The sequence below is a fragment of the Frankia sp. CcI156 genome (assembly GCF_001983015.1).
GTDB classification, from domain to species: Bacteria; Actinomycetota; Actinomycetes; order Frankiales; family Frankiaceae; genus Frankia; species Frankia casuarinae.
In genome coordinates, this window is record NZ_MOMD01000033.1 from 1 (window position 1) to 99,159 (window position 99,159).

Sequence of the window (99,159 nt, forward strand, 5' to 3'; positions counted from 1 at the left end):
CCGCTGTTCCCGAGGGTGCCGCTGTTCCCGAGGGTGCCGCTGTTCCCGAGGGTGCCGCTGTTCCCGAGGGTGCCGCTGTTCCCGAGGGTGCCGCCGCCGCCCGGTCTGCCGGTCCCCGTCGCGGCGGACCAGCCCACGGGTGACACCGCACGGGTCGTCATGCGGCGGGGTACACGGCTCGCACTCGGCCTCGATGGTCGCGTGAGTGATGCCGTGCCGYGCGGCGAGCATCGCCTTGATCGCATCGGACACCGATCGGGCCTGCGCCAGGCTGGGATGGCCCMCGTCGCCGTGGRCACTGTCGAGATGGCCGAGCTCCAGATGCACCGACGCGGCGAGGAGTCGGTCGGACAGGCTCCAGACGTGCAGGTCATGCACGTCGAGGACATGAGGGTCGCGCAGGATGTCGGCACGCACCGCCGCGACGTCCAGGCTCGCCGGGGTTGCCTCCAGCAGCACCCGTGAGGCACTCGCCAGCAGCCGCGCCCCCTGGACGGCGATGAGCAGCGYGATCACCAGCGAGACCAGCGGATCCAGCCAGTACCAGCCACCGACCAGCCAGATGGCCCCGCCGGCGGCGGCGACCGCCAACGATACCGCGGCGTCCCCGGCGAGGTGCAGCACCGCGGCCCGGGTGTTGAGATCACCATCGCCGCCGTGGACCACCCACGCGCTGACCCCGTTGACAACGGCGGCGGCCAACGCGACGGCGACCACCACTCCCCMATCCACGAAACCGGTCGAACCGAGGCGCCGCAGGGACTCCACCGCCAGCAGCGCCGTCACGACCAGCACGGCGGCGGCGTTGGCCTGCGCGGCAAGCACCGGCCAACGCACCCCGCCGAAGGTGCGGCTCGCCGACGGCGGCCGCCGGGACAGTGCCACCGCGACGAGCGCGAGCACCACGCCGGCAGTGTCGGTCAGGTTGTGCCCGGCGTCGGCGAGCAGACCGACCGAACCGACCGCGAGCCCCGCCGCCGCCTGCCCGATCACGATGGCGATGTTCAATGCGGTCGCCAGCAGCAGCCGGCGCCGTTGGCCGGCACTCCCGGGCGTCTCGGAAACACCATGACCATGACCATGACCATGACCGTGGCTGTGGCCGTGACCGTGGCCGTGGCCGTGATCCCGGCCACGACGATCATCGTGGCCGGCGCCCTGGTCACCGAAGGTGCCGGTGCTGGTCATGCGTCGCACGCACCGGCCAGGGCGGCACGGTCGGCGGCGCCCCCGGAGCCGACGTCATCAGCACCACCGGCCTCGCCAAAGACCCCACCGCGGGCCCCGCCGAGGCTCCCCGGCGCGGCAGCCGCGACGGGGGCGGTGACGTTCGGGTGGATGTGGTCGGTGTCGACGGCCAGGACGACGCCGAGAAGATCGTCCAGGGCATGGCGGAGCTTGTCATCGGCGAGCTCGTAGCGCTGCCGGCGACCCTCCGGCGTGGCGACGACCAATCCGCAGCCACGCAGACAGGCCAGATGATTGGACAGATTCGTGCGCCCCACCCCGAGGATCTCCGCAAGATCCGAGGGGTAGGCCGCGCCCTCCCGCAGTACCAGCAGCAATCTGGCCCGCGTCGGGTCGGACAGCGCGTGCCCGAATCGGGCGAGCACCTCGGCATGCGAGGCAACCTTCACCATGCTTCAACGGTACAGCCGGTCCTGACGTCAGCCAACGCTGAACGGAACCGGCTACCGCCCCGTCGGACGGCGACAGGAATCCGTCGCGCCACCGACCTCCCGGGCCGAGTGCGCGAACTTCTCCGGGTACGTGTGCTTCGGTCGGCGAATTTGGGGGACCTGAGGATGGTCTGCGGGCCTGGACCGTGCCCTGCTCCCCATAACGTGGCCGCCGCGCGATCAGGCGGACCCCTGTGTCCGAGACCCGGGCCAAGTCGGCGCGACGGTCAGGCGTCGAAGAGAGCGCTGACGGACTCGCCGTTGTGGATGCGGCGGATGGCCTCGGCGAGCGCCGGGGCGACCGTGAGAATCTTCAGCTTCGGCACTCGGYCCCCCGCCGGAATTGGCACCGTGTTCGTGCACACGATCTCGGCGACCTCGGGCTGGTCGCCGATGCGCTTAAGCGCACCCGCCGCAAACAGCCCGTGCGTACACGCCACCCGCACCGACCGCACGTTCAGCTCACGCAGCCGCTCAAGCAGCTCGAGCACGGTGCTACCCTTGGCGATCTCGTCGTCGAGCACGATGACGTCCCGGCCAGCCACGTCACCGATGACCGTGCTGATGCTGACCCGGTCGTCGGCGAAACGCTGCTTGGCCCCCGCCGCCACCCGCACCCCGAGCATCCGGGCGAACGCCGCCGCCTCCTTGGCGTTGCCGAGGTCCGGGGAGACCACCGTCGTGTTCGACAGCTCGTAGTGACGGAAGTGCGCGGCAAGTTCCCGCAACGCATGCAGATGATCCACCGGCACGCTGAAGAAACCATGGACCTGCGGCGAGTGCAGGGTCATGGCGAGGACGCGGTTCGCACCCGCGGTGACGAGCAGGTCCGCGACCAGCCGCCCGCCGATCGAGATCCGCGGCGCGTCCTTCTTGTCCGAGCGGGCATAGGCATAGTGCGGCAGCACGACCGTCGTGCGCGCCGCCGACGCCCCGCGCGCCGCGTCCAGCATCAGCAGCAGCTCGACGAGGTTCTCCTGCACCGGTGCGACCAGCGGCTGGATGAGGAACACGTCGCGTTCCCGGCAGTTCGCGGGAAGCTGGACCTCCAGGCAGTCGTTGGCAAAACGCTGCACCCGCACCCGATGCAGCKGCACGTCAAGGTGTGTGCAGATCTCCTCGGCGAGACTCGGATGGGCACTGCCGCTGAAGACGGCGATGTCTCGCACGAACCGCTCCTCGTTCCCCGGTCTCGGTGTCCCGGGCCTCGGTGTCCCGGGCCTCGGTGTCCCGGGCCTCGGTGTCCCCGGTCGACGTCCGATGGACCCGCCCGTCCCGGATGGTATCGACCAGAGGCCGAGTCATGCCGAGGTCCCTAGCGCCTCCCGGATCGACACCCGAGTCCCGCCACGCTTCACCGCATTGCCGTACACCCGCCCGGCCAGCCAGACCAGTGCCCCGATCAGCGCGAGCGTCAGCGCCATCGCGACCACCACCTGCCACCCCGCCACGCTGCCGATCCCGATCACCATCGGCATCAGGACCGGCGCGAACAGCGGAATCATCGCCAGCGCCAGGATGAGGCCGCTGTCCGGCGACCCCGGCAGCACCGAGATGCCCAGCACGTACGGGACAACGATCAGCAAGATCATCGGTGCCGTGACCCCGCCGGCGTCCTCCTGCCGAGACACCAGTGCCCCGGCGGCCGCGAACAGCAGCGCGTACACGGCAAACCCGAGCAGATACCACAGCAGCGCCAGCGCGACCGACCCGATCGCGATCCCGGCCGGAATGTCGAGCTGCCCGGTGGTCAGGCCCAACGACACGCCGACCACCCCGATCAGCGTCAACTGACCGAGAGCCACGGCGCCGATCCCGATGACCTTGCCGGCCATCAGCTGCCACGGACGCACGGTCGCCAGCAGCAGCTCCACCACCCGGCTGCTCTTCTCCTCGATCACCCCCTGCGCCACGGCCGGGCCGAAGATCAGCAGAGACAGGTAGATCAGCCCGCCGGAGAGCAGGCCGAGCAGCAACCGGGCCCCGTCCCGTTCCGAGGCCGGCCGCAGGGCGCTGACCTGGACCGTGGCCGCGGACACGGCTCGCCCCACGACGGCCGGATCACCACCGAGCCCCACGACCTGGCGCTCGAGCGCGACCTGCCGGGCGGCGAGGCTCAACACCGACGTCAGCCGGTCGCCGAGCTCCTTCTTGACGACCACCCGGTAGACGGCGTTCCCCGCCGCGCCAGGGGTCGCAACCACGCGGACGAACGCGTCGACGTCACCGTCGAGCACGGCCCGCTCGCCGACCGCCCGATCCGCCACCGCACGGACCTCGACGTTCTCGCCCAGCGACCGGGCCGCAGCCTCGACCGTCGCCGCCTGCCGGAAGTCGACCGCGGTAAACGCGATCCGGCTCGCCGACGAGCCGCCGGTCAGGGACGTCAGCAGCACCATGGCGCCGATCCCGAGGACGAACAGCCCCGTGGTGATCCGGAAGGCCCGCGACCTGGTCCTGGTCACGATCTCCCGCCGGGCGATCAGCCGGATCACCCGGCCCGACCCCTGCGCCGCGCCATCCAGCCCCCGCACGCTCACGCCGCGTTCTCCGGGAACGCCCCACTCCCCGGCTGCTGCCCAGCCTGCACGACGACGTTACGGAACAGCTCGGTCAACGACGGCCGGCGACGACGGAACTCCCGCACCGGGCCCGTGGCCAGCGCCGCGCGCAGTACCGCCTGGTCGTCGGCGCCCGCGGTGAGGCCCAGCACCGTCCGCGGCCCGTCCCGGTGACGCACGACGACCCCCGGTATCCYGTCGGCCCAGCCCGGCGGCGCCGCCGGYGCGTCCACCACCACCTGCAGATCACCACCCGCGCGCAACTCGTCAACCGAACCGCAGGCGACCATCCGGCCCGCCCGCACGATCCCGACCCGGTCRCACAACCGCTCGACGAGATCGAGCTGATGGCTGGAGAACATCACCGGAACCCCGGCGGCGCGACGCTCCCGCAGCACCTCGCTCATCACGTCGACGGCCACCGGGTCCAATCCGGAGAACGACTCGTCGAGTATCAGGACGACCGGATCGTGCACGAGCGCGGCGGCCAGCTGCACCCGCTGCTGGTTCCCGAGGCTGAGCTTCTGCACCTCGTCGTCCAAGCGGCTGGACACCCCCAGCCGCTCGGTCCACCGCGCCACTGCCCGACGGGCTGCCGCCAGCCCCATTCCGTGCAGTTGCGCGAGGTAGACGAGCTGCTCACCCACCCGCATCCGCGGATACAGACCGCGTTCCTCCGGCATGTAGCCGATCCGGCGGCGGGTGCGTAACGTCAGCGGAACGCCGTCATAACGCACGACCCCGGAATCCGCCGCGAGCACCCCGAGGGCGATACGCATCGTCGTCGTCTTCCCGGCACCGTTGCTGCCGACGAACCCGAACAGCTCGCCGGCCCGCACCTCGAACGTCATCGACTCCAACGCGACGACGTCGCCGTACCGTTTCGACACCCCGTCGATTTCGAGCCGTCCATCGCCCACCTGCACCAGCTTTCCACGGCGTTCCAGGTAACGGTCAACCCCTGCCTCTGCCACCCAGATGCTATTCGCGGTGGTTTTCATGATCAATTTTGCGTGGTGCGACGATGTCAACACCGTTGATTATCAGGATGCGCCGGGGGGGACGAACGGCAGGCCGGCGGGTGTGCCCTCGGCGAGCAGGCGGCGCAGGGCGCCTGTGTCGAGATGGTCGGCGACGAGGTCACCGAGGGCGTCGAGGCGGCGCTGCCGAGCATCGGCGAAGCACGTGAACGCCGGGACGAACGAACGCCCCGCGGCCGTGGCCACGTCGGCGAGATAGGCGCGGCGGAACGCGTCGTTCTCCAGCACCCCGTGCCAGCTCGTGCCGGCGACCGCGCCGACGCGCACCCCGTCCGCGGCGAACGGCGCGCTGTCCGGATGCTCCTCGACGGTCAGCCGCCCGTGCCGGATCTCGTAGCCGGTCAGCGGTCGGCCGGCGGCATCGGTGGCCGCGCGCCGACCGAGCAGCTTCACCGGGTCGAACGTGGTGATGACCGGGAGCAGGCCGAGACCATCGACCTCGCCCGCACCCGATTCGACGTCGTCACGGATGCGACGGCCGAGGATCTGGTAGCCGCCACAGATACCCAGCACCGGACGGGCCGCGGCGGCGCGTTCGGCGAGGGCCGCGGCGAGACCACGGCGACGCAGCCAGCGCAGGTCCTCGACGGTGGAACGGGTGCCCGGCAGGATCACGAGGTCGGCGTCGGCGAGCTCGTCCGGTCGGGTGGCCAGGCGCACCGCGACCCCGGGCTCGACGCGCAACGCGTCGATGTCGGTCACGTTCGACAGCCGGGGCAGCCGGATGACKGCGACCCGCAGCACCTCCCGCCGACCGCCGTGCGAGGCAGGCCGCGCCTCGGGACAGGGCTCGGCGTCGGGACAGGGCTCGRCGTCGGGGAAGGCAGCGAGGTCGAGGGAGTCCTCGACGTCCAGCCACAACCCCGCCTTCCAGGGGACGACGCCGTGCACCGGCCGGCCGGTGAGCCGTTCGATCTGGCGCAGTCCGGGTTCGAGCAGTCGGGCGTCGCCACGGAACCGATTGATCACCCAGCCGGCAACCAACGCCTGGTCGGCCGCATCGAGCAGGGCCAGCGTGCCGAACAGGGCGGCGAAGACCCCGCCCTTGTCGATGTCGCCGACCACGATCACCGGCAGGTTCGCGGCGCGCGCCAGGCCCATGTTGGCGATGTCGGTCGAACGCAGGTTGATCTCCGCCGGAGAACCGGCCCCCTCGCAGATCACCGCGTCGAACCGGCCGCGCAGGTCGTCCAGGCACTCCAGGACAATCGCGGCCAGCCGTTCCTTGTACGGGCGGTAGCCGAGCGCGTCGACCTCGGCGACCGGGCGGCCCAGCACAACGAGCTGGCTGTGCCGCTGGCCCCCCGGTTTGAGCAGCACCGGGTTCATCGCCGCCTCCGGTTCGACACCGGCCGCCGCCGCCTGCATCGCCTGGGCCCGGCCGATCTCCGCACCATCGGCGGTGACCGCCGAGTTCAACGCCATGTTCTGCGCCTTGAACGGGGCGACCCGCACCCCCTCCCGCGCCAGCCACCGGCAGATCCCCGCGGTCAGCACGCTCTTGCCGGCATCCGACGCGGTCCCGGCGACCAGCAGTCCCCCGCTCACCGGCGGCGCTCTCTTCTCCCGGGCCCACCAGAGCCCCCGGAGCCAGCGCGTCCGGATCCGGTACCGAGGCCGAGGCGCGCGGTCAGGGCGGAGGTGACCAGCCGCGCCACCGGAGCCGCCGCCGCCGTCAGCGCGACACAGACCACGCTCACCGCCGCGGACAACCGGGCCGCGGCTGCGACGTCCGCGCCCTGCGGCCGCCGGCCGAACCCGAGCTCCGGCCGGTGCTCGACGCGGTAKGGGTAGCGCAGCTCTCCCCCGAGCCGCAGCCYCAGCGCCCCGGCGAACGCGGCCTCCACCATCCCGGCGTTGGGGCTGGGATGCGACCGGCCGTCCCGGCGCATGACCCAGTACGCGTCGACCGCCGAACCGCCGACGACCGGGGCGCACGCGCAGGTCACCAGCGCGCACATCCGCGCCGGGAGTAGGTTCGCCAGATCGTCGAGGCGCGCCGCCGCCCAGCCGAAGCGTTCGTACCGGGGGCTGTGGTGTCCGATCATCGCGTCAAGGGTGTTGATCGCCCGGTAGGTGACCAGGCCGGGCAGGCCGGCGAGCGCCCCCCACCACAGCGGGGCGACCAGCGCGTCGGAGGTGTTCTCGGCGATGGACTCGATCGCGCCGCGGGCGATCCCGGCGGCGTCCAGCGACGCCGGATCGCGTCCGCACAGCGCCGGGAGCCGTTCCCGGGCCGCGGCGAGATCGTCGGCGCGCAGCTCCTCGCCGAGGCGTCGGCCCTGACGGCGCAGCGAGGCGCCACCGAGGACGGTCCACGTGACCACCGCCGTGAGCGCGACGGCGCGTTCAGCGGCGCGTTCAGCAGCGCGTTCAGCAGCGCGTTCAGCAGCGACGGCGGGCACGGCGACCGCGGCTAGCAGCACCGCGGTGTGCAGCGCTCCGGGCGCCCGGCCGTCCCGGTAGAGCCGGTTCTCCAGCCGGGACGCGGCCCGCCCGAACCCGGCGACCGGATGCAGCCGCGCCGGGTCGGCGAGCAGCCCGTCCAGCACGGCACCGAGGACCAGACCGAACGCGCGCACGGCACGGGAAGGGACCACGGCACGGGAAGGGACCACGGCTCAGACGCTCATCGCGTACGCGACGACCCCGCGACGGACGGCGTCCATCGCCGCCCGGGCGGTCCGGCGCACCCGCGCGCCGTCCGGCGTTCCCGGGTCCGCCTGCACCATCGGAGCGACCTGCGCGATCTGGTCAAGGATGTCGATGAGCTGGCGCATCCACCGAACGAAATCGCCGGCGGTCAGTTCCACGGAACTGTCGGTCAGCACCCGTTCCAACGTGCGGCCCGCGGCCCAGTCGTGCGCGACGGCGACGAATCCGAGCTCGGGCGGGCGCAGGAACGCGAGCCGGTGGGCCTGCTCGGCCTCGGCGAGCCGCTCCGACAGCCGGACCATCTCGGCGAGGCAGTCGCGTAGCGCCGCGCCGCCCGGCAGCGCCGGGACGCCGGCGTCGTCACCGCGCGGCTCGAACACCAGCGTGGACACGGCGGCGGCCAGCGCCGGCGGGGTGAGATCGTCCCAGATGCCGGCGCGCAGGCATTCGGCGACGAGCAGGTCCTGCTCCGAGTAGATGCGCGCGAGCACCCGCCCGGCGGCGGTGACGCGGTCCCCGTCCAGGTAGCCGAGGTCCTCGAGCGCGGCGCGGACCCGGTCGAACGTCTTCGCGACCGTGTTCGTCCGGCCCTCCACCTTCCGTGAGATCGTGGCGGTCTCCTTGACCAGCCGGTTGACCTGCTCGGCGGAGCGCAGGTGCTCCTCGCGGCGCGGACAGTCGTGCACCGGATGGGCGCGCAGGGCCCGGCGCAGCCGGGCGAGCTCGGCGTCGTCCGCCGCGGCCGAACGGACCCTGGCCCGCCGGCCCGGAGGGGCATCGGGGTTGACGTCGGCGGCGCGCAGGGAGGAGGCCAGATCCCGGCGTGACTGCGGCGAGCGCGGGTTGAACGACCGCGGCACCCGGACCCGGCCGAGCGGTTCGACGGCGATCGGGAAGTCGGTCAGGGACAGCCTGCGAACCTGCCTGTCCGCGGTGAGCACCACCGGCCGCGGGCCGTCGGCGGCATTCGCGGCGGCGTCGGCGTCGAGCACGACAGCGAGCCCACTGCGCCGCCCGGCGGGCACCCGCACGATGTCCCCGGTCCGCAGCCGGGCGAGCGCCGCCGCGGATTCGGCCCGCCGGCGCGCCGAACCCTCCCGCGACAGCGCGGCCTCCCGCTCAGCGATCTCCCGGCGCAACCGGTCGTACTCGCCGATGTCACCCTTGTCGCAGCTCAACGCCTCACGCTTCGCGTCGATCGCCTCGGTGTTGCGCTGCACCGCCCGGGCCAGGCCCACCACGGCCCGGTCGGCCTGGAACTGCGCGAACGACGACTCCAGCACGGTGCGTGCCCGCTCCCGCCCGAGCCTGCCGACCAGGTTGACGGCCATGTTGTACGACGGCCGGAACGACGAGCGCAGCGGATAKGTCCGCGTGGAGGCCAGCCCCGCGAGCGCGAGCGGATCCAGCCCCGGCTGCCACAGGACGACMGCGTGGCCCTCCACGTCGATGCCGCGCCGCCCGGCGCGGCCCGTCAGCTGGGTGTACTCCCCCGGGGTGATGTCCACGCGGCTCTCGCCGTTGAACTTCGTCAGCCGCTCCAGCACGACGGTACGGGCGGGCATGTTGATGCCGAGCGCCAGGGTCTCCGTGGCGAAGACCACCCGGACCAGCCCCTGGACGAACAGCTCCTCGACGATCTCCTTGAAGGTTGGCAGCATGCCGGCGTGGTGGGATGCGATGCCGCGTTCCAGCCCCTCCAGCCACGCCCAGTAGCCGAGCACGGCGAGGTCGGTCTCGGGGATCCCGGCGGTGCGTTCCCGGACCAGGGTCCGGATCCGCTGCTGCTCCGCGGGGCCGACGAGCCGCAGACCCGCACGCACGCAGGAGGTGACCGCCGCATCGCAGCCGGCCCGGCTGAACACGAAGACGATCGCCGGGAGCAGGCCGTCGCGGTCGAGCCGTTCGACGACCTCCGGCCGGCCCGGCACCCACGTCCGCCGGCGCGCGCCGGGCGCCGGCCGACCGCGGCCGACCGCGGGAGAGCCCCCCGACAGCGCCCGGCTCTCCTCGCGGGCCAGCCGCAGCAGGTCCGGGTTCACCACTCGTCCACCGACCGCCGTCGGACCACCACGGGCCGCGGGGATGGCTGCCACGGGCGCCTGGCCGGCACCCCCATTGCGGCCACGGTCGCCACCGCGACCACCCTGGGTGGCCCGGCCCCGTTCGCCGTTGCGGTTGCCGCCCCGCCCCCGTCCGCGGTCCCGGTCGCCGCCGCGGTCCCGGTCGCCGATGGTGGCGCGCCGGGTGCCGGCTACCTCGAATCCGGCTTCGACCCCGACGTTCCACCTCGACCGGACGAGATCACCGTCCAGGGTGGCACGAAGTGCCTCGGGTCCGCCCGGCGGCGGGGTGCCGGCAGTGTCCTCGAGGAACAGGTCGTACAGGGTGCGGTCAGCGAGCACATGCTGCCACAGCGGAACGGGACGGTGATCGCTGACGATGACCCGGGTATGGCCGCGCACCGTGACCAGCCACTCGGCGAACTCCTCGGCGTTGCTCACCGTCGCGGACAGGGAGACCAGCCGGACCTGCGCCGGCAGATGGATGATGACCTCCTCCCACACGGCGCCGCGCTGGCGGTCGGCGAGGTAGTGCACCTCGTCCATGACGACATAGCCGAGGTCGTCCAGCCGGCCGTTGTCGACCGGGCCGGCGTAGAGCATGTTGCGCAGGACCTCGGTGGTCATCACCACGATCGGGGCGTCGCCGTTGCGGGAGGTGTCCCCGGTCAGCAGGCCGACCGAGACGGCGCCGTAGCGGGAGACGAGATCGGCGTACTTCTGGTTCGACAGCGCCTTGATCGGCGTCGTGTAGAAGCAACGCGTCCCGGTGCGCAGGGCGAGATGGGCGGCGAACTCGCCGACAACCGTCTTACCCGCTCCCGTCGGGGCCGCGACGAGCACCCCTTCACCGGCAGCCAGCGCCGCGACCGCCTCGAACTGGAACGGGTCGAGTCCGAAGGGGAGGCCAGCGGCGAACTCCACAAGAATCTCGGGCGTGGAGGACACATCAGCCACCCTACGGGACGCGACGGCCGGCAGCCGACCGGTTTATGCCGGTCCCGACCGGCCGGGGAAGAACCTACGAGCGTCAGGTGATGTCGCCGTGGGTGACGTCGGTGCTTGGGGAGACGGGGGCCGTCCCCGCGCCGACGGGTGTTGACGACCCGGTGCCGACCGGGTTCGCCGTGCCGACCGGGTTCGCCGTGCCGACCGGGTTCGCCGTGCCGACCGGGTTCGCCGTGCCGACCGGGTTCGCCGTGCCGGGCGGGTTCGCCGTGCCGGGCGACGTGGCCGTCGCCGCGGGGCCCGCGGAGGCCGCCGGGCGGGGCGGGGCGTCGTCGAAGTCCAGCGGGGAGGTCTCGTCGTCGTCCAGGTCGGCATACGGGGAGGTGTCCCCGCGGCGGGCCACCCGCCGGTCGTTCAGCCAGCCGATGATCAGCGCGACCTCGTAGAGGAGCACCATGGGCAGGCCCAGCGCGAGCATGGTGAACGGGTCCTGGCTGGGGGTGACGACCGCGGCGAACACGAACACCAGGARGATCTCGGGCCGCCGCCAGGAGCGCAGCTTGGCGGTGCTGACGATCCCGGCCAGATTCAGCATCATGACGAGCAGCGGAACCTCGAACGACAGTCCGAAGATCAGCAGCATCGCCTGGACGTAGCTGAGGTACCGGTTGCCGTCCAGGACGCTGACCAGCCCGTTGCCGCCGAAGCCGAGCAGCAGGCCCAGCCCGGTCGACAACGTCAGGTAGGCGAAGACCGCACCGGTGGCGAACAGGACGAGGGAGACACCGACGAAGGTCAACGACCAGCGCCGCTCATGACGGTGCAGACCAGGGGTGATGAAGGACCAGAGTTGGTACAGCCACACCGGCGAGGAGACCACCACCGCGGCGATCATGGAGATCTTCAGGCGGATAGTGAACGCGTCGAGGATGCCGAAGAAGTACAGGGTGCAGTCGTTCGCCGCCAGGCCGTCCGGGCTGAACCGCTTGCTCGCCGGCAGGTCGCAGTACGGCGCCTTGAGYCAGTCGAAGATGCGCGGCTCGAAGATGAAACAGACGACACCGGCGATCGCGAACGCGAGGAGCGCGATGGCGACGCGGTTGCGCAGCTCACGCAGATGCTCGGTGAGCGGCATGCGACTGTCCTCGACAGTGCGCGTGCGGCGGTAGTTCACCGAGGCGACGAGCCTTCGCGGCGTGGGCAACCCTGGCACGTCGGCGGCTCCTGGTCGAGAGGAAGGAGGAAGGGGCGCCGGCGGACGCCCGACAGGCCGTGGGACCGCCGTGAGGTCAGCCCCGGTCGGCGGCCGACGCGGTGCCGTTCACGGACGCGGTGGCGTTCACGGACGAGGCGGAGACCTGACCGGGCGCGACGGCCTGACCGGGCGCGACGGCCTGCGGCTGGGCCACCGGCGGCTGGGCCTCGATCGGCAACGGGGCCGGCTGCGCCGCGGGCGCGGGCTGGTCATCCTCGCGCAGGCCCTTCGTCTCGGCCTTGAAGATGCGCAGCGAACGACCGAAGGAACGCGCGGCGTCGGGAAGCTTCTTCGACCCGAATAGCACCAGAACGACGAGGGCGATGATGATGATTTCGGTGGTGCCCAGGTTTGGCATGGTCGGCGTCCTCCGATGAGCGCGGTACCGGGCCCGGTCCGACGACYGGTGCGATCGATGCTACGTCCGCCAGCCTAGGAGGGGATAGACGGCGTGCGGGTATCCCGGAGATGACGGATGCGCAACGAAGTCAGCCTGCACGATAGCTCGTAGCACTCGGCGGGCAAAGCGTGTCCACAACGACACCGGAAACCCAAATCATCACCGACCGCTACCTCGTCAACCCGGAAGTCCCAAATTGTGGCGACACAACGTCGTATGGCACGATCGACGTCACGCGACGGTCGCTCCCGTCAGACCACACGGGGACCACGGATCCGGTCGGGCGAGGAGCCGGTCAGGACGTGCGTTCGGCGAGCCGCGCGCTGACCTCGGCGTGGTCGAGCCGCGCCGCGAGCGCCGCGGTGTCCGAGGCCAGGACCGAGACCCGCGCGGACAGCTCCGTCGTGACGGCCCGCACCGCGCGCATCTTCTGCCACACTCGCCACGCACTGAGCGCCAGCAGGGCAAGCGCGCCGACGATGAGGACGAGGTAGAGGAGCGCCCAGAGCATACCGATCACCCTACTCGGCGGTCGGCGTGAGCCCGTAGGCGAGCAGGGCCCGGCGGGCCAAGGCGTGCACCTCCTCGGCGAGCGCCGGCGGCTCGACCACCCGCACGTCGGCCCCGAGGCCGAGGACCAGCCGGTGCAGCCAGAAGGTCTCCCCGGCGTACAGCGTGACCTCGAGCCGTCCACCGGGCAGCTCGCGCATCCCGGTGACCGGGTAGTAGTCGGCCACCCACCGGGCCGGGGACGCCAGCTCCAGCACGACCCGCACGTCCGCCGGGCCGGGCCGGTAGATCCCCTCCCTGGTGTCGCGGGACACCGTGCCCGGCGGCGGAACCGCCGGGGCGTCGAGGATCGTCACCCCGCCCGGCCCGTCGATGYGGTCCAGCCGGAACAGCCGCACCGCCTCCGCCCGGTGGCACCATCCCTCCAGGTACCAGCGGCCGTCCTGGACCAGCACCCGCATCGGGTCGACCTCGCGCTCGGTCAGCTCGTCGCGGGACCACACCAGGTAGCGCAGATGCACCCGCCGGCGGTCCCGCAGCGCCCGCTGCACCACCGCGAGGACCTCGTCGTGGACGTCGAGGGTGACGCGTACCTGGCCGACGGCGGCGGTGCCGGCGGTGCCGACCGCCTCCTCCAGCTTCTCCAGCGCCCGATCCAGGGCCTCGCGGCCGGCGAGGCCGGGCACGTCGGCGAGCGCGCGGGCGGCGACGATCAGGGCGGTCGCCTCGTCGACCGACAGCCGCAGCGGCCGGTCGAGGGTCTGCGGATCGACGATGGTGATCTGATCGCCGGAGTAGCTCAGGTCGATGAGGTCCCCGGGCGCGCCGCCGGGCAGGCCGCAGACGAACAGCAGGTCGAGGTCGTCGCGCAGCTGGCGGGGGGTGATCCCGAAGGCCGCGGCCGCCTCGGTCAGGGAGATCCCGGGATGCGCCCGCAACCAGGGGACGAGCGCGAGCAGCCGGCTCAGCCGGTCGGTGGCGGCGCTCACCGCGTGCCCGGGGCGGGCGGTGGACGATGAGCCGGGGCGGGCGCCGCCCGACGGATCATCGGGCGCTCACCGGACGTTCGTCGCGGCGCACCCCCGCAGGTGGGGACGCCACGTCGCGGGCGGCGGTGCCCGCGAGGGCCGCCCGGAGCCGACCGACCACAGCCGCGCGCAGCTCGGGTGGGTCGACGACGACGACGTCCGGACCCGATCCGACGATCCACCGGGCGAGCTGTTCGGTGTCGGCGAAGTCCATCTCCAGCAGATCCATGCCCGGCGGTGGATTCGTATCCGGCGACGGGCGGGCGTACCGCCGCAGCGCGTGCGCGCTGCCCCGGCGGACCGCCAGCGTGGCGGTCCGGAAGCGGTCCGGGGGGGCCTGCGCCGAGACCATCGCCCGCAGATCGACCCCTGGCGGGACCTGGACCGCGCCGGCCGGTCCGACCATGCGCACCGGGCCGGTGAACCGGGACAGCCGGAACACCCGGGCCGCGCCACGGTGCAGATCGTGCCCGGCAAGGTACCACCGCCCCCGCCACGACAGCACCCCCCAGGGCTCGACGTGCCGGTCGGCGGAGTCCGTCTCACCGACCTTCCGGTACGGGAAGCGGATGGTCCGACCGGCCTGGACCGCCGCGAGGCACTGCTCGAAGGCCGGCTCGGTCRCATCGACCCGCGGTTCGAAGCCGTCGAGCACGCCGAGCCCGCCACCGCTCACCGCGGCCCCGCCCGCGGCGAGCTTGCGCAGGGCGCTGGCGGCCGGCCCGGCGAGCGCCGTGCTCGACCACAGCGAGCCGGCGACGGCCAGGGCCGCGGCCTCGTCCGGTTCCAGGGCGATGTCGGGCAGCGCGTAGTCGCCGCGGCGGATGCGGTAGCCGGTCTCGTTGCTGAACGCCGAGTCCGCGCCGGTCTCCAAGGGGATGYCGATCTCCCGCAGATACGCCTTGTCCCGCTCGAACATCCGCCGGAAGGCGTCCTGCTCCTCCTCGGTGCGCCCGGGCTCGTAGCCCTCCACCAGCTCGCCGATCTGGGACACGGTGAGGAAACGCGATGTCGCCATCAGGCACATCGTCAGGTTGAGGAGCCGCTCCACCCGTCGCCGGGACACACCCGTAAAGGGTAGCCGCCGGAGTTCACCGGGCACGCAGCACCCCATCACCGCCGCTGGCCCACCGGTCGCACCGGGCCCACCGGGCCACCCGCGGCCGGGCCGGGTGAGGGCCCGTGGGCTACGGCTGGCCGGCGCCGGCCCCAACACCCGGCGTGGCCCCAACACCCGAGGTGGCGCCGTCGACCGCGATCAGGTCCACCACGAACACCAGAGTGTCGTCGGCGAGGATCGTCGGCGGACGTCCCCCCACCGGGCCATATCCGAGGTCCGGCGGGATGATGATCTGGCGGCGGCCGCCGACGCGCATCCCGTCGATGCCCTGCCCGAAGCCGGCGATCGTGCCGTCCAGCGGGAAGGTCGCCGGCTGGCCCCCCGCCCAGCTGCTGTCGAACTCCTTGCCGTCGCGCCAGAGCACGCCCACGTACCGGACGGTGACGGTGCTGGTGGCGGAGGCGAGCGCGCCGTGACCGGTCACGAGATCGGTGGTGACCAACGTGGCCGGCGCCGTCCCCCGGCCCGCCGCGGAGATCGGCTTGCGGCTCAGGTCGGTGGCACCCGCGACCGCGGGGACCCGCCCGGAGGTGTCGTCGACGGCCGTCCGGGAGGGCACCGGCGCCGCCCTGGTGCCGTCGGGGGCGTCGGAGGCGCCGCAGCCGACCAGGAGCGGGGCGAGCAGCACGGCGGGCAGCACGGCACCCGCGAGCGGGTGCCGGCGGGTGGCGGACGGCCGACGGCCGCTGCCACGCGAGCCGGGACGGGCTGACGCGAAGGGCAGGACGACGCCGGCGCGTCGCGGCACGAACATCACAGGGGCTCGAGTCCTCACATACTGGCGATGAGCTTGTCGACCCGATCATCAACGGAACGGAACGGGTCCTTGCACAGGACCGTACGCTGGGCCTGATCATTGAGCTTCAGGTGGACCCAGTCGACTGTGAAGTCCCGGCGTTTCTCCTGGGCACGCTTGATGAACTCGCCGCGCAGCCGGGCGCGGGTGGTCTGCGGGGGGCGTGACTTGGCCTCGAAGACGTCGAGATCACGGGTGACGCGCTCGACCAGACCAGCCCGTTCCATCCGATAGTACAGGCCCCGGTCGCGGTGGATGTCGTGGTATTTCAGGTCGAGCTCGGCGACCCGCGGCGAGGCCAGCGACAGCCCGTGCTTGTGCCGGAAACGCTCGATGAGCACGTACTTCGTCACCCAGTCGATCTCACGGGCGACGAGCTCGAGGTCGTCGKTCTCGATCGCGAGCAGGGTACGGCCCCACAGGTCGAGCACCCGCTTGGYGACCTCGTCCCCGTCCCCGCCGCGGCGCTCCACGAACTCGACCGCCTTGGAGTGGTACTCCCACTGGATGTCCAGCGCGCTGACCTCACGTCCGTTGGCCAGCTTGATCCTGCGCTGGCAGGTCATGTCGTGGCTGACCTCGCGAATCGCCCGGATCGGGTTCTCCAGGGTCATGTCCCGCAGCATCACACYGGCCTCGATCATGCGCAGCACCAGGTCGGTCGCCCCGAGCTTGAGCAGCATGGTCGTCTCGCTCATGTTCGAGTCGCCGACGATCACGTGCAGCCGCCGGAACCGCTCGGCGTCGGCGTGCGGCTCGTCACGGGTGTTGATGATCGGCCGGGACCGGGTGGTCGCCGAGGACACCGACTCCCAGATGTGCTCGGCGCGCTGGGAGATGCAGTACACCGCGCCCCGCGGGGTCTGCAGCACCTTGCCCGCGCCGCACAGGATCTGCCGGCTGACCAGGAACGGCACCAGCACGTCCGCGAGCTTCGAGAACTCGCCGTGCCGACCGACGAGGTAGTTCTCGTGACAGCCGTAGCTGTTGCCGGCGGAGTCGGTGTTGTTCTTGAACAGATGGATGTCGCCGGCGATGCCCTCCTCGCGCAGCCGTCGTTCGGCCTCGACGAGCAGGCCCTCGAGGATGCGTTCCCCGGCCTTGTCGTGGGTGACCAGGTCGGGCACGGAGTCGCATTCCGGGGTGGCGTACTCCGGATGGCTACCGACATCCAGGTAGAGACGGGCGCCGTTCTTGAGGAACACGTTGCTGCTACGTCCCCATGACACGACACGACGGAACAGGTACCGTGCCACCTCGTCCGGGGACAGCCGTCGCTGCCCCCGGAACACGCAGGTGACGCCGTACTCGTTCTCCAGTCCGAAGATGCGGCGGTCCACGTCTGTGACCCTATGCTCGGATGCCGCCTCGGCGCGCCGGGACGCTCGGGCCGGATGTCACCCTGATGCGGATTCGCCCCTCCTGCGGACGGACGGGTCGACCGACAACCGCCAGGCCCAGCCCGACGACGAACCAGCCGGCGAGGACCAGTACCGGACGGCCACCRCCGGCACCGTCGAAGTAGGCCGTCGAGCGCAGCAGCGTGGCACCCGCCCCCGGCGGCGCAAACTGGCCGATGTCGCCCCAGGGCCGTGGCAGCATCTCCGGGGCGGAGGYCGCCGCCGACAGAGCGGCACCGGCGACCAGAACCAGCACCGCGGCGACGAGACCCGGCACGCCCGCGACCGCCCCGAGTCCCAGGACCGGCCCGGCGACGGCCAGCGCCAGCAACGTCACGACCGCCATCGTCGTCAGGAACTCCCCGGGCAGGACGTCCAACGCCCCCTGCAGCGCGACGGCCCCGGCGAAGCCGGAGAGCACCGCGAGCGCGGCGAGCCCGGCGAGCCGGATCACCCGCGACCCCACCATCCGTGCCAGCAGCACGCCGGCCGCGGTGATCACCAGCGTCAACGGGAGGTAACCGGCCGCCAGCCCGCCGCCGGCCTGGTCCCGTGGCGCGTTGGCCACCACGTCGACCACCGGGATCTCCAGACCTGGCATGAACACCCGGATGCCCCGGGTCAGCGCCTCGGTGACCGCCGGACTCGCCGCGGAGGCGACCCGCAGGGTCAGGCCGTTGCCGCCGATGACGATCGCGGCGTAGGCGTCACGCTCGCGCAGCGCACGGTCGGCGGCGGCCACCGTCGGCACCGTGCGCACCGTGAGGGCGCCCGGCTCCACCCGGCTGATCTGGTCGGCGAGCGCGGTCGCCGCGGGTGCCGGGCCCACGGTGAGGATCGGCAGGTCCCGGGGACGCAGACTGGTGACGGACGTTCCGTACAGCCAGACCAGGACGCCCATCAGCAGGGCCATGCCGACGGTGATGACGGCGATCCGCCGGACACCGTGCGTGCCGAGCCCGTCAACGCCGCCGAACCGGGCCCACGCCCGTCCGGCCGGATCGGCCGGGCCGGGCAGGCCGGGCAGGCCGGGCAGGCCGGTCTCGCCCGAGGCCGGCGGGGGCGACGGCGCCGAGTGTCCCGGCTCGGGGCGCTGCCCCGGAAGAGGATCATGTTCGCCGCCGCCACGATGCCGTCCCCCGGTCACCACAGGAGGACTCCGACGGTCCGGTCGACGTGCGCCGGGTCCACCGCGCCCTCCCAGGCCGCCGCCACCCTCGGCAGTGGTTGCCTCACCGCGTCCTCCCTCCGTCCGGCGACACCCGCCAGGCTGCTACAGGGAGTAGCGTGACGCCTTCATGCTGTCGGGGCTTGGCCGGYGGCGTGTCGCGGCCGGCATGTCCGGGTGAATCCGCCGGTCCGCGGCGGTTCCGGACACCAGGTGGTCGACGGACCATGGGCGGGACAGGCGGATCGGGCGGGAAGGCTCCCCGGCGGGAAGGATGGCGCCATGGCAACCGGAACGAACGACGCGGCGTCCCATCGAACACGACATGACGGCGAAGGCAGGGCCCGGCTGCGGGCGCAGGCCGTCCGCGGCCGCGGCGGGCTGCCGCTCACGGTCCTCGCCCCGGCCGCGAAGGACCCGCCGCGCGGCGGCTTGGTCGTCGTCCAGGACGCCCGAGGCATCACGCCGTACCTGGTCTCCGTCTGCGACCGGCTCGCCGCMGCCGGCTGGCTCACCGTGGCCCCGCACCTGTATCACCGCGACGGGCTGGACGAGGTGGACCCGGCCGACGGCTGGGCCGCGGCCACGTCGACGATGGGCACCCTGTCCGGCGCGGGCATCGACGCCGACATCGACGCGGCGCTCGGGCACCTCCTCGCCGCGGGCTTCCCCGCCGAGCGGAGCGCGATCATCGGCTTCTGCATGGGTGGCACGGTCGCGCTGCACACCGCCACCCGGCACACCCTCGCCGCGGCGGTGTCGTTCTACGGCGGCGGGATCAGCACACCGTACTGGCCCGGCATCCCCGCCCTGGTGGAGGCGGCACCGTCGTTGCGCGGGCCGTGGCTCGGCCTCTACGGCGAGGAAGACGCCCTGATCTCCACCGACGAGATCGCCGCCCTACGAGCCGCGGCCGCCCRCTCGGGCGCCCCGACGGAGCTGGTCAGCTACGCCGGGGCCGGCCACGCCTTCCACAGCGACGACCGGGAGGCGCTCTACCGCCCGGTCGCCGCGGCCGACGGCTGGTCACGGGCACTCGCCTTCCTCGACCGGCACGTTCGCCCCCGCTGAGGCGCCCGGCCGGCCAATCGAAGATCGTCACMATCGACCTCACGAGCATCACCCATCTGGCGTCCAGAGGTCACGGTGAGCGCACGCGAGAGATCGGCGGCGGATGAGGGCGGCGGTGCGCGCCAGGTACGGCCCACCGGAGGTGGTGGGAATCCAGGAGGTCGACAAGCCCGCGGCCGGCGGCGGTCCGGGCCCCGGACGGTGCCGCGGCTAGGCTGCTCTGATGCCACGTCATAGCTGATGCCACGTCATAGCTAGCGATAGCTGGCGCGGCTCAGCGTAAGTCTGCTCTGCTGGCAGCGTAACGGTTGGAGTATGGGGACCGGGATCGTGGATGCGTCCGTGCTGACGGTTTCGGACGCGGCGACACTGCCCACCGAGGTAGTCCTGGCTCGGCTCGCCACGACCTCGGTGGGGTTGTCCTCGGCGGAGGCGGCGGCGCGATGGGCCCGGGTGGGGCYGAACGCGGTGCGCACCCATCACGCCCGTGTGCTCGCGGTGCTCGTCCGCCAGGTACGCAGCCCCTTGCTTGTGCTGCTGCTGGTGGCGGCCGCGGTGTCGTTCTTCGTCGGGGAGCGCGCCAACGCACTGATCATCGGCGTGATCGTCATGTTCGGAGTGGGGCTGGGGTTCGCCAATGAGTACCGTGCCGAGCGCGCCGCCGAGGATCTGCACTCCCAGCTGCGTCACCGGGCGGTGGTGTGCCRGGATGGCCGATGGACGTCATGCGAGGTGACCGCGCTGGTACCCGGAGACGTGGTGYGCCTTGAGCTGGGTTCGGTGGTGCCCGGGGACGTGCGCATCCTGTCCTCGGTCGCGCTGGAGTGTGACGAGGCGGTCCTCACCGGCGAATCGCAACCGGTGGCCAAGGGGCCGGCGCCGGTGCCCGCCGGCGCCACGCTGGGAGAGCTTGCGTCGTGTGCGCTTATGGGCACACTCGTGCGGACCGGCTCGGCGGCGGCCGTGGTGGTCGCCACCGGCGCGCGTACCCAGTTCGGCCGGATTGCGCTCGGACTGGGCGAACGGCACGAGGAGACCCAGTTCCAGGTGGGGCTGCGCCGGTTCTCCGGGCTACTGGCCCGGGTCGCCGGCGTGCTCACCGGCTCGATCTTCGTCATCAACCTGGTGCTGGCCCGGCCGCTGATAGACGCGTTGTTGTTCTCGCTGGCCATCGCGGTGGGCATCACCCCGCAGCTGCTGCCCGCGGTGGTGACGACCAGTCTCGCCACCGGGTCCCGCCAGCTGGCCCGCCGCAAGGTGCTGGTGAAGCGGCTGGTCTGCATCGAGGACCTCGGCGACATCGAGGTCCTGCTCACCGACAAGACCGGAACCTTGACCGAAGGACGGATCGGTTTCCATCACGCCCTGGACCCCACCGGTGCCCGGTCGGACCAGATCCTGCTACTCGGACTGGCCTGCACCGAAGTACCCGGCAACCCGGCAGTACCCGGCAACCCGGCAGGGACAGCTGGCGGCAACCCGCTGGACGCCGCGCTGTGGCAGGCTCCCGGTGCCGCCAGCCTGCCGGTGTCCAGGTACGTCCAGGTGGCCGCCGCGCCGTTCGACCACGACCGGCGCCGCGCGTCCGTGCTGGCCGACGGCCCGGACGGCCGAGTCCTGATCGTCAAGGGTGCTCCGGAAGGCCTGCTGGCGCGGTGTCGCGACGTCCCCGGCTCGGCCGCGGCGCTCCTCGACGCCGAGTTCCGCGCCGGCAGCCGGGTCGTCGCCGTCGCGTCCAAGCCGGCCCCGGACCTGGACACGGTGACCGCCGAGGACGAGCACGACCTCGTCCTCGCCGGGTTTCTGATCTTCCTTGACCGGCCCAGGCCGTCGGCCGCACAGGCGCTGGCCCGCCTCGCCGCGCTCGGCGTCACCGTGCGAATCCTGACGGGGGACAACGCCATCGTCGCCGAGCACGTGTGTGACGCTCTCGGTCTGGCCGACGGGGACACCGTGACCGGCGACCAGCTCGACCACCTCGACGACGACACTCTTACCGCGAGGCTGTCCACCATCCGGGTCTTCGCCCGCATGAACCCGGACCAGAAGACCCGCGTCATCCGGCTGCACCAACGCGCCGGCACCGGTGCCGCCTACCTCGGCGACGGCGTCAACGACGCGATGGCGTTGCACCAGGCCGATGTCGGCATATCCGTCGACTCCGCCACCGACACGGCCAAGGACGCGGCCGACATCGTGCTCCTGGAGAAAGATCTGCACGTGCTGGCCGACGGGGTCGTCGAAGGCCGGCGCACCTTCGCCAACACGATCAAATACGTCCTGATGGCCACCTCCAGCAACTTCGGGAACATGTTCAGCGCCGCCGCCGCGTCGGCGTTCCTCCCTTTCCTGCCGATGCTCCCGTCGCAGATCCTGCTCAACAACCTGCTCTATGACGCCGGCCAGCTGACCATCCCGTCCGACCGGGTCGACGAGGAGCAGCTTTCCCGCCCGTCCCACTGGGACATCGGCTTCGTCCGCCGTTTCATGATGTTCTTCGGGCCGGTCAGCTCGATCTTCGACTTTCTCACCTTCGCGATCATGCTCCAGGTCTTCCATGCCGGCCCGATCCTGTTCCGTTCCGGCTGGTTCGTTGAATCGCTCGCCACCCAGACCCTGGTGATCTTTGTGATCCRCACCCGGCGAGTGCCGTTCCTCCGTAGCCGCCCAGGCCGGCTCCTCACGGCGRCCACCCTGCTCGTCGTCGTGGTCGGCGCGCTGCTGCCGGCATCTCCGCTGGCCGGCGGACTCGGCTTCCACGCGCTGCCGATCGGGTTCTTTGCCGCGCTCCTCGCCATGATCGCCAGCTATCTTGCCCTCGTCGAAGCCGGCAAGCACGAGTTCTACCCACATCTCGCCGGGACACTGATCGAACCACCTCACCGGCACCGGCACCGGCACCGGCTGCACCGGCGGGCGGCACGCTTCAGTCACTCCGGTCGGCTTCCGACCCGGTCCCCCGCACCGCCACCACGCTGAGTTGGGGTCGCCACCGGCTCGCAACCGGTGGGCCTGGGCGCACCGCCGACCGGAGCGCGCGCACGCAGGCGGCGTGTTGGCCGCCGACCGGGGATCTCCCCCTTACCCGCGCAGGACGTCGATCATAGTGGAGATGGAAAGGCCGAGCAGAACGATGGCGGCGAGCTGCTGGATCCGGCGCAGCGGAGCAACCCGCAGCAGGAAGTGGCCAAAGGCGGCAGCCAGCCCAGTGACGGTGCACAAGGCCAGCAACGCGCCGACGCCGACGGGGATCGGGCGGTGGTAGCGGGCCGCGAGGGTGGCGGTGAGAATCTGGGTGAGATCACCGAACTCGGCGACGAGGACAACACCGAACGCCTCGACCCATACGCGTCTCGCGGCGGGTCCCCCGACGACGCCGGCGGCCTTGTGCCCCTCCAGTTCGGCGGGGTCGGCGGGGCGGGAACGCAGAAGGAGGACCGCACCGACGAAGAACAGCGCCCCGGCGACCAACTCGACAGCCCTTCGGGGCAGCGCCGCGACCAGGCCGCCGACGGCGGTGGCGACACCGACGTGTACTGCGAACGCTGCCCAAATCCCAGCGAGAACCGGCAGCGGCCGGTAGCGGGCGCCCAGAACGAGTGCTGCCACGAACGTCTTGTCCGGCAGTTCGGCCGGGAAGACCACAGCGAAGGCGGTCGCTGCAATGATGACATTGTCCACAGCGAGCCCCCGCCGGCCCGGGGCCAGCCCACCCCGGCAGGGCGGCGTGTGATGAGCCCCTTCGGGGGCTCCTGCCTGGTCGAACGGCATCCTACCCGGCCCGCGGACCTCACGAACCACGAAACACGCCCCCCGTGGGGACGCCGCAGCACAAGAAACGTTCGCCCGCTGGGGCTGGCAATCTTGGTTCGGGGTCCCGAAATCACCAAAGATGTCGTGGCCCTGTTGCGCAACCCCGACCAGATCGCGCTCTGCCTTGCCGATCCCGATCCCGCGGCGCCTGCCGTTGACGAGTTGCTCCGCTACGAGCCGCCCGTGCGGTTCACCCACCGGGTCGCGTTGGGTGAGCGTGAACGAAACGGGTGCCGAGCCGGACGTCACCGCCCCTCGCGCCGACGCGCCGCGGGTCGTCTTCGATGCTGGTCGCGGGCGCTCGCCCGCGGGTTCGACCCCGGCCCGCTCCACAGGTATTCAGGACTATTAGTGTGATTTGGGATTTCGTCAAACCTCAAACCTTTTGCTAGGCGTAAAGTTCGCATAATGCGAACCGGGCGATGCCCGCAGTGCGCCACCAGGCGTGCGAAGTCCTTCGGCCGGCGACGGGCGTACGTCCGCTCCACGGGGCCGTACCCCACCCGCCGGCCCGGTGCTCGGTGAGCACGGCGGGCAGCTCGACATCCAGGCCGAATTTCTCCGTCAACCCGGGCTACCCGGCCGTCTGCGGGGTGGTCGCCAGCCCGCGGTGTGGTCCTGGCTGAGGATGGCCGCCGCCCACCTCGCAGACGAACGTCCACGAGCCGTCATCCATCGGCGCGGGCTGGATGAACTCGTCCGGGTGGAAGGGGCGTACCTGTGTATCCACGCCACAGCTGCACGGGTCGCGAGCTGTGCGTCGCGCCGTATGCTGGTCCTGGCTGCAGTGCGCCGGAGACGCCAGCGAGGAGGTCTCGTCCATGAGCACTCCAGGGATCGGCCATCCGTTGTACCCGCCGCTGCGCCCCACGGTCACCGTCGAGGAGCTCCTGGCCGCGAGAGGTACCCAACCCATCCGCTCGCTCGACGACCTGGCCGCTGACACCTTCGATTCCGACGAGGAGCTCGACGAGTTCCTCGCGTTCACCTACGCCGAGCGTCGTCGCGACGTCGCCTGAGCCGTCGCCGTGCAGCCCGTCGTCCTTGACACCGACATCGCCTCCCTGAGTCACAAGCRCAGGCTCAGCAGGCCCGTGGCAACCCACCTGATCGGCCGCCGGCCGCTGATCACCTTCGTGACCTTCGGTGAGCTCACCAAGTGGACCGATCCGCGAGACTGGGGTAGTCGTCGACGTCAGGAACTCGCCGACTGGCTTTCGGGARTCCCTGTACTGCCCGGAGACGAAGCCGTCGCTGCCACCTGGGGCGTACTCTCCGCAGCCGCCACCCGGGCCGGACAGCCCCGTCCAGTCAACGACATGTGGATCGCGGCGTGCTGCCTCACCCACAATCTGCCGCTCGCCACCTTGAACCTGAAGGACTGCATGTACTTCAGGGATCATCATGGTCTACGGATTCTTGGCGAGGAGTAACCGCTGCTTCCGAACGGCGGGCCCCGGGGTCATGCGGTACGCCGTGGTGGCCGGCTGCGACGTCGCCACCGTGACGACTCAGCCGGGATCGAAGTCCCAGCAGAACACGCAGCGCGCCGGTTTCGACCTCCTCCACACCCGCGCCATCCTCAACGCGCGGCGATGTTGGCGGGCCAGCYCGAGGCTGTCCGGTCAGCCATGGAGAAGACCGGTGGCGGAAACGGCCGGCGCAGGTTGGCGCTGCTAAAAAGAGCCATGACCACGACACCACGAATTCAGCAGTACCAGGGCGATCGACGCGAGCTCCGCCCTCTGTTCGAGCTGGCCGAAGACTCGGCCAGTCAACTCGACGCCTACCTCCACCTCRGCCACGTTCTGGTCGCGCTCCTCGACGACCGAATCGTGGGACATCTTCAATTCGTTCCCACCGGACACCCACAGACGGTCGAGATCAAGAACATGGCAGTGCTGAAGCCCCATCAGGGACATGGGATAGGCCGGGCGCTCATCGAGTCACTGGTCGAGCTTCTCGCGGGTGCTCCGGTGACCGCGCTGCTCGTCGCGACGGCCGCCGCCGACATCGACAACCTGCGCTTCTACCAGCGGCGCGGGTTCCGGTTCCGCTCGGTCGAACGCGACGCTTTCACGGCGGCGACGGGCTACCCCGGCTGCGTCGTCATCGACGGCATCGAGCTGCGCGACCGGGTCTGGCTTGACCTGGCGCTGCCCGCCACCGGGCCCCGCGTCGAAAACCGGGACCTTCTCCTGGCCAGCCGCCCCGGGTTGTTCGAAGCCGAGCACTGCCTCCCGCACACCGGCCTGGGCTAAGTAGGGAGCCGACCGGCCGGCCTGAGCAGGAACGTTGCGACCTATATCGCCGTGGCCATGATCCTCGGCATCTATTTCGCGCTGAGCTCCGGCACCGTGGACAGCATCGTCTACGACGTCGTCCTGGAGGAGACAGGCTCGAGCAAGCTCTRCGAGACCTGGATCGGCCGGGTCACCATGATCGAGAACGGTGTTCTCGTGGTCAGCGCGCTGGCCGGTGGGGCGATCGCCGGCTGGGCCTCCGCGCGGGTGGCCTCCTTCGCCACCTTGCCGTTCGTGGCGGCTTCGGCCGTGGCGGTCTCGGCCGTGGCGGTCTCGGCCGTGGCGGTCTCGGCCGGTCAGGCTCGGGGCGCCTCGCCGAGAGGTAAGGCGGCATGAGAGCACCATTGGACGCTCACATGCAACGGCCCAGGCGGCGTACTCCAGCCAAGTCTCGATGAGAGAGCTCGGGCGCGGCTCGGGTGGATATTGCTAATCGAAGATGTCGGCGGCAGTGACGGTGAGACATCCTGGCGGCGCGTTACGGATCTCCTCGCGAGCGCACAGCGCGAGGCGCGCCCGGGCAGAGCCTTCGGTCCCGCCACTGTCAGGGCCGGCAGCTCCGTCGTCTGTCTGGCGCTCCGAGGCTGCTGGAACGGCCGATGTAATAGCGTGAGCCTTTTCCAGGAGCCGGCTGGAGATCCGTCGACCGTCAACAGAGCGCGCCCACTTCGCCTCGCCGAACAGAACCGGGTGTCGGTCCCTGCCCGCGAGCACGACCGCATCGATCTCGTTCTGCCCACCCGCGTTCCAACAAGGCCCGACCGCGACGATGTCCCTGCCCAGCGCGCCGACGACCGCGAGTCGGCGTAGGTGCTCGCGAAACGCTTCCTCCCACGGTTTGCCGAGATGGTCGTCCAGACTCTCGATCAGTACTGGCAGCAGTGCTTTCCCTAATCCACGCTCGATCTCCGCGCGGTACCGAGACAGCACGCCGAGATAGAAAGCGAGGAAATTGTCGGCGATCCGGTAGACGCGCCGACGGCTGCGCGCTGGTTCGGTGACGGGCATCAGCCGTTCGACCAGCCGCAGCTCGACGAGCCGATCCAGAGTACGGGCCGGTTCAGCCCGAATATAGTCCTTGATCTCGTTGTACTGGGTGCGGCCCTCGGCGATCGCGTGGAGCACGGCCGCCGGGTATTCACCGTGCTCCACCTCGGTGGCAAGCACGAGTTGGCCCTCGGTGAGCAGCGGCGCCCCGGGCCGGYAGGCCAGCCGTAGCAGGTTGTCAGCGAGATCGGCGCCCTGGTCCCACCACGACAGATACAACGGAACTCCGCCAACCAGCCCGTAGACGAGCGCCCGGTCGGATGGCGTCAGGCTGGGCAGCATGAGTGCGGCCTCGTGCGGACGGAACGGATGCAGCGACAGTGACAGATCAAATCTGCCGTACAGAGGCGCCCKCTGCTCCTGTAGCGCGGTCATGTGCCGCACGGCCGACCCGCACACGAGCATCCGCAGCCTGGTCCGGCCGGCTGTTCGATCGAGGAAGGCCCGCAGGACTCCGGGCAGTTCGGGTGRGGTGGCGACGATCTCGGGAAACTCGTCCAGGATGACGAGGAGCGGCTCCTGCTCAGCCGCCGCGGCGAGGTCGTCGAGCGCGTCGTCCCAGTCGAGATAGGGACGAGCAGCGAGATCACGGATTCGCCCCGGTAGCGCGATGGCCGCCTGACGGGATAGTTGCGCCAGTTCCCCAACTGCCGCCCGACCGGCTCCGGTGTGGGACACCGACCGACGGCCCTGGGCGAAGCGCTGCAACAGCGCGGTTTTGCCGACCCGTCGCCGTCCCCCCACCACCGCCGGCCGGGGGTCGGTCGAGCGCCACCACGCCTCCAGAGCGGCGAGTTCGTCGGTGCGATTCACAAAGGCCACCGCCGCCCCGCCTCCCTCCAGCAACTCACACCACCTGTAACTTACTTGCTATGTAAGTTATACCCAGCGCCATCCGTACGCGGCTCGCGACATCCACGATTCTGTGATCTTTCCGCCTACCCGGCCGACAACCCTGACCGGATCGTGCTGCACGAGCTCATCCGGAGAGGGATCACGATGACGCCGCTCACGGACCACCTCGCCTACCGTAGGACCTCGTCCTGCGCGGCATCGCCAGCCTCCCGGTCCGCTTCAAACAGCACGCCGGTGTCCTCGGTCAGGTGCCGACGTAGGCCGCGAGGTGCTCGCCGGTGAGGGTGGAGCGGGCTGCGACGAGGTCGGCGGGGGTGCCCTCGAAGACGATCCGGCCGCCGTCGTGGCCAGCGCCGGGACCGAGGTCGATGAGCCAGTCGGCGTGCGCCATGACCGCCTGGTGGTGCTCGATGACGATGACCGACTTGCCGGCGTCGACGAGCCGGTCGAGCAGGCCGAGCAGCTGCTCGACGTCGGCGAGGTGCAGGCCGGTGGTCGGCTCGTCGAGGACGTAGACGCCGCCCTTCTCGGCCAGGTGGGTGGCCAGCTTGAGCCGCTGCCGCTCGCCGCCGGACAGCGTGGTGAGCGGCTGGCCGAGGCTGAGGTAGCCGAGCCCGACGTCGGCGAGCCGGTTGAGGATGGCGTGCGCGGCCGGCGTGCGCGCCTCCCCGGCGCCGAAGAACTCCTCGGCCTCGGTCACCGACATCGCGAGCACCTCACTGATGTCGCGGCCGCCGAGATGGTGCTTCAGCACCGATGCTTCAAACCGTTTCCCCTCGCACTCCTCGCAGGTGGTGGCGACGCCGGCCATCATCGCCAGGTCGGTGTAGATGACCCCGACGCCGTTGCAGGTGGGGCAGGCGCCCTCGGAGTTGGCGCTGAACAGCGCCGGCTTCACGCCGCCCGCCTTCGCGAACGCCTTGCGGATCGGGTCGAGCAGTCCGGTGTACGTCGCCGGGTTGCTCCGTCGCGAGCCGCGGATCGCGCCCTGGTCGATCGACACCACACCCGCGCCGGCTGGCCCCGAGAGATGGGGGATCGACCCGTGCACGAGCGAGCTCTTGCCGGAGCCGGCGACGCCGGTGACGACGACAAGCACCCCGAGCGGGATGTCGACGTCGACGCCGCGCAGGTTGTGCGCCGTCGCGCCGCGGATCGCTAGCCGGCCGGTGGGCGTCCGCACCGCCTCCTTGAGGGCGGCCCGGTCGTCGAGATGGCGGCCGGTGCGGGTGCCGCTGACCCGCAGCCCCTCGACGGTGCCCTCGAAGCAGACGGTGCCGCCCGCTGTTCCGGCGCCGGGGCCGAGGTCGACGACGTGGTCGGCGATCGCGATCGTCTCCGGCTCGTGCTCCACGACGAGCACCGTGTTGCCCTTGTCCCGCAGCCGTAGCAGCAGGTCGTTCATCCGCCGGATGTCATGGGGGTGCAGGCCCGTGGTGGGCTCGTCGAAGACGTAGGTGACGTCGGTGAGGGAGGAGCCGAGGTGGCGGATCATCTTGACCCGCTGCGCCTCGCCGCCCGACAGCGTGCCCGACGGCCGGTCGAGCGAGAGGTAGCCCAGCCCGATCTCCACGAACGAGTCGAGGGTCCGCCGCAGCGTGGCGAGCAGCGGCGCGACCGACGGCTCGTCGAGGCCGCGGACCCATTCGGCCAGGTCACTGATCTGCATCGCGCAGGCGTCGGCGATGTTGATCCCTTTGATCCTGGAGGACCGAGCCGCCTCGCTGAGCCGGGTGCCGCCGCAGTCGGGACAGGCGGTGAAGGTGACCGCCCGGTCCACGAACGCCCGGATATGCGGCTGCAGGGCGTCGGGATCCTTGGCGAGGAACGACTTCTGGACCTTGGGGACCAGCCCCTCGTAGGTGAGGTTGACACCGTTGACCTTCACCTTGGTCGGTTCCTTGTAGAGGAAGTCCCGGAGTTCCTTCTTCGTGTACTGGCGGATCGGCTTGTTCGGGTCGAGGAAGCCCGACTCGATGAAGATCCCCACCGTCCACCAGCCGTCCACCTTGTAGCCGGGAATGGTGATCGCGCCCTCGGCGAGCGACTTGGAGTCGTCGAAAAGCTGGGTGAGGTCGATCTCGGAGACCGTGCCCCGGCCTTCGCAGCGCGGGCACATGCCGCCGGCGCGGGTGTAGGTCTGTTTCACGGTCTTGGTCTTACCGGCACCGCGTTCGACCGTGACCGCGCCGGCCGCTCGGACCGAGGGGACGTTGAAGGAGAACGCGTTGGGCGAGCCGATGTGTGGCTCGCCGAGCCGGCTGAACAGGATGCGCAGCATCGCGTTCGCGTCGGTGGCGGTGCCGACCGTGGAGCGGGCGTCGGCTCCCATCCGCTGCTGGTCGACGATGATCGCGGTTGTCAGCCCTTCGAGTACGTCGACCTCGGGCCGCGCCAGCGTCGGCATGAAGCCCTGCACGAAGGCGCTGTACGTCTCGTTGATCAGCCGCTGCGACTCGGCGGCGATCGTGCCGAACACCAGCGAGCTCTTGCCCGAGCCGGAGACGCCGGTGAACACCGTCAGCCGGCGCTTCGGGATCTCGATGCTGACGTCCCTGAGGTTGTTCTCGCGCGCGCCGTGCACGCGGATCACATCGCTGCGGTCGGCAACGTGCGGCGCCGGCGACCGCGGGTCCGGCGACCGCGGGTCCGGCGACCGCGGGTCCGTCCTCGTGGCCGTGCTCATGGCCGTGCTCATCGTGTCTCCATCTGCCTGGTGCACGGGAGGTGCCTGGTGCACGGGAGGTGCCGTCGGGCCGGTCATGCTGCGATCGCCGGACGGCTCAGCGGAGCTCGTTGATGCGGATCAGGTTGCCCGCGGGATCGCGGGAGGCGCAGTCGCGAACGCCGTACGGCTGCTCGGTCGGCTCCTGGACGACCTCGGCGCCGCTGGCCTGCAGCCGCGCGAAGGTGCCGTCGAGGGCGGCGGTGGCCAGCGACGAGCAGCCGACCGCGAAACAGACCTCGGTGACACTCAGGTCGCCACGACGCAGCAGCGCCATTGCGCGCTCGATGCGCCGCGCCATCAGATAGGCGTACGGCGACTCGCCGTAGGCGAGCCGGAACTCGCGGCTGAGATGCCCGGCCGACATGTGCGCGCCGCGGGCGAGCGCCTCGACATCCAGCGGCCGCGCGTACTCCCGGTCGATCCGGTCGCGGACGCGGCGCAGCCGCGCGAGGTCGATCAGGCGCCGCGCCGCGACGGGTCTGCTCGTCACCTGCCAGATCGTGCCACATCGCGCCGAGCACGTGGACGGGCCGGGCAACGGACAGGTGAACGGTCCACTCCGCCGCGCCCTGGGTGGCGATGGGACCGTGCAGGTTCAGTACCGCGTCACGGATTCGCTCATGTGCCCTTCCTCGCTGCTGGAGTGGATGTGCCGACGGCGGGTCGTGGTTCGGTGAGCGTGGTTACGAGTTCGTCGATCAGATTCTCGTCAACGGGTTGGCTGGTGGCAAGCATCCGGTACCAGATGACGCCGAAGACGAGGTCAGCGGCGGTGCCAGGGGAAGGGACGGGTGGCAGCTCGCCGCGGGTCCGGGCCCGGTCGAGGATGATCCCGAGCGCGTCACGGCGGYGCTGCAAGAACGAGGAGCGGAACCGTCCCCGGAACTCCTCGTCGATCTGAGCGTGGGCCATCAGTGCGCGCAGTGCATCGGCTACCCGCTGGTCACGGCCCAGCCGGAAGCTAGCCGTGAGGAAGGCACGCAGGTCGGCGGTGTAACTGCCCTCGTCMGGGATGGGCACGTGCAGGTCGGCCTTGGTGGCCAGCGCGTCAAGCAGCACGTCGGCCTTGGACGGCCACCAGCGGTAGATCGTCTGTTTGCCMGCGCCGGAGCGGGCCGCGATGCCCTCGATCGTCAAGCCTGCGTAGCCAACCTCTCCCACGAGCTCGATCGCCGCGGCAAGGATGGCCAGCCGGCTCTCCTCGCTGCGCTTGCGTCCGGGTCGGACCGGGATGGGGTGGTCGGTCACGGAGGCATGCTATCGTCAATCCGATACGAGACGTAACGGTTCGATTTAGGAGATCACGTGAGCGAGCACACCGCGCTGGTCGTCGGGGGAACGTCTGGGATCGGGTTGGCCACCGCCCGGCGGCTGCAAGCCCTTGGCGCAACGGTCCACGTTGTCGGCCGCGGCAAGCAGCGGCTCGATGACGTCGCGGCCAGCGACCCGGAGCTGATCGTCCACCGGGCGGACGGCGGCAACCGTGCCGAGATCAGCGCCGTCATCGAGACGATCGGCCGAATCGACTGGCTGATCATCAGCCTCAGTGGCAGCGAAGGTTCGGGATCTGTCGCTGACCTGGACTTCGACATGCTCCGCCGAGCCTTCGACGCGAAGTTCTGGGCTCACCTCACCACCATCCAGGCGGCTGTGCCGCACCTCACAGCGACCGGCTCCATCACGTTGCTCGGCGCGATCACCGCCCGCGCCGGAATGCCAGGAACCGCAGGCATCGCAGCCCTCAACGGCGCCGTCGAGGCCYTGGTCAAGCCGCTTGCTGTGGAACTCGCGCCGATCCGGGTCAACGGCGTCTCCCCCGGCCTGGTCGACACCCCCTGGTGGAGTGGCATACCCGACGAGGCCCGGAAGGCATACTTCGCCCAAGCCGCCCAGGCGCTCCCCACCCAGCGGATCGCGACCGCGGACGACATCGCCGAGGTCACCGTCGTCGCAGCCACCAACGCCAACCTCACCGGCACAGTCATCGAGACCGACGGCGGGGCCCGTCTCGTGTCGATGGGCTGACCAGCCTTCCAACCCGTCAGCGACGTCTTCTGCCGACAGCCCCGCGTGCAACGCGTCCAGCAGTCGCGGGGCAGCACCAGCGCGATCCCGTCAGCGGTGGTTGGTCAGCAGCCRCTTGACCACCTGGTTAGACGGGCCGGCCTGGATGGTGCCCAGCTCCCGCAGCACGGCCCGCGACCAGCCATCGGGAAGATCGCCGGCCGCCGTGTCACCGCTCCGCAGGACGATGCGTGCGACGTTCTCGTTCGCCCGGTCGGCGGTCCGCACCTGGCCCGCCGTCGCTGGGCACGGTGGCACCCGCGCGGGGGTGTGTAAGAACAACGGCTCTGCCAAGATTCCGGTGGTGACAGGCCCGGTCCCGGGATGCCACGCGGAGCTCGGCATCCCGGGGTCATCCCCCGGCGGACATCGCGGCCCCGGGAACCGACCGATAGTCGGCGAACACGGTGGGCCGGTCAGGTGGCCGGTCAGGTGGCCGAGGTCTGCGCGAGCAGCCCCTCGAGCGCCGGGCCGACGATCCGCTTGAACATCCGTCGGGTCCGGGTCCGGTCCAGCATGCCGACCTCCAGGTTGGCGGCCGCGAGGACCCGCTCGCCGTTCTGCGGCAGGCCCGGGGGCACCCCGACGGTCAGGGCCTGCACCGCGACACGCAGCGCCTCGGCGAGCGGCTGGCCGTCCCGGTGATGCTCCTTCAGCGACGTCGTGACCTGCTCGGAGGCGCCACCGATCGCGACGAAACCCCGCTCGTCGGCGATCGACCCGTCATAGGTCAGCCGGTAGATCTGGTCGTCGGCGATCGAGGTGCCGACCTCGGCGACGACGATCTCGACCTCGTAGGGCTTGACGCTCTCGCTGAAGATCGCACCGAGGGTCTGCGCGTAGGCGTTGGYGAGCGCGCGGCTGGTCACGTCACGCCGGTCGTACATGTAGCCACGCGAGTCCATGAGGCGGATGCCCGCCGTCCGCAGGTTCTCGAACTCGTTGTACTTGCCGACCGCGGCGAACGCGATGCGGTCGTAGATCTCACTGATCTTGTGCAGGGTCGCCGACGGATTCTCGGCGACGAACAGGATCCCGTTCTCGTAGGTGAGGACGACGACGCTGCGACCCCGCGCGATGCCCTTGCGCGCGTACTCGGACTTGTCGCGGACCTGCTGTTCGGGGCTCGCGTATCCGAACGGCATGGTCACGTCAGCCTCCCGAGTTCGTCGAACGGTCCGCGATGATGGCCGTCACCACCGGTTCTATCTCATCGTCGGCATAGCGACGGTAGCCGTCCGCCGTCACGACCGCGACGATCGGGTACAGCTTGCGGATTACGTCCGGCCCGCCGGTCGCCGAGTCGTCGTCGGCGGCGTCGTAGAGGGCCTCGACGCTGATCCGGACGGCGTCGTCCTGGCTGAGATCGGACCGGAACCGCTTCTTCAGTGAACCCTTCGCGAACACCGAGCCCGAACCGATCGACTCGTACGTGCGTTCCTCCGACTTCGCCGCCGCGATGTCGTAGGAGAAGATCCGCCCTTTGCCCGTGTCGAGGTCGTACCCGGCGAACAGCGGGACGACGGCGAGGCCCTGCAGGGCCATCGGYAGGTTCCCCTTGACCATGGCCGCCAGCCGGTTGGCCTTCGCGTCCAGGCTCAGCGTCGACCCCTCGATCTTCTCGTAGTGCTCCAGCTCCACCTGGAACAGCCGGATCAGCTCGGCGCCGACCCCGGCGGTGCCGGCATACCCCACACAGGAGTAGTCGTCGGCGTGATGGACCTTCTCGACGTCCCGCTGAGCGATCATGTGCCCCTGTGTCGCGCGCCGGTCACCGGCCATGATCACGCCACCGGGAAACGCCACCGCCACGATCGTCGTGCCGTGCGCCACCTCGGTGACCGGCCCCGGCAGGCCACTCCGGGCCCCCGGCAGCAGGTGCGGCGCCGACCGCGACAGGAAATCGGCGAACGACGATGTTCCCGGCGTCATGAACACAGCCGGTAGGCGCCCGGCGGCCCCCAATGGATCAGCCACGCATCCCCCTTCCGATAGTCGGTCACGTGGGCCGCGCGCCCGGGGCGTCCCCGAGGCTCCCGGCCCGACGTTACAGATGAAGCACAACATAGGGCTATCGCCCCCCGAAGCTGGCGGGCAGGCCGGTCGAACGGGTCGGCCGGGTCGGCCGGGAAGGCGGTCACGGCCGCGCGTGCGGCCCGCCGACCTGCACCGGGGCACGCGGGCGGTGCKGGGCCGGACCCCCGCGGAACGCGGCCTCACCCGGCGGCGTCGACCCCGCCAGAGCTACCACCGCCGGGCGTCATCCACGGCGCCCGATACCGCCGGCTACCGGACCGCCGGCTACCGGACCGCCGGCTACCAGACGGCCGGCTACCAGACGGCCGTTACTGGCCGCCCTTCTGGACATAGCCCTTCACGAACTCCTCGGCGTTCTCCTCCAGGACGTCGTCGATCTCATCGAGCAGGGAATCGACGTCCTCGGACAGCTTCTCGTGCCGCTCCTTGAGGTCGGAGGCACTCGTGTCCTCGGTCGCGACGTCGTCGATCTCCTCCGCCCGACGGTCCGCGCGTTGCTGCCCGCCGCCGCTGTCCCTGGTGGCCATGAAGCCCTCCTTCGATCGCCTGGCGCGACACTATCCCGCCCCACCGACACCATCCGTTCGATCGGTGAGAGGTCCACTCCATCACGAACCAGCCGCTACGTCGCGACGTCCGCCCAGGGCGCAACGTGAACCTCCTGCCAGGGATCGGCGCCGGCTCTCCCGACCGGGATCGGCGCCGGCTTTCAGCGGCCGGCGAGCGCGTCCACCAGATCACTCGCCGTGGGGCAGCGGGTGAGCAGCTCGCCCACGTGCGCCTTCGTGCCGCGCAGCGGCTCCAGCGTCGGCACCCGCTGCAACGAGTCCCGACCGATGTCGAAGATGACCGAGTCCCAGGACGCGGCGGCGACCTGCTGCGGGTAGAGCGCGAGGCAGCGGCCCCGGAAGAAGGCGCGGGTGTCCTCAGGAGGCTCGGTCATCGCCCGGGTGACCTCCTCCTCGCTGACGACGAGATCGAACCGGCCCYGGGCCACCAGGCGGTTGTAGAGGCCCTTGTCCGGACGGACGTCGTGGTACTGCAGGTCGACGAGCTCCAGCCGCGGCGAGTCCCAGGCCAGGCCGTCCCGCGACCGGTAGCCCTCCAGGATMGACAGCTTCGCGACCCAGTCAAGCTCGCGGACGCAGCTCATCGGGTCGACCTCGAGGCGGCCGAGGATCGACTCCCAGCGGGAGAGCACGTCGGCGGTCTGGCTGTCGACGTCGGCACCGAACCGGTCCTCGACGTACTTGCGGGCCTGTTCGAAGTACTCCATCTGCAGCTGCACCGCGGTCATCCGACGACCGTCGCGCAGAGTAACCAGATGCTTGAGGGAGGGATCGTGCGAGATCGCCCGCAGCGCCGCCACGGGCCCGTCCACCGACAGGTCCGCGGTGAACCAGCCGTCCTCGATCATCGAGAGGACCAGGGAGGTCGTTCCCACCTTCAGGTAGGTGGCGACCTCGCTCATGTTCGCGTCGCCGATGATGACGTGCAGCCTGCGGTACTTCTCCGGGTCGGCGTGCGGCTCGTCCCGGGTGTTGATGATGGGCCGCTTCAGCGTGGTCTCGAGCCCCACCTCGACCTCGAAAAAGTCGGCCCGCTGGCTGATCTGGAACCCCGGCTCCCGGCCGTCGACACCGATCCCGACCCGCCCGGCCCCGCAGACGACCTGACGGGAGACGAAGAACGGGGTGAGGTTACGGACGATCTCCCCGAAGGGCGTCGACCGTGCCATCAGGTAGTTCTCATGGCATCCGTACGAGACGCCCTTGTTGTCGGTGTTGTTCTTGTAGAGGTAGACCGGCTTGGAGCCGGGCACGGACAACGCCCGGCGGGCGGCCTCGGCCATCACCCGCTCCCCGGCCTTGTCCCACAGCACGGCGTCGCGAGGGTTGGTGACCTCGGGCGAGGAGAACTCCGGGTGCGCATGATCGACGTAGAGCCGCGCCCCGCTGGTCAGGATGACGTTGGCCAAGCCGAGATCGTCCTCGTTGGCCGGGGCGCTCKGATCGACCGCCGGCTCGCGGGGCAGTTCGAAGCCCCGGGCGTCGCGCAGCGGTGACTCCTCCTCGAAGTCCCATCGGGCGCGGCTACCCRGCGCCGACGTTCGACTGGCATACGAGTTCACCACCAACGACGAAGCCAACATCTGATTGGTGTTCGGCTGACCGGGCACCGATACGCCGTACTCGGTCTCGATCCCCATGATCCGACGCGCGCTCACTCTGCAAGCGTAGGTGCTACACGGGCGGTCGGTTAGCCGGACGTCTGCCTTGTTTGCTCTGGGCCGCTCGGGATGACACGTCCGCAGCCACGCCTATCGTCAGAATTCGGTGGCGACACGGTAGTCCGACCGACCGGCGTCCACCGCGGATGCGGGCGGGAGGATACACCCAGGGGTGCCAGTGCCGCGATGCCCAACGCAACGCCGCGATGCCACCCAGAGCACCGCCGTGACCCCGGGGCCGAGTGACCCCGGGGTCACGGCGGTGGCACGTGTCCCGCCGTTGGGCGGAACACGGGACCCGAGCCCCTTACAGATAACGGCCGTTACAGGTACTACTGCGACCGTTACAGGTACTGGCCGGTGTTCGCGATCGTGTCGATCGAACGGCCGGCCTCGGTACCCTTCGTTCCGGTGACGAGCGTGCGGATGTAGACGATCCGCTCGCCCTTCTTCCCGGAGATCCGGGCCCAGTCGTCCGGGTTGGTCGTGTTCGGGAGGTCCTCGTTCTCCTTGAACTCGTCCATGCAGGCGGCGAGCAGGTACTGCATGCGCAGCCCCTTCTGCCCGCCCTCGATGTGCTCCTTGACCGCCATCTTCTTGGCCCGGGCGACGATGTTCTCGATCATCGCGCCGGAGTTGAAGTCCTTGAAGTACAGGACCTCCTTGTCGCCGTTGGCGTAGGTCACCTCGAGGAAGCGGTTCTCCTCGCTCTCCKCGTACATCCGCTCGACCACGCGCTGGATCATGGCCTGAACGGTCGCCTCCCGGTTACCGCCGAACTCGGCCAGGTCATCCGGGTAGAGCGGCAGCTCCGGCACGACGTACTTGGCGAAGATGTCCCGAGCCGCCTCGGCATCGGGCCGCTCCACCTTGATCTTCACGTCGARCCGACCCGGCCGCAGGATCGCCGGATCAATCATGTCCTCGCGGTTGGACGCGCCGATCACGATGACGTTCTCGAGCTGCTCGACGCCGTCGATCTCGCTGAGCAGCTGCGGGACGATCGTGTTCTCCACGTCCGAGGACACCCCCGAGCCACGGGTCCGGAAGATCGAGTCCATCTCGTCGAAGAACACGATCACCGGCATTCCCTCGGACGCCTTCTCACGCGCCCGCTGGAACACCAGCCGGATCTGCCGCTCGGTCTCGCCGACGAACTTGTTGAGCAGCTCGGGACCCTTGATATTCAGAAAGAACGCCCGACCGGTGCCCTGGCCGCCGGTCTTCGCCTCGACCTTCTTGGCCAGCGAATTGGCGACCGCCTTGGCGATCAGCGTCTTGCCGCAGCCGGGCGGGCCGTAGAGCAGCACACCCTTCGGTGGCTTGAGCTGATGCTCCCGGTAGAGCTCCTTGTACAGGAACGGCAGCTCGACCGAGTCCCGGATCGACTCGATCTGGCTCTTCAGGCCGCCGATCTGTTCGTAGCCGATGTCGGGAACCTCTTCGAGGACGAGCTCCTCGACCTCGGACTTGGGAATCCGCTCGAAGGCGTAGCCGGAACGGGACTCGATCAACAACGAGTCCCCGGACCGGATCGGTCCATCGAGAAGCGGCTGGGCCAGCATGACCACCCGCTCCTCGTCGGTGTGACCGAGCACCAGCGCCCGGTCCCCACCCTCGAGGACCTCTTTGAGTAGGACGATCTCACCCTGCCGCTCGAACGCGCGCGTCTCGACCACGTTCAGCGCCTCGTTGAGCATGACCTCCTGGCCGGGCAAGAGATCACTGATGTTGACGCTCGGCGACACGGTCACCCGGAGCTTTCTGCCCTGAGTGAACACGTCGACGGTGCCGTCTTCGTAGGAGGAGACGAAGATCCCGTAGCCGCTGGGCGGCTGCGCGAGCCTGTCGACCTCCTCCTTCAGGGTGACGATCTGGTCTCGCGCCTCGCGGAGAGTCGCGACGAGCCTGTCGTTCTGTCCCGTGACAGCCGACAACTCCGCCTGGATCTCCGCGAGCCGTTCCTCCAGCACCCTGAGCTGCCTGGGCGATTCGGACAACTTACGCCGCAGCATGGCCACTTCCTCTTCCAGGAAGGCGACCTGCGTCGTGAGCTCGTGTGTTTCCTTCTCGTACGCCGACCGCCGTGATTCGGCATCACCTGGACGACCCGTGCTCCCATCGGAGCCAGAGCCCGAACGGGGACCGGACACTGCGCCTCCACCTCCCCCGTGCTGACCGGGACGCACCCACACTACCGTTGTGACCGCCGCTGGCAGGCCGGTCGGGCAAGGACGATCCAGCTTTGCCGTAAACAGCGGGTTACGGTGCCATGCTGACAGAAGATCGGAGCCCTGTGGCAACTCCAGCGAAGCCGGGCGTTTCGGCAGACCTGCGGGTGCGGGTCGACCAGGATGCCTGCACCGGCGACGGTCTGTGCGCGCAACTCGCTCCCGCCGTCTTCGAGTTCGACGTCGACGGTCTGGCCTACGTCAAGGACAGCGCGGGCGAGCTGCAGACGCAGCCCGGCGCCTACGTCCCGGTGCCGCTGCCGCTCGTCGACGCGGTGGTCGACGCGGCCGACGAGTGTCCGGGGACGTGCATCTACGTGGAACGCCCCGACGGCACGCTGGAGGCCGGCGGGCCCGTCGRCTGACGATGGGCCCGGCCGGCCGGCACACTCGCGACCACGGCCTGCCCCATGGGACCCCATGGGAATGGCCTGCCCCATGGGACCCCATGGGATACGTCACATCGGCTGGATCGTCGCCGACCCTGGGTCGGCGTCCCGGGATCGGTCGGTCTCGGCCCTGGGCTCGGTCTCGGCCCTGGGCTCGGGGGCGGTCTCGGAGGCGGGATCGATCCCGATCGGCGCGCCCTTCGCCGGCCGGCGGCGGCGCACCGGAGGAGTGACCCCCTCGGCGAGGCGCCGCGCGGTCACCAGGAAACCGGTGTGGCCGACCATGCRGTGGCCAGGCCGCACGGCCAGACCCTCGACGTGCCAGTCCCGCATTATCGACTCCCACGCCGCGGGCTCCGTGAACGTGCCGTGCGCCCGTAGCGTCTCGACGATCCGGGAAAGCTGGGTGGTGGTAGCGACGTAGGCACAGACCACCCCGCCGGGCACCAGCGCCGCGCTGACGGCGTCAACGACCTCCCAGGGCGCGAGCATGTCGAGGACGGCCCGGTCGACGTCACGCTCGGTTGTCTCGGCCAGCTCCCCGACCAGYACGGTGTGGGCGGGATGCGGGCCGCCGAAGAACGCCTCGATGTTGCGCCGGGCAATCTCGGCGAAGTCCGCGCGCCGCTCGTAGGAGACCAGACGCCCGCAGTCGCCGATGGCACGCAGCAGCGAGCACGACAGCGCCCCGGACCCGACGCCGRCCTCTAGCACCCTGGCGCCCGGGAAGATGTCCGCGTAGGTGACGATCTGCGCCGCGTCCTTGGGGTACACCACGGTCGCCCCGCGCGGCATGGACAGCACGAAGTCGACGAGCAGCGGGCGCAGCGCCAGGTAGTCGGTACCACCCGTGCTGGTGACGACGATCCCCTCCGGCCGGCCGAGCAGGGCGTCGTGCTCGACGGCTCCCCGGTGGGTGTGAAACTGCCTGCCCGGTTCGAGGACGACGGTGTGCCGGCGCCCCTTGGGATCAGTCAGCTGCACCCGGTCACCCTTGGTGAACAGGCCTCGGCGATGAGCGGCGCCGGTCGGAGGCGGAGCGTAACCGCCGGCCAGGGACGGCACCTGCCCCGGGGACACCGACTCGTCGGGCGGGGCGCTCACCGGGACGCCACCATGCGGGCGGCGGCGRCCGGATCGATACGGGCGACGAGATCCACCATCGCGAGCACGCCGACCGGGCGGCCCGCCTGCTTGACGAGGTACTCCGACGCCGRCACCCGCTGCACGGCCGCCAGCAGGGCCTCGCCTTCCAGATCGGCGTCGAGGACCATGCCGGGCGAGATCACCCGACTCACTTCATCCACGGTCATCCAGGGTCTCCGATGCTCCGGCAGCGCGTCGACCGCGGAGCCATTCATGATCTTCAGGGGGCTGCCGTCACGGTCGATCACCGCGACGGCGGTGGCGCCGACCTCCTGAGCTCGCCGCAGCGCCTCCGCCAGCGGAACGGCACCCTCGACGGGCAGCGTCCGGCGCGCAAGGCGACCGGCGCACAGGCCGGGCAGCCGCTCCCGCACCTGCGCGGCGCGCAGCGACTGGTAGGCCGCGAACGCGAGGAAGCCCGCCAGAGCATAGGTGTACACCATGCCGATGCCGTCGGAGGTCGACGCACCCCAGACGACCAGGCCGGCGGCGACGACGAACCCGCCGTAGGCACCGGCCCGCAGCCCCCGCAGCTTGTCGCGCGTCAGACCCCACACCGCGGCGACGACCACCCGTCCACCGTCCAGCGGGAGGCCCGGTGCCAGGTTGAAGAGGAACAACGCGGCGTTGATGAGTCCGAGATCGTGCAGGACCGCGGCGGCGTCGCTGGTGTCGTCGAGGCCGAGCAGGCCGAGGTGACAGCCGGCGGCCAGCACCCCGTTGACCGCCGGGCCGACGAAGGCGATCAGGAACTCGCGGCCGGCGCTGCGGGGCTCCGGCTCGAACTCGGTGAACCCGGCGAAGCCGTGCAGGGTCACGGACCGCACGGTGTGACCGAACGCCAGCGCCGTCAGAGCGTGACCGATCTCGTGGGCGAGCAGGGAGGCCAGGAAGCCGATAGAGATCAACGAGGAGAGCGCGAGGATCCGCCCGTCGGACGCCAGCGGCAGCCGGTCGCGGATCGAGCCGGAGAGCAGGTAGGCGACRAGGACGGCGAAGACGAGGGCGAACGGSGAGATGACGATGGGAACACCGCGGATCCGCCCGACCGGCACGCCGGGGGGTCGCTCACTCGGAGCCTGCCCCGCCGGGCCCGCGCCGCCGTGGGCGCTCGAACCCGCGCCGCTCGAACCCGCGCCGCCCGAACCCGCGCCGCCGTGCTGATCCGCCATGGATCCGATGCTACGGACCATACCCCGACCCGTCGTCCGGGACCGAGTGGCGAAGATGTCGGTAGGGGGATCTAGGGTCCAGGACATGACCTCGACGCAGCGCTCTCCTGCCATCCCGGGATCGGTGGCGTCGGCCGCACCCCGGCCGTTGATCGGTTCGCTGTCACCGTCGCGGGCGGCGGACTTCGTCAACTGTCCGTTGCGCTACCGGTTCCGGGTCGTCGACCGGCTCCCCGAGCCGCCGAGCGAGGCCGCGACCCGCGGGACCGTGGTGCACGCGGTCCTGGAGAAGCTGTTCGATCTCCCGGCGTCCCGGCGTACCCTGCAGGCCGCGCGGGAGCTGGTCGAGCCGGCCTGGGATACGGTGCGCGCCCGCGAGCCGGCGGTCGAGGCGCTGTTCGGTGGCCGCGACGAACTGGCGGCGTGGTTGGAGTCGGCCCGCGAACTGCTCGCCGGATACTTCGCGCTGGAGGATCCGTCACGGCTGGCGCCGGTGGCCCGCGAGCTGTACGTCGAGCACGTGCTCGACTCCGGCCTGCGGCTGCGGGGCTACCTGGACCGGCTTGACGAGGCGACCACGGCGCAGGGACCCGCCCTGCGGGTGGTCGACTACAAGACCGGCCGCTCGCCCGGCCCGGCGTTCGAGAGCTCGGCGATGTTCCAGATGAAGTTCTACGCCCTGCTGCTCTGGCGGATCCGTGGGGTGATCCCGCGCGAGCTGCGGCTGTACTACCTCGGTGACCGCACCTGGCTGCGGGCCACCCCCGACGAGGCCGACCTGCGGGCCGCCGAGCGACGGATCGAGGCCCTGTGGGCGGCGATCGACCGCGCGCACCGCACCGGGGACTGGCGCGCCACCCCGAACAGACTGTGTTCCTGGTGCGACCATCAGGCTCGATGCCCAGCCTTCGGCGGCACCCCACCACCGCTACCGCAGCAGACATCCGCGGTGCCGCTCGACGAGACCGCCCCCGCCGTCTGCGAGGCGGACGGCTGATGGCGGTCTTCAGGCCGGACCCCGTCCGGACCCCGTTCCCCGCGGACAGCCCGTTTACGGTGCCGGCATCCTCAGCTCGCCGGCGGCGGTGGCTCCACCGGGCGTCCTCGGAGGCATGCCATATCGCCCGATCACCAAAAGTAATATTGGTCGGACCTTCAATACTGCCGGCGGTACAGTCAGCGACGGCGAGATGCCGATCATCGTTCGGTCGTTGGGGAGATCGACCACGGTAGCCGAACAGCCGTCCCAGGTCAGTCGGGGCCGAGCGCAGGCAGGGCAGGCACGACGTGTCGAGAGGGACCGTGTCGAGAGGGACACGGCGCGCCGCGAGGGAGAGGACATCACGATGGCCCGACGGACCGGATCGTCCCGAGGCGGGAAGCGGGGCGCGGTCGCGGGCAGCCCGCCCGGCCGAGAGGACCGCGGGTCGCGGCCCGGCGAGTACGGTGCCGGCCGTGACGGCCGGGTTCCCGAGCACCCGGGCGGCCGGCGAGAAGACGGACCGGACGCCGCACCCGCGGCCCGCGCCGCCAGGCTGACGAAGGTCTACGGCTCCGGTGACACCACCGTCACGGCACTGCGCGAGATCGACCTGGCCTTCCCCCGCGGCCGATTCACCGCGATCATGGGGCCGTCCGGGTCGGGGAAGTCGACGCTGATGCACTGCCTGGCCGGGTTGGACACGGTCACCCGGGGACGGGTCTTCATCGGCAACGTGGACCTGTCCCGGCTGTCCGACAAGCAACTGACCCGGTTGCGTCGCGACCGCATCGGGTTCATCTTCCAGCAGTTCAACCTGCTGCCCACGCTGACCGCGGCCGAGAACATCACGCTGCCGTTGAGCATCGCCGGGCGTTCGCCGGATCGGGCCTGGATGCGCACCGTCATCGACGCGGTCGGTCTCGCACCGCGGTTGAAGCACCGGCCGAGCGAACTCTCGGGCGGTCAGCAGCAACGGGTCGCCTGTGCGCGGGCCCTGGTCACCCGGCCGGAGATCATCTTCGCCGACGAGCCGACCGGCAACCTTGACTCCCGGTCGGGAGCCGAGGTGCTGTCGTTCCTGCGTGACTCGGTCTCCGAACTCGGGCAKACGATCGTCATGGTCACCCACGACGCGACGGCGGCGTCCTACTCGGATGAAGTGATCTTCCTTGCCGACGGTCGACTCGTTGACGCGATCGCGAACCCGACCGCGGAGGAGGTGCTGGACCGGATGAAGCACCTCGACGCCGCCGCGGGCGGCTTGGCGGCCGACGGCGAGATCGCCGACGACCGGGACGACCATAACGACACCGACGGTCGCTACGGGCCTGCCGGTGACTACGACGACTACGCCTACCCGGACCAGGCCTACCCGGACCAGGCCTACCCGGACCAGGCCTACCCGGACCAGCCGACCTACGGGCGAGACGAGCACGATCCCTACCAGGGCCACTACCCGGAGCGGCGCACCGGCCAGTTCGAGGCGATCCCCGCCCCGGACCTCGGGCCCGACGCCGGTGGGCAGCCGGCGTCAAGGCGGGTCGGCGGCACGCGCCACGGCGAGGAGTACTACTCCGGCCGCTCCCACCACCGGCCGGTGCCGAGGCCTGGCGGCGGGCCTCCGCTCACCGACCCCGGCCGTGTCGACGGCGGGGGGGACAGTTACCACCCGGACGGCACGGAGCCGGCGGGCTGGGCCTGAGCCGATGCTGCGCGCCACCCTCAAGAGTCTGCTGGCCCGCAAGGTCCGGCTGGTGCTCTCCATGCTGGCGGTCGTCGCCGGGGTGAGCTTCGTGACCGGGACCCTGGTCCTGACCGACACCCTCAACCGGACGTTCGACACCCTCTTCGCCGACATCAACAAGAACGTCAGCGTCGCCGTGCGCTCGGTCAACGCCATCGACCCGACGAGCGACGTCGGCCGCCCTCCGCTGCCGGCCTCGCTCGTCTCCACCGCCGCCGGAGTGGACGGGGTGCGGGTGGCGGTCGGCAAGGTCAAYGGCCAGGCCGTCCTCGTCAACCCGGCCACCGGCAAGCCCTCGAACACCAACGGTGCGCCGGGGATCGGTATCAACTGGACCGGGGGTCAGCCCACCTCGGCGGAGGAGATCGCCGAGGGTCGCCCGCCCGGCCCCGGAGAGATCGTCGTCGACCGGGCGACCGCGAAGAAGCTCCATCTGTCGCTCGGGGCAAAGATCTCGGTGCAGACCAAGGGTCCGCCCGCGCGGTACACCCTGGTCGGCACCTTCCGGATCGGCGGTCAGGACAGTCTCGGGGGCGCCGCCGTCACCGCGTTCGACACCGCCACCGCCCAGCGGGTCCTGCTCGCGCCCGACCGGTTCAGCGCGATCCACCTGGCCGCCGGGCCCGGCCTGACCCAGGAGGAGCTGCGGGCCCGGGTCGCCGCCGCACTCCCACCGGGTGTCGAGGCGATCACCGGCAGGCAGTTGGCGGACGAGAGCGCCAGCGCTGTGCAGAACGCCGTCAGCGGCTTCTCCACCTTTCTGCTGATCTTCGCCGCCATCTCGGTCTTCGTTGGCGCCTTCATCATCTTCAACACCTTCACGATGCTCGTCGCCCAACGGGTGCGGGAGCTGGCCCTGCTGCGAGCAATCGGGGCGAGCAAACGTCAAGTCCAGGTGTCCCTGCAGGTCGAAGCGGCACTGGTCGGCTTCGCCGGGGCCACTGTCGGCCTGGTGTCCGGCGCGGGGCTCGCGCTGCTGCTGCGCGTCGCCGTCGGTGTGTTCGGCGTGGCGCTGCCCAGCGGTGCGCTGGTCTTCCGCCCCCGCACCGTCGTGATCGCCTACGCCGTCGGCGTGCTCATCACCGCCGCGGCGGCGTTCGTGCCGGCCCGCAAGGCCGCGTCGGTGCCACCGATCGCGGCGATGCGGGAGACCTACGTGCTGCCGACCCGCTCGCTGCGCTCCCGGGCGATCGCCGGGTCGGTGCTCACCGCGCTCGGCATCGTCCTGCTGATCCTCGGCACCGCCTCGGCGGGCAAGCCGGGAGCCACCGCCGTCGGGGTGGGCGCGGCGGGGATCTTCCTCGGCGTCGCCACCCTCTCACCGCTGCTGTCCRGACCGATCACCCGGGTCCTCGGCGCACCGTTGGCGAGGATGTTCGGGGCCACCGGCCGACTCGGCCGGGAGAACGCGATGCGCAACCCGCGCCGGACCGCCTCCACCGCCTCCGCGTTGATGATCGGACTCGCCCTGGTCAGCRCCTTCTCCGTGCTCGGACAGTCGATCAAGGAGTCGGTGCGGGAGACGGTGTCGAACAGCCTCGGTGCCGACTTCTACCTGACCCCGCAGAACTTCGGGCAGGGATTCAGCGGTGAGGTGGCTCGCGAGCTGGCCGGCAAGCCCGGCATCGAGATCGCCACGGGTCTTCGGGGCGGCCTGGTGAAGATCTCCGGGCAGAGCTCCCAGGTGCTGGCCGGCGACCCAGCGGGCCTGGTCAAGATGCTGGCCATCAAGGAGGTGACCGGTGACGTCCACGCCCTCGGCGACGGCACGATCCTGGCCGAGGACTCCACCGCCGCGGACCACCAGCTACGGGTGGGGCAGAAGGTCCCGGTCACCTTCGCCGACGGCCGCGCGGAGCTGACTCTGGTGGGCACGTACCAGAAGAGCCAGGTGGCCGGCAAGTGGATCATCTCCACGAGCKAGTTCGCCCGGCACTCCACCGATGACCTCGACCTGTTCGTCCTGGTGAAGAGGGCGAGCGGGGCGGACCCGGCGATGGTCCGGGCCGAGATCGCCACGGTGGTCAAGTCGTTCGCCACGGTGGAGGTCCGGGACCAGTCCGAGTTCGTCGCACAGCAGGAGAAGCAGGTCGACCAGCTGCTCGGGTTCATCTACGTGCTGCTGGCCCTGGCGGTCATCATCGCACTGTTCGGTATCGTCAACACCCTGGCGCTCTCDGTAATCGAACGGACCCGGGAGATCGGTCTGCTGCGTGCGGTCGGCATGACGCGGTCGCAGATGAGGCTGATGGTCATCCTTGAATCAGTGATCATCTCGGTCTTCGGAGCCGTGCTGGGCGTCGTCGTCGGGAGCATCTTCGGCTGGGCGCTGACGAAGGCGCTGGCCTCCCTGGGAATCAGCACGTTCGCCTACCCGGTACGGACGATCCTGCTCGTGGTCCTCACCGGGGCGATCCTCGGCGTGCTCGCCGCTGTCTTCCCCGCCCGGCGCGCCGCTCGCATGGACGTCCTGCGCGCCATCTCCGCCGTCTGACCCACCCAACCCCACACCCCMTCCGACGCCGTTCGGGGGACCTACGCCCGGTCTTCGCCCCCAAAACCGTGCCTTACTCCCCCAAGCTCGTATCCAGGGCGGCTGGGGCGAAGGGACGGGCTGAGGCGGGGGGTGGTGAGGGACTCCATAAGGTCCGGGGTGACGTCGTGCAGGCTCGCCAGGAGCGCCGCAAGCCCGGCGGGCACCGGCTCGCCGCGAGCCGCGACGCCCGAGGCCTCCAAGGCCCCCGAAGCCTCCAAGGCCCCCGAAGCGGTCAGGTCGAGCAGATCCGGCATGGACGGGATCATGATGGTCGCGCACCCGGCCGCCACCCCGGCGCGCGCTCCCGACGGGCTGTCCTCCAAGACGACGCAGCGAACCGGGTCGACGCCGAGCACCCGGGCGGCGGTCAGGTAGGGCTCCGGGTCCGGCTTGCGGCGAGTGACCTCATCGCCGGCGACCGTCACGGCGAAGAACTCGTCACCGACGACGTGCAGCACCGGCTCCATCAGGTCGCGGAAGGACGAGGAGACCAGCGCGGTCGGGACACCCGCCGCTCGCAGCGCGACGAGCAGCTCCACCGCCCCGGGCTGCGGGACGATCGCACCGGGCTCGCGGAACAGCTCGGCGGAGCGGCGCAGCAGGAACTCCGCCGTCGGCGCCACGTCGGACGCCGGCAGGCCGAGCATCGACACCATGAGCGGCACGGCGGTGTCGATGCCGTGGCCGATCATGGCTCGTTTCATCGCCGGGGTGAACTCGCCGCCCAGCCGCGCCGCCGCCTCGTGCTCGGCGATGGTCCAAATCGGCTCGGTGTCAACGAGCAGGCCATCCATGTCGAAGAAAACCGCCGCAAGGCTYCCCACGTCCACTCCTAGCTCAGGTAGCTCGGTAGCTCAGGGTCGTCCGGCCGCACGGTGCCCGGTTGACCGCACGGTGCCTACGTGGCCGCGAAGTACTTCGCCTCCGGGTGGCACAGGATGATCGCCGAGGTGGACTGCTCCGGCACGAGCTGGAACTCCTCGGCGCGCGACGGGCCGTCGCCGTCCTCGARATTCACCGAGTCGAGGCAGAGGCTGGCCGCCTGCAACAGGGGGCCCATGGCGCCGTCGGCCACCAGCACACGCTCGGTCAGGACGGACACCAGATCACCGCGCACTGGCCAAGAGTACCGGGACGGGTTTCTCCTACCACCGGTACGGTTTACCCTCCCGTCCGGACGCCTCCGAGGATGTCGGCCACGGGYACGACGGTGATCACGGTACGGTGATCACAGCATGGTGATGATTGCGGGGTGGGAATGCCGGACGCGTCCCGGCGGGTTGCCCACGGCACGGTCGCGGGTGGCACGGTCGCGGGTGGCACGGTCGCGGATGGCACGGTCGGGGTGGCACAGCTGCGGGAACGGAGGCGTGACGTCGGACCGCGCGGGTGTGCTCGGCGCGGCGGTCCGCACAAACACGGGCTGGGGCACGCCGGTCCGGCGGCGGCCCTGGGCCGGGCCGTTCGCATTCCCGCGACGGCGGGTATCCGTTCAGAGCCGATACGGTGCAGCCACCGCATCGATCCGGAATGGATGTCCGATCCGCCCGGGTCTAGCGCCATCGAGAGACCGAGGAAAGGCGTTCCCACGAGAACATCGGCAGACTGGACCAGCGTAGGTTCCCCGTGGACGACCAGTGGTCGTCCGCGGGTCACCGGCTCACGGGCCATAAGGGAGGCTGACGTCACGCATGTCGGCTCTGGGCAGGAGTCGTCTCCGTGAGGACGTACCGTTGCACTGTCACGGGGGCAGTGGGCCGCCGCGGGGCGGCAGGAGGTGGTAGGTGATCGAGTTCTCCGGCGTCGGTCAACTACGGTCGCCGGTCGTAGTAGCCGCCTTCGAAGGGTGGAACGACGCGGCCGATGCCTCGTCCGCCGCCGTCGAGCATCTGGAGACCGCCTTCAAGGCCCGTGTCATCGGTGCTATCGACCCCGACGACTACTACGACTTCCAGGTGAACCGACCGACGGTGAGCGGGACCGACGGGGCCTCCCGGAAGATCTCGTGGCCGACCACCCGCCTGTCGGTGGCGCGGCCGCCGAAGTCCGAGACGGACCTGGTGCTGATCCGCGGGCTGGAACCGAACATGCGCTGGCGTGGGTTCACCGACGAGCTGATCGAGGCCGTCCACGCCCTCGGCAGCGACATGGTGATCTCCCTCGGGGCGCTGCTCGCYGACTCGCCGCACACCCGGCCGGTCCCGATCAGCGGAACCGCCGGGGACGCGGCAACGGCTGCCCGACTCGGGCTGGAGCCGTCCCGTTATGAGGGGCCGACCGGCATCGTCGGCGTCTTCGGGGAGGCATGCGCACGGGCCGAGCTCGCCTCGGTGTCGTTCTGGGCGGCGGTGCCGCACTACGTGGCTAACCCGCCCTGTCCCAAGGCGACCCTCGCGCTGCTGCGCCGAGTGGAGGACCTGCTGGACATCGAGATCCCGCTGGGTGACCTTCCCGAGCGGGCGAAGGCGTGGGAACGGCAGGTGGACGAGCTCGCCGCCGGGGACACCGAGGTCGCCGAGTACGTCCGTTCGCTGGAGTCACGCGAGCCCGAGACGGCGCTGCCCGAGGCCAGTGGGGACGCAATCGCCCGGGAGTTCGAACGGTACCTGCGCCGTCGCGGCCAGTAAAGGCCGGTAAGAGAGCCGGCCCGGTAGAAGAATCGGTAGAAGAAGGAAAGGGGGCGAGGGTACGCCCGGGCCGGGAGCCCAGGGCGCACCCCGCACCTCCACCGGGCCACCCTTCTCCTCGACGATCTCGCTACTCCTCGACGATCTCGGCGTCGATGATGTCCTCGTCGGCGCCACGGCGGAACGGCACGTTCGCCGAGTTCGTGACCGGTTCGCGCGGAGTGGGCGGGGTGTGGGATTCCGCGTCCGCGACGTCGGCCTGACGATGCCGGCCCGGGGAACGCCGCCCCGGGCCGGCGACGCGACCGGTCGCCCACGCGGTCTCGGAAAGATCCGACGCTCCCGCACCGCCCGCGGGGACCGCACCGCCCGCGGGAAAACCGGCAGGACCGGCTCCGCCCGGCGTCCCAGACGTGCCCGACGTCGTCGGCGCGGCCGCACCCGCCCGGGCCAGGTCGGTGACCGCCCGGTCCACCTCGTCGGAGGCCAGGACCCCCCGCAGGCGCAGCATCGCGCCGATGATCTCACCCTGCTGGTGACGCAGCGCCTCGAGCGAGGCGGTGCACCGGGCGATCTCCACCTCCAGCTCGGCATGCCGCTCCCGGGCGAGCCGGCGGCTCTCCTCCACGGCGTCGAGGAGGAGCTTCTCGGCCTGTTCCCGAGCCTCCCGCACGATCGGGTGGTTCGCCCCGGCGTCCTCGATCACCTCTTCCAGCGCCGCCTCCGCGATCTGGCGGGCGCCCGTGACGATCTCCTCGGCCTCCTGCTGGGCGATGGTCAGCATCTGGCCGATCCGACCGCCGGCCTGCGCGGCCAGGCCCTCGACGCCCATGTTCGCGCTGCGGGCCCGCTCGTGCTTCAGGGCGCTTTCGGCCGCGGCCGCGCGCGAGGTCACCTGGCTGGCGTAACGCCACAGCGTGGCCAGGTAGTCGTCGACCTGATGAGGGTCGTAGCCATGCGCGACCTCGTCGAAGGCGGGCCGTTCGGTCGCTGCCCCGGGATCCRCCCGGCGATGGTGAGCTCCCATCCTCAGCTCCCTCTGGGTCTGACGGGTTCAAGGTCTACGCCCAGCAGTGTGTCAACGAGGCGCCGCACGAGTGCGGGCGCCTCCCCCCAGGCGGGCACGTCACCGCCAGAACCGCGAACCGGACCCCCCTGATGGGTGGGATCCGGGCCCGCACCGGCGGAGCCGCCCGCATCAGCGAGCGCGGCGCCGACCCAGGCGTCCACCGCGGCGACGGCACCCGGGGCGTCGAGGTCGTCGGMGAGCCGCTCACGCACGGCGGCGAGCAGTCCCATGGCGTCAGGCCCGGTGGGCAGGGCGACGGCGGCCCGCCACCGGTTCATCCGGTCCACGGCGTCGTCGAGCAGGCCCGGCGTCCACTCCCAGTCCTCGGTGTGCCGATGATCGAGCAGGGCCAGCCGCAGGGCCGCCGGATCCACCCCGGCCCGGCGCAGCCGGGAGACGAACTCCAGGTTGCCCCGCGACTTCGACATCTTGTGGCCGTCGAGGCTCACCATCGCGGTGTGCACGTAGCTGCGGGCGAACGGCCGGATGCCGGCGGCGACCTCGGCGTGCGCCGCGCTRCACTCGTGGTGCGGAAAGCTCAGGTCGGTTCCGCCACCCTGGATGTCGATGACCCCGCCGAGATAGTGGCGGGCGATGGCGGAGCACTCGATGTGCCAGCCGGGCCGGCCGGGGCCGAACGGCGAKGGCCAGGACGGCTCGCCGGGGCGGTGGGCGCGCCACAGCAGCGGATCGAGGGGGTCCTTCTTGCCGGTCCGGCGCGGGTCACCCCCGCGCTCGGCGCAGATCGCCAGCATCTCGGCCCGGCTGAGATGCGAGATCTCCCCGAAGGCGGGTGCGGTGGCGATCGAGAAGTACAGGTCGTCGTCGACCTGGTAGGCCGCGCCCCGGTCGACGAGCTCCACCACCATGTCGACGATCATCGGGATGGCCTCGACCACCCCGACGTAGGCGTCCGGCGCCAACATCCGCAGCGCGGTCATGTCCTCGCGGAACAGGTCGATCTCCCGGTCGGCGAGGGCCCGCCAGTCCAGCCCGTCACGGGTGGCTCGCTCAAGCAACGGGTCATCGACATCCGTTACGTTCTGTACATAGTGGACGTGATGCCCGGCGTCTCGCAGCACACGCTGCGCGAGGTCGTAGGTGAGGTAGGTGAAGGCATGCCCCAGATGCGTCGCATCATAGGGCGTGATGCCACACACATACAGCCTTGCGGTGACGGCCGGCGCCAACTCGCGTACGCTCGACGTGGCCGTATCGAAGATCCTCAGTGRCTTCCCGTGACCGGGAAGAGRACGTATCGGAGGAGATGGCCACGCCTGCATGCGTGTCAGAGTAACCGCGAACCGACTCTCCGGCGGGCACAAGGAGAGTAACCGCAGCGTAGCCGACAGCATCCCAAGCCGATCCACCTCGGGTCACCGACGGTGACATCCCATGTTCTCCCGCACCTGTATCCGCACCGGTGACCCGCCCAGAACCGGAACCCGCTCAGAACCGGAACCCGCTCAGAACGGCGGCCAGGGGATCGCCGGCCAGTCCCCCGAGGGCAACGGGAACCGGCCCTCGGCCAGAAGCCCGTCGACCCGCACGGTGAGGGCGTCGACCTCGGTGACCGTGAGCAGCTCCTCGAGCCGGTCCCGGAAGGGGCCCGCRAGCGCCTCACGCAGGTCGTCGAGCAAGGCGGTCTCCTCGGCGTCGAGCCGCCTTCCCCGCCAGGTCCACAGCAGGGTGCGCAGCTTGCCGTCCGTGTGGAAGGTCACACCGTGATCGATGCYGTGAATCCGGCCGGAGGGCGCCGGCAGCAGGTGCCCACCCTTGCGGTCGGCGTTGTTGATGACGACGTCGAACAGGGCGATCCGGCGCAGCTGGGAGTCGTCGGACCGGGTCAGCGCCACCAGGTCCACGGTGACGTCGGTGTCGATCCACAGCTGCACCATGCCCTCGCCGAACGGGCCGTCACGCAGAATGGTGGGCGGGACGATGCCAAGCCCGAGCTGCTCGGAGACCTCGTAGGCGGCCAGCTCGCGGGCGGCGAGGGTGCCGTCCGGGAAGTCCCACAGGGCGCGTTCGCCGCGGACCGGCTTGTAGACGCAGCGGCCGGTCAYCCCGTCGGCGCAGATGTCGCAGCAGAGCGTCGTGTTGCTCGCGTCGACCAGCCGGGCGGTGATCTCGAGGTCACCGCGGCGAAGGAGGTCGAGGGCGGCGGGGGCGTCGAGGCCACCCCCGTCGATCGGATGCAGTGGCGGTCGCCACCCCGGAGTGGAACTCGCCGCGGAGACGCCCATCACCTCAGTCTGTCCGGTCCGGCAGGGTGATGTCACCGGACCGGACGGTGAGCGACATCTCTCCCACACCGTCCGGCCTACCGGACCACACCGCTATCACGAACCGCACCGCTACCACGAACCGCACCGCTACCACGAACCGCACCGCTACCACGAACCGCACCGCTACCACGAACCGCGCACCCGCGGCGGGCGGGCCCGGCGCCCCTCGCCGGCCGCATCAACGCAGATGACCGTTCTGGCGCGGGCAGACGTGACCGTCGTCCAACGGCTGCCCGCACAACGGGCAGGAGGGCCGGCCCGCGGCCAGGACCCGCGCCGCGCGCTGCACGAACGAGCGCGCCTGCTCGGACCCCAGCAGGACCCGGACGGCGTCCGGCCCGTCGGGATCGTCGGAGAATCCGACGATCGAGTCGGCCAGGCCCGTCGCCTGCGCCTCGATGACGACCCGTCCGCCACGCGGATCCCAGCCGAGCGCGATCGTCGCGGCCTGGAACTCCTCGTCGATCGGCAGATCGAGCGGGGACAGGTCGGGGTCGGCCGGGGCGGGCTCGGGCGGCGGCGTCGCGCCGCGGCGGCCCAACTCGTCGAGCAGCTCGGTCAGCTGTTCGGCAAGCAATGCGACCTGTGCCTTCTCCACCGCGACGGTGACGACCCGCGCCCCGTCGCGGGCCTGCAGGTAGAACGATCGGGCGCCGGGAAGGCCTACGGTGCCCACAACGAACCGCTGCGGCGGGTCGAAGACGTGTATCCGGCGCGGCATGCCCGATCAGCCCGTTCCACCACCGGCGCTGGGACGGAAACCGCCGGCACCGCCACCGATCACCTCGTCCACGTCGAGCCCGCTGGACCCCGGCGACTCCGGCGGCTCCGGCGACTTCCGGGACCCGGGAGACGACGCCGCGGCGTCGGCGGCCCCGGCGGAGCCCTCTGCCCGGGGTAGCGGCGGTGGGAGGAGCTCGACGACGTCCCCGCCGGTGTCGTTGATGCGCCGGACGAAGGGGCGGCGCTCGTTGTAGCGGATCACGGTCAGGGAACAGGGATCGACGGTGATCCGGTGGTACATGTCCAGATGCATGCCCAGGGCGTCGGCGACCACCGTGCGGATCACGTCGCCGTGCGAGCACAGCAACCAGGTGGCGTCCGGGCCCAGCCGCTCGTTCCACTCCCGCACGGCGCTCACCCCACGGGCCTGCGTGTCCCGTAGTGCCTCACCCTCGGGACCGGGGAAGACGACCGCGCTGGGATGGCTCTGCACCACCGCCCAGAGCGGATCCTTCGCCAGGGTCGCCAGTTCCTGCCCGGTCCAGTCACCGTACCGGCACTCACCGAGCCGCTCGTCGATCTCGACCTGCCGCGGACCGCCCGGGCTGGCCTCGCTGACCGGACRGCGTCCGGCGATCGCCGCGGCCRTCTGGCGGCAGCGGTCGAGCGGGCTGCTGACGATCGCCGCCAGCGGGATGTCCGCGAGGCGTCGCGCCAGGTCCGACGCCTGGCGGCGGCCACGGTCGTCCAACCCCACGCCGGGCGTCCAACCAAGCAGGATCTTGCCGGTCACGGCGGTCAGGCCGTGGCGGACCAGCAGGACTGTGGTCAACCGGTCCGTCCCTTCTGTTGCTGACRCTCACTGTCTCCGCCGGGCCGGACGCACGGGTGGGCCCGGACGCACGGGTGGGCCCGGACGCGCATCGGTCGGAACACGCGACATCGCCTTCCTACAGCCATGCCGCCACAGCGCCGTCCCGGATACCACGCTACCCAGCGGGCTACAACAGCGGCGGAACGGTTCGTCGTTACGCTTCCCGGCATGCCGGACGAGTACACGACCGCTTCCACCACGGAGCCCGACGCGGTCGGCCCGCAGGCACGAGCGGACCCGCAGCCAGCGGACCCCGAGGAGGTCTTCGCCGCGTTCTGCGGGGCGGGGCTGTGGCCGGGGYTGGGCCGCACGACGGCCGGCCGGCTGCCCGCGGCCGGGATCACCCGGCCCGACCACGTCGACGTCGGCCGGTTGGGCACCGTCGAGGGGGTCACCGGGCCGCGGGCCCGGCGGCTCGCCGACAGCTTCCGCGCCGTGGCGGGCACGTACGCGGTCGTCGAACTGCTCGTCGCCGCGGATCTTCCGGCCCGGCTCGCGCGCGGGGTGACCGACCTGCTGGGACCCGCGTCCGCCGACCTCCTGCGGGCCGATCCGTGGATGCTGCTGACCGCCGCCGACACCGAGATCGCCCAGGCCGACCGGTTCGCCCGCCGCCGCGGTCTGCAGCGCGACGATCCGCGCCGGGGCCCGGCGGTACTCACCCATCTGCTCGGCCGGGCCGCCTCCCGGGCCGGGGACACCGCGGGCCCCGTGCAGGCGGTGCTGCGTGCCGCCGCGCGCGAGGGGGTGGCCGATCCGAGCGCGGCGCTGACCGTGGCGCTCGACGACGGGCGGATCATCACCGTCGGCGACCGGATCGCGCTGGAGCGGTACGCGATGGCCGAGCAGTCCGTCGCGGACGGCATCGAACGGCTGACGGCGACCGCCGAGCCGCTGCGCGCGGGCGCCCCCAGAGCCCGCCGCCGACCCGATGACGGGCCTGGGTACGACGGGCCTGGGTACGACGGGTTGGGATCCGTCGACGACGACGATCCGGCGGGGCGGGCCGTGTCCGCATGGGCCGCCACCGCCCCGCCTCCTACGGCGCTGACGTTCGACGACGACAAGGATGACGACAAGGACGGGGGGGACGAGAGCCCCCTCGGCGCCGATGGCACCGAGGGGGACACGAACCGGGACGCCGCCGCGGCGGGCCGCGGCGGACCCGCAAACGACGGCGGACCGGCAAACGACGAGGTGGTGACCGGGCTGGACGAGCTCCAGCTCGCGGCGGCGCGCGCCGCGCTGGAGTCCGGCGTCAGTGTGCTCACCGGTGGGCCGGGAACGGGCAAGAGCCGCACGGTCGCGGCCGTCGTACGACTGGCCTGGGCGGCCGAGGCGGTCGTCGCACTGGCCGCGCCGACCGGACGGGCTGCCAAACGCCTCGAGGAGCTGTGCGGGGCGCCGGCGAGCACCCTGCACCGGCTGTTGCAGGCCCAGGGGCGCGGCAGCGGGTTCGCGCGCGGCGAGCACAACCCGATCGACGCCGACCTCGTCGTCGTCGACGAGGCGTCGATGCTCGACGCGGAGCTCGCCGCCGCGCTGCTCGACGCCTGCGCGGACGGCACGCACCTGATGTTCGTCGGGGACCCGGCCCAGCTGCCGAGCATCGGACCGGGGCAGATCCTCGCCGACCTGCTCGAGTCCGGTGAGGTCCCGGTGACCGAGCTGCGGCGGCTGTACCGACAGGCTGACGGCGGCGCCATCGCGACGATGGCCGCCGCGGTACGCGGCGGGGAGCTGCCGCCGCCGGGGCCTGGCCGGGAGGTCGTGGTGGTGCCGTCCGGCAGCTCCGGCGAGGCTGCGCATCGCACCGTCCAGCTCGTCACCAACTCCATCCCCCGCGCGCTCGGCATTCCCGTCGCGGACATCCAGGTCGTGACCCCGGTGCACGCCGGTCCGGCAGGCACCACGGCGCTCAACACCGCGTTGAAGGGCACGCTGAACCCGGGCGGCGGCRCCGTCTCCGGGTTCGACATCGGGGACCGTGTGGTGGCCACGGCGAACCATATCGACGTCGGGTTCGCCAACGGCGAAATCGGCACCGTCGTCGCGCTGGGCGAACGCGGTGCGCTGCGGGTCGCGTTTCCCGGCGGCGTCGTCGAGGTGCCCGCCGGTGTCCTCGGTGATCTGCGGCACGGCTGGGCGGTGACGGTGCACCGCGCGCAGGGCAGCGAGTGGCCCGCCGTCGTCGCCGTGTTCCCGCCGGAGGCCGGCCGGATGCTCACCCGTCCGCTGATCTACACGGCGCTGACCCGGGCGCAGGCCCACCTGTCGATTGTGGCCGTGAACGGCCCGGCCATCCGCAACGCCGTGCGGAGCTCGGGCGGACGGCGCCGCACGACGCTGCTCCCGGCTCYGCTCGCCGGGCAGACCGCCGGCGGCTTCGACGATCCCGACGAAGATCCCGACGAAGATCCCGACGGGGGGCCGGACGGCAGGCCCGATGGCGGATCCGACGCGCGGCGGGCGGGCGGCGCGACCGCTGGGGAGGCAGCCCGCGTACGGGACGGCGACGAACGGATGACAGTCTGAAGTGTCGGGGCGTACATCCCCGCCAGCAGGCGACTGCGGCCACCCGGCGGAAGGCGGTTCTCTGACAGGAGGCAAGATCGTGGCAGACGAGGGGGCATGGTGAACGTAGACGCATCCGGGAGTCCAACCGTCGGCCAGGACACCGGATCCGGGCCGGCGGTGCTCTCGGGTCCCCGCCGCCCCCAGGCGCCGGTGGACGTGACCGCGACCGCGGTCGTGGCCACAGCCGCGAACAGCGCCACAGCCGCGAACAGCGCCACAGCCGCGAACAGCGCCACAGCCGATGTCACGACCGGGACGGTCATCACGCCCGGGACCGCGCGCACGACCACCGCCGTGGCGCGGATCGCGGCGGCCAGCCCGCAGCTGCTGGTAGTCGCTGTCATACTCGCCGTTGCCGCCGGCGCGCTGATGCGGTTCGCCACCCCCAGCCATCTGTGGCTCGACGAGTCGTTGACGGTCGCYATCGCCTCGCGCCCCGTCCCACAGCTGCTCGACGCGCTGCGGCACGACGGCTCACCGCCGCTGTACTACCTGCTGCTGCACGCCTGGATCGCGGTGTTCGGCGACGGGGACGTCGCCGTCCGGGCGTTGTCCGGGGTGCTGTCGCTGGCGACGCTGCCGGCGGCGTGGCTGGCCGGACGGCGGGTGGGCCGGACGGCCTTCCAGGCCGGCAACGGTGGCCGCGACGCCGACGCCTGGGTGGGCTTGGCGACCCTGCTGATGTTCGCCTGCTCTCCCTACGCGATCCGCTACGGCAGCGAGACGCGGATGTACTCGCTGGTCGTCCTGTTGGTGCTGGTGTTCGGGCTCGCGACCGTGCGGGCGCTGGAACGCTCCGAGCCGGCACGGCTGGCGATGCTGACGCTGGCGACCGCCGCCCTCGTCTACACCCACTACTGGACGTTCCTGCTGATCTTCACCGTGGCGGCGTTCATGCTGCTACAGGCCCGGCGGCGACCCCAGTACCGGCAGGTGACCCTGCGGGCCTTCGCCGCGATGGCGGCTTCCGCCGTGCTGTTCGCGCCGTGGATGCCGTCGTTCCTGTTCCAGATGCTGCACACCGGAACGCCCTGGGCGCCCAAGGTGCAGGCCCAGGTGCTGCTGGACACGGTCTTCGACTGGGCCGGCCCGACCTCCACCGGTGCGCTGCTCGGCATCGTGCTGCTCGGGGGCGCGCTCATCGGCCTGACCGCGCGTCCGGACGGGCGGGAGCTCGCGGTCAAGGTCTCCGGCCGGGTGCCGGGCCGTTACCTGGCCGCGATCTGGCTGGYCCCCCTCGTCCTGGCCTACTGCGTGAACATGTTCGGCGGCAGCGCATATGCCGAGCGCTACACCGGCATCGCCCTGCCGGCCTGCCTGCTGCTCGCCTCGCTCGGCATCGCCCAACTGCCGGGCCGGCGGGTGCGGGCCGGGGTACTGATCGTCGCCTCGCTCAGCGGCCTGCTCGGCGGGTGGCAGCTCGCCCGGACCGAACGCACCCAGGCCGGGGAGATCGCGGGCCGGATCGTCGCGCTGGCCCGGCCGGGAGACGTGGTCGCCTACTGCCCGGACCAGCTCGGCCCGGCCGTGCACCGGGCAATCGAACGGCACGGCGAAGTCACGGTACGGGAGATCGTGTACGCGGACAGTTCCGGCCCGGCGCTCGTCGACTGGGTCGACTACGCCGACCGGATGAAACGGGCGAACGGCACCAGCTTCGCGGCCGAGGTCAACGAACTGGCCGGCCCCGGCCACGCCGTGCTGCTCGTCCGCGCGGACGGTTACCGGTTCCTGGAGGGCGCCTGCGCCGTGCTGTCCGACCAACTCGCCACGCTGCGCGACCGCACCGTGCAGGTCGAGCGGCGCAACCTGTACGAGGGCGCGTCGCTKGAACGGTTCTCCACGCTGCGCTGACCGCCCGCGCGGGCGGGGTCGTCAACGGCGCGGGCGGGGTCGTCGACGGCGAGGGCCGCGACGGCCAGCACGAGCAGACCCATCGGCAACGTGTAGTGGTTGAAGAAGGTCTGCTTGTTCATCAGGTTCAGGGTGAGCAGGACCAACGCCGCCCCCAGGCAGAACCCGGTGGCGTCCCCGCGAGCCCGCCAGGCCGCCGTGTAGGCACCGAGGAGGGCGACCGCGGTCGAGCCGAATCCGAGCGTGACCCCGAAATGCGACGCCAGGCCCGGCAGGGACAGCGAGTGGGCGAGCACCTCGTAGTGGAGGTTCGTCCAGACCGCGTCGTCGAGAAAGTCCCGGGGACCGGCCAGCACCCAGGGGGCAACGAGGAGCGCCGCCGCGGCCGCGGCCGAGGCCGTCCGGCGGGGCCCGAACGCGGGGTAGCCCRCCGCCAGGGGGATCAGCAGCGCGACGTGCTGTTTGGTCGCCAGGGCGAGCGCGAACGTGACGACCGCCACCCGTCCCCGCCCGCTCGTCGACGCCCACACCGTCGCCGCCAGGCACGCCACGAGCAACGGCTCGGTCCAGGACTGCTGCAGGGCGTACATCGACTCGGGGAACACGACGACCAGCAACGGCAGCGCGGCCACCGCCGGCGCCGCGGGTGCCCGTCCCGCGACCGCGCGGATCAGGACCGCCGCCACCGCCAGGGCCAGCAGCAGGCCGTAACGGACGTCACCGAGCAGAAGCCGGAAGGGAGCCAGGAGCACGGACGTGACCGGTAGATAGGGGTAGACGTCGAACAGGCCGTCGACCGGGTACTCGGCCCGGCTCGGCGCCCATTGCTGCCGGTACATGTCGGCCCCGTGCGGCAGGCCGGCCGCGGAGACCTGGAGCAGGTGGAAGACGTCGATGCGGGGCGTCGGCGCGGCGCGGATCGTAGCGACGCCCGCCGCACAGGCCAAGGCCAGGACCAGCCAGAACACCCACGGAGAGGCGAGCACATCGAGCCGGCCCCGGCCCCGGTGGTGCTCCCGGCCGATCCGACGCCCCCGGCCGACGTGGTGCAGCATGACCATGATCGACCCGGCGGCGAGCAGGCCCGCGAGGATCGCGAGCACGTCCGCCGCCGTGGCGAACCGGCCGGCGGCGTAGTAGCGGGGACGGCGCACGAGCGGCGCGACGCCGATCACGACCGCCACGAGCAGCCACGCCCCGAACCACCCGCGCGGGCGCACGGCCACGGCGGTGCCGGCGGTGCTGCTGGTGCCGGCGGTGCTGCTGGTGCCGGCGGTGCTGCTGGTGCCGGCGGTGGCCACGACCGCCAGGACCACCGCCGCGAAACCTACCAGGACACTCGACAGCGCCCAGGCGCCGTACCGACCGTCCTTGGCCGCGATGCCACCGGCCACCGCGCACCAACCGACCAGAATCGCCGGCATCACCCGCCCCGGAGGAACCGGCCCGTCCGGGGGAGGCGAGGTCTGCGGTGCCCGTTGGCCGGGTATCGACAATCCCATGTGCGCACGATGCCAGAGCCCCACCCGATCAGGCGGCGCGGAGGCGCGTTATGGGAATAGGGCGGACGTATAACGGATCATCGCATCGTGTCGGGGCGAGGGGGTGCGGACAGGTCGAGGGGGTGCGGACGGGTCTCCGCTCGCGCCATGCAACACTTGCGACCCAGGACCGGTCCCAGGGGCCCGGCGTCCCGGTGGCGCGATGCCCGGTGTCCGTCCACCCGAGTGACCATGAGTGTGTGTTGAGGAGAGGTCCGGCACAGTGACCGAAAAGCCAGAGGTAGTCGTCATCGGAGCCGGACCGGCAGGTCTGACCGCCGGTTGGGAGCTGGTGAAACGGGACGTCCCCGTGACGATTATCGAGGGTGACTCGGTCGTCGGCGGAATCAGCCGTACGGCCCAGCGTGAAGGTTGGCGTTTCGACATCGGCGGCCACCGCTTCTTCACCAAGGTTCCCGAGGTCGAAAAGCTCTGGCACGAAATCCTGCCGGACGAGGACTTCCTGCTGCGCCCCCGATCGAGCCGCATCTACTACAACGGGAAGTTCTTCGACTACCCACTCAAGGCGGGAAACGCGCTCGGCGGGCTTGGCCTGGTCGAGGCGGCGCGCTGCATCGCCTCCTACGCCGCGGCCCGGATCCGGCCGCCGCAGGACMAGAGCAACTACGAGAACTGGCTGGTGGCCCGTTTCGGCTGGCGGCTCTACCGCACCTTCTTCAAGACCTACACCGAGAAACTGTGGGGCGTTCCGGTGAGCGAGATGCCCTCGGACTGGGCCGCGCAGCGCATCAAGAGCCTGTCCATGATGAACGCGATCGTGAACGCGGTCCTACCGAAGCGGAACCAGAAGGAGATCACCTCCCTCATCGAGGAGTTCCAGTACCCCAAGTACGGGCCCGGAATGATGTGGGAGACCGCCACCGACAAGATCATTAAGCAGGGTGGCCGGGTGGTCTTCGAGGAGAAGGTCCGCAAGATCCACCATGCCGACGGCCGCGCGACCGGCGTCACCACGACCGYGACCGGCGGGTACGGCCCAGGGGCCGGCGCCCCGGAGTCCTCGCGCTCCGACCTCGGCAGCGAGTACCAGTACCAGGCCGACGAGATCATCTCGTCGATGTCGTTCTCCTCCCTCGTCCGGGTGATGGACCCGCCGGCACCGGCCCACGTGCTGGCCGCGGCGAACGCGCTGAAGTACCGCGACTTCCTCACCATCGCCCTCGTGGTGCCGGCCTCGGCCGCTTTCCCGGACAACTGGATCTACATCCACTCCCCCACCGTCAAGGTCGGCCGGATCCAGAACTTCGCCTCCTGGTCGCCATTCCTGGTCAAGGACGGGCGTACCTGCCTCGGCCTGGAGTACTTCGTCTTCGAGGGTGACGAGACCTGGAACGCCTCCGATGAGGAACTGGTCGCGCTCGGGACGAAAGAACTCGTCGAGCTGGGTCTGATCAGGGCCCAGCAGGTGGAAGAGGGTTTCGTCGTACGCATGCCGAAGGCATATCCATACTACGACCTACACTACAAGAAGAACGTCGATATCATCCGCGCCTGGCTGGCCGAGAACACGCCGAACGTCCACCCGGTCGGCCGTAACGGCATGCACCGTTACAACAATCAGGACCACTCGATGCTCACCGCGATGCTCACGGTCCAGAACATCATCGACGGCACCAAGCACGATGTGTGGGAGGTCAACGTCGAGGAGGATTACCACGAGGAGGTTTCGTCGCCGGCCCGGGGCATCRCCCGGTCCTGACGGAGGATTCGTCCGGAGCACGGATTCATCCGGGACGGGTTCGTCCGGGGCACGGGTTCGACGGACGCCGCCACAATGTCAGGCGCGTTGTCGGGCAGGTTGTCGGGCAGGTTGTCGGGCGCGTTTCACCGTCGGCGCCCGCTCCACTTCCGGGGCCGGCCGGCATGGCCGGGGACGTACCCGGTATTACCGGGTACGGATCGGATGGGTGATGGGACGGGCCGCGTCCCATCACCCATCCGGAACATCATCGAGGCGTAGGGGCGCGCCACGCGAGACTGGTACCGGATGCGGCCCTGCCCGGCCGGCCGATCGTCTACCGGCCGGCCCGTCGCAGTCCKGTCAATGTGGACGGAAGGGACTGACCGTGACGGATGTCGCGGTCCGGCCGGCGGAGCAGATCCCCGAGCCGGTCGACCAGGTCGGGAACGCATCCGGCCGTGCGGGACGGATCTTCACCGCGGTGATGGGAGTGCTCCTCGCCGTCTCGGTGATCGTGCGGTTCACCGCCAGCCAGGCACTCTGGCTGGACGAGGCGCAGAGCGTCGCCATCGCCCGCCTGCCCCTGCGTGGGTCGGCCTTCACGATGTGGGACGGCCTGCTACGGGACGGCTCACCGCCGTTGTACTACCTGGTGCTCCACGGCTGGATCAAAGCGTTCGGCGAGGGCACCTTCGCGGTCCGCTCCCTGTCCGCGCTGATCAACATCGGTGCGGCGTGGCCGCTGTTCCTGCTCGCCCGCCGCGTGGTCGGCGAGCGGGCGGCGCGGGTCAGCGTCGTGCTGTACCTCACGTCGCCGTTCGCGTTGTACTTCGGGACCGAGACCCGGATGTACAGCCTCATCGTGTTGCTCACCGCGTTGGGTGGACTGGCGTTGGAGCGCGTCCTGCGGGCACCGTCGATCAGATCGACGATCGCCCTGGCGCTCTGCGCGGGAGGCCTGGCGCTGACCCATTACTGGTGCCTCTACCTGCTGCTCACGGTCGGAACGTGGCTGGTCCTGCTGCTGGTGGCCCGTCCGTGGTGGGTCGCGCGCCAGATCCGGCGCGGGGCGGGCGCGGCGGACCCGGCGGGTGTGCCGGGCGGCATGACCGCCTCGGCGAACGATCCGGGCCCGACAGGTGTACCCGGATACCGTTCCGCCCCGGGAAGCCCGGGAAGCCCGGGAAGCCGGGGCCGGGGCGCCCCCCACAGTCACCGGACACCGACCCGTTTCCTCACCCCGCAGCGGCGGGGGCCGGTCTTCGGGCTGCTCGGCATCGTCGGTGGCGGGCTGGTCTTCGCCCCGTGGCTGCCCGACTTCTTCGACCAGCTTGCCCACACCGGCACCCCCTGGGGCGAGCCCGCCAGCTATGCCGCGATCTCCCACGCCTACGGCCAGTGGGCCGGCGGCCCGACGACCCTGGGTCGCCTGTTGCTGTTCCTGATCACCGGTCTCGCCGCCGCCGGCATCGCCGGCCGGCCCGCGGGTAGCCGGTTCATCCTTCTCGATCTGCGTGGTCTCGAACCGGGTCGGACCCTGTTCCTGCTGGCCACCGGCACACTCGTCGTCGCGGTGACGGCGGGCAAGGTGGTCGGCAACGCCTGGGCCGACCGGTACACCGCCACCGCCTTCGTGCCGTTCCTGCTGGTCATCGGGCTCGGCGCGACGATCATCACCGATCGGCGGGTGTTCCATGGAGTGGTCGCCGTCGCCGCCCTGACCGGTCTGCTCGCCGGGACCTCCGACATCCACCGGGAGCGGAGCCAGGCCACCGAGGCCGCGCAGGTCCTCGAGCGGACCGCCCGGCCCGGTGATGTGATGCTGGTCTGCCCGGACCAGCTCGGACCGGGCCTCGCCCGTACCGTGCCGAACTGGATGAAGGTGTACGTCGTGCCGACCTACRCACCGCCGGATCGGGTCGACTGGGTCGACTACGAGCAGCGCAACGAATCGGCCAACGGGGTCGCGATCGCCCGGCGCGCCCTCGCCGAGGCCGGTCCGGAACACACCGTCTTTCTCGCCGGTTCCGGGTCATACCGCACCTACGAGGAGCTGTGCACGGTGGTGCGCACCACCCTGCAGGAGGCCCGGCCACTCGCGGACGAGGTCATGAAGCAGGGTCTGCCGGCCAAGGTCTACGAGAACTACGCGCTGCTGYGGTTCCGGGCCTCTTGACCGCGACCGAGGCCCTGCCGGATGATCATCGGGTAGGTGGCGGCATGGGCGGCCGGCATGCGGCCACCCGCTGGGAGGACCGCTGGCAACTGCGCGAGGTCGTGCTCGCCTGGCTCGCGGCCCGGCTGGCGGTCGGTGCGGCCCTGGCGCTGACCAGGTACATCGCCGACAACGCCCGCGGGCAGCAGGGCGCGCAGCTGAGCACCACCGACCTGCTCGGTTGGGACGCCGGGTGGTACAAGACGATTGCCGAGGTCGGGTACAGCGGCGCTGGGGCCGAGAGCCGCCGGTTCTTTCCCCTGCTGCCGCTGCTCGTGCGGGGGTTGTCGAAGCTGCCGGGAGCCGACGCCCACGTCGGCGTCGTGCTCCTGGTCGTGGTCAACGTGTGCGCGTTGGTCTTCGCGCTGCTGCTGGTGGGGCTCGCCCGGTTCGAGGGGTTCGCCCCGGAGGCGACCACCCGGCTCATCTGGCTCGCCGCGCTGGCTCCACCCGCCTTCGTCCTGGTCATGGGGTACGCCGAGGCACTCGCCGGGCTGCTGGCCGTGGCGGTGTTCCTCGGTGCCCGCAGCGGGCGCTGGGAACTGGCGGCCGTGGCCGGCCTGCTCGGCGGCCTGTGTCGCCCCCTCGGTCTGATCCTCGCGGTGCCGGTGCTTCTCGAGGCGGCCCGGGGGCTGCCTTGGCCGCTCGTCCGCCGGCTCGGCCCCGGCCCCGGCCCTGGCACGCCGGCCACCACGCCTACGGCTGGAACGCTCACCGCCCGCGACGGGCTGCGTCGACTACTCGCCGTGCTCGCCCCGGTGGCCGGCGCCGGCATCTACCTGCTGTGGTCGGCGCACTCCTACGGTGACGGGCTGGCGCCGTTCACGCTGCAGCGCGACGCGGCACGTCACGGCAGCAGCTCGAACCCGCTGGCGGTGCTGTGGGACGCGGCGCGGGGCGCCTTCTCCGGCGAGCTGGGCACGGCGCTGCACGTGCCGTGGCTGCTCCTGGCGCTCGTGGGGCTGGTGGTCATGGCGCGCCGGCTGCCAGTGTCGTACCCGGTGTGGAGCGCCCTGGTCCTGGCTGCCGTGCTGACCGGCAGCAACCTGGACTCCGCCGAGCGGTACGTCTACGGGGCGTTCCCGTTCCTGCTGGTCGCCGCGCTCGTCACCGCCCGGCGGGAGATCTTCACCTTYACGCTCGCCGCCACCACGGCCGCGATGACCCTCTACGCGACGCTGGCCTTCACCCTCTCCTACGTGCCCTGACCACCGGCCGTGCCCTGACCACCGGCCGCGCGTCGGTGGATGGCGCGCTGGGMCCGCATCATCTCGCGAGCGCTTCCAGAAGCCCTTCCAGAAGATGGCGATACGGTTAACGTAGAGGGGGACCGCACGATGATCGGTCGCCATCCCACGCCACACCACACCACACGCAGCCGGTCATCCTCCGCTCGCAACCACGAGGTCAGGCCGCATTGGATGGAGTAGAGCTGGAGTACCAGCGGCTGTACCTGCCGCCGGGTACGGACCGCCGGGCAGCCGTCCAGATCCTCACGATGCACGCCGAGTTCGGCCACTGGGAGCTCGAACGCCTACGGCTGTTCCCGGATGGCTCCCGGCGGGTAGTGCTGCGCCGCCGTCGGCGCCCCGGCGGCCTGCCCGGCTATCTGCCCACCTGACAGCCGCCCACCTGGCAGCGGACCTGGGAGGGCGTGCGCACCTCGACCACGTCCGGAGCGATCCCCGGGTCTGCAGATGCCGTCCCGACAACGCCCATCCGGCCGGCACCTCGGCTCCAGTTGCGCCGGCTCCAGTTGCGCCGGCTCCAGTTGCGCCGGCTCCAGTTGCGCCGGCTCCAGTTGCGCCGGCTCCGGCGTCGCCGGTATCCGCCTTCCGGGACCGCTCCACCGTCCAGACGTCGACCCGGAACCAGTGATCGCTCCAATGGGCGCTGTCATCGGCCCGCAGCTGCACAAACCGGCGACGCAGAACCTGCCGGGCGACCTCCAGCGCGGACAACACGCTGACCTCGATGCCCCCGGACGGCTCGGCCCGATCGGCGATCCATACGCTGCCGTCCCGGCTGACCTGCACGAGATAGGCGTAGGTGGCCCGGGGATGGTCCGCGTCCGCGTCCACCGGAGCTCCGAGGCCGATGCTGGACAGCGGATCGCCAGCCATACCCCCATCATGTCATGCATCGACGATGGCTCCTACGCGGATGGTGCCCCGCGCGCGGACAGCGGCATCTCGTCAAGCCGTACCGGCAGGTTTAGGTCAGCAGATCCGTACCGGCAGGTCCGTACCGGCAGGTCCGGTCAGCAGGCGTGCAGGAAGCGGTCGAGGACGCGGACGCCGAAGCGCAGCGAGTCGAGCGGCACCCGTTCGTCCACCCCGTGGAACATGCCGGAGAAGTCCAGGTCGGGCGGCAGCAGCAACGGGGAGAACCCGAAGCAGCGGATGCCGAGCCGGGAGAAGGACTTCGCGTCCGTGCCGCCGGAGAGCATGTAGGGCACGGCCCGGGCAATCGGGTCCTCGGCRCGCAGCGACGCGGCCATCGCCTCCACCAGCGCGCCGTCGAAGCTGGTCTCCAACGCCTGGTCGTGGACGACCCATTCGCGACGGATGTCCGGCCCGAGGATCTCGTCGAGCTGGCGGATGAACTCCTCCTCCTGACCGGGCAGATAGCGACCATCGACGTAGGCGGTGGCCTCGCCCGGGATCACGTTGACCTTGTGACCGGCCTCGAGCTGGGTCGGGTTGGCGGTGTTACGCAACGTGGCACCGATCATCCGGGCGATCGGGCCGAGCTTCGCGACGGTCGCCTCCAGGTCGTCCAGGTCGAACTCGATGCCGAGCGCCTCCCCGAGGGAGTTCAGGAACACCCGGACCGTCGKGGTCATGACCAGCGGGAAGGTGTGCCGGCCGAGCCTCGCCACCGCCTCGCACAGCGCCGTCACCGCGTTGTCATCGCTGATCATCGAACCGTGGCCGGCCCGGCCGGCAGCGGTCAGCTTCATCCAGGCGATGCCCTTCTCCGCCGTCTCGATGAGGTAAAGGCGCAGGTCGTCGGAGACGGTGTAGGAGAACCCACCGACTTCGCTGATCGCCTCGGAGCAGTCGGCAAACAGGTCGGGATGGTTCTCGACGAGCCAGCGCGCCCCGAGGACGCCGCCGGCCTCCTCGTCCGCGACGAAGGCGACGACGAGGTCCCGGGGTGGCCTGCGGCCGGTGCGGACGATGTCGCGGATGACCGCGAGGGTCATCGCGTCCATGTCCTTCATGTCCACCGCGCCCCGACCCCACAGGCAGCCGTCGGCCTCCTCGCCAGCGAACGGCGGCAGGCGCCACTCGCTGGCATCCGCCGGCACCACGTCGAGATGACCGTGGACGAGCAGCGGCGCACGCGAGGGATCCGCCCCCTCCACCCGGGTCACCACGCTGGTGCGGCCCGGGGCCGACTCCAGCAGGGTCGGCTCAAGGCCCACCTCCGCGAGCTTCGCCGCGACGTACTCCGCGATCGGGCGCTCGTTGCCGTCGCCGTTGCCGCGGTTGACCGACTCGAAGCGGAGCATCTCCCGACAGAGCTCGACCACCTCGCCCTCCGCGGAGGGGGCGGTCACCGGCAGGCGCAGGCCACCGGTGCGGTCGGGGGGGGTCGTGGACGCACTCGCCATGCCGCCTAGTCTGCCCCGTCGGGGGTGCAGCCGCCGGGGCGACCGTCTCCTGGGGCATCGACAGCTGCGCGGAACTTGAGGCGATCGACCCCCGGCTGCGGTGCGTGACCGCCATAAGCGCTTTCGACCTTGACAGGTCCGGGACGCCCCCGGCGGGCTATCGTGTGATGGCCGCGGTGGCGACGCTGGTCCCCGTCCTGCGACGGATGGCAGCCTTCCACCGGAAGGATGTCAAAGGATGTCAGCGGCGCCGTAGCCGGCGTAGTCGAGCAGGTCGTAGAGCTCCGCGCGGGTCTGCATCGCCGGGACCAGGTCGGCCTGGGTGCCCTCGGCGGCGAGCGTCGCGAGCCCCCGGATGATCGCGCCCATCGCCACGCGCAGCGTCGTCACCGGATAGATGACGGCATTGACCCCGAGGTCCGTCAGCTGCGCCGCGGTGAGCAGCGGCGACTTCCCGAACTCGGTCATGTTCGCGAGGATCGGCACGTCGACGGCGGCCCGGAACGCCGCGAACGACCGCTCGTCGGCGAGCGCCTCCGGGAAGATCATGTCAGCGCCGGCGTCAACGTAGGCACGGGCCCGGTCAATCGCCGCGGTCAGCCCCTCCACGGCGACGGCGTCGGTGCGGGCGCAGAGCACGAAGGCGTCGTCGCGGCGGGCCGCCACCGCGGCGCGCAGGCGGCGCACCATCTCGTCGCGCCCGACGACCGCCTTGTCGTCCAGGTGGCCGCAGCGCTTCGGGTTGACCTGGTCCTCCAGGTGACAGCCGGCGAGCCCGGCGTCCTCGAGCAGCCCGATCGTGCGGTGCACGTTCAGCGGCTCACCGAATCCCGTGTCGGCGTCGACGAGGGTCGGCAGGTCGGTGACCCGGGCGATCTGCCCGGCACTCGCGGCGACCTCGGTCAGCGTCGTCAGCCCGACGTCGGGCAGTCCCAGCGCCGCGGACAGCGCCGCCCCCGAGACGTAGACGCCGTCGAAACCGGTCCGTTCGATGCTCATCGCGACCAGCGGGACGAACGCGCCCGGCCAGCGTTGCAGGCGGCCGGAGGCGAGACCCGCCCRCAGCATCCGCCGCTTGTCCGCGACGGGCCGGCCGGCCGGCACCATCATGCGAAGACCCCCCTCGTCCCGCCCGTTTCCAGGGCGAGCGCGTCGGCGACGAGGGTCAGCCCGGCGAGCTCGGCCGGGGTCAGGGTGTCGAGCCGGCCGACCAGGTCGAGGAACCGGTCCTGTTCGGCGGCCGACACGACCCCCTCGGCGAGCGTACGCAGCTTGGCGACGTAGTCCGCACGCCGGAACGGCCGGGCCCCGGCCGGATGCGCGTCGGCGACGGCGATCTCGTCCACGATCGACGTCCCGTCAACGAGCGTGACCTCCACCCGCCCGCCGAAGGCCCGCTCGGCCGGGTCGGTCGCGTGGTAACGGCGGGTCCACTGCGGATCCTCCACCGTGCGGATCCGGTGCCACAGCGCGACGGTGTCGGGCCGGGCGGCCCGTTCGGGGGCGTAGGAACGTTCGTGGTGCCACGTCCCGTCCTGCAGCGCCACCGCGAAGATATACATGATCGAATGGTCGAGCGTCTCCCGGCTCGCGGTCGGATCGGCCTTCTGCGGATCCCCGGCGCCGGTGCCGATCACGTGATGCGTGTGATGGCTGGTGTGGATGACGATCTGGCGGATCGCCGCGACGTCGACCTCGAAGGAGGCTTCGGAGGAGGCCGTGGACGAGCCGGCCCCGAGAGACGAGCCGGCCCCGAGAGACGAGCCGGTCCCGGGCAGCCGGGTACGCAGCCGGCGGGCCAGGTCGATCAGCGCCTGGCTCTGGTACTCGGCGGAGTGCTCCTTGGGATAGGTGGCGAGGATGCCCCGACGGGGCTCGCCGGGTTCCGGCAGCGCCACCCGGTACACCGCGTCCGGGCCGCCGAGCAGCCAGGCGACGACCCCGTCCTCCCCCTCGTAGATCGGCGCCGGCGAGGTCTGGCCGCGCATCGCCCGGTCGACCGCCTCCACCGCCGTCTTGCCGGCGAAGGCCGGGGCGTACGCCTTCCAGGTGGAGATCTCGCCCTTGCGGGCCTGACGGGTGGTCGTCGTCGTGTGCAACGCCTGGCCGACGGCCTGGTAGATCGGCTCGGGGGGCAGGCCGAGCAGGGCACCGATCCCGGCGACGGCGGAGGGGCCCAGGTGGGCGATGTGGTCGATGCGGTGTTCGTGCAGGCAGATGCCGGTCACCAGGTCGACCTGGATCTCGTACGCGGTGGCGATCCCGTGGACCAGCTCGGCGCCGCCGCGGCCGGTGTGCTGCGCGACGGCGAGCACCGGGGGGATGTTGTCGCCCGGATGGGAGTAGTCCGCGGCCAGGTAGGTGTCGTGGAAGTCCAGTTCCCGCACGGCGACGCCGTTCGCCCAGGCCGCCCACTCCGGCGACACCCGTACTGCCCGCTCGACGCCGACGACCGTCGCTCCCGGGGTGTACGGATGGGCGAGCGCCTGGTCGCGGGCCGCGACGACCGGGCCGCGGGTCAGCGCCGCCGCGGCGACCGCCGCGTTGTCGATGATTCGGTTGCCGATCATCTCGACGACCTCCGGCGGCACCGGCACCCGCTCGGCGGCGACCTCGGCGATCTTCCAGGCAAGCTGGTCACGCCGGGGCGGCGCCTCGACGGACCGGCGGGCGCGCACCTCGTGCAGCTTCATCGGACATTCCCCCTGCCGTCTCCACGGTTCTCACCGGCCACTTTCCTCACGGCGGCGGAGCAGGTAGGTATCCATGATCCAGCCTTTACGCTCGCGGGCCTCGGCGCGGGTCCGCTCGATCAGCCCGCCGACCTCGGCGACCGGACCGTGCAGCAGGACCTCCTCCGGGGTGCCGAGGTAGGCGCCCCAGTAGATGTCGACGTCGTCGGCCGGCAGGGTCAGGAAGGTGTTCTCGGCATCGAGCATGACGACGACGTCGTCGACCCCCGGCGGGAATCCGGCGGCGAGCCGGCGACCGGTCGTGATCTCGACCGGGCCGCCGATCCGGTTCAGGATCAGCCGGTGGCGGGCGGCGAGCGCCTGCACGCTGGTGATCCCCGGGATCACCTCGTAGTCGAACCGCACCACGCCCCGCGCCACGATCCGGTCGATGATGCGCAGCGTGCTGTCGTACAGCGACGGATCACCCCAGACCAGGAACGCCCCGCAGCCATCCTCGCCCAGCTCGTCGAGCATCATCCGCTCGTACAGTGCGGCCCGGCGGGAATGCCAGTCCTCGACGGCGGCGGTGTAGTCCGTCGAGGACCGGTCGCGGCTCGGGTCACGGGCCTCGACGATCCGGTAGCCGTTCCCCTCGACGTGCCGGTCGAGGATCTCCMGCCGCARCCGGACCAGGTCCTCCTTCGCCGCCCCCTTGTCCAGGACGAAGAAGACGTCGGCCCGATTCAGCGCCTTGACGGCCTGGATCGTCAGCTGGTCGGGGTCGCCGGCACCGATGCCAATGACGAGGATCGTGCGCATCTCAGCGCGGATCGGACCCGGCCGGGCTCACCGAATCCGGGCCCGCCGAATCCGGGCCCGCCGAATCCGCCAGGCCCGGGGCGACGTCCACCCCTGGGACGATCTTGCCGGGGTTGAGGTTGCGGCCCGGGTCGATGCCGTCGAACAGCGCCGTGAGCAGGCGCACGCCGGCTGGTGAGATGTCGTCGGCGAGCCAGCGCGCGTGCTCGACGCCGACCGCGTGGTGGTGGGACAGGGTGCCGGCATGCTCGATGAAGCCCTGCTGGATCGCGGACTTCACCGTGTCGTACCCGTCGATCGCCTCCAGCGTCACCGGGGAGGCATAGGCGAACGTGAAGTACAGGCAGGCCCCGGAGTGGTACGAGTGCGACAGGTGGCACATGATCCAACCGGTCACACCGATCTCGGYGAACGCCTTGTTCGCCCGCGCGACCACCCCCCGGTACAGCGGGCCGAGCTGCGACCAGGACGTCGACGTCTCCGACACGTCGGCCATCGCGCCCTGACCGAGCAGGAAGTCCCGGATGTACGGGGTGTCGAACTTCTTCTGGTCGTAGAGCTGCCCCGGGCCGGTGCCGACACAGATCCCGCCCCGGCGCGCGACGATCGCCCCGACCAGCTTGCGCTGGGCCTTGACGTGCGCGGGTGAACCCTCGAAGCCGATGAACGACAGGCACATCTGGTCGAGGTCGTACCTGCGGACCCGGCGCAGGTACTGCTTCATACCGGCCGAGACGAGACTTGAGGCCAGGGAGCCGCGCTTGCGGGTAGCGAAGGAGAACCGCGTCTCGTTGGCGTCGGAGACCCGGGTGACCGTCGGCGCGGCCTCGCTCGCGGCGATCTCCCGCATGGCCAGCAGTGCCGCGTCCCAGGTCGGGAAGAAGTAGCCGAGGATCACGCGCTGCTCGGGCACTCGATGCACCTGCACCGTGGCCTCGGTGATGATCCCGAGCCGCCCCTCGCTGCCGAGGATCATCTCCCGCACGCTGGGGCCGGTCGACTGGCTGGGCACGGGCCGGGTGACGAGTACCCCGGCGGGGGTCACGACCCGCACCGCCCTGGTAATCTCCGCGATGTCRCCGTACTTGTCGGACTGCATGCCCGACGAGCGGGTGGCGATCCAGCCGCCGAGGGTGGAGTGGGCGAAGCTGTCCGGGAAGTGGCCGAGCGTCCAGCCCTGCGCGGCCAGCTGCTCCTCCAGACCCGGGCCGAGGGCACCGGCCTGTACGCGGGCGAGGCGGGCGTCGGCGTCGATCTCCAGCACCCGGTCGAGCCGGCCGAGGTCGACGGAGATCACCGGGCGGGTCTCGGTGCGCGGCGCCTCGAGACTGCCGGAGATGTTGGTGCCGCCGCCGAACGGGATGACGACCGCGTCCGCGGCCAGCGCCGCGGCCAGCACCGCCCGGACCGCCTCCTCGTCTCCCGGGTAGACGACGACGTCGGGCARTCGGCCGAGGTCGTGGTTACGAACCCGGACGAGGTCACGCAGGCTCTTGCCGTAGGCGTGCACGACCCGCGCCTGTGCGTCGGTGGTGACGTGCTCCGCGCCGGCGGCGTCGACAAGCGCGGCGCGCAGCGGCTCCGGCAGCACGGGGTCCGCGATCGTCAGGTCCGCGAAGGCCGGTGGCTGGGCCGGCAGGCGGGTGATGTCGAGCCCGATGTGCGTACGGATGAACGGCGCGAGGTCGGGCTTGTCACTGGGGCTGAAGGAGACACTCTCCTTGCCCCAGCCCCACCACTTCATGTGCGTGACCAACGATGGCTCCTCGACGGGGACGGACAGCGGACGACGGCTCGGGGGGACGACGGCTCGGGGGGAGGGCGGCGGACCGCTCAGGTGCCGGCGAGACGTTCGACGACCGGCGCCATGGCGGTCAACGCGTCCAGGGAGACCCCGATCGTGCTGAGGCCGAAGCGCTCGCGGCGCTCGACGAGGTCGTCGACGATCTCGTCGACCGACCCRCACAGCGCGTGCGGGGTCGCGAGCGCCTGTTCGGAGGTGAGCCCGAACCCGGCGGCCAACTGCTCGGCGACCTGGGTGCGGTTGTCGGTGACGACGACGAGGTGGACGCGGACCTGAAGGGTGAGATCGTCCCAACGGGCGCCGGCGGCCTCCCGGATCCAGCGGACCTTCTCCTCGGTCGCCGCCGTCGTCGCGTTGGCGCCGAGCGAGGCGTCGATCACCCCGCCGGCCATGTTCATGTTCAGCCCGATGATGTCGGCCTCACGGGCGGCGAGGGTCAGCAGCCGGCGCCCGCCACCACCGATCACGATCGGCGGGTGGGGCCGCTGCACCGGCTTCGGCGTCCCGTTCAGGCCGGCGACCTGGTAGTGGGTGCCGCTGTAGGTGAACGGTCCGTCGGCGAACATCCCCTTGATGACGGCGAGGGACTCGGCGAGCCGGCCGATGCGCACCCCCGGCGGATCGAGCGGCAGACCGGCTCGGGAGTAGTCGGAGGTCATCCAGCCGGCGCCGAGGCCGAGTTCGAACCGTCCGCCGGACAGCGCGTCGAGGGTCGCCGCCTCCTTGGCCAGCACCACCGGATGGCGGTAGTCGTTACTGAACACCATCGCGCCGATCCGCAGCGTCGTCGTCGCGTCGGCCGCGGCCATCAGCGCCGCGATCGGCGCGACCTGCTCGTCGAGATGGTCGGAGACGGTCAACGTCGCGTAGCCGAGATCCTCGACCCGGTGGGCGAGGTCGGCCCATGACCGGGCGCTCACCTCGGCGGGGGAGGAACACTGGATGTTGAACCGGAACGGCCGTTTGTAYGGCCCGCCGGAGACCTCGGTCACCGCAGCCACTCCTCCACTCACCGGGGCATCTCCAGGATGGGACACATCGAGGACGGGGCGCCTCGAAGACGGGACACCTCGAAGACGGGCACTCGCCGGTGGCATCCTCGAGGACGAGGCGGATACCAAGATAGCCCGTCGGGCGACCGGCGGCCGTCCCCGGCGCGACCCGACCGGCGCGACCCGACCGTCGTCAGACCGTCACCGGACCGACCCGATCGGCCCTAACCGTCACCGGACCGACCCGGCTGACCGGCGCAGCGACCGCAGGTACTCGCCGGCCGCCCGTGCCTGCTCCGGGGTCGGCGGCGGCTCGCGCAGTGCCTGGACGGCGGCACGGCGCGCCTCCCCGGTCAGCCGGTCGACGTAGAGGATCCCGTCGAGATGGTCGACCTCGTGCTGGAAGCAGCGCGCAAGCAGGCCCTCGCCGGCGTACTCGACCGRCTGCCCCGTAACGTCCACCCCGCGGACCCGCGCGGCCAGCGCCCGCGTGGTCGGGAAGTGCAGCCCCGGGACGGACAGGCATCCCTCCGGGCCGTGCTGCTGGGTCTCCCCGGACCGCTGGGTCTCCCCGGACCGCTGGGTCTCCCCGGACCGCTGGGTCTCCCCGGACCGCTGGGTCTCCCCGGACCGCTGGGTCTCCCCGGACCGCTGGATCCCGCCAGGCCGCTGGGTCTCCCCGGGCCGCCCCGGGTCCGGGCCGAGTTCCAGCACCGGGTTCACCACCACCCGCGGCACCCGTGGTACCGACTCGTCACGCGGGTCGTAGTCGACGTCGAAGACGAACAGGCGCAGCCCGACCMCGATCTGCGGGGCGGCAAGCCCCACCCCGGGCGCGTCGTACATGGTGTCGATCATGTCGGTGACCAGCCGACCGAGCGCAGTGTCGAACTCCGTGACCAGCGTGGTCGGAGTGCGCAGAACGGGATCACCAACGGTGCGGATCGGGAGCACGGTCATGCGGGATACTGTGCCACGTGAATCGTGAAGGACACCTGGATCGTGAAGGACAGTCAGACGGATCGTGACGGCCGGCGTGGCGATCCGTCCGCCGCCGGGATCGCCGCGTTGCGCGCCCGCGGGGAGCGGGTTACCCCGGCCCGCCGGGCGGTGCTCCAGGTACTCGCCGGCACGAGCGAGCACCTGTCCGTTGACGACGTCTTCGCCCGGGCGGAGACGATCGTCCCGGGCATGCACCGCACCACCGTCTATCGCGCGGTGGAGACCCTCGGCGACCTCGGCCTGGTCACCCACGTCCACCCCGACCACGGGCCGGCCGTCTACCACCTGGCGGCGGCCCTCACCGGCGGCGCCCACCTGCACGTCCGGTGCCGCTCCTGCGGCACGATCCTCGACGTGCCCGCGGACCTGCTCGACGACGTCGCGCGTCGGCTCGCCACCACCGTCGGGTTCACCCTGCAGCCCGACCACGCCGCCCTTGCCGGTCGGTGCCGCGCCTGTTCGGTGACGTCCCCGTCCGTGGACGGGGACCTCGCACCCGCATGACGAGGGTCCGCACCCGCATGACGAGGGTCCGCGCCGGCGCGGCGAGGACCGCGCGCCGGCGTAATCTCGCAGGTACCGACTATCGCGAGGAGGCTGCGGGGATGCCGCCGGAGCAGGGCCCGGTCGTGCTGGGCATCGAGACGTCCTGCGACGAGACCGGGGTGGGGCTCGTCCGGAACGGCACGCTGCTGGGCGAGGCCCTGTCGACGAGCATGGACCAGCACGCCCGCTACGGCGGGGTGGTCCCCGAGATCGCCGCCCGGGCCCACGTGCAGGCGCTGGTGCCCTGCGTGCGCGCGGCGCTGTCCTCGGCGGGGCTGTTCGTGGCGGACATCGGCGCCGTCGCGGTCACCGCCGGCCCCGGCCTCGCCACCGCCCTGCACGTCGGGGTGGCCGCGGCGAAGGCGTACGCCACGGCGCTCGATGTTCCCCTCTACGGCGTGCACCATCTCGCCGGTCACCTCGCCGCGGACCTCGTCGACGGCGAACCGCTACCCGATCCCCTCATCGCCCTGATCGTCTCCGGCGGGCACACGTCGCTGCTGCGGGTGGGGGACCTCGCTCGCGACCCGATCACCCACCTCGGCGACACGCTTGACGACGCGGCCGGGGAGTGCTTCGACAAGGTCGCCCGGGTGCTCGGCCTGCCCTATCCGGGCGGTCCCGCGGTCGACCGAGCCGCGGTCGGCCACGATGCGACGGCGCTGGCCTTCCCCCGGCYGCTGACCGGCCGGGCGGACGCGCCCTACACCTTCTCGTTCTCGGGGCTGAAGACCGCCGTCGCCCGATGGGTCGAGTCGCATCCCGACTCCCCCGTACCGGCCGGCGATGTGATCGCATCCTTCCAGGAGGCAGTCGTCGACGTGCTCACCGCCAAGGCGGTCCGTGCCTGCCTCGACCACGGGATCGGTGACCTGCTCATCGTCGGCGGGGTCGCGGCGAACAGCCGGCTGCGGGCGCTGGCGGCCAGCCGCTGCGAGCAGACCGGCATCCGGCTGCGGATACCGGCCCGCCGGCGGTGCACGGACAACGGCGTGATGATCGCGGCGTTGGGTGACCTGCTCGTCCGCGCCGGCGCCGAGCCCTCCCCCGCCGAGCTCACCGCCATGCCGGGCGCGTTCCTCGAACGGGCCCAGCTCGGCACCGCGCTGCCGGCCCTGCACGCCGCGTGAGCACCGGCGGGCCCCTCGAACGGGAGAAGCGCGACGATGCACCTCGGACATGAGGAGTTCCAGAGAACTGACGGGCGGGCCAGCACGGGGCCAGCTGACGCGGGGCCAGCCGGCGCCGGGCGGGCGCCGCGGATCGGGGTCGGCGGCCCGGTGGGCAGCGGTAAGACGGCCCTGGTCGCCGCGCTGTGCCGGGCCCTGTCGTCGAGCCTGCGCATCGGGGTGGTGACGAACGACATCTACACCACCGAGGACGCCGACTTCCTGCGCCGGGCCGGCGTGCTCGATCCCGAGCGGATCCGCGCGGTCGAGACCGGCTGCTGCCCGCACACCGCGATTCGCGACGACATCACCGCGAACCTTGACATGGTCGAGGACCTGGAGGCCGACACCGGCCCCCTGGACCTGGTCCTCGTCGAGTCCGGTGGTGACAATCTCACCGCGACGTTCAGCTACGGGCTAATCGACCGGCAGATCTTCGTCGTCGACGTCGCCGGGGGCGACAAGGTGCCCCGCAAGGGCGGACCGGGGGTGACCGGCAGCGACCTGCTGGTCATCAACAAGACCGATCTGGCCCCCCTGGTGGGCGCCGACCTCGAYGTCATGGCCCGGGACGCGACCGCGGCCCGCGGTGCCCGTCCGGTGGTGTTCACCTCGCTCACCGCCGACCCCACGGCCGCGGACGTGACCGCCTGGGTACGGGCCCAGCTCGCCGAACTGTCCCCGCGCGGCGGTTCCTACGATGCGTCCGATGCGTCTAATGCGTCGCAACCTTTAAATAGGATGTGAGAGCGTCGTAGCGGTGAGGGGTTTCATGGCGGTGAGGGGTTCCAGGGGACCGGTGCCGGGCGACGGAGGTCCGCCCCTGGTGGGATACACCCTGCGCTACCTGCATGACCCTGCCCAGCACTGGCGGCAGCGCTACGACCGGTATGGCCCGGTGTCATGGGAGCGGACCTTCGGGCTGCGGGTGGTGAGCCTGCTCGGCCCGGACGCCACCGGCTTGGCGCTGCGCAACCATGAGCAGGCATTCGCGAACGGCCCGGGGCAGCAACGGATAGCCGGACCGTTCTTTCGGCGCGGATTGAGCATGCTCGACTTCGACGAGCACCGCCACCACCGTCGGATCCTCGCCGGCGCGTTCGCCCCGGACAGACTGCGCGGCTATCTCGCCGGGATGAACCCGTCCATCGAACGGGGCGTCGCGGGGTGGCGGCCGGGCGCGAGGTTCCAGGTTTATCCCGCGGTCAAACAGCTCACCCTCGAACTGGCGACCCGGATCTTCATGGGTGAACGGCTGGGACCGGAAGCCGACCGGTTCAACGCCGCGCTGTTCGCCTGCATCCGCGCGCCGGGCGCGGTGGTCCGCGTGCCGGCACCCGGGCTACGTTGGTCGCGTGGCTTGGYCGGGCGCCGGTACCTGGAGGAGTTCCTGCGGCTGCGGGTGCCCGCGAAACGAGCCGGGAGCGGCACCGACATGTTCAGCCGGCTCTGCCACGCCGAGGCCGAGGACGGCAGCAGGCTGAGCGACGACGACGTCGTCAACCACATGATCCTGATGATGGTGGCCGCGCACGACACGTCCACGATCACGATGACCAGCATGAGCTACTATTTGGCACGGCATCCGGAGTGGCAGCAGCGGTGCCGCGAGGAGTCGCTCGCCCTCGGCACGCCAGCGGTGGACCATGCCGACCTCGATCGGCTGCCGTCACTCGCTCTGGTCATGAAGGAGGCGCTGCGCCTGGTCACGCCGGTGCCGATCCTCCTGCGCGCCACAGTGAAAGACATCGACGTGCTCGGCGTCACGGTGCCCGCCGGTACCGTGGCCGCCCTCGCGCTCGCCTTCACCCACCAGATRCCGGAGTACTGGCCGAGCCCGGAACGGTTCGACCCGGAGCGGTTCGCGGACCACCGTCGCGAGGACAAGGTACATCCCTACGCCTGGCAACCGTTCGGTGGCGGGCCACATACCTGCATCGGTCTGCACTTCGCCGGTCAGCAGGTGAAGGCGATCCTGCACCAGATGCTGCTGCGGTACCGGTGGAGCCTGGCACCGGGCTACCGGATCTCATTAGACCGTTTCCCGCTGCCTGTTCCACGGGACGGGCTACCGGTCCAGCTGGAAAAGATCACCTGACCACCTGACCGACCGGCAGACCTACCGGTGCGGCCGCGGCTCGATAGAGGAGTTCGACATCCACCGCGAGATCGGCCGCCACCTGAGCTTCGGCTACGGCATCCACCACTGCCTCGGCGCCRCACTGGCCCGCATCGAGGGCAAGGTGGCCCTGGACGAGGTCCTCACCCGCTTCCTCGACTGGGAAATCGCCTGGGACAACGCCGTCCAAGCCCGTACCTCCACGGTCCGCGGCTGGGCATCGATGCCCGTGCGTGTCTCGTAGCGTCCCGTAAGGCCCGTAAGGCCCGGCGGCCAGCCCCGCTGCCCGCGTGGTGTCCCCGGCCCCGCCTCACCGGCATCGAAAGTCCGTTCCCGTGCGGCTGGGTCCGGCACCCTCCGTCGAGGACAGGGGGCCGACAGCGTGCGTTGGCTTCGGTCCTGGCGCGGAGGCCGGGCCGGGCGAGTGCGTGTCAGGAGAGCTTCGAGGGCCACCAGATCTTCGGACCGAGGTCATGGCTCAGCGCCRGCACGAGGACCGAGCGGACCAGAACCGTGTCCAGCAGCACCCCGAAGGCCACCGAGAAACCCACCTGGGCCAGGAAGACCAGCGGGAGGACGCCGAGCACGGCGAACGTCCCGGCGAGGACGATCCCGGCCGAGGTGATGACCCCGCCCGTGACCGCGAGGCCGCGCACGATGCCGCTACGGGTGCCGTGGATGAGGGTCTCCTCCCGGACCCTGGTCATCAGGAAGATGTTGTAGTCGATCCCCAGGGCGACGAGGAAGATGAACGCAAACAGCGGGAAGCCGGGATCCGCGTTGGCGAACCCGAAGACGTGGTTGAACRCCACCGCGCTCACGCCCAGCGTCGCGGCAAACGAGAGCACCACCGTCGCGATCAGGAGGACCGGGGCGAGCAGCGCCCGCAACAGGACGCCGAGCACGAGGAGGATGACGACCAGCACGATCGGGATGATCAGGTTGCGATCGTGGCGCGAGGCGTTCTGGGTGTCGAGATTGATCGCCGACTGGCCACCGACCAGGGCGTTCGCCCCGGGCACCTCCCGGACGACCCGTCGGATCGCAGTGATCGTGTTGTAAGCCTCGGCGGTGTCATAACGGTGGACGATGGCGGCGTCGATGGCGATTCGACCGTCAACCGGGGCGACCTGGACCGACTTCGGGGCGCATCMGTCGGAACCCCTCGCCGCCGGACGCCCACCGGACGCCAACCGGGCGGCGAGTTTGGCGTAGTCGACCTCCACGCAGACCGAGCCGGGAGCGGTGGCGACGCCGTCGACCTTCCGGACGGCGGCGATGACGTCCGCGGCGGCAACGGTGTTGGTGATGATGACGGCCGGGGCGCCCTGCCCCTGGCTGAAGTTGGCGTCGAAGATCTCCTGGCCGACGATCGCCTCCGGCCGCCCCGTCAGRCTGTCCGTCGTCGACAGGCCGTCGACCTTCAGGGTGACGATCAGGGACGAGCAGGCCAGCAACACGACCGTCGTGACGATCCAGGCCCACCGGGCCCGGCGGACGAGGCCTCCGGCGAAGCGTGCCCAGAGACCGTGACCGGCGAGGTCGGCCTGGTGATCGACGCGGGGAATGCGAGGCCAGAAGATCCAGCGCCCGGCGATCACCAGGAACACCGGCAGGAAGATCAGCATGATCAGGGCTGTGCAGGCGATGCCGATCGCCGCCACCGGCCCGAGGCTGCGGGTGGAGTTCAGTTCCCCGAGGCTCAGGCAGAGCAGGCCGAGGATCACCGTTACCGCCGAGGCGGTAATCGCCGGAGCGGCGCCCCGCCAGGCCACGATCATCGCCTGGATCCGGCTGGGGTAGGCGTGCAGCTCCTCCCGATAGCGGCTCACCAGCAGCAGCGCGTAGTCGGTGCCGGCGCCGATGACCAGCACCGACAGGATGCCCTGGCCCTGTCCGTTGAGGGTGAGGACGTTGTTCTTGGCCAACGGATAGATAATCAGCGCCGAGACGCCGAGCGCGAGCACCGCGCTGAACAGCGGGAAGAACCACAACACCGGGCTGCGATAGACGAGCAGCAGGATGCCCACGACGACGAGGCCCGCGGCGAGCAGCAACAGCCCGTCGAGGCCGGAGAATGCCTCGATGAAGGCGACGAGCAGACCCCCCGGCCCGGCCGGGTGCACGGCGAGACCGGCCGGTGCCCCGTCGCGGGCGGCCGCGACGACGGCCTTCTCGACGTCGACGAGCTCATCACCCTTGACCTCGCGGCCGCCGTCCTGGGCGACGAGCGGCACGGCCACGGCGGCCACAGCGCCGTTGCGGGCGAACTGGGGCGGCCCGAGCTGGCCGGCGTCCACCCCGTGAATCCCGGCGAAGGACCTCACGTCGGCGGTGATCTTGGCTTTGTCCTGCGCGGTCAGCCCGCCCTGGCGGTCGTAGACGACGAAGCCGGGAATCGTCCGCACGGAGCGAAACTGCCGCGACGCGGTGTCGACCTTGGTCGACTCGGCCGAGTTCGGGAGGTAGGCGGCATTGTCGTTCTTCTGGACCTCACCGAGCTTGCCCTGGTAGGACCCGCCGACGCCGCCGAGCAGGAGCCAGCCGACGGCCAAGACCGCGAAGACGTAGACGATGCGTGGCCGGCGGGCGCGCGCCGGACGGCCACCGGAACCGGCGGGGCCGGAAGCGGAATCCGCCAGGGTGCCGTTGCCGTCCCCGGCGACAGCCGGCCCCGGCGGGGGCGGTGCTGCTGGCGCTGGCGGGGTCTGCGCCCGTGCCACCGACCCGCCGCTGTCCCTGACCTCGGACTCGTCCCCGCTGGTCATGCCCGTCTCCCCACGCCGAACGCACATCCTGCCCAACGATGGCGATTCTGGCGCATGCCACCGACAGAACTCGTAGGCCCCACCGGCCGGCTGGCGAAGAACCGATGAAAACCTTCACGTCAGGGATGTGACCCGCAAGCCCGGGGTGACTCGGTGCGGTAAGCGGCTCGCGATGACCGTCAGCCCGGACCGTCAGCCCGGACCGTCAGCCCGGACCGTCAGCCCGGACCGTCCGTCCCGGTGGCGGCCTGYGCAGCGAGCAGGGTGTTGCGCAGCAGCATCGCGATCGTCATCGGCCCCACCCCGCCCGGCACCGGGGTCAATTTCCCGGCCACCTCGCGCACCGCCTCGAAATCCACGTCGCCACGCAGGCCCTGCGGGGTCCGGTGCATGCCGACGTCGATGACGGTGGCGCCCGGCTTCACCGCGTCGGCGCCGATGATCGCCTGCTTTCCCGCTGCGACGACGAGCACGTCGGCGCCGCGGCAGACCGCCGCCAGGTCCCGTGTACGGGAGTGACAGATCGTTAGGGTCGCGTTACGTCCCACCAGCAGCGCTGCCACCGGACGACCGACCAGCTCCGAACGACCGACGACGACCGTGGGCGTACCGGACAACTCGACGTCGTAGGAGTCCAGCAACTCGATGATCCCGGACGGTGTGCAGGGCCGCAGACCCGGCAGACCCCGGGCGAGCAGACCGACGCTGGCGGTGGTGAGCCCGTCAACGTCCTTCCCGGGTGGGATCCGGCCGACGAGCGCGGCCCCGTCCAAGCCTTCGGGCACCGGAAGCTGCAGCAGAATACCCGACACGGCCGGATCGGCGGCAAGATCATCCAAGAGCGCCGCGACCTTCTCCTGGGAGGTGTCGGCCGGCAGGTGTTGATGCAGGTCGGCCATGCCGGCCTCGACACAGGCCCGACGCTTGCCACCGACGTACACGGCGGACGCGGGGTCGTCACCCACGAGCACGGTCGCGAGGCCGGGCTGGATGCCGGTCCGGTCGCGGAACTCAGCGACCTCCCTGGCCACGTTCTCACGCACTCTGCGGGCGACGGCCTTGCCGTCGATTATCACTGCGCTCACTATCGGCCCTTCGCGTCACGGTCGTCAGATCATGTCCGGGTTCTATTCGGGTCTCCGATCCGGTCTCCAAGCCGGGTCATGCCCGGGTCAGCCAGGCGTCCGGCGCGGTCCCCCGACATCCGGCGGAGCCCGAGCGAGCACGCTACGCCAACATGGCACACAGGTGCCCGGTACCGTCATACCCACCACCGAGGGGAACCCTCGGCGCGGGAAGCACCGACGCCGGCCACATTGTCCGGCCACATTGTGGGGAGCAAGGCACGGTCCAGGGAYCGCAGACCGTGCTCAGGTCCCCCCACATTCACCGGCGACGGCCGGGTGACGGCCAGCCGACGGACGGGTAACGGCCCGGTGACGGCCAGTGGCCGTCACGGGCGGGCCGCTGGAACTCCCGAATAGGCCACGGCGGCCAGCCAGAGACGAACCTCACGCGGGGTACACAGACGAACGACCCGGTGTCCGGCGTGGTGTTCGGCGATGCTGTCGGCGAGACGGTTGCGGCTGGTACTCGGATATCTCCACAGCCACGTGAGAAAAGCGAGGTCGAGCCGTTCCGGGCAGTTCGCGGCGAGGTCGGGACGGTTCCGCCCGTGCCACCGCGCCCAGCGTCGCAGTACTCGTGGGATGGTGATCCGCCGCGGCAGGTCCAGGAACACGATGAGGTCGGCGGCGGGAATGCGCAGGTCCAGCGTGCCGCCGTAGTTCCCGTCCATCACCCATGCGGGCTCGGCGACGAGGTCGGCGACGACGGACCGCCATTGCGCCGTGGGTGTCTCGACCCATCCCGGTTGCCAGAAGTACCGGTCGAGATGCACGAGCGGCAGTCCGGTCTGGCGCGCGAGCTCACGCGCCAGGGTGCTCTTGCCCGCCCCGCCGCTGCCGACGACGAGGATCCGCCGGGCGTCAGAGGGCATCGCTGCCGGCGCGGAGTCACGGCTCGTCCCGAGCGCATTCACCCGGTCAGTGTCCCACTGGTGCGCCCGGCCTGGTGGCGAAACATCGTGCTTCATCCTGACCCGACCGTCACCGCCAAGCCGATGGGGTGAGCCGCCGACGGTGCCAGCGTGTCGTTGATTGACGACGGTAGATCATGTTGCAATCCTCCGGCCTCGGAGAGTTGGCATTGCGTGATGGCTCCACGAACTCCTCCAGCCGGTCGACCGACGTCGGCCGATCACCGTCGACGGCTGACCGTGGCAGCCGGCCAGAGGAGATCATTTCGCGATGAACGATCGAAGGACATTCATCCGTGCCGCCACGGTGGCCACGACCCTCGCGCCCTGGTCGCTCGGCTACCTCGGCGCGGCCACCGCGGCGGGCGCGGCCACCGCGGCGCCGTCCTCCCCACCCGCGCCCACCCGACCCGCCGTCGTGGACATTCCATCCCCGACCGGGGCCTCCGGTCTCCTCACCGGCGGCAACACCGCAGGCCTTTTCGCGGGCTACTGGCAGACCTCATCCTCCGAGCTCAGTGGGTTCGTCTACCACGGCGGTACGGTGCGCGGCCTGCCGGGGAACAGCCGGCCGGCCGCGGTGAGCGAGGCCGGCGTGGTCGTCGGCGAGAACACCACGCGTTACAGCCGGGAGGCGTTCCGCTGGAACCGTGGCGTCTATCAGTCGCTGGGATTCCTCGGCGGCACCCCCAGTCAGGGCGGACAGTCCAGTACCGCGGTCGACGTCAGCGACACCGGATTCATCGTGGGGACCAGCACCACCAATACGGGCGAGCAGCACGCCTACCGGTGGTCGAACGGCACGATGACGGATCTGGGCACGCTTGGCGGACCGTTGAGTTCCGCMGTGGCCGTCACGGTGCAGGGAAGGGTGGTGGGTAACAGCCTCACCCGGGAGGGCGCCAGCCACGGGTTTCTCTGGTCGGCCGGCACAATATCGGATCTCGGGACCCTCGGCGGTTCCTCGACCGTCGTCGCCGACGTGAACAACGCCAGGCAGATCGTGGGGACCAGCGAGACCTCGGACGGCCATTCCCGCGCGTTCCTGTGGGACGGCGGCCRCATGACCGATCTCGGGACCCTCGGCAGTGACCTGCACAGCGAGGCGGTCGCCGTGAACAGGCTCGGTCAGGTGTTGGTGCGCAGCCTCGGATCGTCGGGTGGCGGGTTCCTGTGGATCGCGGGTCGCCGCATCCCGATCACCTCACCGCTCGGCCCGCTGGAGCTTCTCGACCTCAATGATCACGGTGTGGTGTGCGGGACGGTGCCCTCGGGTCAGGGCAGCCACGCGTTCCGCTGGTACCGCGGCCGGCTGACCGATCTGGGCACCCTCGGAGGACCGGTGAGCACGGGCAACGCCGCCACCCCGAACAACGTCGTGCTCGGTTCCGCGACCACCACGGACTCCCCGTTTCCCCATGCGGCGTTCTGGCCGAACACCGGCGCCTGACGTTCTCGGCGAGCCGTCACAATGGTTTCTCGGTGACGAGGGGCTTCTCGGTGACGAGGGGCTTCTCGGTGACGAGGGGCTTCTCGGTGACGAGGGGCTTCTCGGTGACGAGGCCGCCGTTGACGTGCAGCCGGCGGGTCACCGCGACCGTGTCGAGCATGCGCCGATCATGGGTGACGAGTAGCAGGGTGCCCGCATAGCCGGCCAGCGCCTGTTCGAGCTGATCGATCGCCGGAAGGTCGAGGTGGTTGGTGGGTTCGTCGAGCACCAGGCAGTTCACGCCGACCGCCTGCAGCAGCGCGAGCCCCGCCCGGGTGCGTTCTCCCGGCGACAGGGACGCCGCCGGCCGGGTGACCTGATCCGGGCCGAGACCGAACTTCGCGAACAGGGTGCGCACCTCACCCGCCGGCCAACTGGTCGCCCGCTCGGCGACGGCCAGCGCCGTGGCCTCACCCCGGAACAGGCCGCGGGCCTGGTCGATCTCGCCGAGCCGCACGCCGGACCCGAGTGCCTGGTGCCCCCGGGCCAGGGGGATACGGCCGAGYAGCGCACCCAGCATGGTCGTCTTGCCCCCGCCGTTCGGCCCGGTGATCACCACCCGGTCCGCCCACGCGATCGTCAGATCGACCGGCCCCAGGGTGAAGCCCGACCGGGCCACCACCGCGCCGGTCAATGTCGCGACGACATCGCCCGACCGGGGCGCGGCGGCGATCGACATGCGCAGCTGCCATTCCTTGCGGGGCTCCTCGACCTCCGCCAACCGGTCGATGCGGGACTCGATGGACCGGACCCTGGCCGCGCTCTTCGTCGCCGCCTCGATCCGGGCTCCCTTGGCAGCCCGGTCACCGTCGGGCATCCGCCGCTTCGCCCGCACCGAACCCCGCACCGCCTGCTCCCGCTGGCGTTGCGCCTGGGCGACGAGATCGGCTCGCTGGCCGGCGTACTCCTCGTACCGCTCCCGGGCTTGACGCCGCGCGACCTCGCGGGCCTGCAGGTATGCCGTCCATCCGCCAGCGAAGAGGGTGAGGCCGTGCCGGTGCGGATCGAGTTCGGCGACGGTGTCGATGGTGCGGTCGAGGAACTCGCGGTCGTGGCTGACGACGACCAGCGCCCCGGGCACGCCTTGGACGAACCGCTCGAGCCGTTCCAGCCCGTCGAAGTCGAGGTCGTTGGTGGGCTCGTCGAGCAGGGTGATGTCGAACCGGGACAGCAGGACGCCGGCCAGCGATCCCCGGGCGGCCTGCCCGCCGGACAACGCCGTCGTCGGGCTGTCGAGCGCGCCCGCGGGCAGACCGAGATCGGCGCACACCTCTTCGGCGCGGGCGTCGAGGTCGGCCGCGCCGATCGCCAGCCACCGCTCCAGGGCGACGCTGTAGCGGTCGTCGACTCCGGACATGCCAGGAGCCCCGGACGTGCCAGAAGCCCCGGACGTGCCAGAGACCCCGGACATGCCCAGGGCCAACGCCTCGGTCGCGGCGTCGAGCTCGGCCTGCGCCGCGGCGACGCCGGTGCGACGGGCGAGGAAGGCCCGCAGGGTCTCCCCGGGGTTGCGGTCGGGTTCCTGGGGGAGCAGGCCGACGTTGGCGGTCGGCGGCGCGAGATCCACCCGGCCCGCGTCGGGCGTCACCTGCCCGGCGAGGGCACGCAACAGCGTCGACTTACCGACGCCGTTGGGCCCCACCACGCCGAGACGGTCGCCGGGCGCGACGGTGAGGGAGACGCCGTCGAGGACGGTCGCCCCACCGCGGGTGACGGTGAGGCCGGACGCGACGAGGGTGGCGGACATCTGACCAGTCTGGCGCATGGACGACGCATCGCGTCCCGCCCCCTGTGGTCGCCTCCATCCGGTGGGATCCTACGGTGGGACCGTGCGGCTGACCGACGTCGAGGCCCGCACCCGGTTCACCGCGGCGCGGGTCGCCCGGCTCGCCACCGCCGGTGGCGACGGACGTCCACACATCGTGCCCGTCACCTTCGCCGTGAACGCGGGCGCCGTGAACGCGGGCGCCGCCAGCGTCGTCACCGCAGTCGATCACAAACCGAAGAGCACGCTCGGGGGTCTGCGGCGCCTGCGCAACATCACCGAGAATCCTCAGGTCAGCCTGCTCGTCGACGCCTACGACGACGACTGGTCGCGGCTGTGGTGGGCGCGCGCCGACGGCGAGGCCCGCATCGTCCGGGCGGGAGAACCCGGACACGCCCCCGCCGTCGAACTGCTCATCGCCCGATATGACCAGTACCAGGCTGCCCCGCCCGCCGGGCCGGCAATCATCGTGACGGTGGCCCGCTGGTCAGGGTGGGCCTTCTCGGCGTAGCCGGCTGTTGACATCGCCCTCAGCGCGGGCCGGTTTCGGTCGTACCCGGCGCCCGCGGGCGGTCCCAGCCGGGAGGCAGGGTATCCGGTGTGCGCCAGGACGGGTCCGGCTGGAAATCGCACCAGGTGCCGTCGAACGGGAACGCCCTCGCCTCGACGAGCCGCAGCAGCCGCTCGCCCTCGGCCCGCACCGCCGCCGCGTCGGTGACCCAGTAGTGCTCGGGAAACGCGAGCCGTTCCGCGAGCTCGTGCTCGTCCTTCCACTGCCAGGTCCGGTCCGGGCAGACCCACAGGTCGAGGTCGTGGTCGGTCGTATCCACCCCGACGAGTCCGTCGTAGCGCCAGGCCACGGCGGGTGCCTCGAGATTGATGTACCAACGGGCGAACCGCCCCTGCCGGTCCCAGAACCACCACACCGAGTGTGCGCCCGCCGGCGGGATCAGCATGAGGATGTTCGGCCCAGGCCAGGGCCTCGTCACCAGCACCGTAGATTGGCGGATCCATTCGGCGAACGGCATGTCGCGCAGGCCGCGACCGTCCGTGCTCAGCTCGACGGCCATCGGGCAGCCGTGCGGGATCCACAGCCGCAGGCCGCGCTCATCGTGGCCGACCACGTGACCCGCGCGGACGAAGACGAGCCGCTTGGTGGTGAACGACCGGTGCACGACCACTTCGCCCGGGACAAATCCGCCCGGGACGAACGGACCCGCCGGTGCGGCGCCCGAAGCGGGCGGTGGCGATGCCTGGGGACCGGGATGGGGACCAGCCTGGGAACCGGGATCGTACGCCACGGGGCTTTCCGGCTTCGTCACCGTCCGACTGTACGGTGCCGCCCCGCCCCGGCGTGTCCCCCGCCACAACCTCACAACAGACGGGATGGGACGCTCGTGACGGTCGATTCCGCCGTCGATCAACCGACGGCACCGGCCAGCAGCTCCCGGACGACGGGCACCATCGGATGCTCCATCCCCCAGACCCTGAGCAGATCGGCGAGCAGCGCCGATAGGGTCTCGGTGGCCGACGCCCGATGGCCGGCGCCGAGCTGCAACAGCCCGATCTGCCGTCGCAGCTCGAAGACCTGGGCGTCGTCCGCACCGAACACCCTGATCTCGTCCTCCAGCAGCCCACGAAGCTGTTCGAGCGCCTGGCCGGTCTCACCGATCAGGGCCCGGCAGGTCGCCTCCCGCAGACGGCAGCGCAGAACCCGCTCGCTGTCCGGAGCGTCCCGGTGGACGAGATCGACGAGAAGCGTGCGGTAGCCGTCCACGGCGCGGCGGAAGTCACCGCCCTCGAACAGGTGGTCCGCCAGATCGAGACGGAGCGCGAGCACGTCCGCGCTGTCGTGGCCGAGGGCACGACCGGCCCGGTCCACCGCCGCCGCCAGCACACCGGCGGCCTGGCTGTAGCGGGAAGCCCGGGCCAACGTCCGAGCCTCGTCCCGGRCACGACGAAGCTCGGACCGCCCGACCCCGCCACCGGATTCCCCGGGCGGTCCAGCGGCGGATCCCCGTGTGGAGGCGGCGGTGTTCCGGGCCGCCCCGCGCGGTACCACCCGGCCCGCGACCGCCGCGTACATCCGTACCGGGTTGTCCACGGCGTCGTCGACGGCCCCGGGAAGCGGGCCGAGGTCCACCACGGATCCGATCAACGCCGCGTACACCTTCTCCACGCCGCACGGGCGATCCTCCGGTGCCTTGCTCAGCATCGCGGCGACCAGCTCGTCGAGGCCGCGCGGCACGTCGGCGCGCAGCGACCGCACCCGCGCCGGGACCTCCTCGACCTGCTTGTTCATCACCGTGTAGGACGACGCACCGGCGAACAGCCGCTGACCGGTCAACATCTCGAACAGCGTGGCACCCAGCGCGTAGATGTCGGTGGCGGGCGTGCTCAGGCCGGCAAGCACCTGCTCGGGCGCCATGTAGGCAGGGCTGCCGAGGTGCTGGCCGGTCACCGTGATCTTCGACAGGTTGGTCCGGTCGAGCGCAACGGCAAGCCCGAAGTCCAGCACCTTCACGGTACCGTCCGGCTCCAGCATCAGATTCGCCGGTTTGAGGTCGCGGTGCACGAGCGACGCCCGATGCGCCACCGCGAGCACCGAGGCCACCTGGGCGGCAATCGCGGCGGCCCAGCCGACGGGCAGCGCGCCTTGCTCGGCGACGAGATCCGCCACGCTGAGGCCGTGCACCCGCTGCATGACCAGGTAGGGACGCTCCTCGTGGGTACCCGCGTCGTACACCGCCGGCACCCCCGGATGCAGCAGGCGGGCGGTGATGCGGGACTCCCGGATGAACCGGCGGATCAGCTCCTGGTCGGGCTGGCCGTCGGGAAAACGGACGAACTTGACCGCGATCTCCCGGTCGAGTTTCACATCCCGGCCGACCCAGACCTCACCCATTCCGCCCTTGGCCAATGGAACAGCCTCGAGCTCATACCGCCTGTCGATCATCCACCRCGCGGCCACCGTGCCCCCGTCCCTTCCCGCCCGATCCCCGGGAACACTACCCCCACCCGGAAACGGCATCGGCCACGGCATTGTCGGCCGGCCACGGCATTGTCGAGTTGCTGATCCGGGCTGCACCGCGCCGCCTTCAGCGTCACCAGGAGAAGGCTTCGGCCGGACCTGTGTACCGGGCAGGGGTGTCATTACCCGGGACCTGTCTCCCCGCCCCGCAGGCTTCCGTCGGCGATTCCGAGATGACCGAGCCGGACGATGGTCTCGGCCAGTTCCACCGCGTTGCGCAGCGACTTCTCGACCATCGTGAGGCGCTGGAAGTCGAGCCCCCGGGAACGCTGTTCGGCCAGCGGGAGAACCGGTATCCGGACCCGCCGCGGGTCGGCGCGCGGCGACGATCCACCCGAGCGACCGGCGGCCTGGGCATCCGCGCCACCACCGGATCGCCCGTGCGCCCGATGGCCTGCCGCCCGCAGGATCCCGGCCAGGAAGTACGGATCGAGCCGGTCGGGATCGCCCCGCAGGAGCACCACCCGCGGCCCGAGAACGGCGCCCGCGTCCTCGACGACTCGGGCCATGCTCTCCCCCGACGCCGTCACACAGACGACGTCGCCGGGCCGGAGAACGAGCATTCCGGCCAGTTCCTCCGTCCGGCTCGACGGGCCCCGCCCATGCCGGACATCGCCCGCGGTGAGCAACGGCAGGTCACCGACCCCGGCCCTGGTCTGCAACGGGGCCATCAGGATCGTCAACGATCCGGCTTTTGCCAACTCACCGATCGTGACGCTCGACGTGACGCTCAACGAAGCCGGCCGGTCCGCCGGTCCGGATCCCCTCGGTGGGGTCAGGAGGGGAACCGCCGAGGACAACGAGGCCACCGTCGCCAGGAAATCCTCCCGGACAGCGGGGAATTCACCGACCGCGGGAAATTCACCGACAGCGGTTCTTTCCGGAGGATGGTCGATGTAGCGTCGCGGGCTCACGTCGACCTCGTCGTCGAGGAGGTCCGCAACGCATATCCGCCGGAATCCCGCCGGCAGATCGGCGTCGTCGGCCACCTGGTCCGCCTGGGCGGCGGTGTCGCCGCCGAACCCGCCAGCGGCGACGAACAACGCCCAGGCCGCTTCGACGACGGCGATCTCATCGCGCGCCAGGCCCAGCAGCACCTGAGCGGGCGTCGCCCCGGCCCCGCCGGCACCGGCATCGGAACCGGCACCGGCATCGGGGCCGGCCCCGCGGCGGAGCACCCACAGATCCGGGGCCGATCCCGCCGGGAACAGGCCGGGCGGCAGCCCCAGCACGGCGCGCAACTCCCCGGCGCGCAGCAGGTTCGCCCTGATGCGGCGCCCGGCACGGCGCGACGCGGCGGCCGCCGGCATGATGACCAGCACCTGCGCGCCGTCCCGGGCGTGCGCCAGGCAGTACTGCACCCAGGCCAGCTCGGGTTCCCCCCGCGGTGGAACACCGTGGCGCCACCACGGCGCGCCGAGCAGCTCGTCGTAGCCCCAGGAACGCTGCCCGAACGGCGGGGCGCACAGGACCGCGTCGGCCCGTTCCCCGGCGAAGGTGCCGGCGAGCAGCGAATCGCCCGCGACGATCCGCGCGTCACCACCCCGCAGCAGCAGTCCGACGGCGCTCACCCGCGCCATCGTCGGGTTGACATCCTGGCCGAGCAGGCGGCCCGCCCCCGCGGCCCGGGCGGCCTCCAACAGCCCGCCGATCCCGCAGGCCGGGTCGAGCACCGTGGCGGCCCCCGACCGGCCGCGCAGGCCGGCGAGGGTCACCATCAGCTCCCCGACCGCCCGCGGAGGCTCCGCCACCTGCCGGGAGCAGACCTCGCGGTAGCGGGCGCGCAGCGCGTCGAAGAGCTCCGCGTGGCCGTGCCGGTCCGCCGCCTCGGCGGCGACCCGGGCGATCGCCACCCACCCGGTCTCCCAGGTATCGGGGAAACCACCGGGAAGCTCCGGCACGGCGCGGGCGATCGCCGGTTCCAGGGATACGGCCGCCACCGCGTCGCTCTCCCCGAGCAGTGCCGTGGCGCCCGCGGGATCCCGCTGACGATAAATGAGGAAACCCCCGAGATGGCCGGTCACCTCACCGAGGCGTGGATCATCGACGGCCCCCCGGATCCGCTGCCACACCTGGTCGGCCGCCTCGACCTGGAACGGTCGGTCATGCCGGGCGAGCCAGTCCGCCACGGAGGCCAGCGCGAACAGCGGGCTGGTCGACGTCCCCCCGACGGGTGCGGGAAAGTCGGCGAACCGGCGCCGCCAGTTACTGACCGCGGCCCGCCCGACTCCGGCCAGCCGGGCGATGTCGGTGGCGGTGACCGTGGCCGTGTCTGCGGCCGTGGCCGTGGCCGTGGCCGTGGCCGTGACAGCCGCGGAGCTCGCCGTGTCCCGGCCGCTGGTCTTCACCGGCAGCCCGTTCACGGCAGCCCGCCGAACAGGGCGAGGGCGCGGTCCTGCGGCTCGTCTCCGAGGGGCACGACGAACCGGCGGTCGAGGAAGCGGTTGCCACGCTCGCAGGTCGTCTCGGACACGAACAGGCAGACGTGGCAGGCGGCTCCGTGCAGGAAGTCGGYGGGCGCCGACGGCAGCCGCTCGGCGCACAGCGGATCGGACGAGCAGTGCCGGGCGTCGGYGAGGGCCCGGCGGGTCAGCCGGAGCAGCTGGTCGGGCTCGGCCAGCGACACCAGCCCGCCCAGGGTGCCCTCCGCGTCCGGGACGGCCGTGTAGATGAGGATGCCGCCGCGCGGGTCGCCGTCGTCCCCGGCGTAGATGCGTTCGCTCAGGCTGGCCGAGCTGTAGCCGCACTCCAGCGCGATAGTCCGGATAAGCAGGTGGGACAGGGTGTGCAGGGCGAGGAAGCGCTCCCCGGGCCAGCCCTGCATGGGGTCGAAGTCCCCGGCGATCCGGTCGGAGTAGCGGTTCACCCGGAATCGGCTGTAGGCGTCGCGGTGCTCGCGCATCGCGACACTGTCCGCGACGCGGCGCGCCCACGGGCCGAGGATCTCCTCGGGCACCCGCAGGAACATGCCCTCGCCGCGGACCTCGCTCGCCGGTACCCAGGAAGCCGGCCCACGGGCCAGCGGCGCCCGGATGACGAGGTCGGGGTCGTCCGGGTCGGGCGCGTCCAGCCGGGTGAACCCGGTCAGCGCCCGTACCTCCCGCAGGCGTTCGGCCTRCACGACGTCGGCGTAGCAGCCGGCAAGCGGTGCCGGCACACCGCCGGGCTCGCGGCGCAGGGCGAAATCGTCGGTGGGTTCCGGGAGGACGGCGGAGGAGAAGATCTCCCATTCCGGGGTGCGCAGATCCGGGTAGGCCCGCTCGCCGTCGGCGTCGGAACCYGGGGCCGGGCCGGTTTCGATCGCGGCGCGATGCCGCTCGACCGCGGCCCAGATCTCGGCGTTCGACCACTTCTCCAGCTGACGGAACACCGGGATCGGCGCTGAGCGGGCAAAGTCCAGAATCGCCATATTGTTGATCTTTTCGAAGACCTCCCAGTGCTGTTCGACCTTGACCGCCAGCTCGCTGGCGCCAGTCCGCGGCACCGACAGCACCGACAGCGTCTGGGCGAACCACTGGTTGGAGGCGCCGACGACGAGCAGGCGGGACTCCTGCGGGCACCCGCCATCGGCGAAGGTCCCCAGGTGGGGATGGCGGCCCCGGCAGCGTGGCAGGTGCCCCGCACCGCGACGACCCATGGCCTCCCGGATGTTGCGCCGGGCGTCGCAGTTCACGCACCGGATCTCGACGTTGGCGCCGAGGTTGCCGCCACGGTCCTCCATCCGCAGCCGGGGATGACTCGCCCTGGCGCACTGCGCGCCCCGGTGCACGAACATCGGGTAGGGGAAGTCGTCGAGATGACCCGCGGTGCAGGCGAGCACGAAACGGGCCGCCACCGCGAGCGGCCGGCGGCCGGTCTTCTTCCGCCCGCAGGTGCCGTGGAAGAAGCGGGCGTCCTGGGGCCGGGTCAGCCACGGGTTCTCGAACCCGAACGCGCGGGAGGCGATCACGTCCAGCTCGTTGCAGGCGGTGCAGCGCAGCCAGTTCGGGAACGGCACGGTGGGCACGCCGATGCGGGCGCCCTGCCCGCTGCGGTCGCCCGCATCGGTCTCCGCCCATGGGGCCGGGCGCAGCTCGGTGACGCCCCGGTCGTACAGCCGCCGCACGGCGGCGAGCAACCGCGGCTCGACGATCGGCTGGTACTCGGGGACGTTGCGGTAGTCCCAGTCGTCAACGCCGCGGACGATCGCGGAGAAGTTCGGCAGGTCGACGAGCGCGCCGACACCGCTGGTGAACATCAGGTGGCTGGGCCGGACCGCGCCGACCCGCCGGTGGAACGCCGTGACCATCAGATACCCCTCCCCGGGAGCGCTGCGCGGGCCGACCGCGCCGGACGGCCCGCCCGTGCCGCCGCGAAGGCCGTCTCCCCCAGCTCGTCCCCGACCGGGGCGGCCTCGTCGTCCACCTCGTCCCTGTCGTCCACCTCGCTGCTGCCGATCTCACCGCCGCTGCCGATCTCACCGGTACCGTCGGCGTCCGGCGGCGCGCCGAACGCCMAGCCCGGCTCGCCGTAGGCGGGGGTGAAGATCTCGGCGGGGCCGGGCACCAGCAGGTTGATCTCGCGCTCGGTCTCCCGCATCGACTGGGCGACGGTGAGAACGTCCCAGCGGACGTGCCCGGCGGGCTCCAGCAGGCCGGTGACCCGCTGCTGTCCCCCGGCCGTGCGATAACCGATGCGGGACGGGCCCGTCCTCGTCAGCTCCCACCTCTCGATCAGCTGCCGGATCCGTTCTTCGAGGTACTCCCGGCCGCGCGGCCCGGCGACGGCCTCGGCGCGGGCCAGCAGCCGGTCGATCACTCCACTGACCGTCGGGCCGGCGAGGTCCACGTCGTGGGCGTTGACGTTGCGAGTGTTCGCCTCGTCGGCGTGCCGGACGGCGGCGACGAACGTGCCGGTGGCGGTCCGGTCGAGGGAGCGGCGGGTGAACGGGGTCACGGACAGCGCCTCCACCTGCCGGTAGAAGGTCGCATGGTAGTACTCGAAGTCCTCGTAGTGAGCGAGATCCCGCGGCCGGGCCCAGTTGTACAGGGTGACGACAAGACCCGGGCGGCCGGCGTCCCGGCCGACCCGGGAGGACGCCTGGATGTACTCGGCGGTGTTCTTCGGCTGGCCGATCACGGCCATCAGCCCGAACCGGGAGACGTCCACCCCGACCTGGAGCATCGAAGTCGCGAGCACCACGTCGACCGGGATCCGGTCCTGGTTGCTCCGGGCGCGGGTGCGCTCGGCGAGKGGGTGCGGTGCCCGCCGGTCCCGCTCCCTGCTCCGGAACGATGCGCGGACGTTCTCGGCGACGGCCTCCCGCCGCGCGGAGGTGTCGAGCTCGGGGTCGAAGGGGATCTCCAGGCGGCCCAGCACCTCGCTGATGTCCGCCGACGAGACCCGGGAGGTCAGCTCCGAGATCGCGAGCATGCCGGTACCGGTGACGATGCGGTTGGCGAGCCCCTTGCRCCGGCCGTGGGTACGCACCCGGGTGGTGACGTCGTCGTCGAGGTAGCGGCGCATGCCGGCGAGCTCGCGAGTGGCGTTGAAGTAGCCGACGAGGGTCAGATAGGGCTCGGCGGGGGTGCCGTGCCGGTCGAACAGGGTCTGGCCGGCGAGGAGCAGGATCTCGGCGAGGCGGATCTCGGCGGACTTCATCCTCGTCCCGTGCGCGCAGACGCCGAGGTAGCGCCGGCCCGGGGTGGYGGGGGTGACCGGGACCCGCCGGGAGAAGAACGTATCGGTCACGTCGATCACCTGGGGCGGGAAGACGGCGAGGCCGCGGCCGAAGACGCCGAGCACCTGGTCGCGAGCCCGCCTGGTGGTCGCCGTCGAGGCCACGATCTTCGGGCCGGTGAGCGCGCCGGCCGGGACCGGCCAGGTGCACAGCTCGTCGACCGCGCTCTCGAACAGGCCGACGGTGGTGCCGAGCGCACCGGAGATCAGATGCAGCTCGTCCTGAATGATCAGATCGGGCGGGCGCAGCCGGACGACCGGCTCGCTGGTCACGGCGGGCCGCCTGCCGCGGCTGTGGTGACGCTCGCCGCAGCCGGTGCGGGCGTCGAGGTCGTCGTGGCGGTACCCGTGCCGGGGACAGCGTCGGCTCACCCGGCCGAACAGGATCCCCGCCTCGCCGCGCCAGGGCAGCTGGGCGAGTTTGTCGACGGTGGCGATGACCAGGCTCGGGGCGTAGCGGTAGATCTCCTCGTCGACGGTGAGCACCGGCAGGCCCTCGTCGGGCGCCGCCCGCCGGGAGAACGGGCAGGCGTCGGCCCCCTCGCCGTTCGGGCAGTACAGCAGCACCCGGCGGAGGTCCTCGTCGACGTGGGCGTCGGTATGGGCCCCGAGCGCGCTGCCGCACCACGGGCAGCCCAGGGTCTGCAGGACGTTGGCCCGCTTGCCGTCGCCGGCCTCGCGCGCCTCGCCGACCTGGTCGCGGGCGTCCTCGAACCGGTTCGGGGACACCCCGCCGCCGACCCACAGACCGATGCGGAACGGCGTGGCACCCCAGGTCGCCGGGTTCGCACGGCGCTGCACCTCGGCGGCGCAGACCAGGGTGGCGGCCCGCTGGAACTGCTGGGCGGTGAGCAGCCGCAGCGTGTACCGCATGAGGACGGCGACCCCGGCCTCGCCGGAGCGGGCCGCGGCGCCGGTGCCGACGGTCCCCTGTAGGCGGCGGATCGCGAAGGTGTAGGCGGTTAGGCCGAGGTAGGCCTCGGTCTTGCCGCCGCCGGTGGGGAAGAACAGCAGGTCGACGACGGCGGTGGCGTCCGCGGCCCGCTCCGGGTGCGCCGGGTCGGTCAGGGAGGGCAGGTTGAGCAGCACGAAGCCGAGCTGGAACGGCCGCCAGGAGGCCTCCCCCGCGCCCCGGGCCCGCACAGCAGCGGCGGCCGCAGCGTAGTCCAGCCCCTGCTCGTCGCGCAGCCGGGCGATCGCCGTGTGCCGGCGCTGGGCGGCCATCGCCTCGTTGGCGAACTGGAACGCGGCCAGCGCCTCGCGGTGGCGCGGCTGGTCCTGGTCGGTGAGCAGGGCGATACCGGCCCGGATACGGTCCGCCRCTCGGCGGGCGTCGCCGATTGCCGTGCGAGCGGCCGGGCGCAGCCGCGCCGGCAGGCCCGCGACCTCGGCCTCGCGCTCGTCGAGCCAGGATGCGTAACCGTCGGCGAGGGGCGTCAACCCGCGCCGCAGGGCGGCGGGCCCGGCCACGGCGAGAGTGTCCATGGCCAGTTCGACCCCGGCCAGCGGCGTGCCGGGCCCGGCGGGCGCGACCGTCGCCGGCACGTCGTAGGTGGGCAGCCAGGTGGTCTCCAGCCGGTGGGCGCACCGCTCACCGGGCCGGACGTGCGGATGCACCGCGACATTGCGACCGGTCGCGTAGCGACGCTCCCCCCGGTACAGCAGCTGGAGATGCAGATCCTCGTGATCCGCGTCGAGGGGCGGCGCGCCGGCGAGCGGCGCGCCGCCCTCGGGGGAGCCGGGGCCGGGGCCGAAACCGAGACCGGGGCCGGACCACTCGTCCGCGGGATCGTCGACGGGCAGGAAGACGGCGCGCGCGCCGTCCAGCGCGGTCACCGACAGCGTCGGCTGGAACAGCCACGCCGTGTCCGCGGACGAGTGCGGCTCCGGTTGGCTGTTGACCAGCGTCAGCTCGACGACGCGACGGGCACCGCGCTCGCGGACGGCGACGACGAGGAAGACCCCGGTCTCGTCGTCGCCGACGAGCGGCATCCGCCGAGAACCGGCGCCCAGGTGATCGTCCAGGCGGATCTCCCGGTTCGCGAAGACCACCGGTTCGCGGGTCCACGCGCTGCGCTTGCGGCCCTCGTCGTCCTCCACCTCCCGCTTGGTGTAATGCCCCCAGGCCGCCGTGACGGCGAGGACGTCGACCGGATCCGTGCCGTCGGTTCCGGCCGGCACGTCGGTTCCGGCCGGCACGTCAGTTCCGGCCGGCACGGCGAAGGAGAGTCCCATCGACGACGCCCAGATCCGCCCCCGGTTCTGCGGGGTGGCGATCTCCGGCAGGTCGGCGTCCGCGTCGCCCTGCACAGCCGTCTCCGTGTCGGCGACGACGTCCGCGGCGGCGGCCTCCCGGGCACCGCGCGGAGCCGGCTTCGGCCCGAGCATGCCGACGAGGTACCGCTCGCGCGGGCCCATCGCCCTGGGGTGGAACTGCTCGCGCTCGCCGCCCCACGGGCCGAGCAGATCCCGGCGGACGAGTTCGGCGAAGGCATCCCGGACCTCATAGGACGCCGCCGGCTCGAAGAGCTGTGGCGCGTCGAGGACCTCCGCGGCCGTACGGCCGTCGGCGCCCGCACCGGCCCCGTCGCCCGCACCGGCCCCGTCGCCCGCACCGGCCCCGTCGCCCGCACCGGCCCCGTCGCCCGCACCGGTGCCGTCGCCCGCCGCGCCCCCCGGCGCGGCGGGCGACGGCGGCGCCCCCAGCGCCCCTGGGATCCCCCGCGGCACGGGGAACAGCCCACCCTCGGCCTCCGGCTCCACCACGGCGCGTCTCCCCCCTCGGCATCCACCGGGCCTCGACGACCCGCCACGAATGCTGTGCCCTCGATCGCCGCATACTTGATCGCCGCATACTTGATTGCTGTGTACTCGGTTCACAGACTACACCACCGTCATCGGCGACGAAAGCCACCATCCCACCCGGGTCCGACACGTCGGCCGGTGAATGCGCAGGACCTGAGCACGGTCCACGGTCCCCTGGACCGTGCCTTGCCCCCCACAACGTGGCCACCGCGCATGGGACCACCGCGCATGGACCACCGCGCATGGGACCACCGCGCATGGGACCACCGCGCGATCATGCGGACCCGACCTCGTGAACGCTCGCGCGGGTCAGTGCTCAGGGCATCCGGGCGACACCGCCGTACCAGCTGACCTGGGCA

Annotated in this window: 76 protein-coding genes and 2 pseudogenes; 26 read left to right on the plus strand and 52 right to left on the minus strand. The window is 71.4% G+C overall.

What is annotated here, in order from left to right:
• The 16 genes from CcI156_RS13460 to CcI156_RS13535 all read right to left on the minus strand — a co-directional run.
• A partial coding sequence (locus CcI156_RS13460; protein ID WP_076806007.1) for a cation diffusion facilitator family transporter occupies positions 1–1,188 on the minus strand: 1,188 nt, incomplete at its 3' end.
• A complete protein-coding gene (locus CcI156_RS13465) occupies positions 1,185–1,640 on the minus strand; it encodes a helix-turn-helix transcriptional regulator (RefSeq protein WP_011436996.1) in 456 nt (151 codons plus the stop codon). The genes CcI156_RS13465 and CcI156_RS13460, both read right to left, overlap by 4 nt.
• 266 nt (positions 1,641–1,906) lie before the next feature.
• Positions 1,907–2,848, minus strand: coding sequence for a ribose-phosphate pyrophosphokinase (locus tag CcI156_RS13470; RefSeq protein ID WP_076806009.1), 942 nt, complete (start codon positions 2,846–2,848; stop codon positions 1,907–1,909).
• A gap of 132 nt (positions 2,849–2,980) precedes the next feature.
• Positions 2,981–4,219, minus strand: a complete 1,239-nt coding sequence (locus CcI156_RS13475) for an ABC transporter permease (RefSeq protein WP_011436998.1) — start codon at positions 4,217–4,219, stop codon at positions 2,981–2,983.
• Positions 4,216–5,160, minus strand: coding sequence for an ABC transporter ATP-binding protein (locus tag CcI156_RS13480; RefSeq protein ID WP_076806085.1), 945 nt, complete (start codon positions 5,158–5,160; stop codon positions 4,216–4,218). The genes CcI156_RS13475 and CcI156_RS13480 overlap by 4 nt, the downstream gene beginning before the upstream one ends.
• Before the next feature lie 123 nt (positions 5,161–5,283).
• Positions 5,284–6,828, minus strand: coding sequence for a cobyric acid synthase (locus tag CcI156_RS13485; RefSeq protein ID WP_076806011.1), 1,545 nt, complete (start codon positions 6,826–6,828; stop codon positions 5,284–5,286).
• A complete protein-coding gene (locus CcI156_RS13490) occupies positions 6,825–7,898 on the minus strand; it encodes a cobalamin biosynthesis protein (protein ID WP_076806013.1) in 1,074 nt (357 codons plus the stop codon). Before CcI156_RS13490 ends, CcI156_RS13485 begins: the two co-directional genes overlap by 4 nt.
• A gap of 3 nt (positions 7,899–7,901) precedes the next feature.
• Positions 7,902–10,946, minus strand: coding sequence for an RNA helicase (locus CcI156_RS13495; protein WP_023841085.1), 3,045 nt, complete (start codon positions 10,944–10,946; stop codon positions 7,902–7,904).
• 82 nt (positions 10,947–11,028) lie between these two features.
• The gene (tatC, locus tag CcI156_RS13500; protein WP_076806015.1) at positions 11,029–12,159 is read right to left on the minus strand and encodes a twin-arginine translocase subunit TatC; all 1,131 of its coding nucleotides are present in this window, start codon (positions 12,157–12,159) and stop codon (positions 11,029–11,031) included.
• Between the two features lie 76 nt (positions 12,160–12,235).
• Entirely contained in the window at positions 12,236–12,559 is a 324-nt protein-coding gene (gene tatA, locus CcI156_RS13505) for a Sec-independent protein translocase subunit TatA (protein WP_011437004.1), read from the minus strand.
• 337 nt (positions 12,560–12,896) lie between these two features.
• Positions 12,897–13,112, minus strand: coding sequence for a hypothetical protein (locus tag CcI156_RS13510; protein WP_011437005.1), 216 nt, complete (start codon positions 13,110–13,112; stop codon positions 12,897–12,899).
• Positions 13,113–13,122: 10 nt separating this feature from the next.
• Complete coding sequence (locus CcI156_RS13515) at positions 13,123–14,100, minus strand: YafY family protein (protein WP_076806017.1); 978 nt, start codon at positions 14,098–14,100, stop codon at positions 13,123–13,125.
• Between the two features lie 55 nt (positions 14,101–14,155).
• Positions 14,156–15,157, minus strand: a complete 1,002-nt coding sequence (locus tag CcI156_RS13520) for a YafY family protein (protein ID WP_254847414.1) — start codon at positions 15,155–15,157, stop codon at positions 14,156–14,158.
• Positions 15,158–15,326: 169 nt separating this feature from the next.
• Complete coding sequence (locus tag CcI156_RS13525; RefSeq protein WP_035732414.1) at positions 15,327–16,016, minus strand: FKBP-type peptidyl-prolyl cis-trans isomerase; 690 nt, start codon at positions 16,014–16,016, stop codon at positions 15,327–15,329.
• Positions 16,017–16,030: 14 nt separating this feature from the next.
• Positions 16,031–17,395 (minus strand): Pup--protein ligase, encoded by a 1,365-nt coding sequence (gene pafA, locus CcI156_RS13530; protein WP_076806020.1) that lies wholly within the window; start codon positions 17,393–17,395, stop codon positions 16,031–16,033.
• A gap of 10 nt (positions 17,396–17,405) precedes the next feature.
• A complete protein-coding gene (locus CcI156_RS13535; RefSeq protein ID WP_070132804.1) occupies positions 17,406–18,605 on the minus strand; it encodes a hypothetical protein in 1,200 nt (399 codons plus the stop codon).
• Between the two features lie 300 nt (positions 18,606–18,905).
• Here CcI156_RS13535 and CcI156_RS13540 point away from each other — a divergent pair, with 300 nt between their 5' ends.
• Positions 18,906–19,694: a dienelactone hydrolase family protein gene (locus CcI156_RS13540; RefSeq protein WP_076806022.1), complete on the plus strand. Its 789-nt coding sequence runs from the start codon at positions 18,906–18,908 to the stop codon at positions 19,692–19,694.
• A 315-nt stretch (positions 19,695–20,009) separates the two neighbouring features.
• Entirely contained in the window at positions 20,010–22,673 is a 2,664-nt protein-coding gene (gene mgtA / locus CcI156_RS13545; protein ID WP_076806025.1) for a magnesium-translocating P-type ATPase, read from the plus strand.
• 102 nt (positions 22,674–22,775) lie between these two features.
• Here the strand turns inward: mgtA and CcI156_RS13550 are convergent, their stop codons facing one another.
• On the minus strand, positions 22,776–23,375 hold the full coding sequence (locus CcI156_RS13550) for a TMEM165/GDT1 family protein (protein ID WP_035732410.1): 600 nt from the start codon (positions 23,373–23,375) through the stop codon (positions 22,776–22,778).
• Between the two features lie 953 nt (positions 23,376–24,328).
• On the opposite strand from CcI156_RS13550, the gene CcI156_RS13565 reads away from it, so the two are divergent.
• The 5 genes and pseudogenes from CcI156_RS13565 to CcI156_RS13585 all read left to right on the plus strand — a co-directional run bounded on the left by CcI156_RS13565 (position 24,329) and on the right by CcI156_RS13585 (position 26,146).
• Positions 24,329–24,526, plus strand: a complete 198-nt coding sequence (locus CcI156_RS13565) for a hypothetical protein (protein WP_023841078.1) — start codon at positions 24,329–24,331, stop codon at positions 24,524–24,526.
• Positions 24,527–24,601: 75 nt separating this feature from the next.
• Positions 24,602–24,940 carry a type II toxin-antitoxin system VapC family toxin gene (locus tag CcI156_RS13570; protein WP_254847415.1) on the plus strand — a complete coding sequence of 113 codons (339 nt, stop codon included), beginning with the start codon at positions 24,602–24,604 and terminating at the stop codon, positions 24,938–24,940.
• 40 nt (positions 24,941–24,980) lie between these two features.
• Positions 24,981–25,187, plus strand: a pseudogene (locus tag CcI156_RS27780) (hypothetical protein); the annotation flags it as partial.
• A gap of 8 nt (positions 25,188–25,195) precedes the next feature.
• Positions 25,196–25,768, plus strand: a complete 573-nt coding sequence (locus CcI156_RS13580; RefSeq protein WP_076806033.1) for a GNAT family N-acetyltransferase — start codon at positions 25,196–25,198, stop codon at positions 25,766–25,768.
• A gap of 51 nt (positions 25,769–25,819) precedes the next feature.
• Positions 25,820–26,146, plus strand: a complete 327-nt coding sequence (locus CcI156_RS13585; protein WP_175637584.1) for a hypothetical protein — start codon at positions 25,820–25,822, stop codon at positions 26,144–26,146.
• A 93-nt stretch (positions 26,147–26,239) separates the two neighbouring features.
• Here CcI156_RS13585 and CcI156_RS13590 read toward each other — a convergent pair whose 3' ends face one another.
• From CcI156_RS13590 to CcI156_RS13605, 4 genes are all read right to left on the minus strand, one after another.
• On the minus strand, positions 26,240–27,679 hold the full coding sequence (locus CcI156_RS13590; RefSeq protein WP_254847416.1) for an ATP-binding protein: 1,440 nt from the start codon (positions 27,677–27,679) through the stop codon (positions 26,240–26,242).
• 277 nt (positions 27,680–27,956) lie between these two features.
• Positions 27,957–30,398, minus strand: a complete 2,442-nt coding sequence (locus CcI156_RS13595; RefSeq protein ID WP_035941621.1) for an excinuclease ABC subunit UvrA — start codon at positions 30,396–30,398, stop codon at positions 27,957–27,959.
• A 97-nt stretch (positions 30,399–30,495) separates the two neighbouring features.
• Positions 30,496–30,930: a helix-turn-helix domain-containing protein gene (locus tag CcI156_RS13600; RefSeq protein ID WP_011437019.1), complete on the minus strand. Its 435-nt coding sequence runs from the start codon at positions 30,928–30,930 to the stop codon at positions 30,496–30,498.
• 128 nt (positions 30,931–31,058) lie between these two features.
• Positions 31,059–31,688: a TetR/AcrR family transcriptional regulator gene (locus CcI156_RS13605; RefSeq protein ID WP_083718521.1), complete on the minus strand. Its 630-nt coding sequence runs from the start codon at positions 31,686–31,688 to the stop codon at positions 31,059–31,061.
• Positions 31,689–31,745: 57 nt separating this feature from the next.
• Here CcI156_RS13605 and CcI156_RS13610 point away from each other — a divergent pair, with 57 nt between their 5' ends.
• Positions 31,746–32,465, plus strand: coding sequence for an SDR family oxidoreductase (locus CcI156_RS13610; protein ID WP_023841073.1), 720 nt, complete (start codon positions 31,746–31,748; stop codon positions 32,463–32,465).
• 90 nt (positions 32,466–32,555) lie between these two features.
• Here CcI156_RS13610 and CcI156_RS25675 read toward each other — a convergent pair whose 3' ends face one another.
• From CcI156_RS25675 to arc, 6 genes are all read right to left on the minus strand, one after another.
• Positions 32,556–32,732, minus strand: coding sequence for a hypothetical protein (locus CcI156_RS25675; protein WP_175637585.1), 177 nt, complete (start codon positions 32,730–32,732; stop codon positions 32,556–32,558).
• A 200-nt stretch (positions 32,733–32,932) separates the two neighbouring features.
• On the minus strand, positions 32,933–33,655 hold the full coding sequence (prcA, locus tag CcI156_RS13620) for a proteasome subunit alpha (RefSeq protein ID WP_076806038.1): 723 nt from the start codon (positions 33,653–33,655) through the stop codon (positions 32,933–32,935).
• 1 nt (position 33,656) lies between these two features.
• Positions 33,657–34,481, minus strand: a complete 825-nt coding sequence (gene prcB, locus CcI156_RS13625; protein ID WP_023841071.1) for a proteasome subunit beta — start codon at positions 34,479–34,481, stop codon at positions 33,657–33,659.
• A 368-nt stretch (positions 34,482–34,849) separates the two neighbouring features.
• On the minus strand, positions 34,850–35,068 hold the full coding sequence (locus CcI156_RS13630; RefSeq protein ID WP_011437025.1) for a ubiquitin-like protein Pup: 219 nt from the start codon (positions 35,066–35,068) through the stop codon (positions 34,850–34,852).
• A gap of 182 nt (positions 35,069–35,250) precedes the next feature.
• Complete coding sequence (gene dop / locus CcI156_RS13635) at positions 35,251–36,768, minus strand: depupylase/deamidase Dop (RefSeq protein ID WP_371681804.1); 1,518 nt, start codon at positions 36,766–36,768, stop codon at positions 35,251–35,253.
• A gap of 347 nt (positions 36,769–37,115) precedes the next feature.
• Complete coding sequence (gene arc, locus CcI156_RS13640; RefSeq protein ID WP_076806042.1) at positions 37,116–38,924, minus strand: proteasome ATPase; 1,809 nt, start codon at positions 38,922–38,924, stop codon at positions 37,116–37,118.
• A gap of 119 nt (positions 38,925–39,043) precedes the next feature.
• On the opposite strand from arc, the gene CcI156_RS13645 reads away from it, so the two are divergent.
• Positions 39,044–39,367 (plus strand): ferredoxin, encoded by a 324-nt coding sequence (locus CcI156_RS13645; protein WP_076806044.1) that lies wholly within the window; start codon positions 39,044–39,046, stop codon positions 39,365–39,367.
• 93 nt (positions 39,368–39,460) lie between these two features.
• Here the strand turns inward: CcI156_RS13645 and CcI156_RS13650 are convergent, their stop codons facing one another.
• Both CcI156_RS13650 and CcI156_RS13655 read right to left on the minus strand, forming a co-directional pair.
• Complete coding sequence (locus CcI156_RS13650; protein WP_139341503.1) at positions 39,461–40,447, minus strand: tRNA (adenine-N1)-methyltransferase; 987 nt, start codon at positions 40,445–40,447, stop codon at positions 39,461–39,463.
• A gap of 44 nt (positions 40,448–40,491) precedes the next feature.
• Positions 40,492–41,709: a site-2 protease family protein gene (locus CcI156_RS13655; RefSeq protein ID WP_083718531.1), complete on the minus strand. Its 1,218-nt coding sequence runs from the start codon at positions 41,707–41,709 to the stop codon at positions 40,492–40,494.
• Positions 41,710–41,794: 85 nt separating this feature from the next.
• Here CcI156_RS13655 and CcI156_RS13660 point away from each other — a divergent pair, with 85 nt between their 5' ends.
• The 3 genes from CcI156_RS13660 to CcI156_RS13670 all read left to right on the plus strand — a co-directional run bounded on the left by CcI156_RS13660 (position 41,795) and on the right by CcI156_RS13670 (position 46,929).
• Positions 41,795–42,706, plus strand: coding sequence for a PD-(D/E)XK nuclease family protein (locus tag CcI156_RS13660; RefSeq protein WP_023841067.1), 912 nt, complete (start codon positions 41,795–41,797; stop codon positions 42,704–42,706).
• A gap of 349 nt (positions 42,707–43,055) precedes the next feature.
• On the plus strand, positions 43,056–44,393 hold the full coding sequence (locus CcI156_RS13665; protein ID WP_076806048.1) for an ABC transporter ATP-binding protein: 1,338 nt from the start codon (positions 43,056–43,058) through the stop codon (positions 44,391–44,393).
• 4 nt (positions 44,394–44,397) lie between these two features.
• Positions 44,398–46,929, plus strand: a complete 2,532-nt coding sequence (locus CcI156_RS13670; protein ID WP_076806050.1) for an ABC transporter permease — start codon at positions 44,398–44,400, stop codon at positions 46,927–46,929.
• A 41-nt stretch (positions 46,930–46,970) separates the two neighbouring features.
• On the opposite strand, the gene CcI156_RS13675 is transcribed toward CcI156_RS13670, so the two are convergent.
• Positions 46,971–47,765, minus strand: coding sequence for an HAD family hydrolase (locus CcI156_RS13675; RefSeq protein WP_371681805.1), 795 nt, complete (start codon positions 47,763–47,765; stop codon positions 46,971–46,973).
• A 104-nt stretch (positions 47,766–47,869) separates the two neighbouring features.
• On the minus strand, positions 47,870–48,073 hold the full coding sequence (locus CcI156_RS13680) for a hypothetical protein (protein WP_076806052.1): 204 nt from the start codon (positions 48,071–48,073) through the stop codon (positions 47,870–47,872).
• A 682-nt stretch (positions 48,074–48,755) separates the two neighbouring features.
• On the opposite strand from CcI156_RS13680, the gene CcI156_RS13690 reads away from it, so the two are divergent.
• Positions 48,756–49,598 carry a PAC2 family protein gene (locus tag CcI156_RS13690; RefSeq protein WP_011437037.1) on the plus strand — a complete coding sequence of 281 codons (843 nt, stop codon included), beginning with the start codon at positions 48,756–48,758 and terminating at the stop codon, positions 49,596–49,598.
• Between the two features lie 130 nt (positions 49,599–49,728).
• On the opposite strand, the gene CcI156_RS13695 is transcribed toward CcI156_RS13690, so the two are convergent.
• From CcI156_RS13695 to CcI156_RS13715, 5 genes are all read right to left on the minus strand, one after another.
• On the minus strand, positions 49,729–50,625 hold the full coding sequence (locus CcI156_RS13695) for a DivIVA domain-containing protein (protein WP_076806054.1): 897 nt from the start codon (positions 50,623–50,625) through the stop codon (positions 49,729–49,731).
• Between the two features lie 2 nt (positions 50,626–50,627).
• A complete protein-coding gene (gene mshC / locus CcI156_RS13700) occupies positions 50,628–51,950 on the minus strand; it encodes a cysteine--1-D-myo-inosityl 2-amino-2-deoxy-alpha-D-glucopyranoside ligase (RefSeq protein WP_076806056.1) in 1,323 nt (440 codons plus the stop codon).
• A 183-nt stretch (positions 51,951–52,133) separates the two neighbouring features.
• Positions 52,134–52,913 carry an SCO1664 family protein gene (locus tag CcI156_RS13705; protein ID WP_076806090.1) on the minus strand — a complete coding sequence of 260 codons (780 nt, stop codon included), beginning with the start codon at positions 52,911–52,913 and terminating at the stop codon, positions 52,134–52,136.
• Positions 52,914–53,133: 220 nt separating this feature from the next.
• Positions 53,134–53,676: a DUF3090 domain-containing protein gene (locus tag CcI156_RS13710; protein ID WP_023841062.1), complete on the minus strand. Its 543-nt coding sequence runs from the start codon at positions 53,674–53,676 to the stop codon at positions 53,134–53,136.
• Between the two features lie 6 nt (positions 53,677–53,682).
• The gene (locus CcI156_RS13715) at positions 53,683–54,510 is read right to left on the minus strand and encodes a histidine phosphatase family protein (protein ID WP_076806058.1); all 828 of its coding nucleotides are present in this window, start codon (positions 54,508–54,510) and stop codon (positions 53,683–53,685) included.
• 210 nt (positions 54,511–54,720) lie between these two features.
• Between CcI156_RS13715 and CcI156_RS13720 the strand changes: the two genes are divergently transcribed.
• From CcI156_RS13720 to CcI156_RS13755, 6 genes are all read left to right on the plus strand, one after another.
• Positions 54,721–57,087, plus strand: a complete 2,367-nt coding sequence (locus tag CcI156_RS13720) for an ATP-dependent RecD-like DNA helicase (protein WP_076806060.1) — start codon at positions 54,721–54,723, stop codon at positions 57,085–57,087.
• A gap of 99 nt (positions 57,088–57,186) precedes the next feature.
• Positions 57,187–58,983, plus strand: coding sequence for a glycosyltransferase family 39 protein (locus CcI156_RS13725; RefSeq protein WP_076806092.1), 1,797 nt, complete (start codon positions 57,187–57,189; stop codon positions 58,981–58,983).
• A gap of 1,764 nt (positions 58,984–60,747) precedes the next feature.
• On the plus strand, positions 60,748–62,244 hold the full coding sequence (locus tag CcI156_RS13740) for an NAD(P)/FAD-dependent oxidoreductase (RefSeq protein ID WP_076806063.1): 1,497 nt from the start codon (positions 60,748–60,750) through the stop codon (positions 62,242–62,244).
• Between the two features lie 367 nt (positions 62,245–62,611).
• Entirely contained in the window at positions 62,612–64,402 is a 1,791-nt protein-coding gene (locus CcI156_RS13745) for a glycosyltransferase family 39 protein (RefSeq protein ID WP_076806064.1), read from the plus strand.
• Complete coding sequence (locus CcI156_RS13750) at positions 64,399–65,649, plus strand: hypothetical protein (RefSeq protein WP_175443435.1); 1,251 nt, start codon at positions 64,399–64,401, stop codon at positions 65,647–65,649. Before CcI156_RS13745 ends, CcI156_RS13750 begins: the two co-directional genes overlap by 4 nt.
• A 209-nt stretch (positions 65,650–65,858) precedes the next feature.
• Positions 65,859–66,062 (plus strand): DUF5703 family protein, encoded by a 204-nt coding sequence (locus CcI156_RS13755; RefSeq protein WP_011437049.1) that lies wholly within the window; start codon positions 65,859–65,861, stop codon positions 66,060–66,062.
• A 639-nt stretch (positions 66,063–66,701) separates the two neighbouring features.
• On the opposite strand, the gene CcI156_RS13765 is transcribed toward CcI156_RS13755, so the two are convergent.
• From CcI156_RS13765 to CcI156_RS13795, 7 genes are all read right to left on the minus strand, one after another.
• Positions 66,702–68,060, minus strand: coding sequence for a M20/M25/M40 family metallo-hydrolase (locus CcI156_RS13765; RefSeq protein ID WP_083718525.1), 1,359 nt, complete (start codon positions 68,058–68,060; stop codon positions 66,702–66,704).
• A gap of 231 nt (positions 68,061–68,291) precedes the next feature.
• Positions 68,292–69,170: a methylisocitrate lyase gene (gene prpB, locus CcI156_RS13770; protein WP_083718527.1), complete on the minus strand. Its 879-nt coding sequence runs from the start codon at positions 69,168–69,170 to the stop codon at positions 68,292–68,294.
• Positions 69,167–70,753 (minus strand): MmgE/PrpD family protein, encoded by a 1,587-nt coding sequence (locus CcI156_RS13775; RefSeq protein ID WP_023841055.1) that lies wholly within the window; start codon positions 70,751–70,753, stop codon positions 69,167–69,169. Before CcI156_RS13775 ends, prpB begins: the two co-directional genes overlap by 4 nt.
• Positions 70,754–70,783: 30 nt before the next feature.
• Positions 70,784–71,554 carry a precorrin-6A synthase (deacetylating) gene (gene cobF / locus CcI156_RS13780; RefSeq protein ID WP_076806068.1) on the minus strand — a complete coding sequence of 257 codons (771 nt, stop codon included), beginning with the start codon at positions 71,552–71,554 and terminating at the stop codon, positions 70,784–70,786.
• A gap of 1 nt (position 71,555) precedes the next feature.
• Positions 71,556–73,310 (minus strand): FAD-binding oxidoreductase, encoded by a 1,755-nt coding sequence (locus tag CcI156_RS13785; protein WP_076806071.1) that lies wholly within the window; start codon positions 73,308–73,310, stop codon positions 71,556–71,558.
• A 77-nt stretch (positions 73,311–73,387) separates the two neighbouring features.
• Entirely contained in the window at positions 73,388–74,350 is a 963-nt protein-coding gene (locus CcI156_RS13790; protein ID WP_023841053.1) for an LLM class F420-dependent oxidoreductase, read from the minus strand.
• 231 nt (positions 74,351–74,581) lie between these two features.
• Complete coding sequence (locus tag CcI156_RS13795) at positions 74,582–75,310, minus strand: peptide deformylase (protein WP_076806073.1); 729 nt, start codon at positions 75,308–75,310, stop codon at positions 74,582–74,584.
• Between the two features lie 24 nt (positions 75,311–75,334).
• Between CcI156_RS13795 and CcI156_RS13800 the strand changes: the two genes are divergently transcribed.
• The 5 genes and pseudogenes from CcI156_RS13800 to CcI156_RS13820 form a co-directional block, all read left to right on the plus strand.
• Positions 75,335–75,856 carry a Fur family transcriptional regulator gene (locus CcI156_RS13800; protein WP_011437058.1) on the plus strand — a complete coding sequence of 174 codons (522 nt, stop codon included), beginning with the start codon at positions 75,335–75,337 and terminating at the stop codon, positions 75,854–75,856.
• Between the two features lie 101 nt (positions 75,857–75,957).
• Positions 75,958–77,028, plus strand: a complete 1,071-nt coding sequence (gene tsaD, locus CcI156_RS13805) for a tRNA (adenosine(37)-N6)-threonylcarbamoyltransferase complex transferase subunit TsaD (RefSeq protein WP_076806096.1) — start codon at positions 75,958–75,960, stop codon at positions 77,026–77,028.
• 36 nt (positions 77,029–77,064) lie between these two features.
• Positions 77,065–77,814 carry an urease accessory protein UreG gene (ureG, locus tag CcI156_RS13810; protein WP_011437060.1) on the plus strand — a complete coding sequence of 250 codons (750 nt, stop codon included), beginning with the start codon at positions 77,065–77,067 and terminating at the stop codon, positions 77,812–77,814.
• 25 nt (positions 77,815–77,839) lie between these two features.
• A complete protein-coding gene (locus CcI156_RS13815) occupies positions 77,840–79,165 on the plus strand; it encodes a cytochrome P450 (RefSeq protein WP_076806075.1) in 1,326 nt (441 codons plus the stop codon).
• 46 nt (positions 79,166–79,211) lie between these two features.
• Positions 79,212–79,430 (plus strand): annotated as a pseudogene (locus CcI156_RS13820) (cytochrome P450); the annotation flags it as partial.
• 187 nt (positions 79,431–79,617) lie between these two features.
• On the opposite strand, the gene CcI156_RS13825 reads toward CcI156_RS13820, so the two are convergent.
• The 3 genes from CcI156_RS13825 to CcI156_RS13835 all read right to left on the minus strand — a co-directional run bounded on the left by CcI156_RS13825 (position 79,618) and on the right by CcI156_RS13835 (position 84,049).
• Complete coding sequence (locus CcI156_RS13825) at positions 79,618–81,954, minus strand: MMPL family transporter (protein WP_076806077.1); 2,337 nt, start codon at positions 81,952–81,954, stop codon at positions 79,618–79,620.
• Positions 81,955–82,172: 218 nt separating this feature from the next.
• Positions 82,173–83,039, minus strand: a complete 867-nt coding sequence (gene folD / locus CcI156_RS13830) for a bifunctional methylenetetrahydrofolate dehydrogenase/methenyltetrahydrofolate cyclohydrolase FolD (RefSeq protein WP_011437064.1) — start codon at positions 83,037–83,039, stop codon at positions 82,173–82,175.
• A 368-nt stretch (positions 83,040–83,407) separates the two neighbouring features.
• Entirely contained in the window at positions 83,408–84,049 is a 642-nt protein-coding gene (locus CcI156_RS13835; RefSeq protein WP_232235078.1) for an adenylate kinase, read from the minus strand.
• A 214-nt stretch (positions 84,050–84,263) separates the two neighbouring features.
• On the opposite strand from CcI156_RS13835, the gene CcI156_RS13840 reads away from it, so the two are divergent.
• Positions 84,264–85,442, plus strand: a complete 1,179-nt coding sequence (locus CcI156_RS13840) for a hypothetical protein (RefSeq protein ID WP_076806079.1) — start codon at positions 84,264–84,266, stop codon at positions 85,440–85,442.
• A 16-nt stretch (positions 85,443–85,458) separates the two neighbouring features.
• On the opposite strand, the gene CcI156_RS13845 is transcribed toward CcI156_RS13840, so the two are convergent.
• Positions 85,459–87,228 (minus strand): ABC-F family ATP-binding cassette domain-containing protein, encoded by a 1,770-nt coding sequence (locus CcI156_RS13845; protein WP_082456715.1) that lies wholly within the window; start codon positions 87,226–87,228, stop codon positions 85,459–85,461.
• Between the two features lie 82 nt (positions 87,229–87,310).
• On the opposite strand from CcI156_RS13845, the gene CcI156_RS13850 reads away from it, so the two are divergent.
• Positions 87,311–87,757, plus strand: coding sequence for a TIGR03668 family PPOX class F420-dependent oxidoreductase (locus tag CcI156_RS13850; protein WP_023841047.1), 447 nt, complete (start codon positions 87,311–87,313; stop codon positions 87,755–87,757).
• 19 nt (positions 87,758–87,776) lie between these two features.
• Here CcI156_RS13850 and CcI156_RS13855 read toward each other — a convergent pair whose 3' ends face one another.
• The 5 genes from CcI156_RS13855 to drmA form a co-directional block, all read right to left on the minus strand.
• Positions 87,777–88,568: a DUF402 domain-containing protein gene (locus CcI156_RS13855; RefSeq protein WP_198537567.1), complete on the minus strand. Its 792-nt coding sequence runs from the start codon at positions 88,566–88,568 to the stop codon at positions 87,777–87,779.
• 98 nt (positions 88,569–88,666) lie between these two features.
• The gene (locus CcI156_RS13860; protein ID WP_076806098.1) at positions 88,667–90,202 is read right to left on the minus strand and encodes a serine/threonine-protein kinase; all 1,536 of its coding nucleotides are present in this window, start codon (positions 90,200–90,202) and stop codon (positions 88,667–88,669) included.
• 197 nt (positions 90,203–90,399) lie between these two features.
• Positions 90,400–92,640 (minus strand): class I SAM-dependent DNA methyltransferase, encoded by a 2,241-nt coding sequence (locus CcI156_RS13865; RefSeq protein WP_011437071.1) that lies wholly within the window; start codon positions 92,638–92,640, stop codon positions 90,400–90,402.
• Positions 92,637–94,565, minus strand: a complete 1,929-nt coding sequence (gene drmB / locus CcI156_RS13870; protein ID WP_076806081.1) for a DUF1998 domain-containing protein — start codon at positions 94,563–94,565, stop codon at positions 92,637–92,639. The genes CcI156_RS13865 and drmB overlap by 4 nt, the downstream gene beginning before the upstream one ends.
• A complete protein-coding gene (drmA, locus tag CcI156_RS13875; protein ID WP_076806083.1) occupies positions 94,565–98,761 on the minus strand; it encodes a DISARM system helicase DrmA in 4,197 nt (1,398 codons plus the stop codon). The genes drmB and drmA overlap by 1 nt, the downstream gene beginning before the upstream one ends.
• Positions 98,762–99,159: the final 398 nt, after the last annotated feature.

Excerpts from the sequence above, each read along its gene's own strand:
- CcI156_RS13595 (WP_035941621.1), bottom strand. The coding sequence starts at position 30,398 with ATGAGCACGGCCACGAGGACGGACCCGCGGTCGCCGGACCCGCGGTCG.
- CcI156_RS13710 (WP_023841062.1), bottom strand. The coding sequence starts at position 53,676 with ATGCCGCGCCGGATACACGTCTTCGACCCGCCGCAGCGGTTCGTTGTG.
- CcI156_RS13465 (WP_011436996.1), bottom strand. The coding sequence starts at position 1,640 with ATGGTGAAGGTTGCCTCGCATGCCGAGGTGCTCGCCCGATTCGGGCAC.
- CcI156_RS13565 (WP_023841078.1), top strand. The coding sequence starts at position 24,329 with ATGAGCACTCCAGGGATCGGCCATCCGTTGTACCCGCCGCTGCGCCCC.
- tatA (WP_011437004.1), bottom strand. The coding sequence starts at position 12,559 with ATGCCAAACCTGGGCACCACCGAAATCATCATCATCGCCCTCGTCGTT.
- CcI156_RS13660 (WP_023841067.1), top strand. The coding sequence starts at position 41,795 with ATGACCTCGACGCAGCGCTCTCCTGCCATCCCGGGATCGGTGGCGTCG.
- CcI156_RS13510 (WP_011437005.1), bottom strand. The coding sequence starts at position 13,112 with ATGCTCTGGGCGCTCCTCTACCTCGTCCTCATCGTCGGCGCGCTTGCC.
- CcI156_RS13675 (WP_371681805.1), bottom strand. The coding sequence starts at position 47,765 with ATGGATGGCCTGCTCGTTGACACCGAGCCGATTTGGACCATCGCCGAG.
- CcI156_RS13630 (WP_011437025.1), bottom strand. The coding sequence starts at position 35,068 with ATGGCCACCAGGGACAGCGGCGGCGGGCAGCAACGCGCGGACCGTCGG.
- CcI156_RS13775 (WP_023841055.1), bottom strand. The coding sequence starts at position 70,753 with ATGAAGCTGCACGAGGTGCGCGCCCGCCGGTCCGTCGAGGCGCCGCCC.
- CcI156_RS13835 (WP_232235078.1), bottom strand. The coding sequence starts at position 84,049 with ATGAAGCACGATGTTTCGCCACCAGGCCGGGCGCACCAGTGGGACACT.